99 protein-coding genes, 2 tRNA genes and 1 pseudogene (2 of these 102 cut by a window edge) are annotated in these 114,466 nt (G+C 71.1%); 73 read left to right on the top strand and 29 right to left on the bottom strand.

The annotated features are described in order from the left end of the window. The 3 genes from ACZ55A_RS04820 to clpX all read left to right on the top strand — a co-directional run. Window positions 1-237: the 3' end of an ATP-dependent Clp protease proteolytic subunit gene (locus ACZ55A_RS04820; protein ID WP_030283915.1), read on the top strand. It extends 366 nt beyond the left edge of the window; 237 of the gene's 603 nt are visible here — the last part of the coding sequence; its start codon lies beyond the left edge, outside the window; the stop codon is at window positions 235-237. A 65-nt stretch (window positions 238-302) separates the two neighbouring features. Next, window positions 303-980 carry an ATP-dependent Clp protease proteolytic subunit gene (locus ACZ55A_RS04815; RefSeq protein WP_468834663.1) on the top strand — a complete coding sequence of 226 codons (678 nt, stop codon included), beginning with the start codon at window positions 303-305 and terminating at the stop codon, window positions 978-980. A 169-nt stretch (window positions 981-1,149) separates the two neighbouring features. Then, window positions 1,150-2,433, top strand: coding sequence for an ATP-dependent Clp protease ATP-binding subunit ClpX (gene clpX, locus ACZ55A_RS04810; RefSeq protein WP_129279243.1), 1,284 nt, complete (start codon window positions 1,150-1,152; stop codon window positions 2,431-2,433). Between the two features lie 86 nt (window positions 2,434-2,519). On the opposite strand, the gene ACZ55A_RS04805 is transcribed toward clpX, so the two are convergent. Both ACZ55A_RS04805 and ACZ55A_RS04800 read right to left on the bottom strand, forming a co-directional pair. Then, complete coding sequence (locus tag ACZ55A_RS04805) at window positions 2,520-2,810, bottom strand: hypothetical protein (protein WP_468833472.1); 291 nt, start codon at window positions 2,808-2,810, stop codon at window positions 2,520-2,522. Between the two features lie 245 nt (window positions 2,811-3,055). Continuing rightward, window positions 3,056-3,994, bottom strand: coding sequence for a hypothetical protein (locus ACZ55A_RS04800; protein WP_468833466.1), 939 nt, complete (start codon window positions 3,992-3,994; stop codon window positions 3,056-3,058). A gap of 163 nt (window positions 3,995-4,157) precedes the next feature. On the opposite strand from ACZ55A_RS04800, the gene ACZ55A_RS04795 reads away from it, so the two are divergent. The 10 genes from ACZ55A_RS04795 (at window position 4,158) to rodA (ending at window position 17,573) form a co-directional block, all read left to right on the top strand. Next, window positions 4,158-6,806, top strand: coding sequence for a valine--tRNA ligase (locus tag ACZ55A_RS04795; protein WP_468833461.1), 2,649 nt, complete (start codon window positions 4,158-4,160; stop codon window positions 6,804-6,806). A gap of 212 nt (window positions 6,807-7,018) precedes the next feature. Continuing rightward, entirely contained in the window at window positions 7,019-8,467 is a 1,449-nt protein-coding gene (locus tag ACZ55A_RS04790) for a peptidoglycan D,D-transpeptidase FtsI family protein (protein WP_468833455.1), read from the top strand. A gap of 101 nt (window positions 8,468-8,568) precedes the next feature. Further along, the gene (gene folC, locus ACZ55A_RS04785) at window positions 8,569-10,083 is read left to right on the top strand and encodes a bifunctional tetrahydrofolate synthase/dihydrofolate synthase (RefSeq protein WP_468833450.1); all 1,515 of its coding nucleotides are present in this window, start codon (window positions 8,569-8,571) and stop codon (window positions 10,081-10,083) included. A 2-nt stretch (window positions 10,084-10,085) separates the two neighbouring features. Beyond that, window positions 10,086-10,430: a DUF4233 domain-containing protein gene (locus tag ACZ55A_RS04780; protein WP_468833446.1), complete on the top strand. Its 345-nt coding sequence runs from the start codon at window positions 10,086-10,088 to the stop codon at window positions 10,428-10,430. A gap of 108 nt (window positions 10,431-10,538) precedes the next feature. Continuing rightward, the gene (gene ndk, locus ACZ55A_RS04775; protein ID WP_468833441.1) at window positions 10,539-10,952 is read left to right on the top strand and encodes a nucleoside-diphosphate kinase; all 414 of its coding nucleotides are present in this window, start codon (window positions 10,539-10,541) and stop codon (window positions 10,950-10,952) included. A 294-nt stretch (window positions 10,953-11,246) separates the two neighbouring features. Continuing rightward, on the top strand, window positions 11,247-12,266 hold the full coding sequence (locus ACZ55A_RS04770) for a rod shape-determining protein (protein WP_003985182.1): 1,020 nt from the start codon (window positions 11,247-11,249) through the stop codon (window positions 12,264-12,266). Window positions 12,267-12,568: 302 nt separating this feature from the next. Beyond that, window positions 12,569-13,501, top strand: a complete 933-nt coding sequence (gene mreC / locus ACZ55A_RS04765; RefSeq protein WP_468833436.1) for a rod shape-determining protein MreC — start codon at window positions 12,569-12,571, stop codon at window positions 13,499-13,501. A 3-nt stretch (window positions 13,502-13,504) separates the two neighbouring features. Beyond that, a complete protein-coding gene (gene mreD / locus ACZ55A_RS04760; RefSeq protein WP_468833431.1) occupies window positions 13,505-14,221 on the top strand; it encodes a rod shape-determining protein MreD in 717 nt (238 codons plus the stop codon). Then, on the top strand, window positions 14,218-16,362 hold the full coding sequence (gene mrdA, locus ACZ55A_RS04755; protein WP_468833424.1) for a penicillin-binding protein 2: 2,145 nt from the start codon (window positions 14,218-14,220) through the stop codon (window positions 16,360-16,362). The genes mreD and mrdA overlap by 4 nt, the downstream gene beginning before the upstream one ends. Further along, the gene (gene rodA, locus ACZ55A_RS04750) at window positions 16,359-17,573 is read left to right on the top strand and encodes a rod shape-determining protein RodA (protein WP_468833417.1); all 1,215 of its coding nucleotides are present in this window, start codon (window positions 16,359-16,361) and stop codon (window positions 17,571-17,573) included. The genes mrdA and rodA overlap by 4 nt, the downstream gene beginning before the upstream one ends. Before the next feature lie 7 nt (window positions 17,574-17,580). Here the strand turns inward: rodA and ACZ55A_RS04745 are convergent, their stop codons facing one another. Continuing rightward, window positions 17,581-18,057 (bottom strand): ATP-binding protein, encoded by a 477-nt coding sequence (locus ACZ55A_RS04745; protein WP_468833410.1) that lies wholly within the window; start codon window positions 18,055-18,057, stop codon window positions 17,581-17,583. A gap of 198 nt (window positions 18,058-18,255) precedes the next feature. Between ACZ55A_RS04745 and ACZ55A_RS04740 the strand changes: the two genes are divergently transcribed. Continuing rightward, window positions 18,256-19,932, top strand: coding sequence for a CYTH and CHAD domain-containing protein (locus ACZ55A_RS04740; RefSeq protein WP_468833403.1), 1,677 nt, complete (start codon window positions 18,256-18,258; stop codon window positions 19,930-19,932). Between the two features lie 76 nt (window positions 19,933-20,008). Beyond that, entirely contained in the window at window positions 20,009-21,958 is a 1,950-nt protein-coding gene (locus ACZ55A_RS04735) for a TIGR03960 family B12-binding radical SAM protein (RefSeq protein WP_468833395.1), read from the top strand. Window positions 21,959-22,125: 167 nt separating this feature from the next. On the opposite strand, the gene ACZ55A_RS04730 is transcribed toward ACZ55A_RS04735, so the two are convergent. Continuing rightward, window positions 22,126-22,467, bottom strand: a complete 342-nt coding sequence (locus ACZ55A_RS04730) for a DUF4190 domain-containing protein (RefSeq protein WP_468833389.1) — start codon at window positions 22,465-22,467, stop codon at window positions 22,126-22,128. Between the two features lie 332 nt (window positions 22,468-22,799). Between ACZ55A_RS04730 and ACZ55A_RS04725 the strand changes: the two genes are divergently transcribed. The 7 genes from ACZ55A_RS04725 to obgE all read left to right on the top strand — a co-directional run bounded on the left by ACZ55A_RS04725 (window position 22,800) and on the right by obgE (window position 31,836). Beyond that, complete coding sequence (locus tag ACZ55A_RS04725; RefSeq protein ID WP_468833384.1) at window positions 22,800-23,360, top strand: GNAT family N-acetyltransferase; 561 nt, start codon at window positions 22,800-22,802, stop codon at window positions 23,358-23,360. Window positions 23,361-23,384: 24 nt separating this feature from the next. Beyond that, window positions 23,385-24,512 carry a hypothetical protein gene (locus ACZ55A_RS04720; RefSeq protein ID WP_468833379.1) on the top strand — a complete coding sequence of 376 codons (1,128 nt, stop codon included), beginning with the start codon at window positions 23,385-23,387 and terminating at the stop codon, window positions 24,510-24,512. 48 nt (window positions 24,513-24,560) lie between these two features. Further along, a complete protein-coding gene (locus tag ACZ55A_RS04715; protein WP_468833372.1) occupies window positions 24,561-25,361 on the top strand; it encodes a TIGR03936 family radical SAM-associated protein in 801 nt (266 codons plus the stop codon). A gap of 220 nt (window positions 25,362-25,581) precedes the next feature. Beyond that, on the top strand, window positions 25,582-29,391 hold the full coding sequence (locus ACZ55A_RS04710; RefSeq protein WP_468833366.1) for an Rne/Rng family ribonuclease: 3,810 nt from the start codon (window positions 25,582-25,584) through the stop codon (window positions 29,389-29,391). Between the two features lie 235 nt (window positions 29,392-29,626). After that, the gene (gene rplU / locus ACZ55A_RS04705; protein WP_468833359.1) at window positions 29,627-29,947 is read left to right on the top strand and encodes a 50S ribosomal protein L21; all 321 of its coding nucleotides are present in this window, start codon (window positions 29,627-29,629) and stop codon (window positions 29,945-29,947) included. Window positions 29,948-29,961: 14 nt separating this feature from the next. Continuing rightward, a complete protein-coding gene (gene rpmA, locus ACZ55A_RS04700) occupies window positions 29,962-30,219 on the top strand; it encodes a 50S ribosomal protein L27 (protein WP_468833352.1) in 258 nt (85 codons plus the stop codon). A gap of 177 nt (window positions 30,220-30,396) precedes the next feature. Then, on the top strand, window positions 30,397-31,836 hold the full coding sequence (gene obgE, locus ACZ55A_RS04695; protein WP_468833344.1) for a GTPase ObgE: 1,440 nt from the start codon (window positions 30,397-30,399) through the stop codon (window positions 31,834-31,836). Window positions 31,837-31,920: 84 nt separating this feature from the next. On the opposite strand, the gene ACZ55A_RS04690 is transcribed toward obgE, so the two are convergent. Next, entirely contained in the window at window positions 31,921-34,005 is a 2,085-nt protein-coding gene (locus tag ACZ55A_RS04690; RefSeq protein WP_468833339.1) for a hypothetical protein, read from the bottom strand. A gap of 441 nt (window positions 34,006-34,446) precedes the next feature. Here ACZ55A_RS04690 and proB point away from each other — a divergent pair, with 441 nt between their 5' ends. The 5 genes from proB (at window position 34,447) to ACZ55A_RS04665 (ending at window position 39,615) form a co-directional block, all read left to right on the top strand. Then, complete coding sequence (proB, locus tag ACZ55A_RS04685; RefSeq protein ID WP_468833331.1) at window positions 34,447-35,583, top strand: glutamate 5-kinase; 1,137 nt, start codon at window positions 34,447-34,449, stop codon at window positions 35,581-35,583. A 199-nt stretch (window positions 35,584-35,782) separates the two neighbouring features. Beyond that, the gene (locus ACZ55A_RS04680; protein WP_468833325.1) at window positions 35,783-36,280 is read left to right on the top strand and encodes a hypothetical protein; all 498 of its coding nucleotides are present in this window, start codon (window positions 35,783-35,785) and stop codon (window positions 36,278-36,280) included. Between the two features lie 82 nt (window positions 36,281-36,362). After that, a complete protein-coding gene (locus ACZ55A_RS04675; protein WP_468833318.1) occupies window positions 36,363-37,631 on the top strand; it encodes a glutamate-5-semialdehyde dehydrogenase in 1,269 nt (422 codons plus the stop codon). A gap of 77 nt (window positions 37,632-37,708) precedes the next feature. Further along, window positions 37,709-38,383 carry an SCO2584 family spore wall biosynthesis protein gene (locus ACZ55A_RS04670; RefSeq protein WP_468833310.1) on the top strand — a complete coding sequence of 225 codons (675 nt, stop codon included), beginning with the start codon at window positions 37,709-37,711 and terminating at the stop codon, window positions 38,381-38,383. A 107-nt stretch (window positions 38,384-38,490) separates the two neighbouring features. Then, window positions 38,491-39,615 carry an SCO2583 family membrane protein gene (locus ACZ55A_RS04665; protein ID WP_468833303.1) on the top strand — a complete coding sequence of 375 codons (1,125 nt, stop codon included), beginning with the start codon at window positions 38,491-38,493 and terminating at the stop codon, window positions 39,613-39,615. A 55-nt stretch (window positions 39,616-39,670) separates the two neighbouring features. On the opposite strand, the gene ACZ55A_RS04660 is transcribed toward ACZ55A_RS04665, so the two are convergent. Then, a complete protein-coding gene (locus ACZ55A_RS04660) occupies window positions 39,671-40,777 on the bottom strand; it encodes a M48 family metallopeptidase (protein WP_468833295.1) in 1,107 nt (368 codons plus the stop codon). A gap of 152 nt (window positions 40,778-40,929) precedes the next feature. Here ACZ55A_RS04660 and ACZ55A_RS04655 point away from each other — a divergent pair, with 152 nt between their 5' ends. The 9 genes from ACZ55A_RS04655 to ACZ55A_RS04615 all read left to right on the top strand — a co-directional run bounded on the left by ACZ55A_RS04655 (window position 40,930) and on the right by ACZ55A_RS04615 (window position 46,126). Beyond that, a complete protein-coding gene (locus tag ACZ55A_RS04655) occupies window positions 40,930-41,079 on the top strand; it encodes a hypothetical protein (protein ID WP_468833288.1) in 150 nt (49 codons plus the stop codon). Window positions 41,080-41,207: 128 nt separating this feature from the next. Beyond that, on the top strand, window positions 41,208-41,369 hold the full coding sequence (locus ACZ55A_RS04650; RefSeq protein WP_361313639.1) for a hypothetical protein: 162 nt from the start codon (window positions 41,208-41,210) through the stop codon (window positions 41,367-41,369). Window positions 41,370-41,427: 58 nt separating this feature from the next. After that, entirely contained in the window at window positions 41,428-42,039 is a 612-nt protein-coding gene (gene nadD / locus ACZ55A_RS04645; protein WP_051798734.1) for a nicotinate-nucleotide adenylyltransferase, read from the top strand. A gap of 24 nt (window positions 42,040-42,063) precedes the next feature. Then, window positions 42,064-43,875, top strand: coding sequence for an LCP family protein (locus tag ACZ55A_RS04640; protein WP_468833273.1), 1,812 nt, complete (start codon window positions 42,064-42,066; stop codon window positions 43,873-43,875). A gap of 273 nt (window positions 43,876-44,148) precedes the next feature. Then, entirely contained in the window at window positions 44,149-44,583 is a 435-nt protein-coding gene (gene rsfS, locus ACZ55A_RS04635) for a ribosome silencing factor (RefSeq protein WP_468833266.1), read from the top strand. Next, the gene (locus tag ACZ55A_RS04630) at window positions 44,580-45,233 is read left to right on the top strand and encodes a histidine phosphatase family protein (protein ID WP_468834658.1); all 654 of its coding nucleotides are present in this window, start codon (window positions 44,580-44,582) and stop codon (window positions 45,231-45,233) included. Before rsfS ends, ACZ55A_RS04630 begins: the two co-directional genes overlap by 4 nt. A 114-nt stretch (window positions 45,234-45,347) precedes the next feature. After that, window positions 45,348-45,420 (top strand) — tRNA-Ala (locus tag ACZ55A_RS04625). Window positions 45,421-45,643: 223 nt separating this feature from the next. After that, entirely contained in the window at window positions 45,644-45,889 is a 246-nt protein-coding gene (locus ACZ55A_RS04620; RefSeq protein ID WP_468834719.1) for a hypothetical protein, read from the top strand. 3 nt (window positions 45,890-45,892) lie between these two features. Continuing rightward, on the top strand, window positions 45,893-46,126 hold the full coding sequence (locus tag ACZ55A_RS04615; protein ID WP_030413843.1) for a hypothetical protein: 234 nt from the start codon (window positions 45,893-45,895) through the stop codon (window positions 46,124-46,126). Between the two features lie 223 nt (window positions 46,127-46,349). On the opposite strand, the gene ACZ55A_RS04610 is transcribed toward ACZ55A_RS04615, so the two are convergent. Further along, on the bottom strand, window positions 46,350-47,726 hold the full coding sequence (locus ACZ55A_RS04610) for a glycosyltransferase 87 family protein (RefSeq protein ID WP_468833254.1): 1,377 nt from the start codon (window positions 47,724-47,726) through the stop codon (window positions 46,350-46,352). 154 nt (window positions 47,727-47,880) lie between these two features. Here ACZ55A_RS04610 and ACZ55A_RS04605 point away from each other — a divergent pair. From ACZ55A_RS04605 to ACZ55A_RS04565, 9 genes are all read left to right on the top strand, one after another. Then, window positions 47,881-47,953, top strand: a tRNA-Ala gene (locus ACZ55A_RS04605). Window positions 47,954-48,339: 386 nt separating this feature from the next. Beyond that, window positions 48,340-50,298: a S53 family peptidase gene (locus ACZ55A_RS04600; protein ID WP_468833247.1), complete on the top strand. Its 1,959-nt coding sequence runs from the start codon at window positions 48,340-48,342 to the stop codon at window positions 50,296-50,298. 350 nt (window positions 50,299-50,648) lie between these two features. After that, the gene (locus ACZ55A_RS04595; protein ID WP_468833241.1) at window positions 50,649-53,552 is read left to right on the top strand and encodes a leucine--tRNA ligase; all 2,904 of its coding nucleotides are present in this window, start codon (window positions 50,649-50,651) and stop codon (window positions 53,550-53,552) included. A gap of 209 nt (window positions 53,553-53,761) precedes the next feature. Further along, window positions 53,762-54,574 (top strand): hypothetical protein, encoded by an 813-nt coding sequence (locus ACZ55A_RS04590; protein ID WP_468833234.1) that lies wholly within the window; start codon window positions 53,762-53,764, stop codon window positions 54,572-54,574. 252 nt (window positions 54,575-54,826) lie between these two features. Continuing rightward, the gene (locus ACZ55A_RS04585; protein ID WP_468833227.1) at window positions 54,827-55,672 is read left to right on the top strand and encodes a DegV family protein; all 846 of its coding nucleotides are present in this window, start codon (window positions 54,827-54,829) and stop codon (window positions 55,670-55,672) included. A 457-nt stretch (window positions 55,673-56,129) separates the two neighbouring features. Then, the gene (locus ACZ55A_RS04580) at window positions 56,130-57,062 is read left to right on the top strand and encodes a ComEA family DNA-binding protein (protein ID WP_468833218.1); all 933 of its coding nucleotides are present in this window, start codon (window positions 56,130-56,132) and stop codon (window positions 57,060-57,062) included. Further along, the gene (locus ACZ55A_RS04575; protein ID WP_468833210.1) at window positions 57,059-60,241 is read left to right on the top strand and encodes a ComEC/Rec2 family competence protein; all 3,183 of its coding nucleotides are present in this window, start codon (window positions 57,059-57,061) and stop codon (window positions 60,239-60,241) included. The genes ACZ55A_RS04580 and ACZ55A_RS04575 overlap by 4 nt, the downstream gene beginning before the upstream one ends. A gap of 23 nt (window positions 60,242-60,264) precedes the next feature. Beyond that, a complete protein-coding gene (locus ACZ55A_RS04570; protein ID WP_468833202.1) occupies window positions 60,265-60,750 on the top strand; it encodes an RrF2 family transcriptional regulator in 486 nt (161 codons plus the stop codon). A 20-nt stretch (window positions 60,751-60,770) separates the two neighbouring features. Continuing rightward, entirely contained in the window at window positions 60,771-61,547 is a 777-nt protein-coding gene (locus ACZ55A_RS04565; RefSeq protein WP_468833197.1) for an arylamine N-acetyltransferase family protein, read from the top strand. A 61-nt stretch (window positions 61,548-61,608) separates the two neighbouring features. On the opposite strand, the gene ACZ55A_RS04560 is transcribed toward ACZ55A_RS04565, so the two are convergent. Further along, window positions 61,609-61,854 carry a hypothetical protein gene (locus ACZ55A_RS04560; protein WP_468834656.1) on the bottom strand — a complete coding sequence of 82 codons (246 nt, stop codon included), beginning with the start codon at window positions 61,852-61,854 and terminating at the stop codon, window positions 61,609-61,611. A gap of 301 nt (window positions 61,855-62,155) precedes the next feature. Here ACZ55A_RS04560 and holA point away from each other — a divergent pair, with 301 nt between their 5' ends. After that, entirely contained in the window at window positions 62,156-63,139 is a 984-nt protein-coding gene (gene holA / locus ACZ55A_RS04555) for a DNA polymerase III subunit delta (protein ID WP_468833190.1), read from the top strand. A 44-nt stretch (window positions 63,140-63,183) separates the two neighbouring features. On the opposite strand, the gene ACZ55A_RS04550 is transcribed toward holA, so the two are convergent. After that, entirely contained in the window at window positions 63,184-64,137 is a 954-nt protein-coding gene (locus tag ACZ55A_RS04550) for a hypothetical protein (protein ID WP_468833182.1), read from the bottom strand. Window positions 64,138-64,568: 431 nt separating this feature from the next. Next, window positions 64,569-64,835 (bottom strand): 30S ribosomal protein S20, encoded by a 267-nt coding sequence (gene rpsT / locus ACZ55A_RS04545; protein WP_468833178.1) that lies wholly within the window; start codon window positions 64,833-64,835, stop codon window positions 64,569-64,571. A gap of 376 nt (window positions 64,836-65,211) precedes the next feature. On the opposite strand from rpsT, the gene lepA reads away from it, so the two are divergent. The 4 genes from lepA (at window position 65,212) to hemW (ending at window position 72,978) form a co-directional block, all read left to right on the top strand. Next, window positions 65,212-67,083 carry a translation elongation factor 4 gene (gene lepA / locus ACZ55A_RS04540; RefSeq protein ID WP_468833173.1) on the top strand — a complete coding sequence of 624 codons (1,872 nt, stop codon included), beginning with the start codon at window positions 65,212-65,214 and terminating at the stop codon, window positions 67,081-67,083. A 373-nt stretch (window positions 67,084-67,456) separates the two neighbouring features. Then, the gene (locus tag ACZ55A_RS04535; RefSeq protein WP_468833168.1) at window positions 67,457-69,346 is read left to right on the top strand and encodes an AMP-dependent synthetase/ligase; all 1,890 of its coding nucleotides are present in this window, start codon (window positions 67,457-67,459) and stop codon (window positions 69,344-69,346) included. Between the two features lie 232 nt (window positions 69,347-69,578). Next, window positions 69,579-71,657, top strand: a complete 2,079-nt coding sequence (locus ACZ55A_RS04530) for a SpoIIE family protein phosphatase (RefSeq protein WP_468833164.1) — start codon at window positions 69,579-69,581, stop codon at window positions 71,655-71,657. Window positions 71,658-71,745: 88 nt separating this feature from the next. Beyond that, window positions 71,746-72,978 carry a radical SAM family heme chaperone HemW gene (gene hemW, locus ACZ55A_RS04525; protein ID WP_468833159.1) on the top strand — a complete coding sequence of 411 codons (1,233 nt, stop codon included), beginning with the start codon at window positions 71,746-71,748 and terminating at the stop codon, window positions 72,976-72,978. A gap of 77 nt (window positions 72,979-73,055) precedes the next feature. On the opposite strand, the gene ACZ55A_RS04520 is transcribed toward hemW, so the two are convergent. After that, window positions 73,056-73,889, bottom strand: a complete 834-nt coding sequence (locus ACZ55A_RS04520; RefSeq protein ID WP_468833154.1) for a DUF3097 domain-containing protein — start codon at window positions 73,887-73,889, stop codon at window positions 73,056-73,058. A gap of 59 nt (window positions 73,890-73,948) precedes the next feature. Then, window positions 73,949-74,686: an MBL fold metallo-hydrolase gene (locus ACZ55A_RS04515; protein WP_468833150.1), complete on the bottom strand. Its 738-nt coding sequence runs from the start codon at window positions 74,684-74,686 to the stop codon at window positions 73,949-73,951. Window positions 74,687-74,881: 195 nt separating this feature from the next. Here ACZ55A_RS04515 and hrcA point away from each other — a divergent pair, with 195 nt between their 5' ends. From hrcA to ACZ55A_RS04495, 4 genes are all read left to right on the top strand, one after another. Continuing rightward, the gene (hrcA, locus tag ACZ55A_RS04510) at window positions 74,882-75,898 is read left to right on the top strand and encodes a heat-inducible transcriptional repressor HrcA (protein WP_468833144.1); all 1,017 of its coding nucleotides are present in this window, start codon (window positions 74,882-74,884) and stop codon (window positions 75,896-75,898) included. After that, entirely contained in the window at window positions 75,899-77,035 is a 1,137-nt protein-coding gene (gene dnaJ, locus ACZ55A_RS04505; RefSeq protein WP_468833139.1) for a molecular chaperone DnaJ, read from the top strand. A gap of 257 nt (window positions 77,036-77,292) precedes the next feature. Next, window positions 77,293-78,381 (top strand): nitronate monooxygenase, encoded by a 1,089-nt coding sequence (locus ACZ55A_RS04500; RefSeq protein WP_468833135.1) that lies wholly within the window; start codon window positions 77,293-77,295, stop codon window positions 78,379-78,381. Next, the gene (locus ACZ55A_RS04495) at window positions 78,378-79,121 is read left to right on the top strand and encodes a 16S rRNA (uracil(1498)-N(3))-methyltransferase (RefSeq protein ID WP_468833131.1); all 744 of its coding nucleotides are present in this window, start codon (window positions 78,378-78,380) and stop codon (window positions 79,119-79,121) included. Before ACZ55A_RS04500 ends, ACZ55A_RS04495 begins: the two co-directional genes overlap by 4 nt. Before the next feature lie 137 nt (window positions 79,122-79,258). On the opposite strand, the gene ACZ55A_RS04490 is transcribed toward ACZ55A_RS04495, so the two are convergent. After that, window positions 79,259-79,687, bottom strand: coding sequence for an OsmC family protein (locus tag ACZ55A_RS04490; RefSeq protein WP_468833126.1), 429 nt, complete (start codon window positions 79,685-79,687; stop codon window positions 79,259-79,261). Window positions 79,688-79,912: 225 nt separating this feature from the next. Between ACZ55A_RS04490 and ACZ55A_RS04485 the strand changes: the two genes are divergently transcribed. Both ACZ55A_RS04485 and ACZ55A_RS04480 read left to right on the top strand, forming a co-directional pair. Next, window positions 79,913-80,272, top strand: a complete 360-nt coding sequence (locus ACZ55A_RS04485; protein WP_468834654.1) for a histidine triad nucleotide-binding protein — start codon at window positions 79,913-79,915, stop codon at window positions 80,270-80,272. Between the two features lie 6 nt (window positions 80,273-80,278). Next, window positions 80,279-81,184: a ribonuclease Z gene (locus ACZ55A_RS04480; protein ID WP_468833123.1), complete on the top strand. Its 906-nt coding sequence runs from the start codon at window positions 80,279-80,281 to the stop codon at window positions 81,182-81,184. 122 nt (window positions 81,185-81,306) lie between these two features. Here ACZ55A_RS04480 and ACZ55A_RS04475 read toward each other — a convergent pair whose 3' ends face one another. Next, window positions 81,307-82,122: an HAD family acid phosphatase gene (locus ACZ55A_RS04475; RefSeq protein ID WP_468833119.1), complete on the bottom strand. Its 816-nt coding sequence runs from the start codon at window positions 82,120-82,122 to the stop codon at window positions 81,307-81,309. 259 nt (window positions 82,123-82,381) lie between these two features. On the opposite strand from ACZ55A_RS04475, the gene ACZ55A_RS04470 reads away from it, so the two are divergent. From ACZ55A_RS04470 to ACZ55A_RS04460, 3 genes are all read left to right on the top strand, one after another. Further along, complete coding sequence (locus ACZ55A_RS04470) at window positions 82,382-83,746, top strand: enolase C-terminal domain-like protein (RefSeq protein WP_468833113.1); 1,365 nt, start codon at window positions 82,382-82,384, stop codon at window positions 83,744-83,746. A 181-nt stretch (window positions 83,747-83,927) separates the two neighbouring features. Continuing rightward, window positions 83,928-85,013, top strand: a complete 1,086-nt coding sequence (locus tag ACZ55A_RS04465) for an S-(hydroxymethyl)mycothiol dehydrogenase (protein ID WP_468833109.1) — start codon at window positions 83,928-83,930, stop codon at window positions 85,011-85,013. After that, entirely contained in the window at window positions 85,013-85,642 is a 630-nt protein-coding gene (locus ACZ55A_RS04460) for an MBL fold metallo-hydrolase (RefSeq protein WP_468833105.1), read from the top strand. The genes ACZ55A_RS04465 and ACZ55A_RS04460 overlap by 1 nt, the downstream gene beginning before the upstream one ends. A 164-nt stretch (window positions 85,643-85,806) precedes the next feature. Here the strand turns inward: ACZ55A_RS04460 and ACZ55A_RS04455 are convergent, their stop codons facing one another. Continuing rightward, entirely contained in the window at window positions 85,807-87,144 is a 1,338-nt protein-coding gene (locus ACZ55A_RS04455; RefSeq protein ID WP_468833101.1) for a family 4 glycosyl hydrolase, read from the bottom strand. 66 nt (window positions 87,145-87,210) lie between these two features. On the opposite strand from ACZ55A_RS04455, the gene ACZ55A_RS04450 reads away from it, so the two are divergent. The 4 genes from ACZ55A_RS04450 (at window position 87,211) to ACZ55A_RS04435 (ending at window position 91,420) form a co-directional block, all read left to right on the top strand. After that, window positions 87,211-88,356: a carbohydrate kinase family protein gene (locus tag ACZ55A_RS04450; RefSeq protein ID WP_468833097.1), complete on the top strand. Its 1,146-nt coding sequence runs from the start codon at window positions 87,211-87,213 to the stop codon at window positions 88,354-88,356. A gap of 179 nt (window positions 88,357-88,535) precedes the next feature. Beyond that, on the top strand, window positions 88,536-89,540 hold the full coding sequence (locus tag ACZ55A_RS04445; RefSeq protein ID WP_468833092.1) for a PhoH family protein: 1,005 nt from the start codon (window positions 88,536-88,538) through the stop codon (window positions 89,538-89,540). A 43-nt stretch (window positions 89,541-89,583) separates the two neighbouring features. Continuing rightward, window positions 89,584-90,081 carry an rRNA maturation RNase YbeY gene (gene ybeY, locus ACZ55A_RS04440; RefSeq protein ID WP_451441828.1) on the top strand — a complete coding sequence of 166 codons (498 nt, stop codon included), beginning with the start codon at window positions 89,584-89,586 and terminating at the stop codon, window positions 90,079-90,081. A 13-nt stretch (window positions 90,082-90,094) separates the two neighbouring features. Continuing rightward, window positions 90,095-91,420: a hemolysin family protein gene (locus ACZ55A_RS04435; protein WP_468833087.1), complete on the top strand. Its 1,326-nt coding sequence runs from the start codon at window positions 90,095-90,097 to the stop codon at window positions 91,418-91,420. 286 nt (window positions 91,421-91,706) lie between these two features. Here ACZ55A_RS04435 and ACZ55A_RS04430 read toward each other — a convergent pair. Next, a pseudogene (locus ACZ55A_RS04430) lies at window positions 91,707-93,197 on the bottom strand (MFS transporter). A 165-nt stretch (window positions 93,198-93,362) separates the two neighbouring features. Between ACZ55A_RS04430 and ACZ55A_RS04425 the strand changes: the two are divergent. The 4 genes from ACZ55A_RS04425 to era all read left to right on the top strand — a co-directional run bounded on the left by ACZ55A_RS04425 (window position 93,363) and on the right by era (window position 96,633). Next, window positions 93,363-94,190, top strand: coding sequence for a helix-turn-helix transcriptional regulator (locus ACZ55A_RS04425; RefSeq protein ID WP_468834651.1), 828 nt, complete (start codon window positions 93,363-93,365; stop codon window positions 94,188-94,190). A 231-nt stretch (window positions 94,191-94,421) separates the two neighbouring features. After that, complete coding sequence (locus tag ACZ55A_RS04420; RefSeq protein WP_468833083.1) at window positions 94,422-95,189, top strand: ankyrin repeat domain-containing protein; 768 nt, start codon at window positions 94,422-94,424, stop codon at window positions 95,187-95,189. 51 nt (window positions 95,190-95,240) lie between these two features. Then, window positions 95,241-95,597 (top strand): cytidine deaminase, encoded by a 357-nt coding sequence (locus ACZ55A_RS04415; protein WP_468833079.1) that lies wholly within the window; start codon window positions 95,241-95,243, stop codon window positions 95,595-95,597. A 97-nt stretch (window positions 95,598-95,694) separates the two neighbouring features. Continuing rightward, a complete protein-coding gene (gene era, locus ACZ55A_RS04410) occupies window positions 95,695-96,633 on the top strand; it encodes a GTPase Era (RefSeq protein ID WP_468833075.1) in 939 nt (312 codons plus the stop codon). 18 nt (window positions 96,634-96,651) lie between these two features. Here era and ACZ55A_RS04405 read toward each other — a convergent pair whose 3' ends face one another. The 4 genes from ACZ55A_RS04405 to ACZ55A_RS04390 form a co-directional block, all read right to left on the bottom strand. Then, window positions 96,652-97,902, bottom strand: a complete 1,251-nt coding sequence (locus tag ACZ55A_RS04405; protein WP_468833071.1) for an MFS transporter — start codon at window positions 97,900-97,902, stop codon at window positions 96,652-96,654. Continuing rightward, complete coding sequence (locus ACZ55A_RS04400) at window positions 97,899-99,275, bottom strand: GH1 family beta-glucosidase (protein WP_468833067.1); 1,377 nt, start codon at window positions 99,273-99,275, stop codon at window positions 97,899-97,901. Before ACZ55A_RS04400 ends, ACZ55A_RS04405 begins: the two co-directional genes overlap by 4 nt. A gap of 63 nt (window positions 99,276-99,338) precedes the next feature. Beyond that, the gene (locus ACZ55A_RS04395) at window positions 99,339-99,605 is read right to left on the bottom strand and encodes a protealysin inhibitor emfourin (protein WP_468833064.1); all 267 of its coding nucleotides are present in this window, start codon (window positions 99,603-99,605) and stop codon (window positions 99,339-99,341) included. Window positions 99,606-99,745: 140 nt separating this feature from the next. Continuing rightward, window positions 99,746-100,840 carry a M4 family metallopeptidase gene (locus ACZ55A_RS04390; RefSeq protein WP_468833062.1) on the bottom strand — a complete coding sequence of 365 codons (1,095 nt, stop codon included), beginning with the start codon at window positions 100,838-100,840 and terminating at the stop codon, window positions 99,746-99,748. Window positions 100,841-101,141: 301 nt separating this feature from the next. Between ACZ55A_RS04390 and leuA the strand changes: the two genes are divergently transcribed. The 3 genes from leuA (at window position 101,142) to ACZ55A_RS04375 (ending at window position 105,032) form a co-directional block, all read left to right on the top strand. Beyond that, entirely contained in the window at window positions 101,142-102,920 is a 1,779-nt protein-coding gene (gene leuA, locus ACZ55A_RS04385) for a 2-isopropylmalate synthase (RefSeq protein WP_468833059.1), read from the top strand. 188 nt (window positions 102,921-103,108) lie between these two features. Further along, the gene (locus ACZ55A_RS04380) at window positions 103,109-104,146 is read left to right on the top strand and encodes an SGNH/GDSL hydrolase family protein (RefSeq protein ID WP_468833056.1); all 1,038 of its coding nucleotides are present in this window, start codon (window positions 103,109-103,111) and stop codon (window positions 104,144-104,146) included. A 175-nt stretch (window positions 104,147-104,321) separates the two neighbouring features. After that, window positions 104,322-105,032 carry a TerB family tellurite resistance protein gene (locus ACZ55A_RS04375; RefSeq protein ID WP_468833053.1) on the top strand — a complete coding sequence of 237 codons (711 nt, stop codon included), beginning with the start codon at window positions 104,322-104,324 and terminating at the stop codon, window positions 105,030-105,032. A gap of 92 nt (window positions 105,033-105,124) precedes the next feature. Here ACZ55A_RS04375 and ACZ55A_RS04370 read toward each other — a convergent pair whose 3' ends face one another. From ACZ55A_RS04370 to ACZ55A_RS04340, 7 genes are all read right to left on the bottom strand, one after another. Beyond that, complete coding sequence (locus ACZ55A_RS04370; protein ID WP_468833049.1) at window positions 105,125-106,366, bottom strand: cytochrome P450 family protein; 1,242 nt, start codon at window positions 106,364-106,366, stop codon at window positions 105,125-105,127. Next, complete coding sequence (locus tag ACZ55A_RS04365; RefSeq protein WP_468833045.1) at window positions 106,282-107,685, bottom strand: cytochrome P450 family protein; 1,404 nt, start codon at window positions 107,683-107,685, stop codon at window positions 106,282-106,284. Before ACZ55A_RS04365 ends, ACZ55A_RS04370 begins: the two co-directional genes overlap by 85 nt. After that, window positions 107,682-108,308 carry a GTP-binding protein gene (locus ACZ55A_RS04360; RefSeq protein WP_468833042.1) on the bottom strand — a complete coding sequence of 209 codons (627 nt, stop codon included), beginning with the start codon at window positions 108,306-108,308 and terminating at the stop codon, window positions 107,682-107,684. The genes ACZ55A_RS04365 and ACZ55A_RS04360 overlap by 4 nt, the downstream gene beginning before the upstream one ends. Beyond that, window positions 108,283-108,645, bottom strand: coding sequence for a DUF742 domain-containing protein (locus ACZ55A_RS04355; protein ID WP_468833039.1), 363 nt, complete (start codon window positions 108,643-108,645; stop codon window positions 108,283-108,285). The genes ACZ55A_RS04360 and ACZ55A_RS04355 overlap by 26 nt, the downstream gene beginning before the upstream one ends. Next, window positions 108,642-109,070: a roadblock/LC7 domain-containing protein gene (locus ACZ55A_RS04350; RefSeq protein WP_468833036.1), complete on the bottom strand. Its 429-nt coding sequence runs from the start codon at window positions 109,068-109,070 to the stop codon at window positions 108,642-108,644. The genes ACZ55A_RS04355 and ACZ55A_RS04350 overlap by 4 nt, the downstream gene beginning before the upstream one ends. Next, window positions 109,067-110,575, bottom strand: coding sequence for an ATP-binding protein (locus ACZ55A_RS04345; RefSeq protein ID WP_468833033.1), 1,509 nt, complete (start codon window positions 110,573-110,575; stop codon window positions 109,067-109,069). Before ACZ55A_RS04345 ends, ACZ55A_RS04350 begins: the two co-directional genes overlap by 4 nt. 245 nt (window positions 110,576-110,820) lie before the next feature. Then, the gene (locus ACZ55A_RS04340) at window positions 110,821-111,618 is read right to left on the bottom strand and encodes a Scr1 family TA system antitoxin-like transcriptional regulator (protein ID WP_468833030.1); all 798 of its coding nucleotides are present in this window, start codon (window positions 111,616-111,618) and stop codon (window positions 110,821-110,823) included. A 127-nt stretch (window positions 111,619-111,745) separates the two neighbouring features. Here ACZ55A_RS04340 and ACZ55A_RS04335 point away from each other — a divergent pair, with 127 nt between their 5' ends. From ACZ55A_RS04335 to ACZ55A_RS04325, 3 genes are all read left to right on the top strand, one after another. After that, window positions 111,746-111,961 (top strand): hypothetical protein, encoded by a 216-nt coding sequence (locus ACZ55A_RS04335; protein ID WP_468833027.1) that lies wholly within the window; start codon window positions 111,746-111,748, stop codon window positions 111,959-111,961. 87 nt (window positions 111,962-112,048) lie between these two features. Beyond that, on the top strand, window positions 112,049-112,795 hold the full coding sequence (gene recO, locus ACZ55A_RS04330) for a DNA repair protein RecO (protein ID WP_030413705.1): 747 nt from the start codon (window positions 112,049-112,051) through the stop codon (window positions 112,793-112,795). Window positions 112,796-112,857: 62 nt separating this feature from the next. Continuing rightward, window positions 112,858-113,676, top strand: coding sequence for an isoprenyl transferase (locus ACZ55A_RS04325; RefSeq protein ID WP_468833022.1), 819 nt, complete (start codon window positions 112,858-112,860; stop codon window positions 113,674-113,676). 64 nt (window positions 113,677-113,740) lie between these two features. Here ACZ55A_RS04325 and ACZ55A_RS04320 read toward each other — a convergent pair whose 3' ends face one another. Continuing rightward, complete coding sequence (locus ACZ55A_RS04320; protein WP_468833019.1) at window positions 113,741-114,169, bottom strand: Fur family transcriptional regulator; 429 nt, start codon at window positions 114,167-114,169, stop codon at window positions 113,741-113,743. 128 nt (window positions 114,170-114,297) lie between these two features. After that, on the bottom strand, window positions 114,298-114,466 hold the final stretch of the coding sequence (locus ACZ55A_RS04315) for a metal ABC transporter permease (RefSeq protein WP_468833015.1). It continues 728 nt past the right edge of the window; only the last 169 of its 897 coding nucleotides appear in the window; the start codon falls outside the window, past its right edge; its stop codon occupies window positions 114,298-114,300.

Raw genomic sequence — 114,466 nt, 5'->3', positions numbered from 1 at the left:
GCGGGTCTGGCCGGCTCCGCGTCGGACATCAAGATCCACGCCGAGCGGCTGCTGCACACCAAGAAGCGGATGGCGGAGCTCACGGCCTTCCACACCGGCCAGACCGTCGAGCGGATCACCCAGGACTCGGACCGCGACCGCTGGTTCTCTGCGGACGAGGCCAAGGAGTACGGCCTGATCGACGATGTGATGACCTCCGCCGCCGGCGTTCCGGGCGGGGGCGGCACCGGGGCCTGAGCCCCACAGCACTCGCCCCAGCCACCCCAGCCCACTTGATCGCCACCAGGACGGTGAACACCACGATGAACAACTTCCCCGGCAGCGGCGTCTACCAGCGCCCGGAGTCCGAGTTTTCCGGCCCGCGCGCCGAGTCCCGCTACATCGTCCCGCGCTTCGTCGAGCGCACGTCGCAGGGTGTGCGGGAGTACGACCCGTACGCCAAGCTGTTCGAGGAGCGTGTGATCTTCCTCGGCGTGCAGATCGACGACGCCTCGGCCAACGACGTCATGGCGCAGCTGCTGTGCCTGGAGTCGATGGACCCGGACCGCGACATCTCGATCTACATCAACAGCCCCGGCGGCTCGTTCACGGCGCTCACGGCCATCTACGACACGATGCAGTTCGTGAAGCCGGACATCCAGACGGTCTGCATGGGCCAGGCCGCCTCGGCCGCCGCGGTCCTGCTGGCCGCCGGTACGCCCGGCAAGCGGATGGCGCTGCCGAACGCCCGTGTGCTGATCCACCAGCCGTACAGCGAGACCGGTCGCGGTCAGGTCTCCGACCTGGAGATCGCCGCCAACGAGATCCTGCGGATGCGCTCGCAGCTGGAGGACCTGCTCGCCAAGCACTCCTCCACGCCCATCGAGAAGATCCGTGATGACATCGAGCGTGACAAGATTCTGACCGCCGAGGAGTCCCTGGCGTACGGTCTGGTCGACCAGATCGTCTCGACGCGTAAGTCGTCGGTCTCGATCGGATAGCAATCTTCGCGAATTGAGCCGGAGCGTTGCCCTCTTGGACCGGGTTCGGATCGAGTGAACCGAGTCGGTCCAAGGGGGGCCCGTATGGGGGGCCCGGCAAGGTACCGTCGATAGGCAAGCACCCGGGTCCGTGGAGCAATGCGGATCCCAGGCGAAGGGGAAGCACCTCGTGGCACGCATCGGTGACGGCGGCGACCTGCTCAAGTGCTCATTCTGCGGGAAGAGCCAGAAGCAGGTGAAGAAGCTCATCGCGGGACCTGGTGTGTACATCTGCGACGAGTGCATCGACCTCTGCAACGAAATCATCGAGGAGGAGCTCGCCGAGACCTCCGAGGTGCGGTGGGAGGAGCTCCCCAAGCCGCGGGAGATCTACGAGTTCCTGAACGGCTATGTCGTCGGCCAGGAGCCCGCCAAGAAGGCCCTGTCGGTGGCCGTCTACAACCACTACAAGCGGGTGCAGGCGGGCGAGAACGGCCCGGGCCGCGGCGACGAGGGCATCGAGCTGGCCAAGTCCAACATCCTGCTGCTCGGCCCGACCGGCTCCGGCAAGACCCTGCTCGCGCAGACCCTGGCCCGGATGCTGAACGTCCCCTTCGCGTTCGCCGACGCCACGGCACTGACGGAGGCCGGCTACGTCGGTGAGGACGTCGAGAACATCCTCCTCAAGCTGATCCAGGCCGCGGACTTCGACATCAAGAAGGCCGAGACCGGCATCATCTACATCGACGAGATCGACAAGGTCGCCCGGAAGAGCGAAAACCCGTCGATCACCCGCGATGTCTCCGGTGAGGGCGTCCAGCAGGCCCTCCTCAAGATCCTGGAAGGCACCACCGCCTCGGTCCCCCCGCAGGGCGGCCGTAAGCACCCGCACCAGGAATTCATCCAGATCGACACCACGAACGTCCTCTTCATCGTCGGCGGCGCCTTCGCCGGCCTGGAGAAGATCATCGAGGCCCGGTCCGGCGCCAAGGGCATCGGCTTCGGCGCCACGATCCGCTCCAAGCGCGAGATCGAGTCCAAGGACCAGCTCCAGGACGTCATGCCGGAGGACCTGGTCAAGTTCGGGATGATCCCCGAGTTCATCGGCCGCCTCCCCGTCCTCACCTCGGTCCACAACCTCGACCGCGAGGCGCTGCTCCAGATCCTCGTCGAGCCGCGCAACGCCCTCGTCAAGCAGTACAAGCGCCTCTTCGAACTCGACGGCGTGGAGCTGGACTTCGACCGCCCGGCCCTGGAGGCCATCGCCGACCAGGCCATCCTCCGCGGCACCGGCGCCCGCGGCCTGCGCGCCATCATGGAGGAGGTCCTCCAGGCGGTGATGTACGAAATCCCGTCCCGCAAGGACGTCGCCCGCGTCGTCATCACCGAGGACGTCGTCCACTCGAACGTGAACCCCACCCTGGTCCCGCGCAACCGCGGCGAGTCGGGGGAGCCGCAGGAGAAGAGCGCGTAGCCCGCGCCCCGCCCCGCAGACACGCGAGAACCGCCCGACAGCTTCCTCGGCTGCCGGGCGTCTTCTCGTTAAGGCCTGTCAGTAGTTCAGTCGAGTCCCCTTTTGCACGCCTCGTCGGCCACAGTTTCCTTGACGCCCATCACCTTCAACTTCGTCTGGCAGATGGCGATGTTCATGCCCCGCACGATGATGTTGCCTTCGCCCGTGAGGCGGCACGCATTATGTACCTTCGGCCCCACCTTGTAGCCGGCGTAGGCCACGACCCTCTGGCAGTCATCGGTACTGGCGTGGGCCGGCGCGCTCGCGACGATCGGCAGTGCACCTGCCGCCACCAGGACTCCGGTCGCCGCGGCCAGGCGACGTACTGAGTTGCGCATGACAGCCCCCCTCGTTGTTGATCATTGGTCGAGGCGAAGGTATCAGCTGGTGAATCCCATCTCCCCCGCATGTGTGATGATTTGGCCAATGATCTGCCGGAACTGTTGATTCGCCTTGTCGGGTGAAAGGCGCCCAACGAGAGCCGTCCGGCAGCTTCCCCAGCTGCCGGACGGCTCTGTGTCGTTACGGACGCTGCCCGCGGTGCCTGTGCCGCCGCCCCCACAACGGCGCACGAGCGGTGCCGCTACTTCTCCTTGCGGACCTCGTTGCGGATCTTGGCGGTCTTCTCGGAGAGCTCCTCGGCGCCGGGCGTGGTGGCGGTGGCGGGGCCGGAGGGCGACGGCGCGGCCGCCATCGTGACGACGCCGATGGCGCTGTTGTCTCCCCAGATGCAGGTGGAGACGTTCACGGGCACGGTGACGCCGCTCTGCGACAGCGTGAGCTTCTGCGTCCGGCACTTCATCACCGCGCCGTCGAAGTCACTGGGTGAGTACTCGGTCGTCGGGGTGACGTCCTCGACCTTGGCGTTCCCCATGTTCTTCTTCTGGTTCTCGTCGACCTTGGCGAACATCTGGCTCACCGTGCCCTCAGGGTCGGCGATCGTGCCGTAGATGCCGTACACGCTCATGGTCAGTCCGCCGGCGGCCTTGTAGCTGCCCCTGACGCCCTTGGCGTTGGTGATGCCCATCGCCTTGGCTTCCTTGTCGCCGGCGAAGTCCTCGGCTCCCCCGCCGCCGGGGGCCTTCGAGAACTGCCCGCTCAGCAGCTTGTCCGGCAGCGAGATCGTGTAAGGCTTCACATCCCCGCCCGACCCGAACACGAAGTACGCGCCCACTCCGATTGCCGCGACGGCCGCCACCGCGCCCGCGATCAGGCCGATCTTCTTGCCGTTGCCGCCCGACTCCTCAGGGCCCTGGGGGATCACTCCGTAGGGGGTCTGCTGGCCGCCGTACGGGGGCTGCTGGCCGTAGGCGGGCTGGGCGGGCTGCTGGGGGTAGCCGTAGCCCTGCTGGGGAGCCTGAGGGGCCTGGGGGTAGCCGTAGCCCTGCTGCGGGGGCACCTGGCCGCCCTGCTGGGGGTAGCCGTAGCCGGGCTGCGGGGCCGGCGGCTGCGGCTGGCCGTACGGGCCGGGCTGCTGGGGCTGCTGGCCGTACGGGCCCGGAGGCGGCTGGTTGAAGCTCATGGAGCGGATCCCCTCGTGACAACTGAAGACAGTTGAAGTTCTGCGTGTGAAGTTCTGTGATGCTTATGCGCTTCCGACATCCTGTACGACGCGGCTGACAGCCGTTGCCCCGGGGGCGAAACCGATTCGAAGCTGCTACATGCGCGCCCGTACACTGTGCGTCGTGACCGAGAACACTCAGCAGAGCAACCACAGCGCCCCCGAACTGCCGACTCAGTACACGCCGGCCGATGTAGAGGGGCCGCTGTACGAGCGCTGGGTAGAGCGGGGTTACTTCGAGGCGGACGAGAAGAGCGACAAGCCGCCGTACACGATCGTCATTCCGCCGCCGAACGTCACCGGCTCCCTGCACCTCGGGCATGCGTTCGAGCACACGCTCATCGATGCCCTGACGCGGCGGAAGCGGATGCAGGGGTACGAGACCCTGTGGCAGCCGGGCATGGACCACGCCGGTATCGCCACCCAGAACGTCGTTGAGCGCGAGCTCGCCAAGGAGGGCGTTTCGCGCCACGACCTGGGGCGGGAGGCGTTCGTCGAGCGGGTCTGGCAGTGGAAGAGCGAGTCCGGCGGGCAGATCTCGGGGCAGATGCGGCGCCTGGGCGACGGTGTGGCCTGGTCCCGTGAGCGGTTCACGATGGACGAGGGGCTGTCCAAGGCCGTCCAGACGATCTTCAAGCGGCTCTACGACGACGAGCTGATCTACCGCGCCGAGCGCATCATCAACTGGTGCCCGCGCTGTCTGACCGCCATCTCGGACATCGAGGTGGAGTACCAGGACGACGACGGCGAGCTGGTGTCGATCCGGTACGGGGAGGGTGACGCGTCGATCGTCGTCGCCACCACGCGCGCGGAGACGATGCTCGGCGACACCGCCGTCGCCGTTCACCCCGAGGACGAGCGGTACGCCCATCTCGTCGGCACCGAGATCGAGTTGCCGCTCACGGGGCGGCGGATTCCGGTCGTCGCGGACGAGCATGTGGACCCGGAGTTCGGTACGGGTGCGGTGAAGGTCACTCCGGCGCACGACCCGAACGACTTCGAGATCGGCCAGCGGCACGGCCTGCCGAGCCTGGCCGTCATGGACGAGCACGCGGTCATCACCGCGCACGGGCCGTTCCAGGGGCTGGACCGCCTGGAGGCCCGCAGCACCATCGTCGGTGCGCTGCGCGCCGAGGGCCGGATCGTCTCCGAGAAGCGCCCGTACACGCACTCCGTCGGGCACTGCTCGCGCTGCAAGACCACCATCGAGCCCCGGCTGTCGATGCAGTGGTGGGTCAAGGTCGGCCCGCTGGCGAAGGCCGCCGGTGACGCGGTCCGCGAGGGCAAGGTCGCGATCCACCCGAAGGAGATGGAGTCGCGGTACTTCGGCTGGGTGGACAACCTCCACGACTGGTGCATTTCACGGCAGTTGTGGTGGGGTCACCGCATTCCGGTCTGGTACGGGCCGAACGGTGAGGTCGTCTGCGTCGGACCGGACGAGGAGCCGCCGAGCGGTGACGGGTGGCACCAGGACACCGACGTTCTGGACACCTGGTTCTCCTCCGGGCTGTGGCCGTTCTCCACGCTCGGCTGGCCCGAGCAGACGCCGAGCGTCGAGAAGTTCTATCCGAACTCGGTGATGGTCACCGGCTACGACATCCTCTTCTTCTGGGTCGCCCGGATGATGATGTTCGGGCTCTACGCGATGGACGGCACCCCGCCGTTCCACACCATCGCGCTGCACGGCATGGTCCGTGACCAGTTCGGCAAGAAGATGTCCAAGTCGTTCGGGAACGCGGTCAATCCGCTGGACTGGATGGACGCGTACGGATCGGACGCCGTCCGGTTCACGCTGGCGCGCGGCGCCAACCCCGGTGTCGATGTGCCGATCGGTGAGGACTGGGTCCAGGGGTCCCGTAACTTCGCCAACAAGGTCTGGAACGCCACCCGGTTCGCGCTGATGAACGGTGCGACCGTCGAGGGCGACCTGCCGTCCGCCGAGCAGCTGTCGGCGACCGACCGGTGGATCCTCTCCCGGCTGAACTCGGTCGTCGCCGAGGTCGATGCGCACTACGACGACTACCAGTTCGCGAAGCTGTCGGACACCCTCTTCCACTTCGCCTGGGACGAGGTCTTCGACTGGTACGTCGAGCTGTCCAAGACCACGTTCATGGCGGGCGGCCCGGCCGCCGACGCCTCGCGCCGGGTGCTGGGCGAGGTCCTGGACGTCACGCTGCGGCTGCTGCACCCGGTCATGCCGTTCGTGACGGAGACCCTGTGGACGGCGCTGACCGGCGGTGAGTCGGTCGTCATCGCCGACTGGCCGAAGGCTGTGCTCGTTGCTGGGGCCGACGCCCCGGGTGGCTTCCGGGACGCGGCCGCGGAGCGGGAGATCGAGACCGTTCAGCAGGTCGTCACCGAGGTCCGCCGGTTCCGCTCCGACCAGGGACTCCAGCCCGGCCAGAAGGTCCCGGCGCAGCTGGACCTGTCCGGTACGGCGCTGGCCGCCCACGAGGCCGCGATGCGCTCGCTGCTCCGGCTCCAGCCGGCCGGTGAGGGCTTCAGCGCCACCGCCTCGCTGCCGGTCGCGGGTGCGACGGTCGCCCTGGACCTGTCCGGCGCGATCGACGTCGCGGCGGAGCGCAAGCGGCTGACGAAGGACCTGGCCGCCGCCGAGAAGGAGAAGGCGCAGGCCACCGCCAAGCTCGGCAACGAGGCGTTCCTTGCCAAGGCGCCGGAGAAGGTCGTGGAGAAGATCCGCGGCCGGCTGTCGGCCGCGGAGGCGGACATCGTCCGGATCACCGCGCAGCTGGAGGCGCTGCCCACGGCGTAGCACCGGTCTTTGCCGCAGGCCCCTCGTCCGTACGGGCGGGGGGCCTGCGGCGTTCCCGAGGTGCCCTGGGGCCGCAGGCTGACGGCGTGGCCACCGGGAAGGCCGCTCGCGGTGGGCGCTCTCATGGCGCTCTCATCATGCCGGGGCACCGTGGGGTGCGGAATGCCGGATTTCCGGCCGCACCGCACGTCCAGCACCGAGGAGCCGCGACCGTGAACAAGCCACTGCGACGGGTCTCGGTGTTCTGCCTCGCCCTGATACTGGCGCTGATGGGCTGGGCCACCTGGATCCAGGGCGCAAAGGCCAGTGACTACAAGGAGGACCGGCACAATCCGCGGGTGGCGATCGGCAAGTACGCGGCGCCGCTGGGCAACATCCTCGTCGGCGGGGAGCCGGTCACCGGATCGAAGGCCACCTCCTCCACGCTCCGGTACCAGCGGACCTACAAGGACGGCCCGCTCTACGCCCCGGTCACCGGCTTCACCTCGCAGATCTTCGGCAGCAACCAGCTGGAGAGCCTCTACGGCGACCTCCTGGACGGCTCCGACAGCCGGTTGCAGAGCCCCGCCGACGCGCTGACCCGCACCAGGGCCAAGGGCGGCGACGTGGCCACCACCATCGACGCCACTGTGCAGCAGGCCGGCTACCGGGCGCTGGGCGGCAAGAAGGGCGCCGCCGTGGCGATGGACCCGGCCACGGGGCGGATCCTGGGCATGGTCAGCACCCCGTCGTACGACCCCGGGACGTTCGCCGGGTCCTCGGGGGCCGACCAGAAGGCCTGGCAGAAGATGTCCGCCGACCCGGACGACCCCGAGGTCAACCGGGCGCTGCGGCAGCCGCTGCCGCCCGGCTCCACGTTCAAGCTGGTGGTCGCCGCGGCCGCGCTGGAGAACGGCCTGTACTCCTCGGTGGACGAGCCCACCGACAGCCCCGACCCGTACACCCTCCCGCACACCCGCACCACGCTGAAGAACGAGAGCGCTTCCGCACCCTGCAAGAACGCGACCCTCCGCACCGCGCTCCAGTACTCCTGCAACACCGTCTTCGCCAAGATGGCCGTCGACCTGGGCAAGGACAAGGTGAAGGCGCAGGCCGAGAAGTTCGGCTTCAACGACGGCAAGGTGGACACCCCGGTGCGCGCCGCCAAGAGCGTCTACCCCTCGGACATGGACCAGGCACAGACCGCGCTCTCCGGCATCGGCCAGTTCGATGACCAGGCGACCCCGCTCCAGATGGCGATGGTCGTCTCGGCGCTCGCCAATGGGGGAGAGCTGAAGAGCCCGCAGCTGGTCGACAAGCTCACCGACGGGGGCGGCACCACCGTGCAGCAGAACGCCCCGCGGACGTACGGCAGGGCCACGTCGGCGCGTACGGCCGCACAGCTGCGGTCGGCGATGCAGACGGTCGTGGACGAGGGCACCGGCGGCAACGCGAAGATCGGCGGACTGACCGTCGGCGGCAAGACCGGTACCGCCCAGCACGGCGTCGACAACAGCGGTACGCCCTACGCCTGGTTCGTCTCGTACGCCCAGGACGCGCGCGGGCGCCAGGTGGCGGTCGCCGTGATGGTCGAGGACGGCCATGCGGCCCGCAACGAGGTCTCCGGCAACGGGCTGGCGGCCCCCGTCGCACGGGCGATGATGCAGGCGGCGCTGCGGTAGGAGGCGGCCGGCGGGGGCGGCAGCCGGGGCGGGAGGCGGCGTAGGACGGTGCCGGGCAGCGCAGCGCACCGCTGTCACAGGTGCCTCGTAGACTTGTCGTCGTGAGCGAGCGCCCTCGAAACGACGACCCCGACCCCACCGATGCCTTCGACGAGCTGGTCGAGGCGGAGACCGACCGTGACCCTGACCTGGCGGTGATCGAGGCCGGCAGCCGGACCCTGCGCGCCCAGGCCGGCCCGCCGCAGGGGGACCCGATTCCCGCCCGGCCGGCCGACCCGGAGGTCGACCGCGCGCTGCGCGCCGTCGAGGAGGAGCTGGCAGGACGCTGGGGCGAGACCAAGCTCGACCCGTCGGTCCAGCGCATCGAGGCGCTGCTGGACATCCTCGGCTCCCCCCAGCGGGCCTACCCGTCCATCCACATCACGGGCACCAACGGCAAGACCAGCACCGCCCGCATGATCGAGTCCCTGCTGGGCGCCTTCGACCTGCGCACCGGCCGCTACACCAGCCCGCACGTCCAGTCCGTCACCGAGCGGATCAGCCTGGACGGCAGCCCGATCTCCGCCGAGCGCTTCATCGAGACGTACCGGGACATCGCCCCGTATGTGGAGATGGTCGACTCCCAGCAGGAGTACCGGCTGTCGTTCTTCGAGGTGCTGACGGCGATGGCGTTCGCCGCCTTCGCGGACGCCCCGGTGGACATCGCGGTCGTCGAGGTCGGCATGGGCGGCACCTGGGACGCGACGAACGTCATCGACGGCGATGTCGCCGTGATCACCCCGATCGCGCTGGACCACACCGACCGGCTGGGGGAGACGCCCGAGCAGATCGCCGGGGAGAAGTCCGGGATCATCAAGAAGGACGCCACGGTGGTGCTGGCCCAGCAGCCGGTGGACGCGGCGTCGGTGATGCTCAAGCGCGCGGTCGAGGTCGATGCCACGGTCGCCCGTGAGGGCATGGAGTTCGGGGTGCTCTCCCGTGAGGTCGCGGTCGGCGGCCAGATGCTGACGCTGCGCGGGCTGGGCGGCGAGTACCCCGAGATCTTCCTGCCGCTGTACGGCGCCCACCAGGCGCACAACGCCGCGGTGGCGCTCGCCGCGGTCGAGGCGTTCTTCGGCGTCGGTTCGGAGCACGCCCGTACGCTCGACATCGACACCATCCGCTCCGCGTTCGCCGCGGTCGCCTCGCCGGGCCGGATGGAGGTCGTCCGGCGCAGCCCGACGGTCGTGCTGGACGCCGCGCACAACCCGGCGGGCGCGCAGGCCGCGGCCGAGGCGGTCACCGAGGCGTTCGGTTTCAGCCGTCTGGTGGGCGTCGTCGGCGCCAGCGACGACAAGGACGTCCGGGGCTTCCTGGAGGCCTTCGAGCCGATCTTCGCCGAGATCGTGGTGACGCGTAATTCCAGCCATCGTGCGATGGATCCTGATGAGCTGGCCGCGGTCGCGGTCGAGGTCTTCGGCGCCGAGCGGGTCCAGGTCGAGCCGCGGCTCGATGACGCCCTGGAGGCGGCGATCACCCTCGCGGAGGAAGAGGGCGAGTTCTCCGGAGCGGGTGTGCTGGTGACCGGTTCGGTGATCACGGTCGGCGAGGCCCGGCTGCTGCTGGGGAGGAGCTGATCATGCGCACGCTGTGTGCCAGCACCCTGATAGGGGAATTCTTCGTGATCGGCTTCGCCGGGCTGGTGGCGATGCAGATGACCGAGCTGCCGACGGCCACGATCTGGACGGTGAGCGGGATCGCGATGCTGCTGAGCATCCTGCTGTGCGGCATGCTGACCCGCCCCGGCGGCGTCCAGCTCGGCTGGCTGCTCCAGCTCGCCCTGATCGCCAGCGGCTTCGTCGTCCCGACGATGTTCTTCCTCGGCACGGTCTTCGCGGCCCTGTGGTGGGCCTCGGTCCACTTCGGCCGCAAGATCGATGCGGCGAAGGCCCGTTGGGTGGCCGAGGCGCCGACCGTGGGCTGAGCCGCGGGTGGCCGGATGCGGCGCCGTACCCGGCAGCGTACGGCCTGGATACGGCCCTGTAACCTCAGGGCACCCGCTGACCGACCTTCATATCCAGGGAGTCCCTTCGTGAGCCAGCGCACCCTCGTCCTCCTCAAGCCCGACGCCGTCAAGCGCGGCCTGATCGGCGAGATCATCGGCCGTATCGAGAAGAAGGCCGGCTGGACGATCAGCGCGCTGGAGCTGCGCAGCCTGGACCGCGAGGTCCTCGAGCAGCACTATGCCGAGCATGTCGGCAAGCCCTTCTACGAGCCGCTGGTCGACTTCATGTCCTCCGGACCGGTCGTTTCGATGGTCGTCGAGGGTGAGCGGGTGATCGAAGGCGTGCGGGCGCTGGCCGGTCCGACTGACCCGATTGCCGCGCCGAGTGGGTCCATTCGTGGGGACTTCGGAACGATCACCCGGGAGAATCTGATCCATGCATCGGATTCCGAAGAGTCCGCCGAGCGTGAGATCAAGATTTTCTTCCCTGGGATTTCCTGACGCATCATCAGCTGTAAACCCCCCGTGACCAGGGGCGACCGACAAAATCATCGGTCGCCCTTTGGTGTATGAAACTCGATCGGGGGAACGCATCACCGCGACACGACGTCACCATTAAGGGGGGCGGGTGCGTGTACGGCTGACAATGGCGGAACAGCCTCCCGACGTGTTCGAGTGGGCGCACTACGAACTACGATGGAGGCTTCCGCGCCTCACAGCGCATCACCTCCTGCCGACCTCCAGTAAGCATTCGCTCCAGTTGGGAAGGCCAGACGTATCCTCATGGGGAACAACATGTCGTTCATCGGCCGTGACATGGCTGTCGACCTCGGGACCGCCAACACGCTGGTGTACGTCAGGGGCCGCGGAATCGTCCTCAACGAACCGTCGGTCGTGGCCATCAACACCAACACCGGCGGCATCCTCGCGGTGGGTGCTGAGGCGAAGAAGATGATCGGGCGCACGCCCGGCAACATCGTCGCCGTACGGCCCCTGAAGGACGGTGTGATCGCCGACTTCGAGATCACCGAGCGGATGCTCCGCTACTTCATCCTCAAGATCCACAAGCGGCGCTATCTGGCGCGGCCCCGGGTCGTGGTGTGCGTTCCCTCCGGTATCACCGGAGTTGAGCGCCGCGCGGTCATCGAGGCCTCGACCCAGGCCGGCGCGCGCCAGGTGCACATCATCGAGGAGCCGATGGCCGCCGCGATCGGGTCCGGTCTGCCGGTCCACGAGGCCACCGGCAACATGGTCGTGGACATCGGCGGCGGTACGACCGAGGTCGCGGTCATCTCGCTCGGCGGCATCGTCACCGCGCAGTCCATCCGGGTGGCCGGCGATGAGCTCGACAACGCGATCATCCAGCACATCAAGAAGGAGTACAGCCTTCTGCTGGGCGAGCGCACCGCCGAGAGCATCAAGATCACCATCGGCTCGGCGTACGACCTCGAACAGGACGAGCACACCGAGATCCGCGGCCGCGACCTGGTCTCCGGTCTGCCCAAGACCGTCGTCATCTCGGCCGCCGAGGTCCGCAAGGCCATCGAGGAGCCGGTCAACTCCATCGTCGACGCGGTCAAGACGACCCTCGACAAGTGCCCGCCGGAGCTGTCCGGTGATGTCATGGACCGCGGCATCGTGCTCACCGGAGGCGGCGCCCTGCTCCGCGGCCTCGACGAGCGGCTGCGCCGCGAGACCGGAATGCCCATCCACATCGCCGAGGACCCGCTCGACTCCGTCGCGCTCGGTTCCGGCAAGTGCGTCGAGGAGTTCGAGGCGCTTCAGCAGGTCCTCGACTCCCAGCCGCGCAGGTAGCAGGCCCGCGTCCCGACCCGCGCCGCGGCCGTCATGCGGCGTCCGCGGCCGTCGGGCACCATGGCGAAATCAGCCGATTCGCCCGCGGGCCACCGATACGGACCGTGCAGACGCATCCGCCACCACGGATCGTCTCCACGGATCGTTGATATACAGGCACAACAGCCCGACAGATACGGTGCGCTGACGTTTCCCCCCTCGCCATCGCCACCGTCACAACAAGGCACAACGCTCAACTCCCGAACGAGACCGGCGGGGCCCGCAGCCGGCCGGTCCTACGAGGAAGGACACGGCCGCCGCACGTGAGGGACACACGAGAGAGCCGGCTGCTGCTGGTGCTGCTGGTCGCGATCGCGTTCGCGCTGATCACGGTCGATATCCGCGGCGGCGAACAGTCCCCGCTCGACGGCGTCCGGCAGGCCGCCGCCTCCGCCTTCGGCCCGGTCGAGAGCGGCGTCGCCCGCGTCGTCAACCCGGTCGGCAACGCGGTGGGCGCGGTACGCGACTCCGGCCGGCGGCACAGCCGGATCGCCGAACTGGAGCATGAGAACGAGGCGCTCAAGGCCAAGCTGGGCTCCTCCGACCGCAATCGCAGCCGCGCCGCCGAGCTCGACAAGATCCTCAAGACCGCGGGCACCGGTCAGTACGCCATCAAGGGCGCGCAGGTCATCGCGATCGGCTCGGCCCAGGGCTTCTCCTGGACCGTCACCATCGACGCCGGCCGCCGCGACGGCATCGCCCGCGATATGACGGTGCTCAACGGCGACGGCCTGGTCGGCCGGGTCACCACCGTCGGCGCCGAGACCTCCACCGTGCTGCTGGCCGCCGACCCCGACTTCACCGTCGGCACCCGTATGGAGAAGACCAACGAGATCGGCTTCGCCAACGGGCAGGGCGTCCGCTCGCTGCGCGTTCAGCTCCTCAACGGACGGGCCGCGGTCAAGCGGGGCGACCGGCTGGTCACCTTCGGCTCCAGCAGGGACAAGCCGTTCGTGCCCGGTGTGCCCGTGGGCCGGGTCGTCAAGGTCGAGCCGTCCAACGGCGATCTGACCCGCACCCTCCAGGTCCGGCCCTTCGTCTCCTTCTCCCAGCTCGACATCGTCGGCGTCGTCGTCCAGCCGCCCCGGCAGGACCCGCGCGACACCGTCCTGCCGCCCGCGCCCGCGAAGCCCAAGCCGACACCGACGGTCACCGTCACGGCCACCCCCTCCGCGAGCGCTTCCCCCAGGAGCTGACCGATGCGCATCAACCGGATCCTGCTCTCGGCCCCGCTGGTGGTCGTCGCCCTCGTCATCCAGGTCACCATCCTCGCGCGGCTCCAACTGCCCGGCGCCGTACCGGACCTGCTGCTGCTCGTCGTCGTCGGGCTGGCCCTGGTCTACGGCCATGTCTCCGGCTCGCTGATCGGCTTCTTCGCCGGGCTGCTGGCCGATGTCGCGCCGCCGTCCGACCACGCCATCGGCCGCTATGCGCTGGTGCTGTGCATCATCGGCTACGTCGCCGGCCTGACCAAGCCGGACTCCGGCCAGCACCGCTCGGCGACCCTGCCGCTCATGGTCGTCCTCGGCGCCGCGGTCGGCTCGACGCTGATGTACGCCGGCGTCGGCTCGCTCGTCGGCGACACCGCCGCCCGGCACGTCGGCCTGGTCGGACTGCTGCTCAGCGCCACCCTCTACGACCTGCTGCTGGCCCCCTTCACCGTCCCGTTGGTGATGGCGCTGGCACGCAGAACGGACCATGAGGCGCTGGTCGGCGACGGCACCAGTCCGAGTGGCACGGCCGGCGGCCGTGACGCCGGCTACGGCTGGCTCACCACCGGCACCGGCCTCAAGGCCAGCCGCGGCGCCATGAAGTCCGTCCGCCCCGGGGCCCGGATCGGCAGCCAGCGCGGCGGACTGCTCGGCAAGTCGGCCCGTGACAAGGTGGGCCGCATCAAGGGGGTCAAGCGGCTGTGAGCAACCTTCCGGAGACCCGGACCTCCCGCGTCACGGTCCGGCTCATCGCGATCCAGATCCTGGTCTTCTCCCTGCTGCTGACCCTCGGCGGGCGGCTCTGGTACCTCCAGATCCGCAACGGCCAGGAGTACGCCAACGAGGCCCGGAGCAACCACGTCCAGCAGGTCGTCGACCCCGCCACCCGCGGCTCCATCCTCGACGCCCGCGGGGTGCCGCTGGCCGACAACCAGACCCGTCTGGTCGTCTCCGCCAGCCGTACCGCCCTGCTGAAGATGAAGGACGACGGCAAGGCGGTGCTCGGCCGGCTCGCCAAGGTGCTCGGTATGTCCGCGCAGGAGATCCGCAACAAGGTCCGGCTGTGCGACTCCAAGACCCCGCAGCCGTGCTGGAACGGTTCGCCGTACCAGCCGATCCCGATCACCGACGAGGCCACCACCCAGCAGGCCCTCCAGATCCGCGAACGCGCCGAGGACTTCCCCGGCATCAGCGCCGAGCCCACCGCCGTACGCCGCTACGCCGCCCCCGGTGACGCCAACACCGCCCAGGTCCTCGGCTACCTCTCCCCGGTCACCGACGAGGAGATCAACAAGGCCAAGAACACCAACTCGCCGTTCCTGCGCTCCGACCAGATCGGCCGGTCCGGGCTGGAGCGCCAGTACGACAACTACCTGCGCGGCAAGGCCGCGGTCACCCGCTACGAGGTCGACAACCTCGGCCGGGTCATCGGCCAGGCCCAGAACGACAAGGGCCAGGCCGGTTCGAGCGTGATCACCAGCATCGACGCGCGTGTGCAGGCCATAGCGGAGAAGCAGCTCGACCAGGCCATGAAGGACGCCCGTAAGGTGCACGACAGGAACACCGGCACCAACTACAAGGCGGACTCGGGCGCCGTGGTCGTCATGGAGGCCAAGACCGGCCGGGTGGTGGCGATGGCCTCCAACCCCTCCTACGACCCCAACGCCTGGGTCGGCGGGATCTCCGGCAAGGACTACGCCCGCCTCACCGGAAAGAAGTCCAACTACCCGCTGCTCAACCGCGCCATCCAGGGACAGGCCGCCCCCGGCTCGATCTTCAAGGTCATCTCGACCACGGCCGCGATCAACGCCGGCTACGACTTCGACGGCCACTACCCGTGCACCAGCTCGTACAGCATCGGCGGCCAGGTCTTCAAGAACTTCGAGGGTGAGGGCCACGGCGACATCAGCCTGGGCCGTGCCCTGGAGGTCTCCTGCGACACCGTCTTCTACCGGCTCTCGCACGAGGAGTGGAAGAAGGACGGCGGGGACAAGCCGAAGAAGCACGCCCACGACTGGTTCTACAAGACCGCCCACCAGTTCGGCCTGGGCAAGGAGACCGGCATCGACCTGCCCAACGAGGTCCGCGGCCGGGTCCCCGACCGCAAGTGGAAGCACGACTTCTGGGAGGCCAACAAGGCCGGCTGGTGCGAGCAGGCCAAGGCCTGGCCGAAGAAGAAGGACTTCGGCACCAAGCTCGCCCGCGAAGGCTGCCTCGAAGGCATGAAGCTGCACGCCTACGACTCGATCAACTACGCCATCGGCCAGGGCGACACCCTCGTCACCCCGATCCAGATGGCGACGATCTACGCCGCGCTCAGCAACGGCGGCACGCTCTACGACCCGACCGTCGGCAAGGCGATCGTCAGCCCGGACGGCAAGCACATCAAGATGATCAAGCCCAAGCCGCACGGCAAGCTGCCCGACTCTCCCGGGACGCTCCGGCAGATCGACAGCGCGCTGGCCGGTGTGGCCACCCGCGGTACCGCCGCCTGGCGCTTCCAGGGCTGGCCGCAGGACAAGATCCCGATGCACGCCAAGACGGGTACCGCCGAGGTCTACGGCAAGCAGACCACCTCGTGGTTCGCGACGTACACCAAGGACTACACGATCGTCATGACGATCTCCCAGGGTGGTACCGGCTCCGGTGCCTCCGGCCCGGCCGTCCGCAACATCTACAACGCGCTGTACGGACTCAACGAGAAGGGCGATATCGACCCGAAGCGCGCCCTGCTCCCCAAGCCGCAGGCGTCCCTCCCCAAGATCGAGAAGGACGGCACGATCCAGGCTCAGCCCATCAAGCCGTACGTCCTGCCGTCGCCGTCACCCTCGGGGAGCCCACAGTGACGACCAGTCGCACCTCCCGGGCGTTCTCCGTCCGGCGCTACACCCCCGAGCTCGGCACCTGGGGCAAGCTGACCGCGCGGGACTCGGTGCTGCGCAAGCTGGACTGGATACTGCTGTCGTCCTGTCTGCTGCTCTCGCTCATCGGCTCGCTGCTGGTCTTCTCCGCCACTCGCAACCGCACCGAGCTCAACAAGGGCGACGAGTACTACTTCTTCCTGCACCATCTGCTCAACGTCGGCATCGGCCTGGCCCTCGCCGGGGGCACGATCTGGCTCGGCCACCGCACCCTGCGCGGGGCGGTCCCCGTGCTGTACGCCCTGTCGGTGGTGCTCGCCGTGCTGGTGCTGACCCCGCTCGGCGCCACCATCAACGGCTCGCGGTCCTGGCTGGCGATCCCCGGCGGCTTCTCGTTGCAGCCCGCCGAGTTCGCCAAGATCACCATCGCGCTCGGGATGGCGATGATCCTGGCGTCCCGGGTCGACGCGGGCGACCGCCCGCACCCCGACCACCGCACCGTCGTCCAGGCCCTGGGCCTGGCCGCCGTCCCGGTCGTGATCATCATGCTGATGCCCGACCTGGGCTCGGTCATGGTGCTGGGCGCGGTCATCCTCGGCGTCCTGCTTGCCTCCGGCGCCTCCAACCGCTGGATCCTCGGCCTGGCGGGCACCGGCGTCGTCGGCTGCGTCGCCATCTGGCAGCTCGGGCTGCTGGACGCCTACCAGATCGCCCGCTTCGCCGCGTTCGCCAACCCCAGCCTCGACCCGGCCGGCGTCGGCTACAACACCAACCAGGCCCGGATCGCGATCGGCGGCGGCGGATTGACCGGCTCCGGCCTCTTCCACGGCAGCCAGACCACCGGTCAGTTCGTCCCCGAGCAGCAGACGGACTTCATCTTCACCGTCGCCGGCGAGGAGCTGGGATTCCTGGGCGCGGGCCTGATCATCCTGCTGCTCGGCATCGTCCTGTGGCGGGCCTGCCGGATCGCCCGCGAGTCCACCGAGCTCTACGGCACGATCGTGGCCGCCGGCATCATCGCCTGGTTCGCCTTCCAGTCCTTCGAGAACATCGGCATGACGCTCGGCATCATGCCGGTGACCGGTCTTCCGCTGCCGTTCGTCTCGTACGGCGGCACGTCCATGTTCGCGGTCTGGATCGCCATAGGGCTGCTCCAGTCGATCCGTGTGGGGCGGCCCCTGTCGGCGTCCCGCTGACGCCGCGTCAGCGCTCCGCGTACAGCTCGAACCACAGCGAGGGGGACCGCGGGGCGCCCGCCAGGGGCGCGGTGCCCCAGTCGTCGGCGAGGTGGCCGATGAGCAGCAGACCGCGACCGGTCTCCGGCTCATCGGCCACCGGCGCATCCGGCGTCCCGTCCGGGGCCGCGGCGGTCTGCGCCGGGAGGCGGGCCGGTCCCTCGTCGTGCACGCTGATCCGCAGCCCGTGCCCGGCCGTCAGGATCCACAGCAGGAGCTCCGCCGAGCGCGGGGTCCGCAGATGCGAGCGGGTCACCGCCTCCGAGGCGAGCAGCACCGCGGTGTCCAGCAGCGGGGTGAGCGGAGTGCGCAGCAGTACGGCCCGTACGAAGTCGCGGGCGACCTTCGGGGTGGTGGGTCTGCTCGGCGCCGCCAGCAGGAACGGGCGGGCGCCCGTCGAGACATGGATCGGCTTGCGGGCGACGGATGCGGTGTGCGGGTGCACGGGGGTCTCCCTCCCCGAAGGGTCGAGTGAGCGCCATGTGCCACGCCGTGAGCGGTTCGCCACTCTGCGTGGACGCTTCGTGACACACCGTAAGCCACCTTGCGTGGCGAATGCCACCGCTCTTCCGGATGACGGAGTCCCGCGGAGGGCCGGGCGCGAAGGGTGGTCCTCGCCGGAGCCGCTGACTAGATTCGAGACATGGCGGACACCGTGCGGGAGATCGAGCGGAAGTACGAGGCCGACGACGACACACAGCTGCCCGACCTGGCCGGTATCGACCGGGTCGCGACCGTGGTGGAACAGGGCGTCGAGGCCCTGGACGCCCTCTATTACGACACCGCCGACCAGCGCCTCGCCGCGGACGGCATCACCCTGCGCCGGCGCACCGGCGGCAAGGACGCCGGCTGGCATCTGAAGCTGCCGGTCGGACCCGGAGTGCGCGATGAGGTGCGGGCGCCGCTGTCCGGCACCCCGCCCGCCGAGCTGACCACGCTCGTACGGTCCCGGGTGCTGGACCGGGAGCTGGTCCCCGTCATACGGCTGAGCACCCGGCGCGCGGTCCGGGTGCTCCAGGACGCCGAGGGGGCGCCGCTGGCGGAGGTGGCGGTGGACGAGGTGTGGGCGCGGCGGGCCGACGAGGTCGGGGCGGCGCAGCGGGCGAAGGCCGGGGCGCCCGGGACGGGGCCCGGCGAGGCGCGGTGGCGCGAGATCGAGGTGGAGCTGGCCGGGGACGGCGGCGGGGACACCGCACTGCTGGACGAGATCGGCCGGGCGCTGGCCACGGCGGGCGCGCGCCCCGCGGCGGCGGCCTCGAAGCTGGCCCGGGCGCTGGTGGAGACGGGACGGGCGGACGCCGGGCCGGCGGGGAAGCGCGACGCCGACGGGGCCGGGAAGGCCAAGGGGTCAGCGAGGCCCAAGGGTTCGGGGAAGACCAAGAAGTCCGGGGCGTCCAAGAAGTCCGGGGCGTCCAAGGGGTCCGGCAAGCAGGGGCGCACCGCCGGTGATGTCGTCCTGCGCTATGTCCGCGAGCAGATCCGCGTGATCATCGAACTCGATCCGGCGGTACGGCGCGATCTGCCCGACTCGGTACACCAGATGCGGGTCGCCACCCGCCGGCTGCGCAGCGCCTTCCGTTCGTACACCAAGGTCCTCGACCGCTCCGTCACCGAGCAGATCGGCGTCGAACTCAAGTGGCTGGCGGCGGAGTTGGGGGTGGACCGGGACCGTGAGGTACTGACCGAACGGTTCCAGCAGGCGCTGGCCGGGGTGCCCGTGCCGCTCTGCCTCGGCCCGGTGGCGGCCCGGCTGCACACCTGGTCACAGCGGCGCCGGGCGGGTTCACGGAGCCAGGTGATCGAAGTACTGGACGGCGACCGCTACCTCGCGCTGCTGAAGACCCTGCACGCCTTCCTGGAAGCGCCGCCGCTGCTCCCGGCCGCCGCCCGCCCGGCGTCCGACGTGGTGGCCCGGGCCGTGCTGAAGGACTACCGGCGGCTGGCCCGCCGGGTGGAGGCCGCGCTGGACGCGCCCGTCGGGCAGCGGCGGGACGAGGCGCTGCACGGCGCCCGCAAGGCGGCCAAGCGGACCCGTTACGCGGCGGAGGCGGCCCGTCCGGCGCTCGGCCGCCCGGCGAAGAAGTTCGCCAAGCGCACCAAGCGGGTGCAGCAGCTGCTGGGCGACCACCAGGACAGCGTGGTGGCCCGTGGCGCCCTGCGCGAGCTGGCGACCCAGGCCCAGCAGGCCGGTGAGGCCGGCTTCACCTACGGCCTCCTCCACGGCCGTGAGGAGGCCCTGGCGGCCGACCGGGAGCGGGAGCTGCCCGCGGTGTGGAAGAAGGCCTCACGGGCCAGGCTGCGGGCCGCCCTGCGCAGGTGATCCGTTCGCCGTACAAGGGGCGGTTCCGGCCGGGTTACGCTTGAGAGTCGCCCCTGCCAGCTCACGAAGGTTCGAGATGTCTGCCGAGTCGGTCTTCCCACAGCTCGAGGCCCTGCTCCCGCATGTGCAGAAGCCCATCCAGTACGTCGGTGGAGAGCTCAATTCCACGGTCAAGCCCTGGGAGAGCTGCGATGTGCGCTGGGCGCTCATGTACCCGGACGCGTACGAGGTCGGTCTGCCCAACCAGGGCGTCATGATCCTCTACGAGGTCCTCAACGAGCAGGAGGGCGTGCTCGCCGAGCGTACGTACAGCGTGTGGCCGGACCTCGAAGCGCTGATGCGCGAGCACCACGTCCCGCAGTTCACGGTCGACGGGCACCGCCCGGTCAGCGCCTTCGACGTGCTCGGCGTCTCCTTCTCCACCGAGCTCGGCTACACCAACCTGCTCACCGCCCTGGACCTCTCCGGCATCCCGCTGGAGTCCAAGGACCGCACCGACGAGCACCCGCTGATCCTCGCCGGCGGCCATGCCGCCTTCAACCCCGAGCCGATCGCGGACTTCCTGGACTGCGCGGTGGTCGGCGACGGCGAGCAGGCGGTGCTGGAGATCTCCGAGATCATCCGCGCCTGGAAGAACGAGGGCCGCCCCGGCGGGCGCGACGAGCTCCTCTTCCGCCTCGCCAGGACCGGCAGCGTCTACGTCCCCAAGTTCTACGACGTCGAGTACCTGGCCGACGGCCGGATCTCCCGCGTCGTGCCCAACCGCTCCGGCGTCCCGTGGCGGGTCTCCAAGCACACCGTCATGGACCTCGACGAGTGGCCCTACCCCAAGCAGCCGCTCGTCCCCCTGGCCGAGACCGTCCATGAGCGGATGTCGGTCGAGATCTTCCGTGGCTGCACCCGCGGCTGCCGTTTCTGCCAGGCCGGCATGATCACGCGTCCCGTTCGGGAGCGAAGCATCACCGGCATCGGCGAGATGGTCGACAAGGGCCTGAAGGCCACGGGATTCGAGGAGGTCGGCCTGCTGTCGCTGTCCTCCGCGGACCACACCGAGATCGGCGACATCGCCAAGGGCCTCGCCGACCGGTACGAGGAAGACAAGATCGGCCTCTCGCTGCCCTCCACCCGCGTCGACGCCTTCAACATCGACCTCGCCAACGAGCTGACGCGCAACGGCCGTCGCTCGGGTCTGACCTTCGCGCCCGAGGGCGGCTCGGAGCGGATCCGCAAGGTCATCAACAAGATGGTCTCCGAAGAGGACCTGATCCGGACCGTCGCCACCGCCTACGGCAACGGCTGGCGCCAGGTGAAGCTGTACTTCATGTGCGGTCTGCCCACCGAGACCGACGACGACGTGCTCCAGATCGCCGACATGGCGACCAAGGTCATCGCCAAGGGCCGCGAGGTCTCCAGGTCCAACGACATCCGCTGCACGGTCTCCATCGGCGGCTTCGTCCCCAAGCCGCACACCCCCTTCCAGTGGGCCCCGCAGCTCTCCGCCGAGGAGACCGACGCCCGGCTCGAAAAGCTCCGCGACAAGATCCGCGGCGACAAGAAGTACGGCCGCTCCATCGGCTTCCGCTACCACGACGGCAAGCCCGGCATCGTCGAGGGCCTGCTCTCGCGCGGTGACCGCCGCATCGGTGCGGTCATCCGCGCCGTCTACGAGGACGGCGGCCGCTTCGACGGCTGGCGCGAGCACTTCTCCTACGACCGCTGGATGCGGGCCGCGGAGAAGGCGCTGCCGGAGTTCGGCGTGGACGTCGCCTGGTACACCACCCGTGAGCGGGAGTACGAGGAGGTCCTGCCCTGGGACCACCTGGACTCCGGTCTCGACAAGGACTGGCTCTGGGAGGACTGGCAGGACGCCCTCGACGAGACCGAGGTCGACGACTGCCGCTGGACCCCGTGCTTCGACTGCGGCGTCTGCCCCCAGATGGACACCGAGATCCAGATCGGCCCCACGGGCAAGAAGCTGCTGCCGCTGACGGTGAACAAGCCTGCGGCCAGTTCGAACGCGGGCTGACCTGAGCGAGGCGTTGCGGCGCATCGTAGAGGCCCTGGGGACGGCGGCGAGGAAGAGAGGCGCTGCCGTCCCCAGGGCCTCGGCGCACAGAGCAGATAGCCAGGGCTAGGGCGGGACACGGCAAGAAGGCCGAAGCATCCTCACTCTCTTGGTTCTGTGTCCCCTCGTCACGGTCCAGTTGCTGCGCCGATGATGAGGAGCACCACGAAGATTGCGTAGCCGACGCAGCCGATGATGCCGGTCACCAGCCCGGTTATGGCCAGGCCATCGCCCTTGTGTCCGGTGCGCCGTATCTCGCTGCGCGCTCTGTTGGCCAAGATAATTGCCAGGGGTCCCGTCACGATTCCTATGAAAGGAATGATGAGAGACGCGATTCCGGTAACCATGGAAGCCACAGCTTTACCGCTCGTTGGCTGTGGCTGGTATTGCGGATACGGAGAATACTGGCCCGGCGGGTACTGCTGCTGAGGAGACCAGTTCTGAGGATCCTGGGGCTGCTGGGTGCTCATGGCGCTCCCCTTTTCCGTGGTGCCTTGTCCGCCCCTCCCGCTGCTGCAAACGGACGGATATGCGCTCTTACGACGGTCTCTCGGGCGTACCGGGCGTGCAACTTGATCGCGTGAGCAGTTTGATGTCAGCCGGTTCGCGTTGCCTCTTGTCGGTGGGGGACCGCTGCCCGGTCGAGGTTGTGTCTGGTGTGTGTCAGTAGGGTTGGTCACCTGTGGGTGCGGTTCGAGACACCCCGCTGACGGTCGTCGAATAGCCCCTTCCGTAAGCGCTTTCGGCCCGGTGTCCGCACCCCGCGGCGCCGGGGCGTCGCGTTTCCCCGCACAATGAGGCGATGTCACCGCAGTTGATCGCCCCCACCGTCGACGTCCATGCCTCCTTTCTCGACGCGATGGACGAATTCCGCGCCGAGGGTGCGGACCGGTCCCCGCACTCCAACCTGGGGCGTGAGCTGAGGACTTGGCGCGCCCGCTGGGCGTCCGTCGACGGCTTCGCCGAGTATGTCGGCATGATCGGCGGCACCTCGTACGACGAACGGGCCGATGGTGCGGTGCCCGTGACCACGCTGTGGTGGGTGGAGGGGGAGACCTATCTGGGGCGGATCGCCCTTCGGCACCGTCTGACCGGCAGCCTCCTCGCCTACGGCGGCCACATCGGCTACGCGGTACGGCCCTCCGCCCGCCGCCGCGGGCATGCCACCGCGATGCTGCGCGCCGCGCTCCCGTATGCCCATCAGGAACTGGCCCTCGATCCGGTGCTGGTGACCTGTGATGACACAAACGCCGGGTCGCGTAGGGTCATCGAGGCCTGCGGCGGGGTGTTCGAGGACCAGCGGGACGAGAAGCTGCGCTACTGGATCCACGCCCGGCGACAGCAGGCCGACGAGCACATCTGAGGCACCGACGGCAGGGGGAGCCGTATGGAACCGGACCGTTATGCACGCCATGAGCCCGGCGAGGGCTGTGTCACCACGGTGGTCCGCCTTCCGGTGCGGATCGTGGTGTTGGTCCTCGTGGTACCGGTACGTCTGGTCTGGGACGCCCTGGTCGTCGCCGCCAGGGCCGTCGACCGGACCGTGCTGCGCCCACTGGGCCGAGGTCTGGCCTGGCTGTGGCGCACCCTCGTCGTACGGCCCGTGGCATGGGCCTGGCGCACCCTCGTGGTGATCCCGCTCGGCTGGGCCTGGCGGACGCTGATCGTCGCGCCGCTGGTGTGGCTGTGGCGCCAGGTGCTGGTGCCGGTGGGGCGGGGGATCGGCTGGGTGGTGCGGGGGCTGGGTGCCGGGGTGGTGTGGCTGGTCCGCGGGGTGGGTGCGGTGCTGGGGTGGTTGGTGCGGTGGTTGGTGGTGGTGCCGGCTCAGTGGCTGTACACGTATGTGCTCGCGCCGGTGGGGCGGGGGATTGCGTGGGTAATGCGGGGGCTGGGTGCCGGGGTGGTGTGGCTGGCGCGGGGGTTGGGTGCGGTGCTGGGGTGGTTGGTGCGGTGGCTGATCGTGGCGCCGGCTCAGTGGCTGTACACGTATGTGCTGGCGCCGCTCGGGCGGGGGATCGCCTGGGTGGCGAGGGGTGTCGCCGCGGTGCTGGCCGCACTCGTCCGGTGGATTGTGGTGGTGCCGGCCGTCGCCCTGTGGCAGTACGTCCTCGCGCCGGTCGGCAGGGCGCTGGCCGTCGTGGTGACGGTGGTCGTCCGCGAGGTCGGGGACGCGATCGGGCACTGCTGTCGGATCGCTGGGATGGTCTCGCGGGCCGTCGGCCGGTTCCTGGGGACGGTGCTGCGCCGGCTCTTCGTCGAGCCGCTGCGCTGGGTGTACCGCCATGTGCTCACGCCGGTGGGCCATGTCCTCAGGGACGGTGTCTGGCGGCCGGTCCGGCGGGCGCTGCGCAGCGCCCGCGAGACCGTGCGGCAGACCCGCAGGGAGATCCGGCGCGCCCTGTTCGGCGCCCCCGCACCGCAGCGGCGGACCGAGGCGGCGTCGCCCCGCCGGGAACCCGGGGCCCGCGCGGCACGTACTCTTGGTAGCAGTACGACCGCACTCACGAAGGACTGAACGACACTGGGCAAGCGACAGCCCGAAGGCCCGCCGCCCGCACCGGCGGTGCAGCGCATCCGACTGCGCTACACCAAGCGCGGCCGCCTCCGGTTCACCAGCCACCGCGACTTCCAGCGCGCTTTCGAGCGGGCGCTGCGCCGCGCCGAGGTCCCCATGGCCTACTCGGCGGGTTTCACCCCGCACCCCAAGGTGTCGTACGCCAACGCCGCCCCGACCGGTACGGGCAGCGAGGCCGAGTACCTGGAGATCCAGCTCGCCGAGCGCCGTGATCCGGACAAGCTTCGCGAACTGCTCGACGAGTCGCTGCCGGCCGGGCTCGATGTGATCGACTCCGTCGAGGCACACACGAGCGGACTGGCCGACCGGTTGCAGGCCTCGGTGTGGGAGATCCGGCTCGACGGGGTCGAGGCCGAGGAGGCCGCGCGCGCCGTTGAGGCGTTCCTCGCGGCCGACGAGGTGCTGGTCGAGCGGCGGACGAAGAACGGCATCCGGACCTTCGACGCAAGGGCCGCGGTGGCGCGTCTGGAGGCCGCCGGCCGCGAGGGCGATAGGCCTGACGGCAATGCCTGTGCGATACTGCGGCTGGTTGTTCGGCATGTGACACCCGCCGTTCGACCCGACGACGTCCTGTCCGGCCTCCGAGCTACGGCCGACCTGGCGCCGCCGGTCCCCGCTGCGGTGACCAGGCTGGCGCAGGGGCTGCTCGATGAGGAGACCGGCGCGGTGACTGACCCGCTAGCGCCCGACCGCGACGCTGCCACGGCCGCCCCACCCACGGCCGCCGGGCTGAGTGCCGCGAAGGCGCCGAGTGGGGCCTCCCCGGCAACTGGGGAAGGTACTGCGTAGGGCCGCCGTCGTCGCGTCGCCGATCAGCCAGGGAGCCACCCAGGCCCGGCAGACGCACTGACCAGGAGACTTTCGCCGGTCCCCGCCCTACGGGGCCCGGCGAGCGAGACGACAGCTCCCGTGCGGCGCCCACGCCCCGGACAGCGGGCCCGCGCTCATCACGCGGACCGCAGCCGGAATCAGGCGCGGCGCCCGGGGGCGTGACGGGAGAACCGCCCGCATGCTCGAGCCCATTGAGCCCACTGAATCCACGCCGCCCGCGGACCGTGGTACCGAGGAAAATCACTCACCCAGCGACACGCTGCCGCCGCGCCGCCGGCGCCGCGCGGCGTCCCGGCCGGCCGGTCCGCCGACCACCGGTGGCGCCGCCGAGACAGCGGTGCTGAGTGCCGAGACCGCCGCGCCGGTGGCCGATCCGCCCGCCCCCGAGGAGACCGGCGGCTCGTCGGTCACCACCGGGGACGCGGCCAAGCCGGCCCGTACGCGTCGCCGCGCGACGCGTAAGGTCACCGCCCCCGCCGGAGCCCCGCAGCCGGCCGCCGACGAGCCGGCCGAGACCCCGGCCGTCGCCGAGGAGCCCGCTGCCGCTGCCGAGGTGCCCGCCGAGGCGCCGCAGGCCGAGGAGGTCGCGCCGCGCCGTACGCGTCGCCGCGCGACGCGTAAGGCCACCGCTCCGGTCGGCTCCCCTCAGATGAGCGCCGCCGAGGAGGCCGCCCCGGCTGCCGCCGAGGAGGCTGCCCCTGTGGTGGAAGAGGCTGCGCCGGTCGCCGCGGAGGAGGCTGCCCCTGTGGCCTCCGAGGAGGCCAAGCCTGCCCGTACGCGTCGCCGCTCCACCCGTAAGGCCACCGCTCCGGCCGGCTCGCCGCAGGTGAGCGCCGAGGAGGCCGCCCCGGCTGCCGCCGAGAAGGCTGCCCCTGTGGTGGAAGAGGCTGCGCCGGTCGCCGCGGAGGAGGCTGCCCCCGTGGCCGCCGAGGAGGCCAAGCCGGCCCGTACGCGCCGCCGTGCCACCCGTAAGGCCACCGCCCCCGCCGGTGCGCCCAAGGCCGCCGCGGAGGCCACCGAGGAGGCCGCAGCGGCCCCGGCCGCCGAGGCCGCGCCCGTGAGCGAGCCCGAGGCGCCCGCCCGCCGGACGCGCCGCCGTGCCGAGCGTGCCGCCGAGCCGGTCGCCGAGGCGCCGCGGGCCGAGGAGGAGCCCGTGAAGGAGGCGCCGGTGCGCGGCCGCCGCCGGGCGCAGCGCCCGCCGACCGCCGTCTTCCAGGCGCCGGTCTTCACCGAGCCGATGTTCCAGACCCCGGAGACCGCGGCCGCCGCCCACGCCGCGGCCCGCCAGGAGGAGACCACCGAGCAGGTGGCCGAGGAGCCGCCCGCGGGTCCCCGCCGTCGTCGCCGTCGTGGCGCCGCGGCCGAGCCCGAGCAGGTCACCGCCGCCGTCACCGAGGAGCCGGAGGCCGCCGAGGCCGCCGAGCCCGAGACCGAGCCGGGTGAGACCGGCCAGGCCGAGGACGAGTCCGAGCGCCCCTCGCGCCGTCGCCGCCGCGGTGGCCGCCGCCGTCGCCGTGGTGAGGCCGCCGAGGGCGCCGAGGAGCAGCCCGCCGAGACCCGTACGGCCGAGGAGGCCGCCGGTGAGGCGGAGCCCGAGGAGGGCGAGGAGCACGCCGCCGAGGAGGCGGAGTCCGAGGAGGAGGCCGAGGAGCAGGCGGGCGGCGGTTCCAGCAGCAGCCGTCGTCGCCGTCGCCGCCGCCGTCGCAGCGGGGACGCCGCCGAGGTCGAGGCCGGGCAGGACGACCCGGAGCGTACGGTCGTCAAGGTCCGCGAGCCGCGCAAGAAGGACGAGTCCACCGGCGCCGACGAGGTGCAGTCGATCAAGGGGTCGACGCGTCTGGAGGCCAAGAAGCAGCGCCGCCGCGAGGGGCGCGAGCAGGGCCGTCGCCGGGTGCCGATCATCACCGAGGCGGAGTTCCTGGCCCGCCGTGAGGCCGTCGAGCGGGTGATGGTCGTCCGCCAGAGCGGCGAGCGCACCCAGATCGGCGTCCTTGAGGACAACGTGCTCGTGGAGCACTTCGTCAACAAGGAGCAGGCGACCTCGTACGTCGGCAATGTCTACCTCGGCAAGGTGCAGAACGTCCTGCCGTCGATGGAGGCCGCCTTCGTCGACATCGGCAAGGGCCGCAACGCCGTGCTGTATGCCGGTGAGGTCAACTTCGAGGCGCTGGGCATGGCCAACGGCCCGCGCCGGATCGAGACCGCGCTGAAGTCCGGCCAGTCGGTGCTGGTGCAGGTCACCAAGGACCCGATCGGCCACAAGGGCGCCCGCCTGACCAGCCAGGTCTCGCTGCCCGGCCGCTACCTGGTCTATGTGCCCGAGGGCTCGATGACCGGTATCAGCCGCAAGCTCCCGGACACCGAGCGGGCGCGGCTGAAGCAGATCCTCAAGAAGATCGTCCCCGAGGACGCGGGCGTCATCGTCCGTACGGCCGCGGAGGGCGCGAGCGAGGAGGAGCTGGCCCGCGACGTCCAACGGCTCCAGGCCCAGTGGGAAGAGATCCAGAAGAAGGCCAAGGCCTCCTCGACGAGCTCCCCGTCCCTGCTCTACGGCGAGCCGGACATGACCGTCCGGGTCGTCCGCGACATCTTCAACGAGGACTTCTCCAAGGTCATCGTCAGCGGTGACGACGCCTGGGAGACCATCCACGGCTATGTCGCACATGTCGCACCGGACCTCACCGACCGGTTGCAGAAGTGGACCTCGGACGTCGACGTCTTCGCGACGTACCGCATCGACGAGCAGCTGATGAAGGCGCTGGACCGCAAGGTCTGGCTGCCCAGCGGCGGTTCGCTGGTGATCGACCGGACCGAGGCGATGGTCGTGGTCGACGTCAACACCGGCAAGTTCACCGGCCAGGGCGGCAACCTGGAGGAGACGGTCACCAGGAACAACCTGGAGGCGGCCGAGGAGATCGTGCGCCAGCTGCGGCTGCGCGACCTCGGCGGCATCATCGTGATCGACTTCATCGACATGGTGCTGGAGTCCAACCGGGACCTGGTGCTGCGGCGGCTGCTGGAGTGCCTGGGCCGGGACCGTACGAAGCACCAGGTGGCCGAGGTCACCTCGCTCGGTCTGGTCCAGATGACCCGTAAGCGGGTCGGCCAGGGCCTGCTGGAGTCCTTCTCCGAGGGCTGTGTGCACTGCAACGGCCGTGGCGTGATCGTCCACATGGATCAGCCGACGACGGCCGGCGGTGGCGGCAAGCGCAAGAAGAAGGGCAAGGCGGCACCCGCCGAGCCGCACGTCCACGAGGTCGAGGCGGCCGAGCCGACCCCGGACGGCGGCGAGCCCGAGCTGGAGCCGGTCGCCGTGACGGAGGCCGAGTTGCAGCCCGCGGTGGCCGAGGCCGACGAGTGGTTCAGCAGCCCGGCCGAGGCCGAGGCCGCCGCCGGACGTGGCCGTGGCCGCCGCCGGGTGAGCCGGAAGGTGTCCGCCCCGGCGGGCGCCCCCAAGGCCGCGGAGGAGCCTGCCGCGATCGTGGTGCCGGCCGAGCCGGAGCCGGTGGCCGTGCCGGAGCCCGAGCCGGCAGTGGCGCCGGCCGCCGAGGCGCCGGCCGCGGAGCCCGCGCCGGCCCGTCCGCGCCGTCGGGTGACCCGTAAGGTGACCGCTCCGGCGGGCTCGCCCGAGGCCGACGACACCGCGGCGACGGTCGTCATCGCGGCGACGGCGGAGCCCGTTGCCGAGGCCGCGCCGGCCGAGGTCACGGAGCCCGTCGAGGGCGCCGCGGCGGCCGAGGAGGCGCCGGTGGCCAAGAAGGCCGCGAAGAAGGCGACGGCGAAGAAGGCCGCCGCCAAGAAGACCGCGGCGAAGAAGACCACGGTCAAGAAGGCGGCGGCGAAGAAGACCACCACCGCCAAGAAGGCCACGGCGAAGAAGACCACCGCGAAGAAGGCCGCCACGAAGAAGACGACGCAGGCGGCCAAGAAGACCGCGGCCGCCGAGCAGGTCTCGGTCGCGTCGGTCTCCTCCTCCGCGGAGGACTGAGCAGCAGACCGCGCCCCGGACCGTCCGTGGTCCGGGGCCGGTTTGACCCCCTGGTCAAGGCCCCGTAACCTTGACCGTCGGTGTCTGAGAAGTCTGGGACACCACACCCCCTGAGCAACTACCTCTCGGTCCGCCGAGGGAGGCCGCTCGTCCACTCGGATTCCACGGGCCCTATCCCGAGCCCGTGTGAGCGGCTGGCATCAGAGGATCCGTTTCTAGCGAAAGAGAGTTCCGCGTGTACGCGATCGTGCGCACCGGCGGGCGCCAGCAGAAGGTTGCTGTTGGCGACGTCATCGAGGTTGACCGCATTTCCACCAGCAAGGTCGGCGACACCGTCGAGCTCTCCACGCTGCTGGTCGTCGACGGCGACTCGGTCACCAGCGACCCGTGGGTCCTGGCCGGCGTGAAGGTCCACGGTGAGGTTGTGGACCACCACAAGGGCGACAAGATCCGGATCCAGAAGTACAAGAACAAGACCGGTTACAAGAAGCGGATCGGCCACCGCCAGCTCCACACGGCGCTGAAGATCACCGGCATCGACGCTCCGGCGAAGTAAGGGACTGAGGAGACATGGCACACAAGAAGGGCGCATCGTCCACCCGGAACGGTCGCGACTCCAACGCTCAGCGGCTCGGCGTGAAGCGCTTCGGCGGTCAGGCCGTCCTCGCCGGTGAGATCCTGGTCCGCCAGCGTGGCACTCACTTCCACCCGGGCTCGGGCGTCGGCCGCGGCGGCGACGACACCCTGTTCGCCCTTGAGGCCGGCGCGGTGCAGTTCGGCACCCACCGTGGCCGCAAGGTCGTGAACATCGTCCCGGTCGCCGAGTAATTCCGGCCGGTACGCAAGCACGCTGCACAGCACCACCTAGGGGCGGACCGCCTTTTCTCGCGAGAGCGGGAAGGCCGGTCCGCCCTTGGCGTGTTACGACAGAGACAACCCCGCAGTACTTCCTGCCGTACTCCCCGTAGTGCGCAGACCACCCCGCTTATCTGGAGGCACCCCACCATGACCACCTTCGTGGACCGCGTCGAACTGCACGTCGCCGCGGGTAACGGAGGCCACGGCTGTGCCTCCGTACACCGGGAGAAGTTCAAGCCGCTCGGCGGCCCGGACGGCGGCAACGGCGGCCGTGGCGGCGATGTGATCCTGGTCGTCGACCAGGACGTCACCACCCTCATCGACTACCACCACCACCCGCACCGCAAGGCCACCAACGGCCAGCCCGGCGCCGGTGACAACCGCGAGGGCAAGAACGGCAAGGACCTGGTCCTGCCGGTGCCGGACGGCACGGTCGTGCTCGACAGGAACGGCGAGGTCCTGGCCGACCTGGTGGGCCAGGGCACGACCTTCGTCGCCGGGCAGGGCGGCCGTGGCGGCCTGGGCAACGCCGCGCTCGCCTCCGCGCGCCGCAAGGCCCCCGGTTTCGCGCTGCTCGGCGAGCCGGGTGAGGCCCGGGACATCGTGCTGGAGCTCAAGACCGTCGCGGATGTCGCGCTGGTCGGCTACCCGAGCGCCGGCAAGTCCTCTCTGATCTCGGTGCTCTCCGCCGCCAAGCCGAAGATCGCCGACTACCCGTTCACGACGCTGGTGCCCAACCTCGGTGTGGTGACGGCCGGTTCGACCGTCTACACCATCGCGGACGTGCCCGGTCTGATCCCGGGCGCCAGCCAGGGCAAGGGCCTGGGCCTGGAGTTCCTGCGCCATGTCGAGCGCTGCGAGGTGCTGGTGCACGTCCTGGACACCGCGACCCTGGAGTCGCACCGGGACCCGGTCTCCGACCTCGACACCATCGAGGAGGAGCTGGCCCAGTACGGCGGCCTGGAGGACCGGCCGCGGGTGGTCGTCCTGAACAAGACCGACATCCCCGACGGCAAGGACCTGGCCGAGATGATCCGGCCCGACCTGGAGGAGCGCGGCTACCGCGTCTTCGAGGTCTCCGCGGTCGCCCACCAGGGCCTCAAGGAGCTCTCGTACGCCCTCGCGGACATCGTCGCCAAGGCCCGGGCGGCCAAGCCGGTCCAGGAGGCCACCCGTATCGTCATCCGGCCCAAGGCGGTGGACGACGCCGGCTTCACGGTCTCCCAGGAGGGCGAGGGCTTCTTCCGGGTACGCGGCGAGAAGCCCGAACGCTGGGTCCGCCAGACCGACTTCAGCAACGACGAGGCCGTGGGCTACCTCGCCGACCGGCTCAGCCGCCTCGGCGTCGAGGACGCGCTGCTCAAGGCGGGCGCCCGGGCCATGGACGGGGTCGCGATCGGTCCCGAGGACAACGCCGTGGTCTTCGACTGGGAGCCCACCATGTCGGCCGGTGCGGAGATGCTCGGCCGCCGCGGTGAGGACCATCGCTTCGAGGCTCCCCGGCCCGCCACCCAGCGCCGCCGCGACCGGCAGGCGGAGCGGGACGAGGCGGAGCAGGAGTACCGGGGCTTCGACCCGCTGGGGTGACGCCCGCGGGCAGTTCGGACAGGGGAAGGCCCCCGGGAGAAACCTCCCGGGGGCCTTCCGCGGTCACAGGCGGCGCGCTGCGGGCTAGACGGCGGCTGCCGGGTCCGAGGCGCCGTTGCCCGTGTGTTCGGCCGTCTCGGAGGCGTCCACGTCCTCCTGTGAGCGCTGCCCGGGGATACCGGAGAGCCGGTTCTCCATCCGGATGCGGCGCTCGTCGGCCTTGGCGCACAGATTCAGCGCGGCCTGGTTGAAGCGCACCGACGACGGCGGGTCCGACGGGCCCAGCAGGTGCTCCTTGAGCTCGGCCCGCGCCGCCGCCAGGGTGTCCTTCTCCGGGTTGCGGACCGCGTCGAGCAGACCGGCCACCCCGTCCGCCTCGGGCGTGAGGATCGTCGCCGCCCGTACGGTCGGGAAGTTCGCCCGGAAGTCGTCCTCGGTCATCCCCGAGGTGTTGGCGACCGCGTAGGGCTTCTCGCTGGACAGGTAGTCGGAGACGACGCTGGAGACATCGCTGATCAGCACGTCCGCCTGGTTGAAGCAGCTGAAGATGCCGGGGCGGGCGGTGGTGATGATCTGGTGCTCCCACTCGGGGAAGGAGTTCCAGTACGCCTCCTCCCAGGCGCCGTTGGCGGCCTCGACGGCGGCCGCGCGGCCCTCCTCCGGGGTGCCCTGGAGCCGCATCCGCTCCAGTTCGTCCGCGCTCTTGCGGAACGCGGAGGTGGTCAGCGCGTTCAGCTCCTCGGCGCGGCGGGCCAGTTCGGCGGCGGCCTCCGGGCCCGGCCGGGCACCGCTGCGCCGGCCGTTGGCCTCCGTGATCATCGCCTGGATGCGGGCGTTGGCGGCGCCCGCCAGCGGGTCGACGGAGCCCGTCATCGGGTGCGGCTTGTACAGCAGCCGGACGTTGTCGTCGGCGAGCAGCTCGCGGACGATGTTCTCACCGGCCAGGATCACCGAGGTGTTGCCCGGGTTGCCGTCCCAGCCCTCCCAGGTCGGGGCGTACAGCACGGTGGTCAGCCGGCCGGCCGGCGCGCCCGCGTACGGCCGGATCGGGGCCAGCTGGGGGCGGCCGACCTCGATGACGTCCTTGTCCTCCACGCCGATGTCGGCGAGCTGGTAGCGGTCACGGGCCGCCGGGCCCGCCACCCATACCTCGTCGTACGCCTTGGCGTACGGGTTGCAGGAGGACAGCTTGTCGCTCTCGCCGTGGTTGGTGAAGGCGTGCTTGATGGACGGGATGCGCAGGATCTGCGAGGTCTTGCCGGAGTTCGCCGGGTGCAGCAGGACCTTGAGCGTGGAGTGCTCCAGGCGCATCAGGTTGGCGACCTTGGGGATGCAGACGATCGGTACGTCGGTGGCCTCGATCTTCTGCACCATGAAGCGCTCACGGAGCACGATGATCGGGTTGCCGTCCAGGGAGGCCAGGGTGCTCAGCCACATGTTGGCCTGGTAGGCGGACGAGGAGCCGCCGGAGAAGTACATGCCGACGGTCGGCTCGTATGCGGCCAGCCAGTTGTCCAGCCACTCCAGCGCCTGCTTCTCGCCGGCCACGCGCTTCTTGGGCAGCAGCCAGGTGCCCAGGTAGAGCGTGCCGCCGGCGGACAGCGTCAGGGAGACCGCCAGACCGATGCCGCCCCAGTAGGCGTCCGTGGTGATCGCGGTGAGCATCATGCCGGCCGTGGTGGGCACCGAGAAGCGCAGCAGCCGCCGGCCCGTCTGGCGGGAGAGGATCCGCGGCGGGGCGTCGCACAGCCGCAGCGCGCTCGCGTCGATGTTGCGGGTCACGAACGGCAGGCTGCGGGTCCGGCGGACCAGCACGGCGACCGCCTGGCACACGAAGTGGGTGCCGTAGAAGAGCAGCAGCGTGATGGTGAGCGGCGCCTGCTCCTCGAGCGGGTTGATGCCGTCGATGTGCAGCAGGCCGACCAGTATCAGCATGTCGCGCAGCAACTGGCGCACCGTGACGTCGAAGCGGATCCGGCCCAGCACCGCAAGCAGGCCGGGCTGCTTGTGCTGGAGGATCAGATCGAGTCCCAGGTTGACCACGGATGCGGCGATGAACAGCGGGATGACGGGCAGCAACGCACCGAGAAGCTGGGCGGTGAACGCGAGCATCATCGCGAGGAGGGCCGCGAGCTGTACGGCTCGGCGGGGAATTCCGGCGGAAGGCACGGGGGAGGGCTCCTGGCAGCAAGAAGGTCAGGGGGGAGGCCGTGGGGGGCGGCCGGGTCCCGCGCTGCGACGCCGCCGGAGCGGCGAAACGGGACCGATGGACACCCGACCGTATGACCTCGTTGGCCTTGGTGACAATCTGCTGTGGCTCTCATCACCGCGAAAGCGGATCAATCGAACGCAACCTCTTGGCCTCGGCATTCCTCTTAAGAAAATCCGAGTGGCACGCACCACACGGGTGCCCGGCGGCCCCCATTCTCGCCCGGATTCGGCGCGCGCAGGCCCCGCCGGCGCCCGCTCCAAACGTCTCGCGGGCCGTCCGCCAGGCGATATCGCCACGCATCCACCGGCCGCACTGCCGTAGATTGCGCCCGTAGGGACGTCGTACCGGACAAGCACGGATTCCGTACGGCGGCGGACGGAACACAGGGGTACGGACAGATGGCAGGCGCTGCACGCGCAACAGGCGCAAGGCAGGAAGTGGCGGACGCCCGCCGGATCGTGGTGAAGGTCGGCTCGTCGTCGCTGACCACGGCCGCCGGGGGGCTGGACGCGGACCGCGTGGACGCGCTGGTGGACGTGCTGGCCAAGCACCAGGACAAGGAGATCGTGCTGGTCTCCTCCGGCGCCATCGCGGCCGGCCTGGCACCGCTGGGCCTGGAGAAGCGGCCGCGCGACCTGGCCCGCCAGCAGGCCGCCGCCAGCGTCGGCCAGGGCCTGCTGGTCGCCCGTTACACCGCGTCCTTCGCCCGTTACGGCCGCCGCGTCGGCCAGGTCCTGCTGACCTCCGACGACACCAGCCGCCGGGCCCACTACCGCAACGCCTACCGGACCCTGGACCAGCTGCTGGCCATGGGCGCGGTGCCGATCGTCAACGAGAACGACACGGTCGCCACCGACGAGATCCGCTTCGGCGACAACGACCGGCTGGCGGCGCTGGTCGCCCACCTCGTCCGTGCCGACCTGCTGATCCTGCTCTCCGACGTGGACGGCCTCTACGACGGCGACCCGGCCACCCCCGGTACCTCCCGGATAGCCGAGGTGCGCGGGCCCAAGGACCTGGAGGGCGTCTCCATCGGCAGCGCCGGCCGGGCCGGTGTCGGCACCGGCGGCATGGTCACCAAGGTCGAGGCGGCCCGGATCGCGGCCGCGGCCGGTATCCCCGTCGTCCTGACCTCCGCGGTGCACGCCGCGGACGCGCTGGCCGGCGCCCCGACCGGCACCCACTTCCTGCGCACCGGGCGGCGCTCCGCGGACCGGCTGCTGTGGCTCGCGCACGCCTCCACCCCGCGCGGCGCGCTCATCCTGGACGACGGGGCGGTGCGGGCGGTGGTCGAGCGGCGCTCCTCGCTGCTGCCGGCCGGTATCGCGCATGTGGAGGGCGAGTTCTCCGCCGGCGACCCGGTCGAGCTGCGCGACGGCGAGGGCCGTGCGGTGGCCCGCGGCCTCGTCAATTTCGACGCCCGGGAAATCCCCCGTTTGATGGGGCGTTCGACCCGGGATCTTGCCCGCGAGCTGGGGCCGGCGTACGAGCGCGAGGTCGTGCACCGCGACGATCTGGTGCTGCTGCACCACTGACGCGCGGGGCGGGGACCTGCCTTTACCGCAGGACCTTGGCAAAAACGCCCACGCGAGAGCCCGCGGACTGGTCAACTTTGTTGCGGGGCACCGAAGGGGAGCGGCGCCCGCAGCGCGCAAGCGCACCCGCCGAAGTACGACCGCACCAATCGGCTCCGCACCCCGAGCGCGGAGCGATGCGCATCACAGGAGGCCGCCGGTGAGACGAGGGCGCCCAGGGGCACTGCCCCGAGGGACGGCGGAGCGGACACTGACCAGCGTCGGAACCGGCCGGGACACCGGCCGGCCGCAGGACCACGAGGGCCCGGAGCGGAACGGGGCGGCGCGGCAGGCACCCGAGAGCGAGCGCCAGGAAGCCTCCCGGCTGTGGCACATCACGCTCAGCGTCTCGGGCGCCGAGGCGCCGCTCAAGGACGTCCGGAGGTCGCTGGAACAGCTCGCCCACGACCACCCCTTCCTGCTGACCAGCCGCTACGCCAACGACCACGCCGAGATCCGCTACTGGGAGGAGGCGCGGGACCTGCACGACGCCGCTGCGGTCGCGCTGCGCCTGTGGGGCGAGCACCGCTCGACGGCCAAGCTGCCGCCGTGGGAGATCGTCGGCCTGGAGGTCATCGACCGCGAGACCTACCACCAGCGAGTGGCCGAGGGGTACGGACCGCCGCCGGCCGCACCGGTCGGTGTCCACCCCTTCTGACTGCCGGACGGGCGTGTCCCGCGCTGTGAGACGGCCCGCTGTCCAGTGTTTCCGCAGCCTGTCCGCCCGATAGGCTGCGGCCATGACCAGCAGCGCATCGCAGTCCTCGCCCGTCCTCGACACCGCCCGCCGCGCGCGCGAGGCGGCCGCCGTCCTGGCACCCCTGCCGCGGACGGCCCGCGATGCCGCGCTGCTCGCGATCGCCGACGCCCTGGTCGAGCGGACCGACATGATCGTCACCGCCAATGCCCGGGACATCGCCAAGGCACGGGAGACCGGCACCGCCGAGTCGATCGTGGACCGGCTCACCCTCACCCCGGAGCGGATCGCGGCGATCGCCGCGGACGTCCGCCAGGTCGTGGCGCTGCCCGACCCGGTCGGCGAGGTGGTGCGCGGCTCGACCCTGCCCAACGGTCTCGACCTGCGCCAGGTCCGGGTCCCGCTCGGTGTGATCGGGATCATCTACGAGGCCCGGCCCAATGTGACGGTGGACGCCGCGGCCCTGTGCCTGAAGTCCGGCAACGCCGTCCTGCTGCGCGGCTCGTCCTCCGCGTACGCGTCCAACAGCGCCCTGGTGGACGTGCTGCGGGACGCCGTGCGCAGCGCCGGGCTGCCCGCCGACGCGGTGCAGCTGGTGCCCGGTGAGAGCCGCGACTCGGTGCGCGAGCTGATGCGCGCCCGCGGCCTGGTCGATGTGCTGATCCCGCGCGGCGGCGCCTCGCTGATCCGCACGGTCGTCGAGGAGTCCACCGTCCCGGTGATCGAGACCGGTACCGGCAACTGCCACGTCTACGTCGACGAGGCCGCCGACCTCGACATGGCGATCGACATCCTGATCAACTCCAAGGCGCAGCGGCCCAGCGTCTGCAACGCCGCCGAGACGGTGCTGGTGCACGCCGGGATCGCCGAGAAGTTCCTGCCGCGCGCCCTGGAGGCGCTGACCGAGGCCGGGGTGGTCGTCCACGGCGACGCCGCCTGGCAGCAGGCGGGCCCCGGGCTGGTGGCGCCCGCCACGGACGAGGACTGGGCGACGGAGTACCTCTCGTACGACATCGCGGCGGCCGTGGTGCCCGACCTGGACGCGGCGGTGGCGCACATCCGCCGCTGGACCTCCGGCCACACCGAGGCCATCGTCACCACCTCGCAGGCGGCCGCCCGCCGGTTCACCCAGTTGGTGGATTCCACGACGGTCGCGGTGAACGCCTCGACCCGGTTCACCGACGGTGGTCAGTTCGGTTTCGGCGCGGAGATCGGCATCTCGACGCAGAAGCTGCACGCCCGTGGCCCCATGGGTCTGCCGGAGCTCACCTCCACGAAGTACATCGTCACCGGCGACGGTCACACCCGCTGAACCACGGCCCCTGGGATTCCGGCTCTCTCTGCGGAATCTCTCTGCCCAAACCCACCGCCCGGGGCTAACCTGGACGGGTGCCGGACGACGTGGGGGGCAAGCCGTTCCCGGACGGTGAAGAGCCCGACGAGCACCACCACGGGAGCCACGGAAAAGCGGACGAAGACTTCGCCTCCGTGGTCTTCGACGAGGAATTCGTCCGGTCCGCGCGGATCCATGAGCCCTCGGCGGTCGAGCGGATGCTGGCCGCCGCCGAGGCGCGCGCCGAGGCCGAGGCGGCCCGCTCGGGGCCGGGCTTCGGCCCTGACGGCGACGACCCGGACGAGCCGGGCGCGCGCGGCCGCCGCCGGCGCGGTCCGGCGGCCGACGACTACGACGCGTACGGCGAGGACGACGGCTACGACGGGTACGAGGACGACGGTGAGTACGGCGATTACCGGCCGTATGGTCCGTACGGCCCGTATGGCGGCTCGCTGCGCCCCTATCGCAGTAGTACCCGCTGGCACCGTCCGGTCGCCTGGGTGCTGGCCGTGGTGATGGGCATCGGGCTGGTCGCGCTGGCCTTCAGCGTCGTCTACCGGGGCGCCTCAGGGCGGAACCAGAGCCCGGCGCCGGCGCCCACGTCCAGCGGGGTGGACGCCCCGGCCACAGGCGGTACGGACAGCGTCCGCACGGCCCGCCCGGGCCTGCCGTCGATGCCCTCCGCGGGGCCCGTGCGGCCGTCGTTCTCCGCGGTGCCCGGACCGCAGTGACGGTGCGGCGCGGTTCCCACGAAATGGACGCCCGAAACGGAACCGTCCGCTGAAGTTGCCCGGCGCCCCGGCGTTTACCTTCGCCCTGTCAGACCTACTCTTGTTGTATGACCGGGCCTGGTGACCCTCCCGAAGGGACGCCCAACGGCGCCCAGGGAGGCGGTGAGGACGAGTACCGATCCGTCGTGTTCGACGAATCGTTCGTGCGGGCTGCCCGTCTACAGGAATTCTCCGCGGACGAGCGGCTGGGTGAGCACCACGCACCGGCCGTGAAGACCCGGCACGCCTGGGTGCGGCTGGGCGGCTCACGGCAGGCCGTGCTGCTTGTGCTGCTGATCGTGCTCGCCTTCGGCACCGCCGTGTACATGGGCGTACGGCATCCGTACAAGACCCCGGAGCCGGTGCGGGTGCAGCCGCTGCGGTCCGCCGTCGTCCCGCTCGCGCCGAGCGGGACCGTACCGGGCGCCACGCCCGAGGACCTTTTCGCCCACAGCCCCGCCGCCGACTACCGGATCGGCGCAGCGGGCATCAATCTGCCCGCCGTTACCCGCACCGAGCACTTCTCCGACGGCCAGATCGTCTCCGCCCTGACCATCGCCAAGGACTACCTCATCCGCTCCTCGGTGGATCCGGCCACGCTCACCGGCGGCTCCGTACGGCCCGTACGGCTGCTGCTGGACACCGGCCAACTCGACCAGTTCGACCGCAGCCTGGCGCACCCCGACGACAACGGCCGCCATGCGGCGACCGGTTGGCTGGTCCGCTTCGACCCCAAGCAGACCCGCCTCGCCGACCGGAACGTCCGTGTCAACGGGACGCTGGCCGCCGCGGAGTTGAGCCCGGACGCCCTTGAGGTCACCGCCGACTACACCTTCGTCTACGCCGTACGGCCTGCTCCCGGCGCCCCGCGGGACACGGCGGGGCAGGACGTCGGCAAGGCCACCCCGGGCGCCGCCTCGCTGGTCACCGTCCGGCGTGAGATGCACTTCCGGGTCGGCCGGGACGACCTCGGCGACCACCGCCTGGAGGTGCTGCAGAGCAGCATGCAGGCCGGACCGCTGGCCTGCTCCTCGCGGCCGGCCGACGCGCTGCGCCCGCTGTTCGCGGGACAGCACGCCGGCAACGACCGGCCGGCGGGCACCGACCCCTACGCCAGGGACCGGATCAACCCCTCGCTCTGCGGTGAGCTGGCGCCCTCCGCCCAGCCGAAGCCGCGCCACCCGATCCGCTGAGGCCCTGACCCACCGGAAACGCCCTGGAGGGGCCGCCGGGCGCCCGGGCCCTCCCTCAGGAGCCGTCCGAGCCGCCCGTGCCGCCACCGGAGCCGTTGGCGCCCTGGGAGCCGCCCGAGCTGTCGGGGCGCGAGCCGCCGCGGAAGACGGTGTCCCGCAGCTTGCCCCCCAAGTCGCCCGCGCCGCCCGCGATATCGCGGACCAGGCCCATCAGCGGGTCCTTGCTGGTGCGCACCGAATCGGCGTAGTGCGCGGCGGAGTCCCGGAACGAGTCGGAGACCGAGGCGTCCTTGTCCTCGTCCCGGCGCGGGTAGTGACCGTCCATGATCCGCTGGTAGTCGCGGCTGGCCGCCCACTTCTTCAGCTCGGCCGCCCGCACGGTCGTGAACGGGTGGCTGCGCGGCAGCAGGTTGAGGATCTTCAGCACGGAGTCGCGCAGATCGCCACCGGACTCGTACTCGTCCGCCTGCTTGAGGAAGGCGTCCACGTTCATCTCGTGCAGATGGTTGCCGCCGGCCAGCTTCATCAGACCGCGCATCGAGGCCTGGAGGTCCTGCCCGACCAGCAGTCCGGCGCGGTCCGCGGACAGCTCCGACTTGCGGAACCACTCGCGCAGCGCCGTCACGATCGCCATGACGGCGACATTGCCCAGCGGGATCCAGGCGACCTTCGTCGCCAGATTGGTCAGGAACAGCAGGATCGTGCGGTAGACCGCGTGCCCGGACAGCGCATGGCCGACCTCATGGCCGATGACCGCCCGCATCTCCTCCTCGTCGAGCAGTTCGACCAGGCCGGTCGTCACCACGATGATCGGCTCGTCCAGCCCGATGCACATGGCATTGGGCGTCGGGTCCTGATTGACGTACATCGGCGGGACCTTCTCCAGGTCCAGGATGTAGCAGGCGTCCCTCAGCATGTCGTTGAGGTGCGTGAACTGCTGGTCGCTGACCCGCACCGAGTCCGACAGGAACAGCAGTCGCAGACTGCGCTCCGGCAGCAGGCCGCTGAGCGTCTTGAAGACGGTGTCGAAGCCGCTGAGCTTGCGCAGCGCCACCAGCGCCGAGCGGTCCGCCGGGTGCTCGTACGACCGCGAGGAGATTCCGGGGAATCGCCGCCTGTCCCGGCTGGGTACGTTTTCGCTGCCGCCTGGGCTCTCCGTCATTGGGGCCTCCCCCTGTTCGACTGCGTGTGGTTCAGCCTAGAGGACGCCACCGACAGGCGAATGGATGCTCGGGCGTACGCTGGCGATGCACCGATGACCGCCCGGCACCGTTCCGGAGACCGCACGGGCCGTACCCGAGGGAGCGCACCGTCATGCCGTACCCGAGCGTGCTGCTCGCCGCCGCCCAGCAGACCGCCCACGACAGCGGCCCCGGCTGGATCCTGCGCACCGTGATCATCGTCGGCGTCGTGGGCGCCGCCCTCCTCGCCTGGTTCCTGCTGCGCGGCTACGGCCGGGACTGACCTGCCGGGCTCCGCCGCCGGCCTGCGCGGGCCTCAGGGGTGGAGTCGCCGTGAGCCCGCAGTGAGCCGCCGCTTACGATGTGGTGGAAGTCTCTGCCCGACCCCAGCCCGGATTGGTCCTGCCGACGATGAGCCTGCACACCACCGCACAGTCCCTGGTCTCCCTCGCCGCCGAACCCGGACACGAGGGCGGTCACGCCAGCCTCAGCCCCTACGTGACCGGCGGCGGCGCCCTTTTCATCCTGCTCCTGCTGCTGTGGATCACCACCCGCTTCAACCGGGACCGCTGAGCCCGGGCACCGGCACCCGGCCCCCGGTAACGCGCGCCGCCCAGTAGGGTCTGCACGCATGGGAGAGCACACAGGGCCCGTGAAGCGGCGACTCGGAGTGATGGGCGGCACGTTCGACCCGATCCATCACGGACACCTGGTCGCCGCCAGCGAGGTGGCCAGCCAGTTCCACCTCGACGAGGTCATCTTCGTCCCTACGGGGCAGCCGTGGCAGAAGAGCCACAAGAAGGTGTCCCCGGCCGAGGACCGGTATCTGATGACGGTCATCGCCACCGCCTCGAACCCGCAGTTCTCCGTCAGCCGGATCGACATCGACCGCGGCGGCAAGACGTACACGATAGACACGCTGCGTGATCTGCGCGCCGAGCACCGCGACGCGGATCTGTTCTTCATCACCGGCGCCGATGCGCTCAGCCAGATCCTCACCTGGCACGATGCCGCGGAGCTGGTCTCTCTCGCCCACTTCATCGGGGTGACCCGGCCCGGTCATGTCCTCGCGGACCCCGGGCTGCCCGAAGGAGCGGTTTCCCTGGTCGAGGTGCCGGCGCTGGCCATCTCCTCGACCGACTGCCGGGCGCGCGTCGCCCAGGGGGATCCGGTCTGGTACCTGGTGCCGGACGGTGTGGTGCGCTACATCGACAAAAAACAGCTGTACCGCAACGACCGCTGACGGGGCTGACGGAAAGGGGCACCGGTGAGCGACCGACAGGATCCGTACGGGCCGCAGGACCCGTATGCCCACGACCCGTATGCCCGCGACCAGCAGGGGCAGCCGGGCTACACCTACGACGCCTACGGGCGGCCGGTCTACCAGGACACCGCACAGCCGTCGTACGAGCAGCAGCACTACGACCCTTACGGGCAGCAGACCGCACCCTCCGCCTACGAGGGCTACGACCCCTACGGCGGGCAGCAGGGGCACCAGGGCGGGCAGCCGTACCCGGGCCAGCAGGAGCCGGCCGGCCACGCCGACTACGGCTACGACCCGTACGGCCGCGGGCAGGTGCAGGCCGACCCCGGCTACCCGCAGCAGTACGACCCGTACGGCCGGCCTCAGCAGCAACAGGCCCACCAGCAGCCGCCGCAGACCCATCAGCAGCAGGAGTGGATCCCGCAGCAGGCCCAGCAGTCGCCGTACGACCAGCTCTCCTACGACGAGCCGCCGCGCCCGCCGGCCCAGCGCCGCGCCCCCGCGCAGGAGGCCGCGGAGCCGGAAGCCGTGCGCGGGTCCGACGGTGCGTCCCCCGGTGACCCGGAGTACCGCACCGAGCAGTTCTCCTTCATCGAGGAGCCGGACGAGGACTCCGAAGACGTCATCGACTGGCTGAAGTTCACCGAGAGCCGCACCGAGCGGCGCGAGGAGGCCAAGCGGCGCGGCCGCAGCCGGATCGTCGCGCTGTCCGTCGTGCTGGTCCTGCTGGTCGCCGGCGGCGTCGGCTATCTGTGGTGGGCGGGCAAGCTGCCGGGCCTGGCCGGTCCGGGCACCGGCAAGGCAGCCGCAGCCGGCGGGCAGAAGCGCGATGTCCTCGTCGTGCACCTCAGGGACACCACGACCGGCAACAGCTCCACGGCGCTGCTCGTGGACAACGAGACCACCCACAAGGGCACCACCGTCCTGCTGCCCAACAACCTCGTCGTCCCCAAGGACGACGGCACGGCCACCACCCTCGGCAAGTCCGTCAAGGACGACGGCGCCGAGCCGACCCGGGACTCCCTCAACGGCCTCCTGGGCGCCGACCTGAAGGCCACCTGGCGGCTGGACACCCCCTATCTGGAGAACCTGGTCGAGACGGTCGGCGGGATCACCCTCGACACCGACACCACCGTCCCCGGCGCCAAGAAGGGCGCCTCCCCGGTGGTCAAGCAGGGCCGCGCCCAGGACCTGGCAGGCCAGGCGGCCGTGGCCTACGCCACCTACCGGGCGCCGGGCGAGAGCCAGCTCAAGCAGTTGCAGCGGTTCGGGCAGGTGATGCAGGCGACGCTGAAGAAGGTCTCCAGCGACGCCGACGGCGCCACCGCCACCGTGAAGGCGCTGCTCCAGGTGCTCGACCCGCCGCTGACCGAGGCCCAGCTGGGCAGTTCGCTGGCACAGCGCGCGGAGCTGGCCAAGACCGGCGCGTACTCCACGACCCTGCTGCCCGTGCAGGCGAACGGCACGCTCAGCCAGGCCACCGCGACGAGCGTGGTCAAGAACGTGCTCGGCGGCACGGTCAAGAAGACCGCGCCCGACGCCACCGCCCGGGTCGCGGTCCGCAATGCCACCGGCAGCAAGGCCGCCACGGGCAAGGCGCAGGTCGCGCTCCTCAACGGCGGCTACAGCTTCGTCGACGACGGCACCGCTACGGCGGCCCGGGTCTCCCAGGTCACCTACGCGGACGCCGCCCAGAAGGCGAAGGCCGCCGAGGTCGCCAAGACTCTGGGCCTGCCGGCGGGCGTGGTCAGGCAGGGCAAGGGCGCCGCGAACGCCGACATCACCGTCGTCCTCGGGCAGGACTACAAGGGCTGACGGCCGGTCCGGACCCGTACCGGCGGGGCTCGGACCGGCCCCCGCGGGGACCGGTCCGGCCCCGCCGCCAGGGCCGTGACCTGCCCGGACGCCGGACCGGTCCCCGCGGGTTCGAAAGCGCTGGCGGGAGTGTCGGTGGTCCGTGAGACCCTTGTGGGGTATCTGACCGCTGATCCGGTTGGCCATGGGGACTGCGGCGCGCGCCGCGGCCCGGCAGAGCACGCTCTGCCCCCTGACGGCCGGAGCAGCTGCCCTCGACCCGGAAAGCCGCTTGTGACCGCCACGGACCGCTCCATCGAGCTCATCAACGCCGCCGCCCAGGCCGCGGCCGACAAGCTCGCGCACGACATCATCGCGTACGACGTCAGTGACGTCCTCTCGATCACCGACGCCTTCCTCCTCGCCTCCGCGCCCAGTGACCGCCAGGTCAAGTCGATCGTCGACGAGATCGAGGAGCGCCTCGGCAAGGACCTCGGCGCCAAGCCGGTCCGCCGCGAGGGCGACCGTGAGGCCCGCTGGGTGCTGCTCGACTACGTCGACATCGTCGTGCACATCCAGCACAGCGAGGAGCGCGTGTTCTACGCGCTCGAGCGGCTGTGGAAGGACTGCCCCGAGATCGACCTCCCCGAGGACGCCAAGGCCACCCGCGGCAAGGCCGCCGCACAGGCCGAGGCCGCGACGGGCCCGGAGGACGGAGAGCTGCTCTGAACGGCACGAAGAAGGCCCCCGGCCGCCGCATCGTCCTGTGGCGCCACGGCCAGACGTCCTGGAATCTGGAGCGCCGCTTCCAGGGCTCGACGGACATCGCACTGACCGACGCCGGCCGCGCCCAGGCACGGCGCGCGGCCCGGCTGCTGGCCGCCCTGCGGCCGGACGCCATCATCGCCTCGGACCTCCAGCGTGCCTCGGCCACGGCGAGCGAGCTGGCCGCCCTGACCCGCCTCGACGTGACGCATGACGCGGCCCTGCGGGAGACCTACGCGGGCTCCTGGCAGGGGCTGACGCACGACGAGATCATGGCGCGCTTCGGCGAGCAGTACACCGCCTGGAAGCGCGGCGAGCCGGTGCGCCGCGGCGGCGGCGAACTGGAGACCGAGGTCGCCGACCGGGCCGCGCCCGTCGTCCTCAACCACGCCGACAAGCTCCCCGAGAACGGCACCCTGGTCGTCGTCAGCCACGGCGGCACGATCCGCACCACCATCGGGCGGCTGCTCGGCCTGGACGCCCACCACTGGGAGGGCCTGGGCGGTCTGTCGAACTGCTGCTGGTCCGTGCTGGGTGAGGGCGCCCGCGGCTGGCGGCTGTTGGAGCACAACGCCGGCACCCTGCCGGAGCCGGTGCTCGGCGACGACGACTGAGGCCCGCAGGGCGGCCCCGAGGGACCGGATTTCACATCCGGGCAGGTCGCAGGCTAAAGTTCTTCTTGTTCGCGGCGCCGCCGGGGGAAAACCCGGAGGACCGGAACAAGACCCGGGGCTATAGCTCAGTTGGTAGAGCGCCTGCATGGCATGCAGGAGGTCAGGAGTTCAATTCTCCTTAGCTCCACAACCCGGATGATCCCGCCTCCTCAAGGAGGCGGGATCCTCTGCGTTACGGGCTCTCTTCGCGCTCAGATCGCTACCGCCGTGCCCACGGCGGCTCGCGGGCGGCGTCCTGGCAGGCGTGGTGGCCGTCGGCGTGTCGGCCGGGGTGGCGAGAAGGCGAGCCTGACCCGGCCCGCGGTCCGTGGCAGAATCGGACGGCGCCGGCAGGGGAGGAGAAGATCGCGATGCCCACGAGCATCCTCGAGGAGGTCAATGACCTGCTCGAAGTCGCCGAGGCGCAGGGTTATGACTGGCTGCCGGAATATGCGCTCCGCTTCACCTGCCCCGTTGATGCCCCTGCGGCCGTATGCGGCAGCGCCGGCCTGGCACTGCAATGCCCCGCGTGTGGTTCGGCCCACGTGGCACAGGTGCTCGGCGACAATGGCGGCATTTCCTTCGTCTGTACGGCCTGCGGCCACAGTTGGAGCTGATGGATGGGCGCCCACAGCAGGAAATGTGACTGGTGCGGCAGCGGTACGCCGATCGTCCGCGATATGGAACCGGTCAACACCGACTACCAGTACTGGTGCGAGGAGTGCGCGCGCGCCCTGGTCATAAAAGGCGACCCCATCGAGACCTACCGGGAGCTCGACGGGGAGCCGATCTACGGGCGGCTGCTGGACGAGCACTGCACGCTGAAGCGGTTCTACTCGTTCGCCACGGCCTGACGGAGCTCACCCAGCCCGTCCTTGCCGACCCGCCTCCGGCGCCTGCTGTCTGACGCCCGTTCTGAATCCGAGATGGGCCGTCCATCCCCGGACGTTTTCCGGCCGGTTCCGGAACGGCCGCGTCAGCCCCGGTCAGTTCCGTACGGTTCCGGTCAGGCGGAACTTCCCTGCGCGCAGGGGCCGTTGAACGGTCGGACGGGGCGATGAGCCGTCGCCGGCCCACTCACTCACCCGGTGCGGCCGCGCGGTTCATCTGCCACAGCCGCGCACCGGCCAGCGCCAGCACGACCACACCGGCGATCGGATAGACGTCGGAGAGCAGCATCTGGACACCGTTCTGGTGCAGTTCCTCGTGCCGGTGCCAGCGGTGCGGCACCCACCACAGTGCGAACGAGGAGAAAAGGAGGCCCAAGGAGACGGTCACCGCCCACCAGCGGCGCGCGCCGGCCGGCGACGGCCTGCGGAGTTCGCCGTGCCCCTCGCCGGCCCCCGTACGGTGCAGCGCCTCGGAGCCGAGCAGGATCAGCACCGGTACGCACCACACCCAGTGGTGCGACCAGGAGATCGGACTGATCAGAAGCGCGGTCGCGGCGCAGGCGACGGTGGCCCAGGCCTTCCCCCCGCCTTCGGCCGGGGGTGCCCCCAGCCCACGCAGCAGCGCCCCGGCGGCCAGCGTCAGGCCGAGGACCGTGGTCAGAGCGGCGAGCACCACCCAGGCGGTGCCCGGGTCATGGGTGTGCAGCAGCCGGGCGAGAGCGCCGCGCAGCGACTGGTTCGCGGTGATCTCCACCTCACCGACCCGGTCGGCGGAGAACACGATCTCGGTCCAGAAGCGGCGCGAATCTCGTGGCAGCGCGAGCGCGGAGAGCAGGGCGGTGGCGAGGAAGGTGGCGGTGGCGACGGCGGCCTGCCGCAGCCAGGGGTTCCAGGCGGCGCGTGCTCCCGCGCCGGAGCGGAGCAGCTGCCCGGCCCGTACGGCGCCGGTCAGCGCCAGGAACACCGCGAACAGCGCCGGCGTCAGCTTGAGACCGGCCGCGAGACCGATGCCGATCCCCGCCAGCCGGTTGGTGTCCTTGCGGGTCAGGTCCCACAGGACCAGCGCGGTGAGCAGCAGGTTGATCTGTCCGTAGCGCAGCGTCGTCCAGACCGGCTCGCACCACACCAGCAGTGCCGAGACCGCGAGGGTGGCGGCCGGCCGGGTCAGGTGCCGGGGCCGGCCGGCGAGGCGCAGCGAGAGGTGGACGACGGCGACGACCAGCAGCAGGTTGCCGGCGGTGGCGAGGGTGCGCATCGCAGGGACGCCGAGGAGGGTGAGCGGGGTGAACAGCAGCGCCGCGAAGGGGGGATAGGTGTTGGGCAGATGGGCCGAGGTCGCCACCATGTCGTAGAGGGACCCGCCGCTGCGGACGGTCTCGCCCTCGGCGCGGTAGACCATGAGGTCGATCATGGTCACCTGCGCGAGGCGCTGCGCGATCGAGAAGGCGGTGAAGGAGACCAGGCAGGCGAGGGCCGCCGCGAGGGTCGGGTGCCGGCGGACGAGCCCTCTGCCGCGGGCCTGGCCGCCGGGCTCCGTGGACTGTTCCAGCTCCAGCGCGGTCACGGCGTACGGCTCCCCCAGGACGAATCGGGCACGTCGTGCCGACAGTACCGCGCACCTCGGTGGAGGGCCCCCGGGAGAACGATTTGGCAGAAGGCGGGGAGGTCCGTGTAATGTAGGCGATGCCGCAGCGGGGAACCGGGCGGAAACAAAATCTGGGGCTATAGCTCAGTTGGTAGAGCGCCTGCATGGCATGCAGGAGGTCAGGAGTTCAATTCTCCTTAGCTCCACAGACGCAGAGCAGGCCGTCCATCGCGGACGGCCTGCTCTGCTGTGCGTCGAGGTATGCCGACGTACAACGCTACGCACGGGGAGCGCTGGGCGCACGGGATGCGGCCCGGGGCCGCTCCTTTCTGGTTGTGCTGATATCTGGTCAGCAAGCCGCCCTCTATGACGAGTTGACCATTCGCTCGATACCGATTCCTGACCAGTCCTTGCCGTTCCTTGGTCTCTTCTTGGTGATCGCATGCCCCTGACATGAACGGTTCACCGAAAGAGTGGCGAATCGCGTGAGCGTCACATCCCACGCATTCATCGCTCGTGAGGTGCCGTGCACCGGCGCGCCGGCGCACCGCGTCACCCCGCAGCGCACCGCTTCGCCACAGCAGGGGGTTACATGAGAGCAAGCCGTACCAGATCACTGCGCGCCCGCACCTCTCTGGCCTGGGCAGCCACGCTGCCGCTGGTCGCCGGGGCCCTTGCGCTCGGTGCGCCCGCCGCCGACGCGGCGGGGCACGACGGCGGACGGCACGCGCTGCCGGGCACCAAGCCGCTGTGGGCCACCCGGCAGGCCGACCAGGGCGCCACCTCTGCCGGCACGGCCGTCACCGCCCGCGTCTACCTGGCCGGCCGCGACGCCAAGGGGCTGGCGGATTACGCCCGGGCGGTGTCCGACCCGCACTCCGCCTCGTACGGGAAGTACCTCAGCCCCGCCCAGGTGCGCGCCCGTTACGGTGCCACGCACGACCAGATAGCCAAGGTGACCGACTGGCTGAAGAAGTCCGGCCTGACGGTCACCGGCACCACCAACCGCTACCTCACGGTCAAGGGCGAGGCGGCCGCCGCGGAGCGCGCCTTCGCCACCGACCTGCACAACTACCGCAAAGGCGGTCACACTTACCACGCGCCGTCCAGCACCGCCTCCGCGCCCGCCTCGCTCGCCGGCGCGGTCCTGACGGTCACCGGCCTGAACAATGCGCCCAAGCGCGTCAAGCACCACTCCGGAGAACTGCCGCCGCCGGAGGGCGTCTTCCGTAACTCCGGCCCGTTCTCCTCGTACTACGGCTCCAGGACCGACAAGACGCTGCCGTCCGCCTACGGGAGCAAGGCGCCGTACGCGATCAAGGGCTACACGGGCAAGCAGCTGCGCGCCGCCTACGGGGCGAAGAAGTGGACCGGCAAGGGCGTGACCGTCGCGATCACCGACGCCTACGCCTCGCCGACCATCGCCAAGGACGCGGACAAGTACGCCGCCCGCAACGGCGACCCCCGTTACCGCCGTGGCCAGCTCTCCCAGGTCCTGCCCGCCGACTACAGGTACATCAAGGAGTGCGGAGCGGCCGGCTGGTACGGCGAGGAGACCCTCGACGTCGAGGCCGTGCACGCGGTCGCCCCGGACTCCGACATCGTCTACGTCGGTGGCGCCTCCTGCATGGACGACGATCTGCTGGACTCGCTCGGCAAGATCGTCGACGGGCACCTCGCCGACATCGTCTCCAACTCCTGGGGCGACATCGAGGCGAACGAGACCCCGGACGTGGCCGCCGCCTACGACCAGATCTTCCAGCAGGGCGCCGTACAGGGCATCGGCTTCTACTTCTCCTCCGGTGACAACGGTGACGAGGTCGACAACACCGGCACCAAGCAGGTCGACACCCCGGCGAACTCCGCGTGGGTGACCGCGGTCGGCGGCACCTCCCTGGCCGTCGGCAAGCACGACGCCTACCAGTGGGAGACCGGCTGGGGCACCCAGAAGGCGCTGCTGACCAAGGACGGCAACAGCTGGGCCGGCTTCCCCGGCACCTTCAACGGCGGTGCCGGCGGCGGTGTCAGCAAGACCGTCCCGCAGCCCTTCTACCAGCGCGGGGTCGTCCCGGACGGGCTCTCCGACGCGGCCCTCAAGGGCGCCATGCGCACCGTCCCGGACATCGCGGCGGTCGCCGACCCCAACACCGGCTTCCTGGTCGGCCAGACCCAGACCCTGCCGGACGGCTCGCTCGGCTATGACGAGTACCGCATCGGCGGCACCTCACTGGCCGCGCCCGTGATCGCGGGCGTCCAGGCGCTGGCTCAGCAGGCCCGGCACGGCGTCGCCATCGGCTTCGCCAACCCCGCGATCTACCAGCGCTACGGCACCTCCGCCTACCACGACGTCACCGACCACCCGCTGGGCGCCGGCCGTGACCTGGCCGTCGTCCGGGTGGACTACGTCAACGGCACCGACGACAGCAAGGGCACCACGACCTCGCTGCGCAGCCTGGGCAAGGACAGCTCCCTGCGCGCGGTGGTCGGCTACGACGAGGTCACCGGCGTGGGCAGCCCCGCTGCCGGATATGTGAGCTCCTACCGCCCCTGACGCCGGGGCCCGGGGCCGTCTCCCCGCACCGCCGCTGACGCCGGAGCGCGGCACCGTCTCCCCGCACCGCCGTGACCCGGTGGAGCGGCGGCGGGGGCGCGGGGCAACGGGGGCGGGGCCCGCGTTGGGGTAATCCTCAGCGCGGGCCCCGCAGGCCCTGCGGTACCCTGACGCCATGCGTGCCGTACGCCTTCTGCTTAGCGGGCCGCGCTGATCAGTACCGACGGATGACAGACCCCGTCGGAATCGGCGCGGCGTCCCCTCCTGTGCGAGGGGTCTTTTTGTTTCCGGCGTTGCCGGGTACGAGCGCGTTCCCGCAGGCAGAGACGATCGATGGAGCTTTGAGGACGATGAGCGAGACGACCACCGCTGCCGACGTGGCAGCGCCGCACCGCTATACGGCCGCGCTGGCCGCCGACATCGAGGCACGCTGGCAGGACTTCTGGGAGGAGAACGGGACCTACGAGGCCCCGAACCCGGGAGGTGAGCTGGCCGGCGACCCCGAGGCGGTGGCCCGCCCCAAGAAGTTCATCATGGACATGTTCCCCTACCCGTCGGGCGCCGGCCTGCACGTCGGCCACCCCCTGGGGTTCATCGCCACCGACGTCTACGCCCGCTACCAGCGCATGACGGGCCACAACGTCCTGCACACCCTGGGCTTCGACGCCTTCGGCCTGCCCGCCGAGCAGTACGCCGTCCAGACCGGCACCCACCCGCGGGTCTCCACCGAGGCCAACATCGTCAACATGCGGCGCCAGCTGCGCCGCCTGGGCCTGGGCCACGACCAGCGCCGCTCGGTCGAGACGATCGACCCGGCGTACTACAAGTGGACCCAGTGGATCTTCCTGGAGATCTTCAACTCCTGGTACGACCCGGAGGCGGACGCGGCCCGCCCGATCGACACCCTGGTCGCGCAGTTCGAGGCCGGCACCCGCCCGACCCCCGACGGCCGGGCCTGGAGCGAGCTGAGCCCCCTCGAGCGCGCCAACGTCCTGGGCGAGTACCGCCTGGCGTACGCCTCGGACGCGCCCGTCAACTGGTGCCCCGGCCTGGGTACGGTGCTGGCCAACGAGGAGGTCACCGCCGAGGGCCGCTCCGAGCGCGGCAACTACCCCGTCTTCAAGGCGAAGCTGCGCCAGTGGAACATGCGCATCACCGCCTACGCCGACCGGCTGCTGAAGGACCTGGACGCGCTGGACTGGCCGGAGGCCATCAAGCTGCAACAGCGCAACTGGATCGGCCGCTCCGAGGGCGCCCGGGTCGACTTCCCGGTCGGCGACTCCGACAAGATCACGGTCTTCACCACCCGCCAGGACACCCTGTTCGGCGCGACCTACATGGTGCTGGCCCCCGAGCACCCGCTGATCGCCGGCTCCGAGAACGGCACCGGCACCGGCTCGATCGTCCCCGACGCCTGGCCCGAGGGCACCCACGACGTATGGACCGGCGGGCACACCACCCCGGCCGACGCCGTCGCCGCGTACCGCAAGCAGGCCGCCGCCAAGTCGGACGTCGAGCGGCAGGCCGAGGCCAAGGACAAGACCGGCGTCTTCACCGGCGTCTACGCCACCAACCCGGTCAGCGGCGAGCAGGTCCCGGTCTTCATCGCCGACTACGTCCTGATGGGCTACGGCACCGGCGCGATCATGGCCGTCCCCGCGCACGACACCCGCGACTTCGCCTTCGCCCGCGCCTTCGAACTGCCGATGCGCTGCGTCGTCGAGCCGTCGGACGACCGCGGCACCGACCCGTCCACCTGGGACGACGCCTTCGCCTCGTACTACGCGAAGATCATCAACTCGTCCGGCGGCACGATCTCGCTGGACGGCCTGGGCGTCACCGAGGCCAAGGCGAAGATCACCGCATGGCTGGCCGACCAGGGCATCGGCGAGGGCACCGTCAACTTCCGCCTGCGCGACTGGCTGTTCAGCCGGCAGCGCTACTGGGGCGAGCCGTTCCCGATCGTCTACGACGAGGACGGTGTGGCGCACGCGCTGCCCGAGTCGATGCTGCCGCTGGAGCTGCCCGAGGTCGAGGACTACTCCCCGCGCACCTTCGACCCCGACGACGCCGACACCCAGCCGGAGACCCCGCTGTCCCGCAACGAGGACTGGGTCAACGTCGAGCTGGACCTGGGCGACGGCAAGGGCGTACGGCGCTACCGCCGCGAGACCAACACCATGCCCAACTGGGCGGGTTCGTGCTGGTACGAGATGCGCTACCTGGACCCGCACAACGACGACGCGCTGGTCGACCCGGCCGTCGAGCAGTACTGGATGGGGCCGCGCGAGGGCCAGCCGCACGGCGGCGTCGACCTGTACGTGGGCGGCGCGGAGCACGCCGTACTGCACCTGCTGTACGCCCGCTTCTGGTCCAAGGTGCTGCACGACCTGGGGCATGTCTCGTCCGCCGAGCCGTTCCACAAGCTGTACAACCAGGGCATGATCCAGGCGTACGTCTACCGGGACGCCCGCGGCATCGCCGTCCCGGCGGCGGAGGTCCAGGAGCACGACGGCGGCGTCTTCTACTACGAGGGCGGCAAGGTCTCCCGGCTGCTGGGCAAGATGGGCAAGTCCCTGAAGAACGCCGTCACCCCGGACGAGATCTGCGCCGAGTACGGCGCGGACACCCTGCGCCTGTACGAGATGGCGATGGGCCCGCTGGACGTTTCGCGCCCCTGGGACACCCGTGCCGTGGTCGGCCAGTACCGCCTGTTGCAGCGCCTGTGGCGCAACGTGGTGGACGAGGCGACCGGTGAGGTCACCGTCGTCGACACCGAGCCGGACGAGGCCACCCTGCGCGCCCTGCACAAGGCCATCGACGGCGTCACCCAGGACATGGCGAACCTGCGCTTCAACACCGCCATCGCCAAGGTGACCGAGCTGAACAACCACCTGACCAAGACGGGCGGCCCGGTGCCCCGCTCGGTCGCGGAGCAGCTGGTCCTGCTGGTCGCCCCGCTGGCCCCGCACATCGCCGAGGAGCTGTGGCGCAAGCTGGGCCACACCGAGACCGTGGTCCACGCCGACTTCCCGGTCGCCGACCCGGCGTACGTGGTGGACGAGACCGTGACCTGCGTCGTCCAGATCAAGGGCAAGGTCAAGGCCCGTCTGGAGGTCGCCCCGTCGATCTCCGAGGCGGACCTGGAGGCGGCGGCACTGGCCGAGCCGGCCGTGGTCGCGGCGCTGAACGGCGCGGGTATCCGGAAGGTCATCGTCCGGGCGCCGAAGCTGGTGAACATCGTGCCGGCGTAGGCCTCGGGCGGCGGTCCCCGGCCGGGATTCCGGCGGGTGGCCGCGCCTCCGGCAGGCGGCTTCGCCGAGGCGCCGGTGTGCCATAGGTGATTTCCCCTACGGGCAGGTTGGGGGTTCGTCAGGAACCCGCAACCTGCCCGAGCCGTTTACCGTGGAGATACAGGGCGCGGGCGAGGATCCGGCGCCGCCGACACGCCTGGGGAGAGCCCATGGAAGCCGCTGCCGCCATCGTGGGACTGCTCTTTGTGCTGTTCGTCCTGGCCGGAGTGTTCCTGACGGTCAAGGCCGTGAGGGCGGCCAAGCGCGGTGTGGACCGTACGGTCGCCCAGGCCCGCAGGACGGTCGAGGACACCACCCTCCGGGCCCGGCAGCTCGCCCAGCCCGGCGTCGTCGGCGAACTGGCGCAGCTGCGGCTCTCGCTGCGCACGTCGATGCGCGCCACCCAGGACGTGCTGTACGGCGGCTCCCCGGACGACGCCTCCCTCAGCGAGGCCATCGGCCTCTTCGAACGGCTGAGCGCCCACGGTCATGAGCTGGACGACGAGCTCAAGCGCCTGGAACGGGAGCCCGACCGCGCCACCATCGCCGCCCGCCTCCCGGAGCTCCGGGAGCGTCTGGAGCGGATCACCCACTCCGCGGAGTCGCTGCGCTGGGCCGCCCGCGACCGCGCACGCAAGTTCGCGGACGATGATCTCGCGGCGCTGAGCGACCAGATCGATGTGGAGGCGGGCGCGCTGCGGCACTGGACCCAGGAGCCCGGGTACCCGGATCCGCTGGCTGAGCCGATGGCGGAGGGCCCCGTACGGGCAGGCGCCCCAGGCGGCCCTTCAGGCGCCGAGGCCCGCCCGGGCTCGGCGCCGGCCGACCGTGGCCACGACCGGGGCCCGGCTCCCGAGGCCCCGCAGGCTCTCACCGCCGCCGATCCCCGCGTCCAGCCGTCGTACCCGTGGCAGAAGGCCCCGCAGAGGGAGGCCCGGCAGACGGAGGCTCGGCAGACGGAGGCTCGGCGACGGCGGGAGTGAGATGAGGCGCGTACGACGCGTATGACGCGGTGAGGGGGTGGGGTGGGGGGCGGGGCGGGGCCCCGAGGAGCGACTGTTTCACCGTCGGCGGCCGGGGGCTGCGCAGTGTCGCCCGCCGCTGGGCCGCCGGGTGCCGAGGGCGATGAACAACCTCGTCCGGTGCGCTCTTGGCAGAGGCTTGGGGAAACCTGGAGGATCGTGGGGAGGGGCCCGCACTGTGCCGCGTCGGGATCCCCGGATAATCTCCAAGTCATGTCCCGCCATGTCGCGATCGTCACCGATTCCACGGCCTACCTGCCGCGGGCGGCTCTTGAGCGTCACCACATCACGGCCGTGCCGCTGACCGTCGTCCTGGGGGACCAGGCACTGGAAGAGGGCACCGAGGTCTCCGCGAGATCCGTGGCCCAGGCGCTCCAGAAGCGCCGTCCCGTGACGACCTCCCGCCCCAGTCCCAGCATGTTCGCGGACACCTATCGGCAGGCCGCGGCGGCGGGTGCGGACGCCATCATCTCGCTCCACCTCTCCTCGGAGTTCTCCGGTACCTACGACGCAGCGGTGATGGCGGCCAAGGAGGCCCCGGTACCCGTACACGTCGTGGACACCGGCATGGTCGCGATGGCCCTCGGCTTCTGTGCCCTGGCCGCCGCGGAGACGACGGAGGCCGGCGGTGACGCCGGCGAAGCGGTGGCCGCCGCGGAGAAGCGCGCCGCGGACACCTCCGCCTACTTCTACGTGGACACCCTCGACTATCTGCGACGCGGGGGCCGCATCGGCACGGCGCAGGCACTGCTCGGCTCGGCTCTCGCCGTCAAACCGCTCCTCCAACTGGCCGACGGGCGGATCGAACTGCTGGAAAAGGTCCGTACGGCGTCCAAGGCCATCGGCCGGCTGGAGGAGATCGCCGCGGAGCGGGCGGGCGAGGGCCAGGTCGATATTGCGGTCCATCATCTGGCCGCGGCCGAACGGGCGGACGCACTGGCCCAGCGGCTCCGGGAACGGGTGCCGGGGCTGAACGAGCTGCATGTGAGCGAGGTCGGTGCGGTGATCGGCGCGCATACGGGCCCGGGGCTGCTGGCGGTCGTGGTGTCCCCGCGCTGAAGGGGTTCTGCGGTGAATGGGCCGCGCGGTGAAGAGGCCCCGCGGTGACCCCTGTGGGTGACGTACTTATCCACAACTCGGGGGTTTTCCACGGGAATTGAGGCAGCTCGGCAGGATCTGCTCTTGGTCCTTACCGTCGGTCGGTATGAACTCCTCTCGATCCGCACGGCCGACTTCCTCGACCCCGCTCGCTGCTCCTCTCCCTCCGGGCCTGCCCGCTGCTGCGGCACCGCCGGCCGCACCCCCGGGCTCACCCCCGGCCGCACCCCCGGGCTCACCCCCGGGCTCACCCCCGGGCTCATCCCCGGGCTCGTCGCCCGGTTTCGGTACGGCTGGGGAACGCCGGGGGCGGGAACGGAAGCGAGCGGCCGATCGCGACCGCGGTCGTGACCGCGAGCGTGAGCGGGAGCGCGTACGGGCTCGGGTTGCGGCTATCTTCGGCGACGCGGGGGCGACCGTGTCCGCCGGACCGCCGCCCTCTGGCCACGATCCGTCCGGCCACGATCCCTCCGGCCACGATCCGTCCGGCTATCCCTCCGGCCACGAGCCCTCTGGGCACGATCCGCCCGGGTTTGATCCGCCCGGGTTCGATCCGCCGGGCCCGCGCCGCCGGGAGCGGGCGTGGCTTGCGGTGCGCGAACGGCTGCCGCTCTGGGTCCAGTTACGGTGCGGCACCGACCCCAAGGCGCTGGCCGCTCTGGCCCTGGTGCTCGTCGTTGGGGTGGCGCTCGCCGTGCAGCACTTCTGGACCGGGCGCCCGGAGGCCGTACGGGCTCCCGCCGCCCAGCGGTCCCCGGCCGCCCCCGGCCCCGGACCGGGCGGGGGAGCTCCCTCGCTGTTGTCGCCCGCCCCGTCCTCGTCCTCCGCTGCGGTGACGAACGGGCCACCGGGCGGTGTGGGGCGGCAGTTGGTCGTCGATGTCGTGGGCAAGGTCCGGCACCCGGGCATCCACCGGATGCCGCCGGGGGCGCGGGTGATCGATGCCCTTCAGGCTGCGGGCGGTGTGCTGCACGGGGCGAGCACCCGTGGGCTGAACCGGGCGCGCCTGCTGACCGACGGCGAACAGATCGTCGTCGGCGAGGCCGGCGGCGGAGCCGGGGCCGGATCCGGATCTGGGACCGGGGCCGACTCCGGTGGCGGAGCCGTGGGAAGCGGCGGGGCGGGCGGTGGGGCGCCGGGCGCCGGCGGCGGGCCGAACGGGCCCGTCAGCCTCAGTACGGCCACCGAGCAGCAGCTCGACGCACTTCCCGGGGTAGGTCCCGTACTGGCCCGGCACATCATCGAATTCCGTACCCAGCACGGCGGATTCACCTCGGTGGAGCAGCTTCGCCAGGTGACCGGCATCGGTGAGCGCCGCTTCGCCGATCTCCGTCCTCTGGTGGAGCCATGACCGGCCCGCGCGCCACGGTGCACGCCGCGGCGGTCTCCGTGCGCGGCGCTTCGGACCCGCGTCAGGAGGGCCCGGCCGATCTGCGCCTCGTCGCGCCCGCCCTGGCGGCCTGGGCAGCCGCGGCGATCGCCCTGGGCGCGCCCGGTGGGGGAGTGGCGGCGGCCTGCGGCGCGGCGGTGGCTCTCGCCGCCCTTGCGCTACGGGTGGCCGTGGTCCGGCGCAGGGCGGAGCCCGAGCAGGGTCCCGAGCCGAAGTCCGAGCCGGGGTCGGAGACCGAGCCGAAGCCCAACTCGGAGCCTGAGCCCGAGCTGAAGCCCGACTCGGAGCCTGAGTCCGAGCCGAAGCCCGACTCGGAATCGGAGCTTCGGGAGCCGCCCCGCCCAGCCCGTCCCCGTATGTGGTCCGCGGGAGCCCTGGTCGCACTGGCCGCCGTACTGCTGTGCACCGCAGCGGGGGCCGCGTCCGCCGCGCTGCATGCGGCGGATGTCCGGCGCGGGCCGCTGCCTGCGCTGGCGGAGCAGTCTGCGCGGGTCACGGTGGAGCTGGAGGTGACCGGCGATCCGCGGCTGACCCGGTCGAAGGTCCGTGGCTCCCAACGGACGCCTCCGGCGCTGGTGTTCCAGGCCGATGCGGTCCGCGTCACCGCACCGGACGGCGAGATCACCGCCGTCCGCACCCCGGCCCTGGTTGTCGTCCAGCAGCGTGGAGGCGACGACCGGCCCACGGAATTGCGGGCGGCCGCCCCACCCGGGCCGGGCGCGGCCCGCCGGGGCGAGCCGCGCCATGGACTGTCGTCCGCGTGGCGCGAGCTGCTGCCTTCGACCCGTCTCCGCGTCATGGCGCGTGCCGTACCGCCACTGTCGGCCCACGACCAGATTGCCGCCGTACTACGGGTCACCGCCGACGGGCCGCCGGACCGGGTGCGACCCCCGACCGCCCTTCAGCGGCTGGCCGGAAGCCTGCGTGCCGGGCTCCGCGAAGCCACCGACGGCCTTCGCCCCGACGCCCGGGCCCTGCTGCCGGGTCTCGTCGTGGGCGACACTTCGCGTGTGCCGCCGGACCTGGACGACGCCTTCCGCGCCACCGATCTGACGCATCTGCTCGCCGTCTCCGGCAGCAATCTGACCATCGTGCTCGCGCTGCTGATCGGCCCGCCGCACCTCGCGACCCGTGCCGAGCGCCGTGGGCTGGCGCCGCGCCTGGGCCTGTCGCTCCGCGGCACGGCGGCCATCGGGGGTGCGCTGGCGCTCGCCTTCGTCGTCGTGTGCCGGCCTGACCCGAGCGTGCTGCGGGCCGCCGCCTGCGGTCTGATCACGCTGCTGGCCATCGGCACCGGGCGTCGCCGTTCCCTTCTGCCCGCGTTCGCCGCCGCCGTGCTGTTGCTGGTCCTCTACGACCCCTGGCTCGCCCGGAGTTTCGGCTTTCTGCTCTCCGTTCTGGCGACCGGTGCGCTGCTGCTGCTCGCACCACGCTGGAGCGCGGCCCTCCAGCGGCGCCGAGTGCCGCGCCGGCTTGCCGAGGTGATCGCCGCGGCGGCCGCCGCCCAGGCGGTCTGTGCGCCCGTCATCGCCGTGCTCGCCGCCCGGGTCGGGCTGGTCGCGGTGCCCTGCAATCTGCTGGCAGAGCTGGCCGTGGCCCCCGCCACGGTGCTCGGCTTCGCCGCCCTCGCCGTCGCCCCGCTGGCGCTGCCGGTCGCCCGGGCACTGGCGTGGTGTGCGGGCTGGCCCGCCGAGTGGATCGCTCATGTCGCGCGTACGGGGGCGGCGCTGCCGGGAGCCGAGTTCGCCTGGCCCGGCGGCTGGGTGGGTGGTCTGGTGCTGGCGGCCGTCATCGCGGTGCTGGTGCCGGTCGGCCGCCGGGTGCTGCGTCGGCCCTGGCTGTGTGTGCTCTGTGCGCTGGCGGTGGTCCTCGCGGTGTGCCGCCCCGCACCCTTCACCCGCGTGATCACCGGCTGGCCGCCGCCAGGGTGGCGGGCCGTGGTCTGTGACGTGGGCCAGGGGGACGGGCTGGTGCTGGCGGCCGGCGACGGTACGGCGCTCGTGGTGGACACCGGCCCCGAGCCCCGGGCCATCGACCGCTGCCTCACCGACCTCGGCATCCGCCGTATCCCGCTCCTCGTTCTCACACACTTCCACGCCGACCATGTGGACGGCCTCCCCGGCGCCCTCCGCGGCCGCTCGGTCGGCGCCATCCAGACCACGACGCTCCAGGACCCGCCGGGACAAGCAAGGTTCGTGCACAGCACGGCCGCGGCCGCGCACATCCCCATCGTCCCCGCCGTACCCGGGGAGCGACGCCGTCTCGGCCCCCTCACCTGGCAGGTCCTCTGGCCTCCCACACCGCCCGCCACACCCGGACCCGCTGGGCCCGACGCCCTCGACGCCCCCGACGGCCCCAACGACGCCAGCGTCACCCTCCTCGTGCGCACCGGCGGGCTGTCCCTCCTGCTGCTCGGCGACCTCGAACCACCCGCACAACAGGCGTTGTTGGCGGCCCACCCCGAGCTGGGCGCCGTCGACGTCCTGAAGGTTGCGCACCACGGCTCCGCCTATCAGGACCCGCCGCTGATACACCGTCTGACGCCGCGCCTGGCGCTGATCTCCTGCGGCGTCGGCAATCCGTACGGCCATCCCGCGCCCCGGACCATCGCGGCACTGCGCGCCCAGGGCGCCCGGGTGCTCCGCACCGACACCGACGGCGCGATCGCGATCCTGGGCACCCCCGCCAGTCTCTCGGCGACCGTCAACGGCGGCCGACCCGAGGACCATCTGCCCAGCGAACGCAGGACCCGCGCCGGCCCGGATCACCGTCTGTTCGGCCGTCCGTTCAGGGGCGGCAGACGGTATCCGCCAGGCTCTGCCGGTCGGCGCAGGAGCCGTGCTGACGCGACGCGGCCGCAGAGCCCTGGGCGTAACCGCTCGCCTCCGGCACCCGGTCCATCGCGTCCGCGCACTGAGCCCGGTATTGCCGTGCGATCTCCTGCATTGGCGGGTCGAACGCGGTCGAGCCGTCGTCGACGGTCAGCAGTCCGGCGGCGCAATTCGCTGGGCTCCGGCGACACTTGCTCGCCGATCAACGGCCCGTCGAGCAGCCCCAGCAGGACGAGGAAGGTGCCGCCGAGCGCCAGGCTGAGCCGGCGCGGTTCCCGAGGCCCAGGTAAAGCAGAAGAGCCCGCCTAACCCGGACAAGTAGACTCCAGATTATGAGGATGAGTGAAGGCGTCGAGTGGGGCCTGCACTGTTGTGTGACGCTGGCGTGGCTCGAAGGGGAGGGGCCGGTGTCGACGGGGCGGTTGGCGGCTTCGTTCGCGTTGCCGGCGGCTTATTTGAACAAGCGGTTGCAGGCGCTCGTCCGGGCCGGGATCTTGACCTCCACGCCGGGCGCGCGGGGTGGGTTCCGGCTGGCGCGGGCGCCGGAGCGGATCACGCTGATGGATGTGGTCGCGGCGATCGAGGGCACCGACGAGGCCTTTCGCTGTAAGGAGATCCGTCGGCAGGGGGCCGGGGCCGAGGTGTCCGCCCGGGAGTTCGGGCGGCCGTGCGGGATCTCCACGGCGATGCGCAAGGCCGAGCTGGCCTGGCGGCGTGAGCTGGCGGCGCAGACCATTGCGGATGTCCTCGCAGGTACACCCGCCTCCGCGGCCGAACGTACGCGCCGCTGGTTCGCCTCTGACAGAACAGACAACTGACCCGAGAGGACGCGCATCTGATGGACGATTCCGCTGTCGACGCCTACCTGGAACGTATCGGCGCCACCCGCCCCGAGCGGCCCGACGCCGACGCGCTGCGTGCGCTGCACCTCAGCCATCTGCGCACGGTCCCCTTCGAGAACCTCGCCATCCACCTCGGCGAGGAGATCGTGCTGGCGGAGCAGCCGGTGCTGGACAAGATCGTTGGCGCGCGGCGCGGCGGATTCTGTTACGAGCTCAACGGGGCCTTCGCCATGCTGCTGCGCGCCCTCGGCTACGAGGTCGAGCTGCTGGCCGCCCGGGTCTTCGGCGCCGACGGGCTCGGCATCCCGTACGACCACATGGCGCTGCGCGTTCGGACGCCGAGCGGGCCGTGGCTGGCGGACGTCGGGTTCGGCCGGAACAGCCACTATCCGCTGCGGTGGGACAGCCATGCCGAGCAGGATGATCCGGCCGGTGTCTTCCGGATCGAGGAGACGGGGGAGGGGGATCTCGATGTGCTGAGGGACGGTTCGCCGCAGTACCGGATCGAACAACGCCCGCGTGCGTACGCGGAGTTCGAGGTCGGTTGCTGGTGGCACCGGACCTCGCCCGCCTCGCACTTCACGCAGTCCCTGGTGTGCTCACGGCTTACGGAGACGGGCCGGGTCACGCTCTCCGGCCGTGCGCTCGTGATCACCGGAGCCGGCGGTGAGCGGGTGGAGCGCCAGTTGGGGGCGGACGAGGTCCTTCCGGCCTACCGGGAGCACTTCGGGATCGTGCTGGAGCGGGAGCCCGTGGTGACCGGCCGGCAGTGAGGGTGGGGCCGTCGTCGGCCCATTGCTCCCACTCGGAACCCCCACTCGGGCTCGCGTGCGCTCATTCGGCCTCGCGCCAGCCCTCGTACTCCGCCGCGAGGTCGTCCAGTTGTGCCGGGTCATGGGCGGCGTCCGGGTCCTCGATGACCACCAGCCACTGGGCGTCCTCGGCATCGTCCTCGCCGGCCAGGGCGTCCCGTACGAGCTGAGGCTCCTCGGCGACCCCGAAGCGGTCGGTCAGGGCCTCGGCCACCTCTTCGGCCGCGTCGCGGTCGGGCAGCACCAGGACGTGTCGTACCGGGTGGATGGGGTGGGCGGGGTGGTTGGGCTGTGTGGGGTGCACCGGATGATCAGTGTGCACCGGATGTTCAGTGTGTTCGGGGTGGCCGGGGCGTTCGGGGTGGCCGGGGTGGCCGGGGTGTTCGGGGCTTTCGGGTTGGTGGCGCCGGGTGGTGTTGTCGTCGTTCACCGGACCATTGTCCGGCAGGGGGCCGGGCACGGTGGCGGGGAGTGGTCCGGGGCACGATGGGGGAGTAGGTCCGGGCACGGCGGGGGCGGGGGAGTGGTCCGGGCGGCGTTGTCGGTGGGGCGTGGGATGCTGGAGCGCGATGGCCAGGAAGACAGCTCACGACGACCCCCTCGCCCCCGTCACGATCGCGGTGGGCCAGGAAGACCTGCTGCTGGAGCGTGCGATGCAGCAGGTGGTGGCGGCCGCACGCGCGGCCGATGCGGACACCGATGTCCGCGACCTCACCCCCGATCAGTTGCAGCCCGGCACCCTCGCCGAGCTGACCAGCCCCTCGCTCTTCGCCGAGCGCAAGGTCGTGGTGGTGCGGTCCGCCCATGATCTGTCCGCCGACACCATCAAGGACGTCAAGGCGTACCTCGGTTCGCCCGCCGAGGAGATCACGCTCGTACTGCTGCACGCCGGCGGTGCCAAGGGCAAGGGCCTGCTGGACGCCGCCCGTAAGGCGGGGGCGCGGGAAGTGGCCTGCCCCAAGATGACGAAGCCGGCCGACCGGCTGGCGTTTGTGCGGGGCGAGTTCCGGGCGGCCGGGCGGTCGGCGACTCCGGAGGCCTGTCAGTCGCTGGTCGATGCGGTCGGCAGCGATCTGCGTGAGCTGGCGTCGGCCTGTTCGCAGCTGGCCGCCGATGTCGAGGGCACGATCGACGAGTCCATCGTCGCGCGGTACTACACGGGACGGGCCGAGGCATCGAGCTTCACCGTCGCGGACCGGGCGGTGGAGGGCCGGGCCGCGGAGGCGCTGGAGGCGCTGCGCTGGGCGCTGGCGACCGGCGTCGCCCCCGTCATGATCACCAGCGCGCTGGCCCAGGGCGTGCGGGCCATCGGCAAGCTGGCCTCCGCCCCGCGCGGCGCCCGCCCCGGTGACCTCGCCCGTGACCTGGGCATGCCGCCCTGGAAGATCGACCGGGTGCGGCAGCAGATGCGCGGCTGGTCGGCGGACGGTGTGGCCACGGCGCTGCGCGCGGTGGCGGCGGCCGATGCGGGCGTGAAGGGCGGCGGGGATGATCCTGCGTACGCCCTGGAGAAGGCCGTGGTCGCCATTGCCCGGGCGGCCCGCTCGCGGTGAGGCGGGCGGGCGCCCGCTACGTCCTCGTCACCGTGCGCCCGAGGTCACTGTGAGCCCGCGTTCTGTAGTTGCTTGAGGGTGTCCCTCGCGCTGGTCTTCAGCATGGTCGCGACTTCCGAGGAGGTCGGCTGCTTGCTCGCGCTACTGCTGGATGCGTAGCTGGACCACGTCGACTGATACGTCATCCAGCCGTCCCGCACGCCGAGGATCACATACGAGCCGCTGCTACTGCTGCCCGTGCTGTTACGGGTCACCAGATACGCCTCGTCGCCGAGGCCCAGTACCGACTCGACCTTGTAGCCGACCGAGGTGTCCTGCTTCTCGTACGAGCGGTAGCCGTCCGCGAACTCCGGCGCCGGGTCGGTCTTCTTGTGCAGCGTCGCGCTGTTGTAGAGCCAGGTCGAGGAGTAGTCGGTGGCGCCGCCGGTGTTCTCCTGTTGCAGCGAGACGTTGCACCACATGGTGTCCAGCGAGTTCTGCTGGGCGCCGCTGTGCTGCGGGTTGGCGTCCTTCGAGGACGAGCCGGTGTTCTCCTTCGCCTTGAAGCGGGCGTTCTCGAAGGGCGTCATCGAGGTGGCCGCACACAGATCGCCGGTGTAGCGGTAGCCCGCGAGGTCGGGGCTCGGCTCGGACGAGAAGCCACCGGTGGCGAAGAGCAGGGAGGCCCAGATCGCGGAGGCGGCGACCGCACCGCCGACCGCCCAGAGCCAGCCGGACGTGCCCCGGCCCGTACCGCCAGGAGCGCCGGGCCCAGCGGGAGCGCCCGGGGTACCGGGAGCGGCAGGGCCGCCGTGCGGGCCTACGGGTGCGCCGGGTGCCGGGTAGCCGTAGCTGCTGCCCGGGGCCGGTGGCGGTGCCGACGGCGGGGGCGGGAGCTGCTGGGCGTACGGATTCTGCTGGGCCGGCGCCGGGTTCTGCGGTGCGGGCACCTGGCCGTAGGGGTTGGGCTGCGGCTGGCCGTAGGGATGTTGCGGATTCGGATCCCCCGATATGGACATGGCCGCAGAGTAGCGGAGCACTCCGACATCGGACCCCGGCCTGCGGGAAGGGGCGGGAGCGCACAGCGGCGCACGGAATGCACGACCCGCGCCACGGCGAACGCCCCGGGCAGGGAAGACCGGTACACCAAGCCCCCACAACAACCAACCCCCACCACAACCAGAACCCCCCACCACAACCAGAACCCCCCACAACAACGAAAAACCCCGCCTACCCCTGGGGAAGGGGCAAGGCGGGGTCTTTCGCAATCACGTGCAATCAAGCGATCGAAGCGATTGCGGCTCTTTCGGCGAGGTGATCGCCGGGTGAGCCGGGGGCGCCGCACCCGCGTGGCGAACGCAGGCCGCGTGCGGCGCGGTGGTGCACCGTTCAGGGAGCGGAGAGAGGGGCCGCTGGGTCCCTGTCGGCAGAGGTTGTTTCAGGGGGAAGGTCAGCCCTTGAGGGACGCGACCTTCTTGGCCAGCGCCGACTTCTTGTTGGCGGCGGCGTTCTTGTGGATGACACCCTTGCTGACGGCCTTGTCGAGCTTCTTGGCAGCCTCGGCCTGGGCGGTGGTGGCCTTCTGAAGGTCACCGGCCTCGATGGCCTCACGGGTGCGACGGATCGCAGTCTTCAGGGAGGACTTGACAGCCTTGTTGCGCTGACGAGCCTTCTCGTTGGTCTTGATCCGCTTCATCTGGGACTTGATGTTCGCCACGAAAGAGCCTTTTCAGGTTCGTTGGAGTTTCGAGTTGCGCCGCGCACGAGAGAGGGCACGAAGCGCAGTGGACCAGGCTACCAGCAGGGTCTACGGCGTCCCAAACCGGACCTGGGCCGCCTCCCCGCCGCTGACCTGCACCCCCGGTGGCGCGCACCCGGCCCGGACCCGCCCGGGGTCCCGCCAGCCCGGACCCGCCCGGACCCACCCGGACCTGCCTGGGGCACCCCCGCCCCGACCCGCCCGGGGCATCCCACCCCGACCCGCGACCGCGAGCAGGCCGCCCAAACCGGACCGACCCCGTCGCTCATGGGACCATAGGGAGGACGTCACATACCCGAGTCCCGCCTACCCGCGTTCACTGAATGGATCCTGCGTGCCCGCGACCCCTACGAACGTGCCGGAGCCGAGCCGTACCGATCCGGCTCTCCTCCGTAACTTCTGCATCATCGCGCACATCGACCACGGCAAGTCGACGCTCGCCGACCGGATGCTCCAGCTCACCGGTGTCGTCGACCAGCGGCAGATGCGCGCGCAGTACCTCGACCGCATGGACATCGAGCGCGAGCGCGGCATCACGATCAAGTCCCAGGCGGTCCGGCTGCCCTGGAGCCCCTCCGAGGGCGAAGAGGCAAGTGGCACCACCCACATCCTCAACATGATCGACACGCCGGGCCACGTCGACTTCACCTACGAGGTCTCCCGCTCGCTCGCCGCGTGTGAGGGCTGCATCCTCCTCGTCGACGCCGCCCAGGGCATCGAGGCCCAGACCCTCGCCAACCTCTACCTGGCGATGGAGCACGACCTCACGATCATCCCCGTCCTCAACAAGATCGACCTGCCGGCCGCGCAGCCCGAGAAGTTCGCCGCGGAGCTGGCCAACCTGGTCGGCTGCGACCCCGAGGACGTACTGAAGGTCTCCGCCAAGACCGGCGTCGGCGTGCCCGAGCTGCTGGACAAGGTCGTCCGCGAGGTGCCGGCCCCGGTCGGCGTCAAGGACGCACCCGCCCGCGCGATGATCTTCGACTCGGTCTACGACGCGTACCGCGGTGTCGTGACGTACGTGAAGGTGGTCGACGGCACGCTCAGCAAGCGTGAGCGCATCAAGATGATGTCCACCGGTGCCGCGCACGAGCTGCTGGAGATCGGCACCAACTCGCCGGAGATGAAGGCGGCGGACGGGCTGTCGGTCGGTGAGGTGGGCTACCTCATCACCGGTGTGAAGGACGTCCGCCAGTCCAAGGTGGGTGACACGATCACCCAGCTCACCAAGGGGGCGGACGAGCCGCTCGGCGGCTACAAGGACCCCAAGCCGATGGTGTTCTCGGGCCTGTACCCGCTGGACGGATCGGACTACCCCGAGCTCCGCGACGCGCTCGACAAGCTCCAGCTCAACGACGCCGCGCTGGTCTACGAGCCGGAGACCTCCGCGGCCCTGGGCTTCGGCTTCCGCGTCGGCTTCCTGGGCCTGCTGCACCTGGAGGTCATCCGGGAGCGCCTGGAGCGCGAGTTCGGCCTCGACCTGATCGCCACCGCGCCCAACGTGGTCTACCGCGTGGACATGGAGGACGGCGCCGAGCACGAGGTCACCAACCCGAGCGAGTTCCCGACGGGCAAGATCGACAAGGTGCATGAGCCGGTCGTACGGGCCACGATCCTGGCGCCGAGCGAGTTCATCGGCGCGATCATGGAGCTGTGCCAGACCCGCCGCGGCAACCTCCTCGGCATGGACTACCTCTCCGAGGACCGCGTCGAGATCCGCTACACGCTGCCGCTCGCCGAGGTCGTCTTCGACTTCTTCGACCAGCTCAAGTCCAAGACCCGTGGCTATGCCTCGCTGGACTACGAGCCCACCGGTGAGCAGGTCGCCGACCTGGTCAAGGTCGACATCCTGCTGCACGGCGACAAGGTCGACGCCTTCTCCGCGATCACCCACAAGGACAAGGCGTATGCGTACGGCGTGCGGCTGGTCGCCAAGCTGCGGGAGCTGATCCCCCGGCAGAGCTTCGAGGTGCCGATCCAGGCCGCCATCGGCAGCCGGGTCATCGCCCGTGAGACGGTCCGCGCCATCCGTAAGGACGTCCTCGCCAAGTGCTACGGCGGTGACATCTCCCGTAAGCGGAAGCTGCTGGAGAAGCAGAAGGAAGGCAAGAAGCGGATGAAGATGGTCGGCAGCGTGGAGGTCCCGCAGGAGGCCTTCATCGCGGTGCTGTCCTCGGACTCCGACGGCGACGCCAAGAAGAAGTAGCGCGGTACGGCGGAGCGTCAGCGCGCGAAGCGGAAGGCCGTGGCAGGGCGCCGTCCCCAGGTGGGGGACCGGCGCCCTGCTGGTTTTCCGGGCGGACCGCTGACGGGGCGGCCCCCGCCCCGCATCGGAATGAATGCGGTGCGTGCCGTTCCGCCGTAACCCGTGTCCCGGTGGCCCGCTGTGGTCTGGTGGGCGGTGAGCGGCGTGGCTCGCATATCGGGCGATGCGCGTGCTAGGTACACCTATCGCACTGGTCACAACGTGAACCAGTCGGTCGTAGCCCCTTACGCGTCGGCGCAACGCGCTCTACTCTGATCACTGCTCAAAGGTTACTCGCGAGTCACCAGCAACGAAGCGGGCCCCGGAGGACGCCGTGACGGACATCCACACGCTGATCGAAAACCGGCCGCCTTCGGTGGCACACCTCTTCCTGGAGCGGGTCGCGGCCACGCCCGACATCGAGGCCTACCGCCGGCCCGTGCCCCCGGCCTCCGGGGAGGGCCCGGACGACTGGCAGGCGCTCACCTGGGCCGAGGCCGCCGAGCGGGTCTACGCGGTGGCCGCCGGGCTGATCGCCCTGGGCGTACGGCCCGAGGAGCGAGTGGCGCTGGCCGCCAACACCCGCGTCGACTGGATCCTCGCCGACCTCGGCGTGCTCTGCTCCGGCGCCGCCACCACCACGGTCTACCCCAGCACCAACGCCGAGGAGACCGCCTACATCCTCGCCGACTCCGGCAGCCGGGTGCTGATCGCGGAGGACGCCGGACAGCTCGCCAAGGCCCGGGAGCGGCGCGCCGAACTGCCCGACCTGGCGCATGTCGTGGTCATCGACGAGGCGGACGCCGCACCCGCGGCCGACGACCCCGAGGGGTGGCTGCTCACCCTCGCCGAGCTGGAGAAGCGCGGCACCGCCTATCTGGAGCAGCACCCCGAGTGCGTCAAGGAGCGGGTCGCCGAGCTCCGCGCCGACCAGCTGGCGACGCTGATCTACACCTCGGGGACCACCGGCCGCCCCAAGGGCGTACGGCTGCCGCACGACTGCTGGGCGTACATGGCCCGCGCGATCCAGGCGACCGGGCTGGTCACCGAGGACGATGTGCAGTACCTCTGGCTGCCGCTGGCGCATGTCTTCGGCAAGGTGCTGACCGCCGGGCAGATCGCCACCGGCCATGTGATCGCCGTGGACGGCCGGGTCGACAAGATCATCGAGAATCTGCCGGTGGTCCGGCCCACCTACATGGCCGCCGTACCGCGGATCTTCGAGAAGGTCTACAACGGTGTCGCGGCCAAGGCCCGGGCCGGCGGCGGCATCAAGTACAAGATCTTCCAGTGGGCGGCGGAGGTGGCCCGCGAGTACGCCAAGACCTCCCAGGACAACTTCCGGCGCACCGGCAGCACCTCGGTGCCGTTCGCACTCGGCGCCCAGCACAAGATTGCCGACGCCGTCGTCTACAGCACGCTGCGGAACGCCTTCGGCGGCCGGCTGCGCGCCGCTGTCTCCGGCTCGGCTGCACTCTCCCCGGAGATCGGCTACTTCTTCTCCGGCGCCGGCATCCACATCCTGGAGGGCTACGGCCTGACGGAGTCCAGCGCCGCCAGCTTCGTCAACCCCGGCGAGGCCTACCGCACCGGCACGGTCGGCAAGCCGCTCCCCGGCACCGAGGTCCGGATCGCCGAGGACGGCGAGATCCTGCTGCGCGGCCCCGGCATCATGGAGGGCTACCACGGGCTGCCGGAGAAGACCGCCGAGGTCCTGGAGGAGGACGGCTGGTTCCACACCGGCGACATCGGCGAACTGTCGCCCGACGGCTATCTGCGGATCACCGACCGCAAGAAGGACCTGATCAAGACCTCGGGCGGCAAGTACATCGCGCCGGCCGAGGTGGAGGGCCAGTTCAAGGCGGTCTGTCCGTTCGTGTCCAACGTGCTGGTGCATGGCGCCAACCGGAACTTCTGCACGGCGCTGATCGCGCTGGACGAGCCGACGATCCTGGGCTGGGCCAAGGAGCACGGCCTGGAGGGCAGGACCTACGCCGAGGTCGTCGCCACGGACCGGGTCCGCGAGCTGATCGACGGCTATGTCGAGCGGGTCAACGAGGGGCTGCAACGCTGGCAGCAGATCCGCAAGTTCCGGCTGCTGCCGCGCGACCTGGACATCGAGCACGGTGAGGTGACCCCCAGCCTCAAGATCAAACGGCCGGTGGTGGAGCGGACGTTCAAGGATCTGCTGGACGAGATGTACGCGGGCTCCCGGGAGGCGTAACCGGCAATCCCCCGCCAACGGGCGGGCCTGCGCGGCCCGCCCGTAGCGCTGACGTCGCCCAAGGAGGCTCCCCGGCCCACCCTTTGCACGTCGGCCAACTCCCTCGGCGCGTCAGCCGAATTGGCCGCCACGACCTCCCACTTCCGTGACTCAGTGCTTATGGCTGCGCTCGTTCTGTCACTCTGTCGGTGGCGCATCCGGCGCTGTAGCGGAGCTGCTCGGGAGTTGCTCAATGAGGACGACAACCTCGTCTGCACGGGACGACGACGTCATGACGACGCGTACGACGCTGCCGGGCGGGCCCGGCGGCGGGCCCTGCGGAGCTTCCGTGGGCGCGCCGGCCGCGGGTCCCGCCAACCGCTGCCGGCGGACCGGCCTGCCCGGCGATCCGCAGGCCGCGGCGGGCGCCCGGCAGTTCGTCCGGGACTCCTTCGCCGTATGGACCGCCCAGCGGCTGCCCGGTGCGGACGGTCTCACCGACCGGCTCGCCGATGAAGCGGTGCTGCTGGTCAGCGAGTTGGTGACCAATGCGGTGGTGCACGCGGGCACCACCGTCGAACTGTGCTGCCGGCTGGACCCGGCGCCCGAGCAGGGCGACAGCGGCGAGCCCGGACCGGCTCCCCGCCCCGCCGTCGTCATCGAGGTCTCCGACCGCCACCCCACCCAGCCGGTCCGCGCCCGGGCCGAGAGCGCCCCCTCCGAGTGCGCGGCGGCCGAAGGCTCCGCCTCCGAGAGCGGCGGCCGCGGCCTCCGGCTGATCAGCGCGGTCGCCGAATCCTGGGGGATCACCTACCGCCGGGCGATGAAGACCGTATGGTTCCGGCTGCCCGTGGAGGCCCCGGGCGCGATGACGGAACCCGAGACCGGCTACGACGCGCAGCTGCTGGAGCGCGAACTGCGGGCGGCCGAGCTCCTGGCCCCCGCCCCGCGCCGTACCGTCCGCCCCGAGGCCGGCGCGGGCCGGGTCGACAACGGCGCCCTGTCCTTCCTCGCCGAGGCCTCCGACCTGCTCTCCGGACAGCTCGACGCCGATCAAGTCGCCTCCCTCGCCGCCCAGTTGATCGTGCCGCGGCTCGCCGACTGGTGCGCGGTGTGGCTCTACGACGGCGACGCCGGCGCACCCGGCCGGGGCATCGCGGCCAACGGTGAGGAGCAGCACCTCGCCCGCGTCTGGCACAGCAGCGAGAGCCGGATCGATTCACTCCGTACGGCGCTGGAGAAACAGCCGCCGGAGCGGCAGGGCGACGCCGCGCCCCGCAGCACGCCCACCACGGCCCCTTGGCCCTGGCCGCACGAACCCGGCGGCTGTGAGCAGGGCGGCGCGGCGCTGGCCTGCCCCCTGGTCGCCGGCGGTCGCCGGCTCGGCACACTGCTCCTCGGCCGCGGCGGGCTGCTGCGCTTCCCCGGTGAAGTGGTCGGCCTGCTCGAGGACCTGGGCCGCCGGGTCGCCCGCGCCGTGGCCACCGCCCGCGCGTACAGCCGTCAGGAGCGGATCAGCCAGGTGCTCCAGCGCCGGCTGCTGCCCCCGGGGCGGGCGCAGGTGCCCGGGGTCGAGTCGGCGGTGGTCTATGAGCCGCGCGAGGGCGCCTGGGCGGGCGGCGACTTCTGGGACCTGTTCGACGCGGGGGACGGCCGGTGGTGCTTCGCCCTCGGCGACGTGTGCGGCAGCGGGCCCGAGGCGGCCGCGGTGACCGGGCTGGCCCGGCCGGTGCTGCGGCTGCTGGCCCGCGACGGCTTCGGCGTCGCCGACGTCCTCGACCGGCTCAACAAGACCATGGCCCGGGAGGCCGCGGACTCGGTCGCGGCGGTCGCGGCCGCGGTGGCGGCGGCCGGAGCCGGGGCGGAGGCGCCGGTGGAGATCCGCGAGGAGGGCGAACAGGCCCGCTTCCTCTCCCTCCTCTACGGCGAGATCGTCCCCTACCCCGGCGGCTTCGGCGGCGCCCGCTGCACCCTCGCCAGCGCCGGCCACCCGCTGCCGCTCGTCCTGGGCACCGACGGCACGGTCCGGGTCGTGGCGGCCCCGCAGATGCTGCTCGGGGTGGTCGAGGACGCGACATACGTCAGCGAATCGTTTGACCTCCGCCCCGGCGAGACCCTGCTGTGCGTCACCGACGGGGTCACCGAGCGCCGCTCCGGCCGCCGGCTCTTCGACGACGAGGACGGCCTGGCCACGGCCCTCGCCGCCGGCGCCGGTCTGGGCGCCACCGCCCTCGCCGACCACATCCGTCACACCGTCCACGCCTTCGACCCGACCCCGCCCGACGACGACCTGGCGCTGCTGGTCCTCCAGGCGGCGGGCGGCCCCACCTAGGGCTCGCTTCCCCGGTCTCCGTGGGCCTCCACCGGGGCCACCCTCGGCGGGAACCGCCCTGCCCGCCGCATGACGGACAATGGTTCCCATGCCTTCCGCACTGCCTGATGGTGAGCCGATGCCCGAGGACGGGGCGCTGCCCCGTCATGCCCTGGCGGGGGCGGCCGGGCGGCCCCTCGGCTTCTATCTGCATGTGCCGTACTGCGCGACCCGCTGCGGCTACTGCGACTTCAACACCTACACCGCGAGCGAGCTGCGCGGCTCCGGCGGCGCCCTGGCCTCCCGCGACAACTACGCCGACACCCTCGTCGAGGAGATCCGGCTGGCCCGCAAGGTCCTGGGGGACGACCCGCGCCCGGTCGAGACGGTCTTCGTCGGCGGCGGCACCCCCACCCTCCTTCCCGCCGCCGACCTCGTCCGGATGCTCGCCGCCCTCCGCGACACCTTCGGCCTCGCACCGGACGCCGAGATCACCACCGAGGCCAACCCCGAGTCCGTCGACCCGCGCTACCTCGCCGAGCTGCGCGCGGGCGGCTTCAACCGGGTCTCCTTCGGGATGCAGAGCGCACGGCAGCACGTCCTGAAGATCCTCGACCGTACGCACACCCCCGGCCGCCCCGAGGCCTGCGTCGCCGAGGCCCGCGCGGCCGGCTTCGAGCACGTCAACCTCGACCTGATCTACGGCACCCCCGGTGAGACCGACGACGACTGGCGCGCCTCCCTCGACGCCGCCCTCGGCGCCGGCCCCGACCACATCTCCGCGTACGCGCTGATCGTCGAGGAGGGCACCCAGCTCGCCCGCCGGATCCGCCGCGGCGAGGTCCCGATGACCGACGACGATGTGCACGCCGACCGCTACCTCATCGCCGACGAACGCCTCACCGCGGCCGGCTTCACCTGGTACGAGGTCTCCAACTGGGCCACCACCGAAGCCGCCCGCTGCCGCCACAACGAGCTGTACTGGACCGGCGCCGACTGGTGGGGCGCCGGCCCCGGCGCCCACAGCCACGTCGGCGGCGTCCGCTGGTGGAACGTGAAGCACCCCGGCGCCTACGCCCAGGCCCTCGGCGACGGCCGCTCCCCGGGCGCCGGCCGCGAACTGCTGGCCGACGAGGACCGGCGGGTCGAACGGATCCTGCTGGAGCTGCGGTTGTCGGACGGCTGCCCGCTGGAGCTCCTGACCCCCGCCGGCACCCGCGCGGCCGAGCGCGCCCTGGCGGACGGGCTCCTGGAGGCCGGGCCCTACGGCCGCGGCCGGGCCGTGCTGACACTCCGGGGGCGGCTGCTGGCCGACGCGGTGGTGCGGGACTTGGTGGACTGATCAATCGGCTGCGTGCCCTCAGCGTCAACGCTCTCGGCAGCACGGCGGAAGGTGAGGGGTTCGGCACCCTCCCCGCGTCAAACACCACCGCCAACCGTAACGAAGTCGATCAACTCCTCCACCCGCCCCAGCAACGCCGGCTCCAGGTCCTTGTACGTCCGCACGCACGACAGGATCCGCTGCCATGCCGCGCCGGTGTTCTCCGGCCAGCCCAGGGCCCGGCAGACGCCCGTCTTCCAGTCCTGGCCGTGCGGCACGGACGGCCAGGCCGCGATACCGGCCGACGACGGCTTCACCGCTTCCCAGATGTCGATGTACGGGTGGCCGACGACCAGGACGTCCGCACCGGTCACCTCGGCCGCGATCCGGGACTCCTTCGAGCCGGGCACCAGATGGTCGACGAGGACGCCCAGACGGGCGTCCGGGCCGGGTGAGAAGCTGCGGACGATCGCCGGGAGGTCGTCGATGCCCTCCAGGTACTCCACGACGACGCCCTCGATGCGCAGGTCGTCGCCCCATACCCGCTCGACGAGCTCCGCGTCGTGCCGGCCCTCCACGTAAATGCGCCCGGCGCGTGCGACCCGGGCGCGGGCGCCGGGAACCGCGAGCGAGCCGGAGGCCGTACGGGCGGGGCCGCCCGGCGCCGGACGGCTCTGCGGGCGTACGAGGGTGATCACCTTGCCTTCCAGGAGGAAGCCGCGCGGAGCCATGGGGAAGACGCGGTGTTTGCCGAAGCGGTCCTCCAGGGTGACCGTCGGCCCCTCGGCGCTCTTCTCGCAGCGGATCACCGCGCCACAGAAGCCCGTGGTCACCTCCTCGACGACCAGATCGGGGTCGGCCGGTACCTCGGGGGCGGGCGACTGCTTCTTCCAGGGCGGAGTGAGGTCGGGGCTGTAGCGCTTGCTCTGCATGGGGCCTGTTCTGTTCTGGTCGGAGGGACGGGCAGGGCTCAGGAATACCGGAACGGCGGTCAGGAGGGCGGAGCGACACCGAAACGCACGGCCAGGGCGTCGCGCTGGGTGCGGACGAAGGCGGCGTCCACCACGGCGCCGTGGCCGGGGACGTACAAGGCGTCCTCGCCGCCGAGCGCCAGCAGCCGGTCCAGGGCCGCGGGCCACTGCTGGGGCAGCGCGTCCGGGCCCGCCTGCGGCTCGCCGGACTCCTCGACCAGGTCGCCGCAGAAGACGATCTCAGGGGCGCCGTGCCGGCCGGGCACCAGGACCGCCAGGTCGTGGGCGCTGTGGCCCGGGCCGACATTGGCGAGCAGCACCTGCCGGTCGCCGAGGTCGACGGTCAGCTGACCGTGCACATGGTGGTGCGGGACGACCAGCAGATCGGTGGCCTCGGCGGCGAGGTCCCGTTCGACACCGTGCCGCATCGCGGAGTGCCGCAGTTCGTCCTTGCTGCGGCGCAGCAACTCGCCCAGGCCGGCCGCGCCGAACACCTCGACGCCCGCGAAGGCGGCGGTGCCCAGCACATGATCGAAATGCGGGTGGGTCAGCGCGACATGCGTCACGTCCCGGCCCAGCACGCCGCGGATCGCCCGGCGCAGATCCGCGCCGTCACGGATGGTCGCACCGGTGTCGACGATCATGACGCCGGCCGACCCCTCGATCACGCCGATCGTCTCGTCCCAGCCCGGCATCCGGCGCCTGGCGACACCGTCACCGAGCTGTTCCCACCCGGCCTCTTCCCAAGCAGTGCGCATACCGAGACGCTAGCTCCCTCGCGATAGCGTTGCCCGGCAGATCGCCCGAACACGGTCATCCGAGGGGTGCTGCGCGGGGTCGCCCTTGCCGTGGCCGTGCTACCCGGCCGTACACTGGCTCCGGGTCTGGCACTCGGCCCATGTGAGTGCCAGGAGTTACGAGACGGCGGGACGGCCGGACTGGAGGTGCGCAGGATGCTCAGTGAACGCAGGCTCGAAGTGCTGCGCGCCATCGTCCAGGACTACGTCGGGACGGAGGAGCCGGTCGGCTCCAAGGCGCTCACCGAGCGCCATCAGCTCGGGGTCTCCCCGGCCACCATTCGCAACGACATGGCGGCCCTGGAGGACGAGGGCTACATCGCCCAGCCGCACACGAGCGCCGGGCGGATCCCGACGGACAAGGGCTATCGCCTCTTCGTCGACCGGCTGGCGGGCGTCAAGCCGCTGTCCAGCCCCGAGCGACGGGCGATCCAGAACTTCCTGGACGGTGCCGTGGACCTCGACGACGTCGTGGGCCGTACGGTCCGTCTGCTGGCCCAGCTGACCCGGCAGGTCGCGGTCGTGCAGTACCCGTCCCTGACGCGGTCCACGGTCCGGCACGTCGAGTTGCTGGCGCTCGCCCCGGCCCGGCTGATGCTCGTACTCATCACCGATACCGGACGCGTCGAGCAGCGGCTGATCGACTGCCAGGCGCCGTTCGCCGAGACCTCCCTGGCGGATCTGCGGGCGCGGCTCAACAGCCGGGTCGTGGGGCGCCGTTTCACGGATGTGCCTCAGTTGGTGCAGGATCTTCCGGAGTCCTTCGAGCAGGACGACCGAGGCACGGTCTCGACAGTGCTGTCGGTGTTGCTGGAGACTCTGGTGGAGGAGACCGAAGAGCGGCTGATGATCGGCGGTACCGCCAATCTCACCCGCTTCGGACACGATTTCCCCCTGACCATCCGCCCGGTGCTGGAGGCCCTTGAGGAGCATGTGGTGCTGCTCAAGCTGCTCGGAGAGGCCAAGGACTCGGGCATGACCGTACGCATCGGGCATGAGAACGCCCATGAAGGCCTGACGTCGACCTCCGTCGTCACGGTCGGTTACGGTTCGGGCGACGAGGCAGTCGCCAAACTCGGCGTGGTCGGACCGACCCGCATGGACTACCCCGGAACGATGGGAGCGGTACGCGCAGTGGCACGTTACGTCGGACAAATCCTCGCGGAGTCGTAAGTGGCCACGGACTACTACTCGGTCCTCGGCATCAGCCGTGACGCCTCGCAGGACCAGATCAAGAAGGCCTTCCGGCGGCTGGCGCGCGAGCTGCACCCGGACGTGAACCCGGACCCGAAGACCCAGGAGCGGTTCAAGGAGATCAACGCCGCTTACGAGGTCCTGTCGGATCCGCAGAAGAAGCAGGTCTACGACCTCGGCGGCGACCCCCTCTCGCAGGCGGGCGCCGGCCAGGGCGCGGGCGGTTTCGGCGCCGGCTTCGGCAACTTCTCCGACATCATGGACGCGTTCTTCGGCACGGCTTCGCAGCGCGGTCCGCGCTCGCGTACCCGCCGCGGCCAGGACGCCATGATCCGGCTCGATATCGAGCTGAACGAGGCGGCCTTCGGCACGACCAAGGACCTCCAGGTCGACACCGCCGTGGTCTGTACGACCTGTAGCGGCGAGGGCGCGGCGCCGGGGACCTCGGCGCAGACCTGTGACATGTGCCGCGGCCGCGGTGAGGTCTCGCAGGTCACCCGGTCCTTCCTCGGCCAGGTCATGACCTCGCGGCCGTGCCCGCAGTGCCAGGGCTTCGGAACGGTCGTGCCGACGCCGTGCCCCGAGTGCGCGGGCGACGGGCGGATCCGCTCCCGGCGCACGCTGACCGTCAAGATCCCGGCCGGTGTCGACAACGGCACACGTATCCAGCTCGCGGGCGAGGGCGAGGTCGGCCCCGGCGGCGGACCCGCCGGTGATCTCTACGTCGAGATCCATGAGCTGCCGCACCCGGTCTTCCAGCGGCGCGGCGACGATCTGCACTGCACGGTCACCATCCCGATGACGGCGGCGGCGCTGGGCACCAAATGCCCGCTGGAGACGCTGGACGGGATCGAGGAGATCGACGTCCGGCCCGGCACCCAGTCAGGCCAGTCGATCCCGCTGCACCAGCGCGGGGTGACCCATCTGCGTGGCAACGGCCGCGGCGACCTGATCGTCCATGTCGAGGTACAGACACCGACCAAGCTCGACCCGGAGCAGGAGGAGCTGCTGCGCCGGCTCGCCAAGCTCCGCGGCGAGGAACGGCCCACGGGCCAGTTCCAGCCGGGCCAGCAGGGTCTGTTCTCGCGGTTGAAGGATGCGTTCAACGGGCGGTAGCCCGTACGGGCGGCGGTAGTGCGGGCCGGGCGTGCCGTACGGGCGGGCCGGGCGTCTCCGCACGGGCGGGCAGGGTGTCCCCGTACGGGCGACCCGGGGTGGTGAGCCGCGGGAATACCCGTACACGCCCGCCGCGTTGTGGCCCCGCAGGGGGCGTTTGCGTCCCTTACGGGATGTGTTCGCCCACCCCTTAAGTGCCGTACCGGTGCCGAGCCCCTGATGCGGGGGCTCGGCACATCCCGTGACACGATGTGCCCATGCCCACCGCACTGACCGATCTCTGCCGCTACCCGATCGTGCAGGCCCCGATGGCAGGGGGCGGCTCCGGACCCGAGCTGGCCGCCGCCGTCTGCGGCGCCGGCGGTCTCGGCTTCCTCGCCGCCGGCTACAAAACGGCCGACGGCATGTATCAGGAGATCAAACAGCTGCGGTCGCTGACCGACCGGCCCTTCGGCGTCAACCTCTTCATGCCGCAGCCCTCGCTGGCCGACCCCTCCGCCGTCGACGTCTACCGCGAGCAGCTCGCGGGCGAGGCCGCCTGGTACGAGACCGAGCTCGGCGACACCGACGGGCCCAGCGACGACGGCTACGAGGCCAAGCTCGCGATCCTGCGGGAGGACCCGGTGCCGGTGGTGTCCTTCACCTTCGGCTGCCCCTCGCGTGCCGTCCTCGACGCCTTCGCGAAGGTCGGCACGTACACCGTCGTCACGGCCACCACCGCCGCCGAGGCGCAGGCCGCGCAGTGGTCGGGCGCGGACGCGGTGTGTGTGCAGGGCGTGGAGGCCGGCGGTCACCAGGGCACCCACCGGGACGATCCGCACGCGGACGGCACCGGCGCGGCGCTGGGGCTGCTGGCCCTGCTCGGCCAGGTCCGCGAGGCCGTACAGATCCCGGTGATCGCCGCGGGCGGGCTGATGCGCGGTTCGCAGATCGCCGCGGTGCTGGCCGCCGGGGCGACCATGGCGCAGCTGGGCACCGCCTTCCTCGCCACCCCCGAGTCGGGCGCCAACCCGCTCCACAAGCAGGCGCTGACCAACCCCCTGTTCACCCATACGGAATTGACCCGGGCGTTCTCCGGCCGGCCGGCCCGCGGGCTGGTGAACCGCTTCATGCGCGAGCACGGCCCGTACGCCCCGGCCGCCTACCCGGCCGTCCACTACCTCACCTCCACCGTGCGCAAGGCCGCGGCCAAGGCGGGCGATGCGCAGGGCCTCAACCTCTGGGCGGGGCAGGGGCACCGGCTGGCCCGGGAGCTGCCGGCCGCGCAGCTGGTCGACGTCCTGGTGGCCGAAGTGGAGGCGGCACACGCCGCGTTGAGCCGGGCCACCGCGGGCGGCGGCTCATGACCGCCCCCGTATTCCTCGTCGAATCACTGGCGGACGTACGGGCCGGAGGGGCGCTGACCCTGGACGGGCCCGAGGGACGGCACGCGGTGTCGGTGCGCCGGCTGCGGGTCGGTGAGGAGGTCGTGCTGACGGACGGCCGCGGCGCCGGGGCGTTCGGCACGGTCGCCGCCGTCGAGGGCAAGGACCGGCTCACCGTCGACATCGCGGAACTGCGCACCGAGGTTCCGCCGGACCCCACCCTCACCGTCGTCCAGGCGCTCCCCAAGGGCGACCGCGGCGAACTGGCCGTCGAGACGATGACCGAGACCGGGGTGGACGCCATCGTGCCCTGGCCGGCGGCGCGTTGCGTCACCCAGTGGAAGGGCGAGCGGGCCGCCAAGGCGCTGGGCAAATGGCGGGCCACGGCCCGCGAGGCGGGCAAGCAGTCCCGCCGGCTGACCTTCCCACAGGTCACCGACCCGATGACGACCAAGCAGGTGGCCGCGCTGCTCGCCGACGCCGACTTCGCGGCCGTCCTCCACGAGGAGGGCAGCTCCCCGCTCGCCACCGCCGGGCTTCCGCCCACCGGCCGTATCGTGCTCGTCGTCGGCCCCGAGGGCGGTGTCTCCCCGGAGGAGCTCGCCATCTTCGCCGAGGCCGGCGCCACGCCCTACCGCCTGGGTCCGACGGTCCTGCGCACCTCCACGGCAGGCACCGCGGCCACCGCGCTTCTGCTGGGCCGCACGGGCCGCTGGAGCTAGGCCCCAACCTCAGCCACTGACCACCACGATCGTGGCACGGACCACTGACAACGCAGCGGTGCGCCGGCCGGCCCCAAGGGCCCGCCGGCGCACCGCCGTTCACCGTTCAGCCGGCCGGCCGGGGGGCCGGCCTCGGCTCATACCAGTTCCGCGTTCAGCGTGATGTTCTTGACGCCCGCCAGTGCCTGGCTCACCGGGCAGTTCTTCTTGGCGTCCTCGGCCGCCGCCTGGAACTCGTCCTCGGACAGGCCGGGGACGCGGGCCTTGACGGTCAGGGCGATGGCGGTGATGCCCTCACCCGGCTGGAACGTCACATCGGCCTGGGTGTCCAGGGTCTCGACGGTGTAGCCCTTGCCCGCCAGGCCGTGCGAGAAGGCCATGGAGTAGCAGGAGGAGTGGGCCGCCGCGATCAGCTCCTCGGGGCTGGTGACGCCGTTGGGCTGCTCCGCGCGGGCGGGCCAGTTCACGTCGTACGTACCGACTTTGGAGGACTCCAGGGCGACGGTGCCCTTGCCCTCCAGGAGGTTGCCTTCCCAGTGGGTCTTGGCGGTGCGCGTGGTTGCCATGGTGCATAACTCCCGGTTGTGGCGAAAGCGATCACCGCCAGCTTAGTGATCCCGGTGGCCTGCACCGTGCCGCTCGCCGCGTCAGCGCCCGACCGGCCCGCCGGGCCGCCGGATCGTGCCCGCGCCCGCGTGCCCGTGCGGGGTGGGCGCTCCGGGGGCGGTCGCCCGGTAGCATCCCAGGACTGCGTACCGTACGCAGGACGGATGACCTGGGAGGAGCCACCGGTGGCGGGAGAACCGCAGGCCGACTGCCTGTTCTGCAAGATCGTGGCGGGGGAGGTACCGGCGACCATCGTCCGGGAGACCGAGACCACTGTCGCGTTCCGCGACATCAACCCCCAGGCCCCGACGCACGTGCTGGTGATCCCCAAGGTGCACTACCCGGACGCCGCGACCCTCGCCGCCGCCGAGCCGCAGGTCATCGCCGACATACTGCGGGAGTCCCGTGAGGTCGCCGTCGAGGACAAGGTCGACGACCGGGGCTACCGGGTCGTCTTCAACACCGGTGCCGGCGCGGGCCAGACCGTCTTCCACGCTCATCTGCACGTACTCGGCGGCCGTGGCCTCCAGTGGCCTCCTGGCTGACCGGTCATGTCCGTACGTGAACTGGTCGTCCTCGGCACCGCGAGCCAGGTCCCCACGCGGCACCGTAACCACAACGGCTATCTGCTCCGTTGGGACGGCCAGGGGCTGCTCTTCGACCCCGGCGAGGGGACCCAGCGCCAGATGCTGCGGGCCGGGGTGGCCGCCCACGACCTCAACCGGATCTGCATCACGCACTTCCACGGTGACCACTCGCTCGGCCTGGCCGGGGTGATCCAGCGGATCAACCTCGACCGGGTACCGCACCCGGTCACCGCCCACTACCCGGCCAGCGGGGAGCGCTTCTTCGAGCGGCTGCGCTACGCCACCGCCTACCGGGAGACGGTCCGGCTGGTCCAGCGGCCCGTCGCCGTCGACGGTGAGCTGGAGCGCTCCGCGTCGTACGTCCTGGAGGCGCGCAAGCTCTCCCACCCGGTCGAGTCGTTCGGCTACCGGCTCGTGGAGCCGGACGCGCGCCGGATGCTGCCGGAGCGGCTGGCCGAGGCCGGTATCACCGGTCCGGACATCGGGCGCCTCCAGCGGCTCGGGGAGCTGAACGGCGTGACCCTGGACGAGGTGAGCGAGCAGCGCCCGGGGCAGCGGTTCGCGTTCGTCATGGACACCCGGCTGTGTCCTGGGGTCCGTGCCCTCGCGGAGGGGGCGGACATGCTCGTCATCGAGTCGACGTTCCTGGACGAGGACGTCCAGCTGGCGGTGGATCACGGCCACTTGACGGCGGGGCAGGCCGCGGGGGTCGCGGCGGAGGCGGGGGTGCGGCATCTCGTGCTGACGCACTTCTCGCAGCGGTACGCCGACCCGGCGGAGTTCGAGCGGCAGGCGCGCGCGGCGGGCTTCACGGGCGAGCTGACCATCGCCAAGGACCTGGCGCGGGTGCCCGTGCCCAAACGGCGCTGAGCGCCTGACGGAGGACGGTCCGCCAGGCGCCCGACGGCGCCGAGGGCCCGACGGAGGACGGTCCGCCGGGCTTCGGCGCGCTGAGTGCCCGGCGGACCGCTGTCCTCCGGGCGCCCAGTGGCTTACGGCAGGTAGTACATCGGGTTCGGCATCTTGAAGGTGCGGTCACCGGCGCCGCCGCTCAGATCGCTGTACTGGTCCCCGAAGTTGGCGACGATGTTGTAGCCGAGGGACTCGATGTGCTTGCGGGTGCCCGACTTGTACTCGATGGTCGTACAGGTGGCGCCGCAGGGCAGGTAGGCCGGCGGGTGCTCCTTGTCCTTCAGGTAGACGTGCGTGCGGTCCAGCGCGACGTCGTAGCCCACGTTCTTGAGGTTGCGCACGCTCCAGTCGCGCTGCGCCTCCTTGCGGCCGGTGAGGAAGAAGACCTCGGCGCCCTTCTCGTGCGCCCAGTTGACCAGCCGGTTCATGCCGAACACCGGGTCCATGTCGGTGCTTTCCAGGTACTTGTCCTGGCTCTCCGGGGTGAAGTGGAAGCCCACCTGGAGCTCGTAGTTGTAGGTGAGCAGGGTGGTGTCGTCGATGTCGAGGACGATGGCGGGCTTGGCCTTCTTGCCGCTCGTGGCGCTCTTCGCGAGGGCCTTGGTCAGGTAGGTACGGGCCTTGGCCTCGATGCCGCGGACCTGGCGGGCGTAGTTGCTGGTCGGGGAGGCGTAGTGCTGGCCGTCGGCCGTCACCGTGTCGCCGTAGTACGCCTTGATCTTCTCCTGCACCTGCGTGAGGTTCGGGATCTCCTTGTCGGTGCGCGGCACGGAGTGTTCGGCGGTGGCCTGGCCTATGCCGAAGGCGGCGGTGCCGGCGACGAGGGCGGCGACCGTGGCGGCGCCGAGGCGGGCGCGGCGGGAGAGGGCGGGACGGAAGCGAACGGGGCGCGGCATGCGCTGCTCCTTCGGATGGCACGAGTGGTCATCGGTAGGTGTAACAGAGCCTCAGAGGGGTATCTACGCGCGAAGATTCAACGATTGGTAAAGGCTGGCCGGGAAGGGCCGGTGCGGTAACGGGCGGCGTGGGGGCGGGGCTTGACGGCCGTGATGCCGCATCCTTGACCTCCGGCCCCATTCGTAAATCCCGTCCATATATGAGACCCGCGAACCGTGTCTTCAGGGGAACCGCCCCGACCTCACAGGAGCCCGTGCCATGACCGGCCGTGTGAACCGCGTGCACCCCCTCGCCGTCGCCGAGGTCCGGCTCACCCCCGTCCTGGTGGCCGATCCGCCGCTGCTGAACACCCAGGGCGTGCACCAGCCGTACACCCCGCGTCTGGTCGTCGAGCTCACCCTCGAAGGCGGCGTCACGGGGCTCGGCGAGACCTACGGAGACACCAAGTACGTTGAACTGGCACGGCGGTTGGCCGGTGCGCTGATCGGCCGGTCGGTCACGGACCTGAATGGTCTGTTCGCGGCGGCGGCCGAGGTGTGCGGGGAGGGACCGGCCGCGCCCGGGGCTGACGCGACCGGCGCCCGCCCGGTCGACGTCGGCGGGCTGCGCGGCGTACAGACCGCCGACAAGCTGCGGCTCTCCGTCCTCTCCGGCTTCGAGGTCGCCTGCCTGGACGCCTGGGGCAAGGCCGCCGGACTGCCCGTCCACGCCCTGCTCGGCGGCAAGGTCCGCGACCGCGTGGAATACAGCGCCTACCTCTTCCACCGGTGGGCCGCACACCCCGGCGGCCGCGGGGAGCGCGACGACTGGGGCGCGGCGCTCGACCCGGCCGGCATCGTCGCCCAGGCCCGCCGGTTCGCCGACACCTACGGCTTCACGTCCTTCAAGCTCAAGGGCGGCGTCTTCGAACCCGCCCGGGAGATCGCCGCGGTCAAGGCGCTGGCCGCCGACTTCCCCGGCCGGCCGCTGCGGCTCGACCCCAACGGCGCCTGGAGCGTGGCGACCTCGCTCGCGGTCGCGGACGAGCTGAGCGGCGTCCTGGAGTACCTGGAGGACCCGGTGAGCGGCACGGCCCGGATGGCGGAGGTGGCCGCGGCTCTGAGGGCGGCGGGCCGGGGCGCCTCAGGCGGGCGTCCCCTCCCGCTGGCCACCAACATGTGCGTGACGGCCCTCGACGAGATCGCCGAGGCGTTCACCAAGGACGTCGTCCAGATCGTGCTCGCCGACCACCACTACTGGGGCGGGCTGCGGCGTACCCGCGAACTCGCCGCGATCTGCCGCGCGTTCGGCGTCGGCCTGGCCATGCATTCCAACACCCACCTGGGCATCAGCCTCGCCGCGATGACCCAGGTGGCGGCGACCGTGCCGGATCTCGGCCACGCCTGCGACAGCCACTACCCCTGGCAGACCGAGGACGTCCTCACCGAACGGATCGCCTTCCGCGACGGCCGGGTGGACGTCGGTGACGCCCCCGGCCTCGGTGTCGAGCTCGACCGCGACCGGCTCGCCGCACTGCACCGCCGCTGGCTGGCCGACGACGGCGCGCTGCGCGACCGCGACGACGCCGCGGCGATGCGGCTGGCCGATCCCGGATGGGTCACCCCCACCGTCCCGCGCTGGTGACGGCGCGGTCCCGCCGACCGGCGCCCCGTGCCACCCGCCGCTCACGCGGTCCTGTGCCAGCGCGCCATCCCGCCGCTCACGCGGTCCTGTGCCAGGTCGCCCGGCACGCGTACGGTGAGCACGGCTCAGTGGCAGCGCGCCACAGTGGTCCCGTACGTGATCTGTGAAAGGGGCTGTTCCGATGGCACAGGAAGTGCGCGGCGTGATCGCGCCGGGGAAGAACGAACCGGTCCGGCTGGAGACGATCCTGGTGCCGGATCCGGGTCCCGGCGAGGCCGTGGTGAAGATCCAGGCGTGCGGGGTGTGCCACACCGATCTGCACTACAAGCAGGGCGGTATCAACGACGAGTTCCCGTTCCTGCTCGGCCACGAGGCGGCCGGTGTGGTCGAGTCGGTCGGCGCCGGGGTCACGGATGTCGCGCCCGGTGACTTCGTCGTCCTCAACTGGCGTGCGGTGTGCGGCCAGTGCCGGGCCTGTCTGCGCGGCCGGCCCCAGTACTGCTTCGACACCCACAACGCCCAGCAGAAGATGACGCTGAAGGACGGCACCGAGCTGAGCCCCGCGCTCGGTATCGGCGCCTTCGCCGACAAGACGCTGGTCGCCGCCGGGCAGTGCACCAAGGTCGACCCGCAGGTGTCACCCGCGGTGGCCGGTCTGCTGGGCTGCGGGGTGATGGCGGGTATCGGCGCCGCGCTCAACACCGGCGGTGTCGGGCGCGGTGACTCGGTCGCGGTGATCGGCTGCGGCGGCGTCGGGGATGCGGCCGTGGTCGGTTCGCGGCTCGCCGGCGCGGCGAAGATCATCGCCATCGACATCGACGACCGCAAGCTGGCGACCGCACGCACCATGGGCGCCACCCACACCGTCAACTCCCGTACCACCGACCCCGTTGAGGCGGTCCGCGAGCTGACCGGCGGCTTCGGTGCGGATGTGGTCATCGACGCGGTCGGCCGGCCCGAGACGTACAAGCAGGCGTTCTACGCCCGCGATCTGGCCGGGACCGTCGTCCTGGTGGGCGTCCCCACCCCGGAGATGACCCTGGAACTTCCCCTGCTGGACGTCTTCGGCCGCGGCGGCGCCCTCAAGTCCTCCTGGTACGGCGACTGTCTGCCCTCCCGGGACTTCCCGATGCTGATCGATCTGCACCAGCAGGGCCGGATCGACCTCGCCGGGTTCGTCACCGAGACCATCGGCATCGAGGACGTCGAGCAGGCCTTCGAGCGGATGCACGCCGGTGACGTACTGCGTTCGGTGGTGACGCTCTGATGACGGCCCGCATCGACCACCTGGTCACCTCCGGCACGTTCTCGCTCGACGGCGGCACCTGGGACGTCGACAACAACGTGTGGATCGTGGGCGACGACGAGGAGGCGGTCGTCATCGACGCCGCCCATGACGCCGACGCCATCATGGCCGCCCTCGGCGGCCGCACGCTGCGCGCGATCATCTGCACCCATGCGCACAACGACCACATCGACGCCGCCCCCGCGCTGGCCTCCCGTACCGGCGCCCGGATCCATCTGCACCCCGCCGATCTGCCGCTGTGGAAGATGACCCACCCGGACTCCGCTCCGGATGCGGAGCTGGCGGACGGTCAGGTGCTGACCATCGCTGGCACGGATCTGACCGTGCTGCACACCCCGGGCCATGCCCCCGGTGCGGTCTGCCTCTACGCGCCCGACCTGCGCACCGTCTTCACCGGCGACACCCTCTTCCAGGGCGGACCCGGCGCCACCGGCCGGTCCTTCTCGGACTTCCCGACGATCGTCGCCTCGATCCGGGACCGGCTGCTGAGCCTGCCGCCGCAGACGGTGGTCCGCACCGGGCACGGCGACCCGACGACGATCGGGGAGGAGGCGCCGCACCTGGAGGAGTGGATCACGCGTGGCCACTGAGCGGGGCGGGCGTGGTCGGTGAGGGCCGGCCAAGAGGGGCCGGCCGGTGAGGGGCCAGTCGTGACGGGCCGGCCCCTAAGGCGCGGGCGAACACATCCCGTAGGGGATACGGACGCCCCCTGCGGGGCCACAACGGGGCGGGGGCGGAGGGTATTCCCGGGGTCTCAAGCCTCCTTGGCCGCCCGTTCCAGGATGCGGGCGGCCACCGCGGGGGAGTCCACCAGCGGATGCAGCGCCAGCGCCCGTAGTGCGGCGCCGCGGTCCTTGAAGACCGCGGCCTGCACGGCCGCCTTCTCCACCGCCTTCACCTGGAGCATCAGGCCCAGCTGATCCTCGCGCAGCGGCGCGCAGGGCAACGGCCGGGCGCCCCGGGCGGTCACCTCGCACACCGTCTCCACGATCGCGTCCGGCGCCAGTTGCGGCACCGTCGTACCGTTACGGACGTTGAGGATCAGCCGGGTCCCGCTGTCGCCGACGATGGCGTGCATCAGCGCCAGCGCCACCCGGTCGTAGCCGCCGCCCTCCAGATCGTGGCTGTCGCGCTGCCAGCCGCCGCTCGCCTCCCGGCTGTGCGCCATATACGTCTCCTCGCGCTCCAGCCGGGTCCGCTCCCACAGTTCGTACGCCGCCTCGGGACCGCCGGCCGCCGCGGCCTTCGCGAAGAAGCCGCCCTGCTGCTGGTCGAGGAATTCACCGCGGGTCTCCTGGGTGTCCCTTACGGAGCCCAGGGTTTCGCGGCGGAAGTAGTAGTAGTGCAGATACTCGTTCGGCAGGGCGCCCAGGGTGCGCAGCCACTCCGCGCCGAAGAGCCGGCCCTCCTCGAAGGAGCCCAGCGCGGCCTCGTCGGCCAGCAGGCCCGGCAGCAGTTCGGTGCCCTCCAGGGTCAACGACCGCAGCCAGCCGAGGTGGTTGAGCCCCACATAGTCGTAACCGACCCGGCCGCTCTCGAAGGCCGCCGGGTCCGCGCCGGCCGCCCGCGCCGCCCGCCGCACCAGCCCCACGGGGGAGTCGCAGATCCCGATGACGCGGTCGCCCAGCACCTGCGACATCGCCTCGGTGACCATCCCCGCGGGGTTGGTGAAGTTGATGACCCAGGCGTCCGGGGCGAGCGCCGCGACCCGTTCGGCGATGTGCAGTGCCACCGGGATCGTCCGCAGGCCGTAGAGGACCCCGCCCGCGCCGACCGTCTCCTGGCCGAGCACCCCCTCGGCGAGCGGGATCCGCTCGTCGCGGATCCGGCCGGCGGTACCGCCGACCCGTATCGCCGAGAAGACGAAGTCGGCGCCCGCCAGTGCCTCGTCCAGGCCGGGGGCGACCCGTACGGGCACCGGCGCCCGGTGCCCCCGCGCCAGCCGCGCCAGCACGTCGGCGATCACCGCCACCCGGCGCGGATCGGTGTCGTGCAGCACCACTTCGGAGACGGATCCCGCCGGGTCCTCCAGCAGCGCGCGGTAGACCAGCGGCACCCGGAAGCCGCCACCGCCGAGAATCGTGAGCCTCATGTGGCGGAACGTACCGCAGCATCAGGCACACTGGCGGCACGTGCCGATACGAGAGGGGCATGCACGGTGAGCAGCCGACGTGATCTCCATTCGTCCGCGGGCCCGGCCGCGGTGCCACCGGGCCTCGATCCGCTGGCCGGTGTACGCACCGAGGACGATCCGCGCACCGACGTCTACCTCACCGGCACGGTCTTCCTGGACATCATCTTCACCGGCCTGGATTCCGCGCCGGTCCGCGGCACCGAATCCTGGGCCCGCGGTATGGGTTCCAGCCCCGGCGGTGTCGCCAACATGGCCACCGCGCTGGCCCGGCTCGGGCTGCGCACCTCCCTGGCGGCCGCCTTCGGCGACGACAAGTACGGCGAGTACTGCTGGGAGGCGCTCGAACAGGGCGAGGGCATCGACCTGTCGCTGTCGCGCACCGTTCCCGGCTGGCACTCCCCGGTCACCGTCTCCATGGCGTACGAGGGCGAGCGCACGATGGTCTCGCACGGCCATGAGGCGCCGCCGCCCGACTTCGCCTTCGACGGCAAGCACGCACCGGGCTGCCCGCCGCCGTCCCGGGCCTGCATCGCCTCGCTCGTCCCCGGCCGGCGGGAGCCCTGGCTGGGCTGTGCGGCCGGCCGCGGCAGCCGGATCTTCGCGGACGTGGGCTGGGACGACAGCGGCCGCTGGGACCCGGCCGACCTCGCCGACCTGGAGCACTGCGAGGCGTTCCTGCCCAACGCCGGGGAGGCGATGCGCTACATGCGGACGGACTGCCCGCGCGAGGCCGCCCGCAAGCTCGCCGACCTGGTGCCGCTCGCCGTCGTCACGCTCGGTGCGGAGGGTGCGTACGCGGTGGACGGGCGGACCGGCCAGACCGCCGAGGTGCCCGCGATCGCGGTGGAGGAACTGGACCCGACCGGTGCCGGCGATGTCTTCGTCGCCGGGTTCGTCACCGGCACCCTCGCCGACTGGCCGCTCGCCGACCGGCTGGCCTTCGCGGGGCTGAGCGCCGCACTGTCCGTGCAGGAATTCGGCGGTTCGCTCTCCGCGCCCGGCTGGGCGGAGATCGCCGCCTGGTGGCAGCAGGTGCGGACGTACGAGGCGGGGGCGCCGGGTGCGCTGCGCCGCCAGTACGCCTTCCTGGACGAGGTGCTGCCCGCGGCGTACCGGCCCGCCCCGCTGGCCCGCGCCGTGCCCACGATCGGCTTCCGCCGCCCCGCCTGAGCGGCGGCGGGGCGGGCTGCCGCGCCGTGCCTGCCGGGTCGGGAGGCGGCGACGGAAAAGCCCTCGGGCTTGTCAGTGGCCCGTCGTACTCTTGTATCGCAAGGAGTCAGTGCAGGCAGGCACCCCTGAGGGGCCCTCTTGAGCAAAGGATGGGGTTGAGCAGGCCACTGAGCCACCCTATGACTCAGACACCCATGGAACCGCAGGCAAGCGCCCAGTTCACCGTCCCGGCCAAGCACCCGATGGTGATGGTCCTGGGTTCCGGGGATTCGCTACTGCGGGTAATCGAAAAAGCCTTCCCGGCGACCGACATCCACGTCCGGGGCAACGAAGTCAGCGCTGTCGGCGACGCCCGGGAAGTCGCTCTCATCCAGCGCCTTTTCGCAGAGATGATGCTGGTGCTCCGCACCGGACAACCGATGACGGAGGACGCAGTGGAACGCTCGATCGCCATGCTGCGCGCGGCGGAGGACGGCGAGAGCGCGGTGAGCGAGACGCCCGCCGAGGTGCTCACCCAGAACATCCTGTCCAACCGCGGGCGGACGATCCGGCCCAAGACCCTCAACCAGAAGCGCTATGTCGACGCCATCGACGAGCACACCGTCGTCTTCGGCATCGGCCCGGCCGGCACCGGCAAGACCTATCTCGCCATGGCCAAGGCCGTTCAGGCGCTCCAGGCCAAGCAGGTCAACCGCATCATCCTGACCCGCCCCGCGGTCGAGGCCGGCGAGCGGCTGGGCTTCCTGCCCGGCACCCTCTACGAGAAGATCGACCCGTATCTGCGCCCGCTCTACGACGCGCTGCACGACATGCTCGACCCCGACTCCATCCCGCGCCTGATGGCCGCGGGCACGATCGAGGTCGCACCGCTGGCGTACATGCGCGGCCGGACGCTCAATGACGCGTTCATCATCCTCGACGAGGCGCAGAACACGAACCCCGAGCAGATGAAGATGTTCCTCACCCGCCTCGGGTTCGACTCCAAGATCGTCGTCACCGGCGATGTCACCCAGGTCGACCTGCCGGGCAGCACGAAGAGCGGTCTGCGCCAGGTCAGGGAGATCCTGGAGGGTGTCGACGATGTGCACTTCTCCCTGCTCACGAGCCAGGACGTGGTCCGCCACAAGCTCGTCGGCCGTATTGTCGACGCCTACGAGAAGTACGACAGCCGCAACGGCCAGTGAGCCGGAGCACCGCGCGAACGAGAAGCGAGAAGCAACTCCCCTCATGTCCATCGACGTCAACAACGAGTCCGGCACCGACATCGACGAGCAGGCGATCCTGGATGTCGCCCGCTACGCCGTGGCCCGGATGCGTATTCACCCGCTCTCCGAGCTGTCCGTCATCGTCGTGGACGCCGAGGCCATGGAGCAGCTTCACCTCCAGTGGATGGACCTGCCGGGGCCGACCGATGTGATGTCCTTCCCGATGGACGAGCTGCGTCCGCCGGCCAAGGACGACGAGGAGCCGCCGCAGGGGCTCCTCGGCGACATCGTGCTGTGCCCGGAGGTCGCCAAGAAGCAGGGCGAGGAGGCACCGACCGGGCACAGCATGGACGAGGAGCTTCAGCTGCTGACCGTCCACGGCGTGCTCCACCTCCTCGGCTACGACCACGAAGAGCCGGACGAGAAGGCCGAGATGTTCGGACTTCAGGCGGCGATCATCGACGGCTGGCGTGCCGAGCGGGGCCTGACCGGCCCCTCCCCGGCCCCCACCGTCACCTGACGGGCGTCCCGCGATGACCACCCAGCTGATCGCGGTCGCGGTCCTGCTCGTCGTGATCGCCTGGCTCGCCGCCTGTGCGGAGGCCGGCCTGGCCCGTACGACCAGCTTCCGCGCCGAGGAGGCCGTCCGCTCCGGGCGCCGCGGCAGCGCCAAGCTCGCCCAGGTCGCCGCCGACCCCACCCGCTACCTCAATGTGGCGCTGCTGGTGCGGGTCGGCTGCGAAATGGCCGCCGGGGTCCTGGTGACCTACGCCTGTCTGCGCTCCTTCGAGGAGACCTGGGAGGCGCTGACCGTCGCCACCGCGGTGATGGTGCTGGTCTCCTATGTCGCCGTCGGCGTCTCACCGCGCACGATCGGCCGCCAGCACCCGCTGAACACCGCCACCGCGGCCGCGTACGTCCTGCTGCCGCTGGCCCGCATCATGGGCCCGATCCCGCAGCTGCTGATCCTCATCGGCAACGCCCTCACCCCCGGCAAGGGCTTCCGCAAGGGCCCGTTCGCCTCCGAGGCCGAACTGCGCTCGCTGGTCGACCTCGCCGAGAAGGAGTCGCTGATCGAGGACGAGGAGCGCCGGATGGTGCACTCCGTCTTTCAGCTCGGTGACACCCTCGTCCGCGAGGTGATGGTGCCGCGGACGGACCTGGTCGCCGTCGAGCGCTTCAAGACCATCCGCCAGGCGCTGACCCTCGCCCTGCGCTCCGGTTTCTCCCGTATCCCGGTGACCGGCGAGAACGAGGACGACATCGTCGGCGTGGTCTACCTCAAGGACCTCGCCCGCAAGGTCCACATCAGCCGGGACGCCGAGAACGAGCTGGTCTCCACGGCCATGCGCCCCGCGGTTTTCGTGCCCGACACCAAGAACGCCGGTGATCTGCTGCGCGAAATGCAGCAGGACCGCAATCATGTCGCGGTGGTCATCGACGAATACGGCGGCACCGCCGGCATTGTCACCATCGAGGACATCCTTGAGGAGATCGTCGGCGAGATCACCGATGAATACGACCGTGAATTGCCGCCCGTCGAAGACCTGGGGGACGGCCGCTATCGCGTCACCGCCCGCCTCGATATCGGCGATCTCGGTGAGCTGTACGGGCTGGCCGAGCTGGACGACGAGGACGTCGAAACGGTCGGCGGGCTGCTGGCCAAGCTGCTCGGCCGGGTCCCGATCGCCGGGGCCACCGCCGAGGTCGATGTCTCCGACGACGGCGCCGACCCCGGTCTGAAGGCGCTCCGGCTGACCGCCGAATCGCCGGCCGGCCGCCGTAACAAGATCGTCACGGTGCTGTGCGAACCGGTCCGCCCGGGGGGCGCGAGCGCGTCCGAGGAGCTTTCCGCGTAGTCCGGTGAATACCGGAGGGCGAGGACCGGAAGGGTAATAGCGGAAAGGCCGCTCCGTTGAATGCCGTAAAAGGATCGAGCGGTGCGGCGCCCGGCTACTTATCTCCAGTGCAGCGGAAATGTTCTGCAAGCCATTTCCGGTGGCACTGGATTCCGCCGGGCGCGCCATGGAAGGATCTTCAGGTGGCCGCCGCAATGCGGCCGCCCTGCGTGAGAGAAATCGTTCCGGACGTCTTGCCACGCAGGGTTGCCCCGGCCACGGGGGACCGGGGCAACCACCTTCCTCCTCAGCCGTGGCGCTCGGTACGGGCCGTCCGCAGCCCGGCCGTGACCAGCAGCGCGACCACCGCGACCAGCGCCGCGTCCAGGCCCAGGGCCAGCTTGATGCCGCCGAGCGTGGCGTCCGCGAAACCGCTGCCGCCGGCCCGCAGCACGGCGATATGGGCCGAGGCGACCGCGCTCAGCAGCGGGATGCCGATGGTGAGGCCGACCTGCTGTGAGCTGGTGACCAGGCCGGTGGCCAGGCCCTGTTGGGCGTCCGGGACACCGGAGGTGGCGGTCACGCCGTACGCGATGATCGCCCACAGATGGCCGAGGCTGGCGAGCGTCACCCCGGTCAGGGCCAGCCACGCTCCGGTGCCGGTGCCCAGGCCCAGCAGCGTGGCGGTGAATCCGGCCTGCAGCAGCAGCCCGAGCAGCAGGGTCCGGCGGGCACCGAGCCGGCCGATGACCTTGGGCGCGACGATGCCGGCGACCGCCGAGACCACCCCCTGCACCCCGAAGATCAGGCCGGTCACGAACGCGGACAGCCGCAGCACTTCCTGGAGGTAGAGGGTGAGCAGGAAGACGACGGTGCTCATCATCGAGAAGGTCGTCAGGCCCGCCAGATTGCCCCAGGCGACGGTGCGCCGGCGCAGCATCGGCAGCGACACCAGCGGCTGGCCGGCCCGTGACTCCACCACCACGAAGGCGGCCAGCAGCGCCCCGCCCGCGAGCAGCGTGGCGAGCACGTCCGGACGGCCGAAGCCCTGCTCGGCGGCGGTGGACAGGGCGTAGATCAGCGACAGCAGTCCGCCGGTGACGGTGACCGCGCCGGGGACGTCGATCCGCGGCCGCTCCGGGTGCCGGGACTCGGTCAGCAGCGCCGGCGCCCCGGCCAGTACGGTCACCCCGGCCACGGCCAGCAGGCCCATGGTCGAGCGCCAGCCCAGTGCGTCGGTCATCACTCCGCCCAGCACCATGCCGATGGTGAAGCCCATCGAGAGCAGGGTGCCGCTGATGCCCAGCGCCCGTTCGCGCTGCGGCCCTTCGGCGAAGGTGGTGGTCAGCAGCGACATACCGGTGGGCACGATGATCGCCGAGCCCAGGCCCTGAAGTGCCCGCCCGGCCAGGAAGACTGCGGGGGACCAGGCCAGCGCGGCCAGCACCGAGGCCGCGGTGAACAGGGCGAGCCCGGTCAGGAACAGCCGGCGGCGTCCGAAGAGATCCGCGATGCGGCCGAAGAGCAGCAGAAAGCCGCCGGAGGGCAGCGCGAACGCGGTGACCGCTCACTGGAGATCGGCCTGGCCCATGCCCAGGTCCTTGCCGAGCACGGGCAGCGCCACATTGAGGATGGAGAAGTCCAGCGCGACGATGAACTGCGCCGCGCACAGAAGCAGCAGGGTGAGCTTGGCGCGCGGGGTCATCCGCGCGTCGGCGGGCCCGGCAGCCGGCGCGGCGGCCGGCGGGGCGGTCGTCGTGGGGGTATCGGGGCCAAGAGAGGTGTCGGTTATCGGCATGCGAAGAGCGTGCGGTCCCGGAATACCTCGTGGGGAGCGGCAACTTATCGTGGTGTCCGCACCACCAGCCACGCCGACAGGGGGAGAAACGTGGCCTCGCATGCTGCCTCGAACGCCGCTGCCCAGGACGCTTCGCGCCGACGCCAGGAGTTGCGCGACTTCCTGATGAGCCGCCGGGCCCGGGTCACCCCGGCCGAGGCGGGCCTGCCCGACGGCGGCCGTCGCCGTACGCCGGGGCTGCGCCGCGAGGAGGTCGCCGTCCTCGCCGGGGTCGGTGCGTCCTGGTACCAGTGGCTGGAGCAGGGCCGCGACATCACCGTCTCGCCGCAGGTGCTGGACTCGGTGGCCCGGGTGCTGCGGCTCAGCGGCGCCGAGCGCCGGCACCTGTACGTCCTGGCGGGGCTGAACCCTCCGCTGCGGCAGGACGCCGAGGAGCTGGGCCTCACGGATGTCTGCGCGGGCCTTCAGCGGCTGATCGACGCCTGGATGCCGTTCCCGGCGCACATCATGGACCCGTACTGGAACACCATCGCCTACAACGAGTCGGCGCATCTGGTGCTGGGCCATGGCCGCCCCGGTGTCTCGATGAACTGCCTGATCGCGTTCTTCACCGACCCCGTCTACCGCGCCCGGGCGGCCAGTTGGGAGGCGAACGCCCCGCGCGTCGTGGCGCAGTACCGCGCCGCCTGCTCCGCGCGCCCCGGCGACGAGGGCTTCGACGAGATCGTGCGGGAGGCCGCCGCGCGCAGTGAGGAGTTCGCCGGGCTGTGGGCGCGCGGCGACGTCCAGGACGGCGGCCAGCTACCCAAGGAGTTGGACCACCCGCTGGTCGGCACCCTGCTCTTCGAGTCGACGCAGCTACAGGTCCCGGTCCGCCCGGACCTGACCATCGTGCTGCACAACCCGCGGGCGGAGTCGGACACCGCGGCGAAGCTGGAATGGCTCACCTCACCGGAGGGGCGGCGCGGAGGGATGTACTCGGTCGCGGGGTGACGGGACGCCGTCCCGTAGGGGCCGGTCAGACTCAGGGGGGACGGAGCGGGACGCCGAGTGGGGACCTCAGGCTGACGAACCGCCCGCAGGACCGTGCCAGTCTGGATCTCCGCGGTGACCTCCCCGGGCCCGGCGGACAGGACCGACGGGCCGGGACGGGGCGGGTGACCGCCGACGACGGCGCGCCCAAGCCCCGGGCCTGGCGCGCCCCTTGACGAGGAGGCACACACCGTGGCCGAGGGCCTGACCGCACGGCTCATCACCGCTGTGTACGAGGAAGACGCGCAGCAGGTGGCGGCGCTGTTGCGGCAGGGAGCTTCCCCGGACGCGCCGGACGCCGGCGGGGAGACACCGCTGTACCTGGCCGCGGTGTCGGGGCACACGGACCTCGTACGGCTGCTCCTGGAGGCGGGGGCGCAGCCCGACGTGGAGAGCCGGGGCGCACCGGGCAGCGAGGGGCTGCCGCTGTGCGCGGCGGCATGCTGGGGGCATGCCGAGACGGTCCGCGAACTCCTCGCCCACGGCGCCGATCCCAACCGGCGGGACGACGCCGGGAGCGACTTCCCCGCGCTGTTGTGGGCAGCCGCCGGCGGCCATCTGCGGACCGTCCAGCTCCTGCTGGCGGCGCACGCCGACCCGAACCTGGACCACCGCTCGCGCACCCCGCTGATGGCGGCGGCCGAGCGGGGCTCGATAGCCGTGGTGCGCACCCTCCTCGCGCACGGTGCCGACCCGCACGCCACCGACGACCAGGGACGCACCGCGGGGGACCTGGCCCGTGCCTGGTGCGGCAAGGACATCGAGAGCGAGCTGCGCAGAAACCTCGCCGGGCAGGCCGGCCCGGCGGGCGCCGCGCGGATCGCCGGCTGGGAGGTGAGTCGCAGCCCCCGTCCCGAGGGCACCGAGCTGATCACGGTCACCGTGTGCTCCCCGGACGGAACGGGCGGAGCGGAGGACGCACGGGAGACGGGCCATGCGGCGATCGCGGCGCTCCTGTAGAACGCCCGCCTGCCCGAGCCCGTCGCGGAGCGCCCGCATATGCTCGCCCCTATGACGGAAGCCGCACTGGACCCCGAAGACCGCAAGATCATTACGCTCGCGCGCTCGGCGCGGGCCCGCAACGGCGTGCCTGAGGGGGCCGCTGTCCGCGACGAGACCGGCCGCACCTATGTCGCCGGTACCGTCGCCCTGGAATCGTTGCAGCTCAGCGCCTTGCAGACGGCCGTCGCGATGGCCGTGGCCAGCGGGGCCAGGTCCCTGGAGGCCGCGGCCGTGGTCACCGAGGCCGAGCAGGCCTCCGCCGCGGACCGCGCGGCCGTACGGGACCTCGGCGGTGCCGGAACGCCGGTCCTGGTTGCCGGCCCCGACGGCGCGCTGCGCACCACGGTCACCGCGGGCGACGCATAGCGGGTGTCTTCCCGATCAGGCCGGGCTCGCGGGGCCTGAGGGCGGCCGCTGCCCGGTGTGGTCGGAGCGGCGTCCGGGATCGGGGAGAATGGGCGCCATGAGCGTTCGTACAGACTCCTCCGCCCCGCACCGCGCCGGCTTCGCCTGCTTCGTCGGCCGCCCCAACGCGGGCAAGTCCACCCTGACGAACGCTCTCGTCGGCACGAAGGTGGCGATCACCTCCACCCGCCCGCAGACCACCCGCCACACGGTGCGCGGCATCGTGCACCGCCCCGAGGCCCAGCTGGTCCTCGTGGACACCCCGGGGCTGCACAAGCCGCGCACCCTGCTCGGTGAGCGCCTCAACGACGTGGTCCGCACCACCTGGTCCGAGGTGGATGTGATCGGCTTCTGTCTGCCCGCCGACCAGAAGATCGGCCCCGGCGACCGCTATATCGCCGGTGAGCTGGCCGAGATCAAGAAGACCCCCAAGATCGCCATCGTCACCAAGACCGACCTGGTCGACTCCAAGGCGCTGGCCGCCCAGCTGATCGCGATCGACCAGCTCGGCAAGGAGCTGGGCATCGAGTGGGCCGAGATCGTGCCGGTCTCGGCGGTCGGCGACGCCCAGGTGTCGTTGCTCGCCGACCTCCTCGTCCCCCTCCTCCCCGAGGGCCCGGCGCTCTACCCGGAGGGCGACCTCACCGACGAGCCCGAGCAGGTCATGGTCGCCGAGCTGATCCGCGAGGCCGCGCTGGAGGGCGTACGCGACGAGCTGCCGCACTCGATCGCGGTGGTCGTCGAGGAGATGCTGCCGCGCGAGGACCGCCCGGCCGACAAGCCGCTGCTGGACATCCACGCCAATGTCTACATCGAGCGCCCCAGCCAGAAGGGCATCATCATCGGCCCCAAGGGCAAGCGCCTGAAGGAGGTCGGCACCAAGTCCCGTAAGCACATCGAGGCGCTGCTCGGTACGCCGGTCTTCCTCGATCTGCACGTCAAGGTGGCGAAGGACTGGCAGCGCGACCCGAAGCAGCTGCGCAAGCTGGGCTTCTGAGGCCGGGGGCGTGCGCCGTCACGCCACGCCCCGGATCCTGCGCACCAGCAGCGCCCCCGCGAGGCCCACGCCCGCCGCGACGAGGTAGAGCACCCGGTAGCCGCCGAGGTGGTGCACGAGCGGCGCGGCCAGCGCCGGGGCGGCCACCTGCGGCAGCGAGTTGGCGATATTGATGAGGCCGAGGTCCTTGGCGCGGTGCGCGGCGGCCGGCAGCACATCCGTCATCAGCGCGAGGTCGACGGAGGTGAAGACGCCGAAGCCGACGCCGAGCAGCGCGGCGGCGCACAGCGCGCCCGGCCAGGTCTGCCATACGGCCAGCAGCACGGTGGCCACCGTCATGATCACCCCGGCCCACAGGACGAACGGCTGCCGCCGCCCGGCCCGGTCCGACCAGATCCCGCCCACGACGACCGTGCCCAGCAGGGTGACGGCGTTGACGGCGGTCAGCACCAGCACCCCGCCGTCCGGGTCCGGCCGCCGCAGCACATCCCGCAGGTAGTAGAGCAGGTACAGCAGCGCCAGCGCGTTGCCGAGGTTGATCAGGAACCGGGTCAGCCAGGCCCAGCCCAGGTCGGGATGGCGGCGCGGACTGATCCAGAATCCGCGCAGAAAGTCCCACAGGCCCGGCGCGGGCCGCCGGCCGGCCGGCAGCACCGGATCGCGGTGCAGCACTACGTACGGGAGCACCCCGAGCACGGCGAACCCGGCGCAGGCCAGATAGCCCCCGCTCACCCCGCCCCCGACGGTCGCCAGCCCGGTCCCGGCCACCACCCCGAGGATCTGCGCGGCGCCCAGCCAGCCGCCCAGCGCTCCCCGCTGCCGGTGCGGCACCCGGTCGGGCACCGCAGCGGTCAGGGCCGCGAACGCCGCATTGAGCGTGAGCTGTACCAGGCACCACCCCAGCACCATCACCGGCACCGTACGGGCTCCCGCCAGCAGCACCAGGGCCGCCGCCCCGCTCGCGGCCCCCGACACGATCCACGGCGTCCGCCGCCCGAACCGTGAGGCCGTCCGGTCCGACAGCGCCCCGAACAGCGGACTGGCGACCATCGAGACGGCGGCGCCGGCGCCCGTCACCCACGCCAGCACCGATTCCTTGGCCACCCCCGGCGGCGCCAACTGCGCGGCCTGCAACGCCAGCAGGATCTGGAGCGGCCCGTACCACCCGGCCCAGATCGCCCCGTTGGCCAGCGACAAGGAGGCGGTCCACGCCCGCCCCACCCGCTCCGACGGCTCCGCGAGCGCCCCCGGAGCCGCCGCCCCGCTCATCCCCGGGCCTGCTCCCGCAGCACCTCGCGCAGCCAGCGGTACGAGGCCTTGGGGGTACGCGTCAGCGTCGCGTAGTCCACATGCACCAGCCCGAACCGCCGCGCGTACCCCTCGGCCCACTCGAAGTTGTCCAGCAACGACCAGACGAAGTACCCCCGGACGTCCACCCCGGCCGCCATGGCCGCGTGCAGGGCCCGCAGATGCCCGTCCAGGAACGCGATCCGCTCGCCGTCGTCGATCCCCTCGTACGAGCAGCCGTTCTCGGTGATGACGACGGGCGGCAGCCGCTCCCCGTACCGCTCCTGGAAGCCCACCAGCAGCTCGGTCAGCGCCTCCGGCACCACCGGCCACCCGAAGTCGGTCCGTGGACGGCCCTCGATCTCCCGTGGCGCAAAGGGGAGTTCGGGCGGGAGCTGAATCCCGCCGAAGGCGGCCCGCGGGCCACCGCCGGCCTCCGGGGCCCCCACCAACGTGGGCTGGTAGTAGTTGATCCCGTACCAGTCCAACGGCTGCGCCATGACCGTGAGGTCGTCGCCGACGGGGCCCGGCAGCATCCCCGCCAGCCCCTCGTCCGGGTACCGGCCCAGCAGGATCGGCTCCGCGAACAGCCGGTTGAGCAACAGGTCGTAGAGAGCGGCGGCCGAGGTGTCCGCCTCCGACGCACTCGCCGCCCATGTGGGGCCGTGCGAATTGGCGATGCCGATGTTGGTCGCGCCCCGGGCCCGCAACGCCTGTACCGCGAGACCGTGCCCCAGCAACTGGTGATGTGCCGCCGGTAACGCGTCGAACAGCAGCGTCCGCCCCGGCGCATGCTGCCCCAGCCCGTACCCCAGCAGCGTCAGTTCGGCAGGCTCATTGAGGGTGATCCACCGCCCCACCCGGTCCCCTAGCCGCCCCGCCACCACGTCGGCATAGGCGGCGAACCGCTCGGCCGTCTCCCGTACGAGCCACCCTCCGCCCTCCTCCAGCGCCTGCGGCGTGTCCCAGTGGAAGAGCGTCGGCACCGGCTCGATCCCGGCCGTCAACAACGCGTCCACCAGCCGGTCGTAGAAGTCCAGCCCGGCCGCGTTGACCGCCCCGCCGCCGTCCGGCACCACCCGCGGCCACGCCACCGAGAACCGGTACGCCCCGACCCCCAGCTCCTTGATCAACCGGACGTCCTCCGGGTACCGGTGGTAATGACCGGTCGCCACCCGAGGATCCGATCCGTCCTTGATCCGCCCGCCCTCCGCGGCGAAAACATCCCAGGCGGACCGCCCCCGCCCGTCTTCCTCCACCGCCCCTTCGATCTGCGCGGCGGACGTGGACACGCCCCACACGAAGTCACGGGGGAAGCGGGGCAGGGGCAGGGGGGAGTCCGGCACCGTAGTCATGCCGGGATCCTTGTAACCGCCGGTAACAGTGTCAAGGGGGCCGGCACGCGGCGGAGTCGGTCCTTACGCTCCTTCCTTCATCACCTTGGTGATCAAGCTCCGCTGCTCGTCCGTGAGGCGGGGGTCGGAGCAGTAGACGGTCTCGCCGTCGACGGTGATCTGGTAGCTGAAGCCGTCGGGGACGCCTACCGGGGGTTCGCTGTGGGCGGTGGCGACCGCCTTCTTGGCGAGGGCCTGCCAGTCGGCGGCGTCGGGACGGTCTGCGGTGTCGATTTCGGCGCGGCGGTCGATGGCCGCGAAACCGCCGGTGCGGTGGACATGAATGCGCATAACGGGCTCCTCCGACGTCCTGCGACGGACTCCTACCCGGGCTGGGCCCTCCTATGGACGCAGAGGGCCCGTATGGACACGGTAATCGGGGGCGGGGCGGGCGCGCTTGCCGAACGCGCCCGCCCCGCCCGACGTGGCGGCTACTTGGGGGTGACGCCGACCTGGGTCCAGGCCTTCACCACGGCCTCGTGGGCGTCGCCGCTGCCGAAACGGGCCTGTGCGGCGGCGATGGTGAGCGCCGCGAAGTCGGCGAACTCGGCGTCCTTGCGCAGCTTGCCGCCGGTCAGCACGTCGTACCAGACCTGGCCCGCGCGCTCCCAGGCCTTGCCGCCGAGGGCGCTGGCGACCAGGTAGAAGGCGTGGTTGGGGATGCCGGAATTGATGTGTACACCGCCGTTGTCGGAGGGGGTGCGGACGTAGTCCTTCATGGCGGCGGGCTGGGGGTCCTTGCCCAGGACGTCGTCGTCATAGGCCGTTCCCGGGGCCTTCATGGAGCGCAGCGCCTTGCCGGTGACGTTGGGGCCCAGGAGGTCCGCGCCGATCAGCCAGTCGGCCTGGTCGGCGCTGTGGCCGAGGGTGTACTGCTTGATCAGGACGCCGAAGACGTCGGAGATCGACTCGTTGAGGGCCCCGGACTGGCCCTGGTACTCGAGGTTGGCGGTGTACTGGGTGACGCCGTGGGTGAGTTCGTGGCCGATGACGTCGACGGGGATGGTGAAGTCCCGGAAGAGGCCGTTGTCGCCGTCACCGAAGACCATCCGCTCGCCGTCCCAGAAGGCGTTGTCGTACTTCTCGCCGTAGTGGACGGTCGCATCGAGCGGCAGACCGGCACCGTCGATGGACTTGCGGCCGTAGACCTTGAGGTAGAGCTCGAAGGTGGCGCCCAGACCGGCGTGCGCGCGGTTGACGGAGGCGTCCTGGGAGGGGCCGTCGGACTCGGAACGCACCTTGGTGCCGGGCAGGTTCTCCTGGTGGCCGGCGTCATAGATCGTGCGGTTCGGCTTGTCGGCGGCGGCGTCGGGCTCCCCGGGGGTGCGGCCCTCCGCGGCGATCTCGCGGCGCCGGGTGCGGCGGACGTGGTCGTGTTCCAGGGTGCGGCGGGCCGGCTCGTGCCGGGCCGGGTCGTCGGACTGGGCCAGGTTGTCGAGGATGTGCGGCGGGATGATCGTGCAGAAGACGGGGGTCTCGGAGGCCTGGCGGGTGGCGGAATTCTTGCCTGCGGCGTTGAGGTCCATGAACAAACGGTGGCACTGTGTAGTGCCGGTGTCACTGCCTGCGCACGAGATTCCCGAATATGTGTGGTTCGTCGCATTTACCCCGTGACGCCCGTCCCGGTCCCGCATACTGATACGCACCCGCCACTCAGGGCGTACCTCAGCTAGGGTGCTGTGCATCATGCGTTTCGGGCTGCTTCTCCTTAGCTGCCGCGGCGAGGGCCTGTAGTCGTAGGCCGACCCCCTCCCCGCGGAGTTCGGTGTTGCGGTTTTCCCGCCCCGTCGGCCGTCCTTCCGGACATACGAGAGGCCCTACGCAATCATGTCGAACCCCGCCAGTCCTTCTGAGGCATCCGTCGGTCGCCCCACCCCCCTCACCAACGCGACCGTGATGCAGAAGCCCTCCGGGATGCCGGTCCACAAGTACGGCCGGTACGAGGCCGTGGACATCCCCGACCGGACCTGGCCCGACAAGCGCATCACCAAGGCCCCCCGCTGGCTGTCCACCGACCTGCGCGACGGCAACCAGGCCCTGATCGACCCGATGTCGCCGGCCCGCAAGCGCGAGATGTTCGACCTGCTGGTGCGCATGGGCTACAAGGAGATCGAGGTCGGCTTCCCCTCCTCCGGGGAGACCGACTTCGCCTTCGTCCGCTCGATCATCGAAGAGGGCGCGATCCCGGAGGACGTGACCATCTCCGTGCTGACGCAGGCCCGCGAGGAGCTGATCGAGCGCACCGTGGAGTCGCTGCGGGGCGCCCACCGCGCCACCGTCCACCTGTACAACGCCACCGCGCCGACCTTCCGCCGCGTCGTCTTCCGCGGCACCAAGGAGCAGGTCAAGCAGATCGCGGTGGACGGCACCCGGCTGGTCATGGAGTACGCCGAGAAGATCCTGGGCGACGAGACGATCTTCGGTTACCAGTACAGCCCGGAGATCTTCACCGACACCGAGCTGGACTTCGCCCTGGAGGTCTGCGAGGCGGTCTGTGACGTCTGGCAGCCCGAGGAGGGCCGCGAGATCATCCTCAACCTGCCCGCCACGGTGGAGCGTTCGACCCCGTCGACGCACGCGGACCGCTTCGAGTGGATGAGCCGCAACCTGTCCCGGCGCGAGCACGTATGCCTGTCCGTCCACCCGCACAACGACCGCGGTACGGCGGTGGCGGCGGCCGAACTGGCGATCATGGCCGGCGCCGACCGCATCGAGGGCTGCCTGTTCGGCCAGGGCGAGCGCACCGGCAACGTCGACCTGGTGACGCTGGGCATGAACCTGTTCTCGCAGGGCGTCGACCCGCAGATCGACTTCTCGCAGATCGACGAGATCCGTCGCACCAGCGAGTACTGCAACCAGATGGAGATCCACCCGCGCCACCCCTACGCGGGCGATCTGGTCTACACCGCCTTCTCCGGCTCCCACCAGGACGCCATCAAGAAGGGCTTCGACGCCATGGAGGCCGAGGCGGCCGCCCAGGGCAAGACCGTCGACGAGATCGAGTGGGCGGTGCCGTACCTGCCCATCGACCCCAAGGACGTCGGCCGCTCCTACGAGGCCGTCATCCGCGTCAACTCGCAGTCCGGCAAGGGCGGTATCGCCTACGTCCTGAAGAACGACCACAAGCTGGACCTGCCGCGCCGGATGCAGATCGAGTTCTCCCGGATCATCCAGGAGAAGACCGACAGCGAGGGCGGCGAGGTCACCCCGGCGGCCATCTGGTCCGTCTTCCAGGACGAGTACCTGCCCAACCCCGAGAACCCGTGGGGCCGCATCCAGGTCAAGAACGGCCAGACCACGACGGACCGGGACGGCATCGACGCGCTCACGGTCGAGGCGGTCGTCGACGGTCAGGACACCGTGCTGACCGGCTCCGGCAACGGTCCGATCTCCGCGTTCTTCGATGCGCTCCAGGGCCTCGGCGTCGACGTGCGGCTGCTGGACTACCAGGAGCACACCATGAGCGAGGGTGCCTCCGCGCAGGCCGCCTCGTACATCGAGTGCGCCATCGGGGACAAGGTCCTGTGGGGCATCGGCATCGACCCGAACACCACGCGCGCCTCGCTGAAGGCGGTCGTCTCCGCAGTCAACCGCGCCGGCCGCTGACACGCTCCAGCCCGTCGGCACGCCCCCGTAGCTCCCACTGAGCTGCGGGGGCGCGCTGCTGTGTGCGCCGGGTCCACCTGAAGGTGGGGTTTGAAATCCACTGCGATCACTGTGAGTAATTAGGTTGGTACGTTTGGTGATGAGCGTCAGTCGGACAGGCCGCGGCGCGCACACCCAAGGACGTGCAGATGAGCAGATTACGCATGCCCGCCTTCTCCCGGCTGGTGCTGGCCGGGGTCGCCGCCCTCGCCGTGGTGGGCGCGGCCCTCGCGCCGGCGTCCGGGGCCGCCGGCGCGCAGGCCGGGGCCGCCGACCGCCTCGATTACGTCGCGCTGGGCGACTCGTACAGCGCCGGGGTGTTCGTCCGTCCCTGGGACAGCCACGACGGCTGTGGCCGCTCCTACCGCAACTACCCCCACCAGGTCGCCGAACGGCTCGGCTACGAGCTGACGGATGTAACCTGCGGGGCCGCCGAGGTCGTCGACGGCGTGCTGGCGCCACAGCCGCCGTCCAAGATCTACGGGCCGCCGTCGATCCCGCCGGAGGGCGGCTGGTCCGAAATCCCCGCGCAGATCGATGAGTTGTCCCACGACACGGACGTGGTGACCGTCGGCGTCGGCGGCAACTCCCTCGGCTTCGGGCCCGTCATGCTCAAGTGCATCGAGCTGGGGATCAGCCAGCCCTTCCAGACCTCGCCCTGCACCAAGTACTACACCGGCAATGGTGCGGGGGCGCCCTGGTTGGAGGAGCGGTTCGAGCGCCTGGACCACGACTTCGGCCACATGATGTCCGTGATCCATGCGCGCGCACCGCACGCCAGGGTCGCCGTCGTGGGATATCCGGCCATCGTTCCGGACAGCTCCGGCTGCACCTTCCTGCACTGGAACCAGCTCGGCAGCGTCAAGAAGGGCGATATGCCCTGGCTGGACGGGCTGGAGCACCGGCTCAACAACCTGCTCGGCCGGCACGCCGTCCACCACGACGCGACGTATGTCGACACCTACGGGCCCAGCGTGGGACACGGGGTGTGCGCGAACAAGGACACGACGTGGATGTACGGGATCAGGGACAACCTCACGGGTGAAGGCGATCAGACCGACCTTCCGTCGGAGGAGTGCAAGAAGGTCCCCGGCACCGGCGAGGCCTGCACCTTCGTCCACCCCAACGCCCGCGGTCTGGACCATCAGGCGCATCAGGTGATCAGGGCGCTGATCTCGGAAGGCTGACGAGGAACCCGCCGCCGCGCGGCGTCAACCGGCGCCGTCCTTCTCTCCCCGGAAGGGCGGCGCCCCGTACCATCCGGCCAGTTGTCCGATACGAGGTGCTGACGCCGCATCACTCATGTGGCTAACATCACGTCCAGTACGGCGACGGGGCCGCGGCGTTACGGAGGCAGACGCAATGCACAAGATGTGTGTGATGGGTGTGCGCACGTCCTGGCGTACCGTCGCCGACGGTGAGTTCTTCTGCCCGGACTGTGGCGGGGACCGCAACTACCTCCGCCGGAGCGGCACCCGCCGCCTCACCGTCCTCGGCGTCCCCCTGCTCTCCCGCGGCGTGACCGGCCCCGTCCTGGAGTGCTCCGCCTGCCACGGCCACTTCGGCCTGGACGCCCTCGACCACCCCACCACCGTCCGCTTCTCCGCGATGCTCCGGGACGCCGTCCACACCCTCACCCTCGCCCTGCTGGCCGCCGGCGGCACGTCCTCCCGCGTCGTCCGCGACACCGCCGTCCACACGGTCCGCGCGGCGGGCTTCGCCGACTGCTCCGAGGACCAGCTCCTGACCCTCCTTGCCGCGCTCGCCGCCGACACCGGCCGGCTGTCCGGCCCCTACGAGGCGCCCACCGGCGGCCACTGCGGCCACGCCGGACTCGACCCCTGTGGCACCGCGCTGGCCATAGAGCTCCATGAGTCACTGGAGCCGCTGGCGCCCCATCTCGCCCCCGCGGGCCGCGAATCGCTGCTCCTCCAGGGCGCCCGCATCGCCCTCGCCGACGGCTCCTACACCCCCGCGGAACGCGAGGTGCTGAGCACGGTCGGCAGCGCCCTGACGCTCCGCCCCGCGGACACCGAACGGCTGCTCGTGGCGGCGGCACGTACGCCGTCCTGACGGCAGCCCGGGCGCGCCCCGTACGCCACGACGCCCCGCCACCCGGAAGGCGGCGGGGCGTCGGCCCGTAGGACGGGAGCGGGCGGGAGAGTTCAGGCCCGGGCAGGCGTCAGGCGGAGCGGGAGGCTGCGCAGACCGCTGGAGATGAAGCCGCTGGTGGGCTCCAACTCCTCCGGCGCCACGCCCAGTTCGAGGTCCGGGAAGCGGCTGAAGAGCGCCGGCAGGGCGATCCTGGCCTCCATACGGGCCAGCGGGGCGCCGAGGCAGCGGTGGACCCCGTGGCCGAAGGCCAGGTGCTCCTGTGCGGCCCGCCGGATGTCGAACTCCGCGGCGGTGTCGCCGTGGAACTCCGGGTCACGTCCTGCCGCCGCGTACGCCGGGAGAATCGCCTCGCCCTTGCGGATGGTGGGCCCGCCGGGGATGTCGATGTCGTCCACGGCGAACCGCAGCGGGAGGCTGGCGATGCTGGGGGCCCAGCGCAGGGTCTCCTCGATGACGTCGTTCCAGTGCGCCTGCCCCGACCGCACCAGCTTGAGCTGGTCGGGGTGGGTGAGCAGGGCGTGGACGGCGTTGCCGATCAGGTCGACGGTGGTCTCGTGGCCGGCGCCGATGACCAGCAGCAGGGTGTCCAGCAGCTCCTGCTCGGTCATCGTCTCGCCCTCGTCGTCGTGGGCGGAGACCAGCAGGCTGGTGAGGTCGTCGTCGGGCTCCGCGCGCTTGTCGGCGACCAGACCGGACAGCAGGGCGTGCACCGCCGCCCCCGTGGCGGCCGCCTGCTCCGGGGTGGCCGTGGTGTCCATGATCGCCTCGACCAGGCGGGCCAGTTCGGCGCGCGGCTCACCCTCGGGGAAGCCGAAGAGTTCGCAGATGACCTGCATGGGCAGCGGATGGGCGAACTCCGTACGGAGATCGATGACGGAGCCCGCGGGGTGCCGGGCGAGCCGGTCCAGCAGCTCCTGAGTGATGCGCTCCACGCGCGGCAGCATCGCCTCCGTACGGCGGGCCGTGAACGCCGGGGCGATCAGCTTGCGCAGCCGCCGGTGGTCGGGTCCGTACGCGGTGAACATGTTGGTGACGCCGATCCACGACTGGAGCCAGCTGCTGCGCACCTCCTCGCGCTGCCAGGCCGGCCAGTGCTCCCGGGGGTTCTTGGAGACCCGGTCGTCGGTCAGCAGGTCCTTGAGGAGGGTGTGGCCGGTGACCGCCCAGGCCTCGAAGCCACCGGGGAGTTCGATCCGCGCCGCGGGCCCTAGCGCGCGGAGGCGGGCTGCCTCTCCGTGGATGTCGCTTCCGACCGGGTCGATGACGTAGGGCTGCGGTCCCTGTTGTGCCATGGAGTGGCTCCTGCCTGGTCGGGGGTGATGGGGGTGAAGCGCGCCGGGAGGGCGACCAGCGCCCGGTGGAAGGCGCCGTTGCGCCACTGCAACGCGGCCGGTTCGACGGCGAGTTCGATGTCGGACAGCCAGGCGGTCAGCCGCTCGATCGCGGTGGTGGCGATCAGCAGCGCATGCCGCTTCACCGGGCAGGCGTGCGGGCCGGCCGCCCACGCCAGGTGCGAGCCGCCGCCCGAGCCGGGGGCCTCCAGCGCGTCGGTGTCGAACTGGCTGTTGGCGGCCGCGTACGACACCATCACCAGCTGCCCCTTGCGTACCCAGGTGCCGTGGAAGAAGACATCACGGACCGGGAAGTGGGCGGAGTAGTTGGTCAGCGGCGGGTCCCGCCACAGCACCTCGTTGATCGCGTCGTGCGCGGTCAGTGCGCCGCCGGAGAGGGTGTTGTAGTAGCGGTCGTCGGAGAGCATCCGCGAGAGCGCATTGCCGATGAGGTTGGCGAGCGGTTCATTGCCTGCACCCATCGTGAGGATGATGTTGTGGATCAGCTCCTCGTCGTTGAGCGCGTTGGGGTGGTCCATGTACCACGAGGTCAGGTCCGGTCCCCGCGCGGCCTTCTTCGAGCCGACCAGCTCCATGATGTAGTTGGTGAACGCCTCGTTGGCGGCCGCCGCCTCCTCGGGGGAGTTGCCCTCCAGCATCCCCGCGAGGGCGGTGATCAGCCGTTCGCTGTACGAATCCGGCAGCCCGAAGAGGTTGTTGAACATCAGCAGCGGGATCAGCCGCGCATAGTCGGCGATCAGATCGACCTCGCCGTGCGCGCCGAAGCGCCGGATCAGGGTGTCCGCGGCGTGGTGGACACGGGCGCGCAGCTCATGCGGTTCGACGCGACGGAAGCTGTCGACGATGACGTCCCGGTAGCGGACGTGTGCCGGGCCGTCGCTGTAGAAGACGTTGGGCCGCCACATCAGCATCGGCATGACCGGGGTGTCCTGCGGAACGGTCGTCATCCACTCCCGGGAGTCCTTCGACCAGGTGCTGTCGTCGTGCAGCAGGTCGAGCGCCGCGCGGTAGTCGGTGACCAGCAGCGCGGTCACATCCGGCGCGATCTCCACGGGCGCCAGCGCGCCGTACTGCCGCAGATGGGCGTAGATGCGGCGCGGATCGGCGGCGAACTCCGGTCCGTAGAGCTTCACCGGAGCCGGTCCGTCGGGCCGGTTCGGCGGCTGGGACATGGCGTGCTGCTGCTGCGGCGGCGGTGCGGCGGCGTGTGCCGGGCAGCCCGGTGGCGGCGTGGCGCCCTGCTGGTGCGGGGAAGTCACGGGTTCCGGTTCTCCTCGGGGGTATGGGCCAGCACATGCCCGACGAGCGCGATCAGCGCATCGACGGACTGCTGCCGGTCGCGGGCGTCGCACAGCACCAGCGGCGTCGCGGGGTCCAGATCGAGCGCCTCGCGGAGTTTTTCGACGGAGTAATGGGGGGCGTCGGGAAAGGTGTTGACCGCCACCGCATACCGCAGCCCGGCCTCCTCGACGATGTCCATCACCTCGAAGGAGTCCGCCAGCCGGCGGGTGTCCGCGAGGACCAGGGCGCCCAGCGCACCCCTGGCGATGTCCTGCCACAGGGGGCGGAAGCGTTTCTGCCCGGGCGTGCCGAACAGATAGAGCACCAGGTCCCCGGGCAGCGTCAGCCGCCCGAAGTCGATGGCGACGGTGGTGGTGGTCTTCTCCCGTACCCCGGCGAGATCGTCGACGATCGCGCCGGTCTGGGTCATGACCTCTTCGGTGTGCAGCGGCGGGGTTTCGGACAGCGCACGGATGAGCGTCGTCTTTCCGACCCCGAACGGGCCCGCGACCAGCAGCTTGACCAGCGTCTGGTCGTCGCCGGAGAGGTACATGCCGCCGGTAGCGGTACCGGTGTCAGGACTTGAGAGAGCGGAGTCCATCGAGAACCCTCTCCAGGATGTGTCGGTCGAATTGCTCGGCTTCGGGAATGGGGGCACGGGCCAGCAGCCGCCCGGCGTCGACGAGATCGGCCACCAGCACCTTCACCACGCTGACGGGCAGGTGGAGGTGGGCGGCGACCTCGGCCAGAGACAGCGCCCCGGGCTCCAACAGCTCCAGGACGCGCTGCTCTTCCGGACGTACCTCACTGGTGATCGGCATCCCCACGCTGTGCAGCAGGGTGAGCCGGTCCAACGTGTTACGGCTGGGCTGGGCGCGTCCGCCGGTCGCCAGATAGGCCGGTACGAGGCGCCGCCCGCTGCTCTGGCGTGGGGTCATGCCGGGTTACCGAGGTCCCGGGCCGGGCTGTTCATGACCTTGTTGCCCAGGGTCGCCACCTGGATCTGCATATGGTGCGCGACGACGCCCATGTTCACCTCCGGGCCGGCGAACACGGCCAGGCAGGTGTTCTCACCGGCCGGTATCGCGAAGACGAAGCCCTCGTCGGACTCGATGACGGTCTGCCGCAGCCTGGTGTCGTCCTTCCCGGCGAACGCCGCGGTCACGGCGCGCCCCGCGCCCTGGAGCGCGGACATCATCGCGGCGACCCCCTCGGCGGAGTCCCGGGTCAGGCCCGGTGAGGCGCCCTCGATGAATCCGTCGCCGGAGATCACGGCTGCGTGGATAACATGCGGCAACTCCAAAAGGGGCGCCAGAACCCAGGACTTGTCCTCGGCGACGCGGCGGCGGGTGGGGCTGTTCATGACTGGGCGTTCCCTTCGGGACTGCGAGGGGGTTCTGACTGAGCGGCTGCCCGTCCGGATTCGGTGCCGCGCTGGAGCGCTGCCCAGCGGGACCCGGTCTCCTCCGGGGAGCGCGGGGGAAGCGGTGCGGAGCGCTGGGCGCTCTCGTCGAGTTCGGACACCGGCTTACGGCGGCGCCGGCGCGGGAGTTCACCCTCGGCCGGGGCGGCGGCCGGCGCGGCGGACGGCGCCGCGGCGTCGAGCGGGGCGGGGGCCTCCGGGTGCGGCCCGGGGGCCGCAGAGGCGGCGGGCGCGGGGGCGGCGGCAGCCGGGGACCCAGCCGCCGGGGACGCAGCCGGCGAAGCGGATGCACTCCCCGTCGCCCCGGTCGGGAGCGCAGAGGTGGAACGTTCCGGCAGCCCGGAACGGTGCGGCAGCGGCGCCATCACGGACATCGGCTGGGCGCTCTCGTCGAGGAGGGTGAGCAGGGGGTCCCCGGGGATGTAGACCACCGCGCGCACACCGCCGTACGGAGAGGACTCGACATGCACCCCGAAGCCGTACTGGCGCACCAGCTGACCGGCCGCCGCGAAGCCGGACCGCGGCGGGTCACCGAGCTGGGTCAGCAGCAGATCGCCCTCGCCCGACAGCAGCTCCATGGCCGCCTTGATCTCGTCGTTGTGCATCCCGACGCCGTAGTCGTCGATGATGACCGAGGCGCCGCGGTTGCCCTGCTGGAGGGTGACGGTGACCGGCAGTTCACGGTGCGAGTGGTGCAGCGCGTTCGCCAGCAGTTCGGTGACCGTGATCGCGATCGGCTCGACGGCCCGCGCGACCACCGCGACCGGGTCCCGCAGCTGGTTGCTGACCTGGATGCGCTCGTAGCCGCGCAGCCGCGAGGTGGCTCCCACGACCAGCTCCGCCAGGTACGAGTCCTCCCGGGTCAGCCCGGGCCAGGCACCGCACACCACGGCCGTGGCCTGGATGCGCCGCAGCGCCTGCTCGTTGAGGAAGTCGGCGTTCAGCAGGTCCTGGGCGACGTTCGGGTCGTCGTAGCGGTGCTGCATCTCCTGTAGCGCGGTCTGGAGGCGGTAGAGCAGCGCCTGGATGGTCTGCGTCGCACCCCGCAGGGTGGACTGCGCCGCCGCGTCGACCCGGGTCCGCTCCTTGGTGATCGCCTCGCCGACCTGCTCCAGTACGGCGCCCAGCGCCTGGTCGGTCTCCGACCCGGCGAACCGCGCGTCCAGCAGGCCGCGTACCGGCACATGCGGGTGGGCCAGCGCGGTCGTCAGATCGGGGAGCCGGGTCCCGGCCAGATGCCGGATCTCGGCCTCGGTGGCGCGCAGCCGGGCCGACAGCTCCGTATTGCTGTGGAGCGTGGCACTGTTCTGTTCCTCAGCGGCGGTCAGGCGTGCTCTCAGGGCCTTGCGCTGACCGCTCGCCCGGACCGAGAGCGCCGCCAGGATCACGGCGGCGGCCGTACCTGCACTGAGGCACCACAACAGCGCCTCCGGTATGGATGTCATCGGGATCCTCAATTGGGGTACTGACGGGGTCGGCGGCGCCTTACGGCTTCGTACGTGCTGCCGATCATCTGGGGATGCTACCGGGGAGTTGACGTGCCGTGAGTGACAGATCGCAAGGAGCGACTGAGAAGTGCGGAAGGTCGCCTTCCCCCCGCGATGCCCGGACCATAACGTGATGTGGCCCCGTCATCCAGGTGAGATGACGGGGCCGTGTGTGCCTGTTGTGGGCGCTTGGTGAAGCTCGGTCAGGCGGCCTCGAAACGCGCGTTCTTGACGGCGTCGACGAAGGCGGACCAAGCGGGCGCCTGAATCACCAGGGCCGGGCGCTGGGGTGCCTTGCTGTCGCGGACGGGGACGACGCCGGGGTGGCCTGTATAGGCGGTTGGCGGCGCGTCGTCGAACTCCATGAGCTTCAGCATCTTGCCCATGGATGGGTAGGGGCCTGCGGCGAACGGAAGGATCTGCACGAGGAGCTTGCGTTCCCGCGCGAGCTGCATGATGTGCTCCAATTGTTCGGCCATGACGGCTGAGCCGCCCACCGGCACCCGCAGTACGGCCTCGTGCAGCACTACCCAGTACGTAGGCCTTGTGGCCTCCTTGAGGATGACCGCCCGTTCCAGACGAGAGCGGACTCCCTCCTCGATGCGCTCGTGCGCTGCGAACGGATCGCCCGCGTGCATGAGCGCCCAGGTGTATGCCGCAGTCTGAAGCAGCCCGGGCACGATCATCGGTGCGAACTCACAGATCTTCGTCGCCAGCCGCTCCAGCTCCGCCGCTGCCGCGAAGTAATCCGCGTACCGCTTGTCGTCGATCAGCTTGCGCCACGTGCGCTCGAAAAAGCCGTCGGTTTGTAAAACCTCGTCGATCCGGATCGCCACATCCAGCTGCGGCTTACGGATCGCCTGCTCGAACTGGCCGATGTAGCCACCGGAGACGAATACCAGCCGCCCCAGTGCCTCCTGGGTCAGGCCGGCGACTTCCCTCCGGCGCTTGAGTTCCGCACCCCAGTACTCCCAGGCTGCCTGCCGCGAGGCATTGGCCATGACATAACTCCCTTGTGCTGCCCGGCAGTTGTAGTGCCGATGCACTGCCGATCTGCTTGCCCAGCGTAGTTCCGCAGCGTCACGCTCTGCTTGCAATCAGTGAAACCCCTCACGGAAGGTGCGGACGATGATGCAGCAGTTCCAGGAAGTGGAGACCGTGACGACGGAATTGCGGGAGGCGCTCGCCCGCGCGGGCGTCGTACTGCCCTCCCTCCGGCCCGACCCCGTATCGATCGCGCACCGGTACACGCCGCCGCTCGTCGAACTGGGGCGGTGCTCGATGGAGGTCGCCCGGCAGCTGATCGACGCGCTGGCCGAGCCCTCCCGGGGGGAGCGGCCCTGAGGTCGGCCGGGGGACCCGCGCCGGGGCCCGTGCGCGGGTCCGGGCCGGGGGAACGGCGCCCCGCCGCGATGGGCGAGAATGGGCACCATGAGTCTGTTCCGCGACGACGGCATCGTGCTGCGCACCCAGAAGCTGGGTGAGGCGGACCGGATCATCACGCTGCTCACCCGCGGGCACGGGCGGGTGCGCGCGGTGGCGCGCGGGGTGCGGCGGACGAAGTCGAAGTTCGGGGCGCGGCTGGAGCCGTTCTCGCACGTGGATGTGCAGTTCTACGCGCGCGGTAGTGAGCTGGTCGGGCGGGGGCTGCCGCTGTGTACGCAGAGCGAGACGATCGCCGCGTACGGTGGCGGGATCGTCACCGACTACGCCCGCTACACGGCCGGCACGGCCATGCTGGAGACCGCCGAGCGGTTCACCGACCACGAGGGCGAGCCCGCGGTGCAGCAGTATCTGCTGCTGGTGGGTGGGCTGCGGACGCTGGCGCGCGGGGAGCACGCCCCGCATCTCGTCCTCGACGCGTTCCTGCTGCGCTCGCTCGCCGTCAACGGCTACGCGCCGAGCTTCGACAGCTGTGCGCGGTGCGGGCTGCCCGGCCCGAACCGGTTCTTCTCGGTCGCCTCGGGCGGCGTGATATGCGGCGACTGCCGGGTGCCCGGGAGCGTCGTACCCTCGTCCGAGGCCATCGGGCTCCTCAGTGCGCTGCTGACCGGCGACTGGGAGACCGCGGACGCCTGCGAGGCCCGTCATGCCCGGGAGGGCAGCGGGCTGGTCACGGCGTATCTCCACTGGCACCTGGAGCGGGGCCTGCGCTCCCTCCGGTACGTGGAGCAGTAGGCAAGCACGACCCCAACGACCCCAAGAGACCGACCCCAAGACACATAGGAGAAGTGGGCCGCATGGCACGACGCGGGATTCTGGGCCGTAATCGACGCGAGTACGTTACGCCCGAGCCGCACCCCTCTGGTGCACGGCCGCCGAAGATCCCCGGTGAGCTGGTCCCCAATCATGTGGCCGTGGTCATGGACGGCAACGGCCGGTGGGCGAAGGAGCGCGGGCTGCCGCGTACCGAGGGGCACAAGGTCGGCGAGGGCGTCGTGCTGGACGTCCTCAAGGGCTGCATCGAAATGGGTGTGAAGAACCTTTCGCTCTACGCCTTCTCGACGGAGAACTGGAAGCGGTCGCCCGACGAGGTCAAGTTCCTGATGAACTTCAACCGGGATGTGATCCGGCGGCGCCGTGACGAGATGGATGCGCTGGGTATCCGCATCCGCTGGGTCGGGCGGATGCCGAAGCTGTGGAAGTCCGTGGTGCAGGAGCTCCAGATCGCCCAGGAGCAGACCAAGAACAATGACGCAATGACGCTGTATTTTTGCGTGAATTACGGCGGTCGTGCGGAGATCGCGGACGCGGCGGCGGCGATTGCCGCGGATGTACGGGCCGGAAAGCTCGACCCGTCGAAGGTCAATGAGAAGACCGTCGCGAAGTACATGTACTACCCGGACATGCCGGATGTGGATCTCTTCGTCCGCCCGTCCGGTGAGCAGCGGACCTCGAACTACCTGATCTGGCAGAGCGCGTACGCCGAGATGGTGTTCCAGGACATTCTGTGGCCGGACTTCGACCGGCGGAATCTGTGGGACGCGTGCCTGGAGTACGCGAAGCGGGACCGCCGGTTCGGTGCCGCGCCGGACGTGGACGGGCAGTCGGCCACGTAGGACGCGAGGCATGACACGGGCCCGCCTCCCCGGGGAGGCGGGCCCGTGTGCGCTGGTCGTGGGGTTATGTGCCCTCGGCGGCCTGTGCCGCGCAGTCGCCGCAGGTCCCGAAGATTTCGATGGTGTGCGCCACGTCCTGGAAGCCGTGCTCGGTGGCGATCTGGTCGGCCCACTTCTCCACCGCGGGGCCCTCGACCTCCACGGCCTTGCCGCAGGCCCGGCACACCAGGTGGTGGTGATGGTCGTCGGTGCTGCACCGGCGGTAGACCGCCTCGCCGTCGCTGGTGCGCAGCACATCGACCTCGCCGGCGTCGGCGAGCGATTGCAGCGTGCGGTAGACGGTGGTCAGCCCGACCGAGTCGCCGCGGTGCTTGAGCATGTCGTGCAGCTCCTGCGCACTACGGAACTCGTCCACCTCGTCGAGTGCGGCGGACACCGCGGTCCGCTGCCGCGTCGACCGGCCGCGTACCGGAGATCCCGCGCTCGTCGCCACCGTTGCCTCCCTAAGACGTCAGGATGTCCCCCTGCGCATGCGTCCCGCCATTGTGCCAGGAAACGACCGGTTGCCTGGTGGGGCGCTTTCGCTCGCCACACGTGCGCACGTCACGCTCTCCGTGCCCGCTAGCCGCGCACGCTGACATCGTCCGCGGTGCGGCCGGCGGGTACCTCCAGGGTGCACCCCTCCCCGGCCTGTGCGGCAGCCCTGGCGCGCTTTTTCGCGAGGGGCGCGGCGAGCGCGGTGAAGATCACGAACAGCCCGATGGCGAAGAGCACAATCGTCGCACCGGAC

This window comes from Streptomyces sp. NPDC034111 (assembly GCF_055575375.1).
Note: the sequence above shows the minus strand (reverse complement) of the source record. Positions and strands in the feature narration are given on the sequence as shown.

Bases quoted from the DNA above. Each gene is read 5' to 3' on its own strand.
- ACZ55A_RS04815 (WP_468834663.1), top strand. From the start codon at position 303: ATGAACAACTTCCCCGGCAGCGGCGTCTACCAGCGCCCGGAGTCCGAG.
- ACZ55A_RS04805 (WP_468833472.1), bottom strand. From the start codon at position 2,810: ATGCGCAACTCAGTACGTCGCCTGGCCGCGGCGACCGGAGTCCTGGTG.
- ACZ55A_RS04800 (WP_468833466.1), bottom strand. From the start codon at position 3,994: ATGAGCTTCAACCAGCCGCCTCCGGGCCCGTACGGCCAGCAGCCCCAG.
- ACZ55A_RS04780 (WP_468833446.1), top strand. From the start codon at position 10,086: ATGCGCACGCTGTGTGCCAGCACCCTGATAGGGGAATTCTTCGTGATC.
- ACZ55A_RS04770 (WP_003985182.1), top strand. From the start codon at position 11,247: ATGTCGTTCATCGGCCGTGACATGGCTGTCGACCTCGGGACCGCCAAC.
- mreD (WP_468833431.1), top strand. From the start codon at position 13,505: ATGCGCATCAACCGGATCCTGCTCTCGGCCCCGCTGGTGGTCGTCGCC.
- ACZ55A_RS04740 (WP_468833403.1), top strand. From the start codon at position 18,256: ATGGCGGACACCGTGCGGGAGATCGAGCGGAAGTACGAGGCCGACGAC.
- ACZ55A_RS04735 (WP_468833395.1), top strand. From the start codon at position 20,009: ATGTCTGCCGAGTCGGTCTTCCCACAGCTCGAGGCCCTGCTCCCGCAT.
- ACZ55A_RS04730 (WP_468833389.1), bottom strand. From the start codon at position 22,467: ATGAGCACCCAGCAGCCCCAGGATCCTCAGAACTGGTCTCCTCAGCAG.
- ACZ55A_RS04725 (WP_468833384.1), top strand. From the start codon at position 22,800: ATGTCACCGCAGTTGATCGCCCCCACCGTCGACGTCCATGCCTCCTTT.
- ACZ55A_RS04720 (WP_468833379.1), top strand. From the start codon at position 23,385: ATGGAACCGGACCGTTATGCACGCCATGAGCCCGGCGAGGGCTGTGTC.
- ACZ55A_RS04710 (WP_468833366.1), top strand. From the start codon at position 25,582: ATGCTCGAGCCCATTGAGCCCACTGAATCCACGCCGCCCGCGGACCGT.
- rpmA (WP_468833352.1), top strand. From the start codon at position 29,962: ATGGCACACAAGAAGGGCGCATCGTCCACCCGGAACGGTCGCGACTCC.
- obgE (WP_468833344.1), top strand. From the start codon at position 30,397: ATGACCACCTTCGTGGACCGCGTCGAACTGCACGTCGCCGCGGGTAAC.
- proB (WP_468833331.1), top strand. From the start codon at position 34,447: ATGGCAGGCGCTGCACGCGCAACAGGCGCAAGGCAGGAAGTGGCGGAC.
- ACZ55A_RS04675 (WP_468833318.1), top strand. From the start codon at position 36,363: ATGACCAGCAGCGCATCGCAGTCCTCGCCCGTCCTCGACACCGCCCGC.
- ACZ55A_RS04665 (WP_468833303.1), top strand. From the start codon at position 38,491: ATGACCGGGCCTGGTGACCCTCCCGAAGGGACGCCCAACGGCGCCCAG.
- ACZ55A_RS04660 (WP_468833295.1), bottom strand. From the start codon at position 40,777: ATGACGGAGAGCCCAGGCGGCAGCGAAAACGTACCCAGCCGGGACAGG.
- ACZ55A_RS04655 (WP_468833288.1), top strand. From the start codon at position 40,930: ATGCCGTACCCGAGCGTGCTGCTCGCCGCCGCCCAGCAGACCGCCCAC.
- ACZ55A_RS04650 (WP_361313639.1), top strand. From the start codon at position 41,208: ATGAGCCTGCACACCACCGCACAGTCCCTGGTCTCCCTCGCCGCCGAA.
- nadD (WP_051798734.1), top strand. From the start codon at position 41,428: ATGGGAGAGCACACAGGGCCCGTGAAGCGGCGACTCGGAGTGATGGGC.
- ACZ55A_RS04620 (WP_468834719.1), top strand. From the start codon at position 45,644: ATGCCCACGAGCATCCTCGAGGAGGTCAATGACCTGCTCGAAGTCGCC.
- ACZ55A_RS04615 (WP_030413843.1), top strand. From the start codon at position 45,893: ATGGGCGCCCACAGCAGGAAATGTGACTGGTGCGGCAGCGGTACGCCG.
- ACZ55A_RS04600 (WP_468833247.1), top strand. From the start codon at position 48,340: ATGAGAGCAAGCCGTACCAGATCACTGCGCGCCCGCACCTCTCTGGCC.
- ACZ55A_RS04595 (WP_468833241.1), top strand. From the start codon at position 50,649: ATGAGCGAGACGACCACCGCTGCCGACGTGGCAGCGCCGCACCGCTAT.
- ACZ55A_RS04590 (WP_468833234.1), top strand. From the start codon at position 53,762: ATGGAAGCCGCTGCCGCCATCGTGGGACTGCTCTTTGTGCTGTTCGTC.
- ACZ55A_RS04585 (WP_468833227.1), top strand. From the start codon at position 54,827: ATGTCCCGCCATGTCGCGATCGTCACCGATTCCACGGCCTACCTGCCG.
- ACZ55A_RS04575 (WP_468833210.1), top strand. From the start codon at position 57,059: ATGACCGGCCCGCGCGCCACGGTGCACGCCGCGGCGGTCTCCGTGCGC.
- ACZ55A_RS04570 (WP_468833202.1), top strand. From the start codon at position 60,265: ATGAGGATGAGTGAAGGCGTCGAGTGGGGCCTGCACTGTTGTGTGACG.
- ACZ55A_RS04565 (WP_468833197.1), top strand. From the start codon at position 60,771: ATGGACGATTCCGCTGTCGACGCCTACCTGGAACGTATCGGCGCCACC.
- holA (WP_468833190.1), top strand. From the start codon at position 62,156: ATGGCCAGGAAGACAGCTCACGACGACCCCCTCGCCCCCGTCACGATC.
- ACZ55A_RS04550 (WP_468833182.1), bottom strand. From the start codon at position 64,137: ATGTCCATATCGGGGGATCCGAATCCGCAACATCCCTACGGCCAGCCG.
- ACZ55A_RS04530 (WP_468833164.1), top strand. From the start codon at position 69,579: ATGAGGACGACAACCTCGTCTGCACGGGACGACGACGTCATGACGACG.
- hemW (WP_468833159.1), top strand. From the start codon at position 71,746: ATGCCTTCCGCACTGCCTGATGGTGAGCCGATGCCCGAGGACGGGGCG.
- ACZ55A_RS04520 (WP_468833154.1), bottom strand. From the start codon at position 73,889: ATGCAGAGCAAGCGCTACAGCCCCGACCTCACTCCGCCCTGGAAGAAG.
- ACZ55A_RS04515 (WP_468833150.1), bottom strand. From the start codon at position 74,686: ATGCGCACTGCTTGGGAAGAGGCCGGGTGGGAACAGCTCGGTGACGGT.
- hrcA (WP_468833144.1), top strand. From the start codon at position 74,882: ATGCTCAGTGAACGCAGGCTCGAAGTGCTGCGCGCCATCGTCCAGGAC.
- ACZ55A_RS04500 (WP_468833135.1), top strand. From the start codon at position 77,293: ATGCCCACCGCACTGACCGATCTCTGCCGCTACCCGATCGTGCAGGCC.
- ACZ55A_RS04495 (WP_468833131.1), top strand. From the start codon at position 78,378: ATGACCGCCCCCGTATTCCTCGTCGAATCACTGGCGGACGTACGGGCC.
- ACZ55A_RS04490 (WP_468833126.1), bottom strand. From the start codon at position 79,687: ATGGCAACCACGCGCACCGCCAAGACCCACTGGGAAGGCAACCTCCTG.
- ACZ55A_RS04480 (WP_468833123.1), top strand. From the start codon at position 80,279: ATGTCCGTACGTGAACTGGTCGTCCTCGGCACCGCGAGCCAGGTCCCC.
- ACZ55A_RS04475 (WP_468833119.1), bottom strand. From the start codon at position 82,122: ATGCCGCGCCCCGTTCGCTTCCGTCCCGCCCTCTCCCGCCGCGCCCGC.
- ACZ55A_RS04470 (WP_468833113.1), top strand. From the start codon at position 82,382: ATGACCGGCCGTGTGAACCGCGTGCACCCCCTCGCCGTCGCCGAGGTC.
- ACZ55A_RS04465 (WP_468833109.1), top strand. From the start codon at position 83,928: ATGGCACAGGAAGTGCGCGGCGTGATCGCGCCGGGGAAGAACGAACCG.
- ACZ55A_RS04460 (WP_468833105.1), top strand. From the start codon at position 85,013: ATGACGGCCCGCATCGACCACCTGGTCACCTCCGGCACGTTCTCGCTC.
- ACZ55A_RS04455 (WP_468833101.1), bottom strand. From the start codon at position 87,144: ATGAGGCTCACGATTCTCGGCGGTGGCGGCTTCCGGGTGCCGCTGGTC.
- ACZ55A_RS04445 (WP_468833092.1), top strand. From the start codon at position 88,536: ATGACTCAGACACCCATGGAACCGCAGGCAAGCGCCCAGTTCACCGTC.
- ybeY (WP_451441828.1), top strand. From the start codon at position 89,584: ATGTCCATCGACGTCAACAACGAGTCCGGCACCGACATCGACGAGCAG.
- ACZ55A_RS04435 (WP_468833087.1), top strand. From the start codon at position 90,095: ATGACCACCCAGCTGATCGCGGTCGCGGTCCTGCTCGTCGTGATCGCC.
- ACZ55A_RS04425 (WP_468834651.1), top strand. From the start codon at position 93,363: ATGAGCCGCCGGGCCCGGGTCACCCCGGCCGAGGCGGGCCTGCCCGAC.
- ACZ55A_RS04415 (WP_468833079.1), top strand. From the start codon at position 95,241: ATGACGGAAGCCGCACTGGACCCCGAAGACCGCAAGATCATTACGCTC.
- era (WP_468833075.1), top strand. From the start codon at position 95,695: ATGAGCGTTCGTACAGACTCCTCCGCCCCGCACCGCGCCGGCTTCGCC.
- ACZ55A_RS04405 (WP_468833071.1), bottom strand. From the start codon at position 97,902: ATGAGCGGGGCGGCGGCTCCGGGGGCGCTCGCGGAGCCGTCGGAGCGG.
- ACZ55A_RS04400 (WP_468833067.1), bottom strand. From the start codon at position 99,275: ATGACTACGGTGCCGGACTCCCCCCTGCCCCTGCCCCGCTTCCCCCGT.
- ACZ55A_RS04395 (WP_468833064.1), bottom strand. From the start codon at position 99,605: ATGCGCATTCATGTCCACCGCACCGGCGGTTTCGCGGCCATCGACCGC.
- ACZ55A_RS04390 (WP_468833062.1), bottom strand. From the start codon at position 100,840: ATGGACCTCAACGCCGCAGGCAAGAATTCCGCCACCCGCCAGGCCTCC.
- leuA (WP_468833059.1), top strand. From the start codon at position 101,142: ATGTCGAACCCCGCCAGTCCTTCTGAGGCATCCGTCGGTCGCCCCACC.
- ACZ55A_RS04380 (WP_468833056.1), top strand. From the start codon at position 103,109: ATGAGCAGATTACGCATGCCCGCCTTCTCCCGGCTGGTGCTGGCCGGG.
- ACZ55A_RS04375 (WP_468833053.1), top strand. From the start codon at position 104,322: ATGCACAAGATGTGTGTGATGGGTGTGCGCACGTCCTGGCGTACCGTC.
- ACZ55A_RS04370 (WP_468833049.1), bottom strand. From the start codon at position 106,366: ATGGCACAACAGGGACCGCAGCCCTACGTCATCGACCCGGTCGGAAGC.
- ACZ55A_RS04360 (WP_468833042.1), bottom strand. From the start codon at position 108,308: ATGGACTCCGCTCTCTCAAGTCCTGACACCGGTACCGCTACCGGCGGC.
- ACZ55A_RS04355 (WP_468833039.1), bottom strand. From the start codon at position 108,645: ATGACCCCACGCCAGAGCAGCGGGCGGCGCCTCGTACCGGCCTATCTG.
- ACZ55A_RS04350 (WP_468833036.1), bottom strand. From the start codon at position 109,070: ATGAACAGCCCCACCCGCCGCCGCGTCGCCGAGGACAAGTCCTGGGTT.
- ACZ55A_RS04345 (WP_468833033.1), bottom strand. From the start codon at position 110,575: ATGACATCCATACCGGAGGCGCTGTTGTGGTGCCTCAGTGCAGGTACG.
- ACZ55A_RS04340 (WP_468833030.1), bottom strand. From the start codon at position 111,618: ATGGCCAATGCCTCGCGGCAGGCAGCCTGGGAGTACTGGGGTGCGGAA.
- ACZ55A_RS04335 (WP_468833027.1), top strand. From the start codon at position 111,746: ATGATGCAGCAGTTCCAGGAAGTGGAGACCGTGACGACGGAATTGCGG.
- recO (WP_030413705.1), top strand. From the start codon at position 112,049: ATGAGTCTGTTCCGCGACGACGGCATCGTGCTGCGCACCCAGAAGCTG.
- ACZ55A_RS04325 (WP_468833022.1), top strand. From the start codon at position 112,858: ATGGCACGACGCGGGATTCTGGGCCGTAATCGACGCGAGTACGTTACG.